Here is a 109,107-nt window from a genome sequence, read left to right on the forward strand (position 1 = left end):
GTACTAGGATTGAGCCAATATTTGCTGATAGTGAATATTTAGGTAATTCCACTTTCACCTCTGATTCAGGTAAAAGCGGAATACGAGAAGTTTATTTTTTTATATCTATGCCAAAGAATAACAGAAAGGGAAAAGCTGCTGTAATTACAAATACTGAATATTCCAAAGTCAGGCAACAAATTTTATCAGAAAAATATAGATTGCTTCTAGACATTGGATGGTTCACCGGGGAACGCTGGGGAGCTTTGGTGCAACTAAGAGTAGCCGATGTTTACGATCAGCCAGGCATTGCTAAAACAGATATCATCTTTCCTGCAATCATCAGAAAACATAGACCAGACGGGACAGCCGATACCACGGAAATCCCAGTGCATCATATCTTGAAGGAGTCTTTGGAGCGATACAAACCACAAACAAATAGTGAATGGTTGTTTCCGTCAAGGTGTGGAACTAAGCCCATTGTTTGGAAAAACGCTTATAACATTTTGATGGCTGCGGTGGAGAAGGCAGGGTATGAATCTAAAGGTATTGCTACTCATACTATGAGGCGGAGCTTTGTGAATCGACTTAGAAAAAATGGAATTCCCAAGGAAATTATTCGTACCTTCACCGGACACCGCGACAATAAAGGGCTTGACTCCTACTTTGAAATCGAAACAGACGAGAGAAGAGGCGCGATCGCAACTCTATAACCTGTGACAAAGCCTAAGAAGAGGGAATATTCTAGATTTCTACATCTATGATTTTCGCGATCACTTCCTCAAAAATCAGGAGAAACCATGACTACCACAGTTGGACAACTAATCGAAAAATTACACGATTTCGACCATAACTTGGTTTTGGACATCAGAAATGTAGAGGATGAGGAATTTTTCATTGCCGCTTTTGACATTGGCGTAAACCGTTTGAATATTCTGATCGATACCAAGGATGATGACTTTGAGAAGCAACAGGCAGCAGAGGAACCAGCTTTTACTGACTCTTAACTCACTCCCTGTCATTTGTCATTTGTCATTGGGCATTTGTCATTGGGCATTTGTCATTGGGCATTGGGCATTGGGCATTGGGGAATGGGGAATAGGGAATTGGGAGTTAGGAGCGCCAGGAGCGGATCAATTTCTCAATTTCCACCGGGGCTAGTCCCGAAGCGATCGCAATCTCCACCTCCTGCCTCCTGCTTTGGGCCAACTGCGATCGCACATTCCCCCCGGTGATGTGCCGATGCTTAATTTTCCTGCCAGTCTTCCAGCAATAGCGGTAATAATCGTTATCTTTGCGGTTGGAAGGGCAATACTTTTCTACCCAGTGGAGATGTTCTGGAACAGCTTTAATGTGTTCTGGAACATCAGTATAGTCCCCGAATCCTGGGGTATTTTGTTCTGGAACAGGATTTTTGGTATCACGTTCCAGAACAAAACTTTGGCGATGACTACTGACTAATTCAGGTGACTGTGTATCCTGTTCCAGAACGCGGGCTGACTCCCACTGCTCCCAAGCTTGCTCAAATTCGGTCTGATTTAAAAAGTCGTCTGGGTCTGGCGGTTCATCACTGTCATCGTAAAAAACAGAAACTTGACCGTCGTCTACAAGACGGGGTGCTTCTCCGAAGTGTGCAGGATTCCAATGATCGCCATTGGTTATTTCTTCCCAGTAAGGATCGTAACTAGGGGAAAAGGGGGGAGCCGTTGCAATTGACTCCACCGCGAACAATGTCAGCTGCCTTGGGGGCCCTCCGTTGTCGGATTCCGTCATAATTAGGTTTAGTGTTAATCCCCGCCACAGGGCTGTAAGCAAGCACTGTGGCGAATTTCTTATTCGGACTTTTTTAGATTTCGGGAATCGGCAATCGACCATAGGGGCCAAAATCATCAGGTAAATCTTGGATAGTTTTACCTTTTGATTTCAGTAACTGATCAAGTGCCTTCATTTGGGCGATCGTGAACGTAGGCACACTATCGCCTGCCTCCCATCTACTGACAGTTCTGGCTGTTGTGCCAATAGATCGCCCAAACTCCTCTTGAGACATGTCTAGTTCACTTCTAAGCGCTTTCAAGGGTGATTCACCCCCATCTTTTTCTCTACTCACTCTTTTCTTTATCATGATACCTCGTCTAGACAATATGACTAGACGGGTTGACAGGGACAACATATCCAGACATAATGTCTAGTAATAGACGACAAAAAGACCAGCCAATGTAATTGCCTCGGCAAGAAACAGTTATTCGGCTGGTTTCACCTAAAGTGTCTCATCTCAGTAGCGAATGCCAAATCCGGGAAAGTCGCACTCTTGTGTAATAGCCGTTGAAAACCGATGAAGGGTATTTCAGGCTACCAGTGTTCTGTGATTAGTTAAGTGTATGAGTTGCAATGCAAAGTGTTTGTCTATACAAGTCGCTGCTGGATAAAAGCTGGTGACGTGCATTTGTATGCGGCCGCAATCTGTAACCGACCTTAGTAGGGCATTCCACATTTTCCAAGGGCGATTTGCCGACGTGGTGACACGGTGGGCTGTGGAAATTAAGACCTGGGTGAAAATCCCCTAGAGGCTTGGCGTGTAGGTAATGGCTCACGCACAGATGCACGTTCATGAAGGGGCAAACCACCGTGTGGTTATGCAACTGCTCACAGTTTCTTTGAAAAACGCGCAAACCTTGCGACCGGTCGCACTTTTTCACATTCACATGACTCCAATTAAACACAAATATGTAACACGAAAAAAACGGATACGCCAACTAGAAAAAGAGATTGAGCAGTTGCAATGTCAGGTTAAAACCCTCACCCAACTACTCGACGATGCCCACGGGATGATTTATCGTTCCCGTCCTGGCTTGGCGCGTGCCGTCGAACGAGATTTTCATGAGGAGTTGTTGCCATCAGAATTACCGCCCACAGCACTAGCAGCGATCGCTAAAAAAAGGGTACAGCGCAAAATCCGCAATTTATCAATTGCACCCCGCGCCGACTTGGTGATGGATCGCGATTCTAATGGGCGTTTAGTTGCTAAACCCAAGAGGTAAACAATGGGCAGAATCAAAATTCGGTTATCAGGACATCCCACAGATGTAGAGGCTTTTGGAAACTTCTTAAGAAAAACCAGCACATACGTCACTGCTCTCAAAATTATCAGCATAGGAGCAATCAGACCTATGCGCCAAAGCACAGATGTGTTTAGCTACGCCGAGGTTGAATTTGATAGCAGCGCAATGGAGGTACAAATAAATTAAGGGCACGGCATATCTTCACCACTGCGCCCTCAAACTTAACCATTTTTGTGGAGGAATATGCCTATGAAATAACTTTCATTTATATAAGCCAAAAGCAAAATTTCCATAAAAAAACCAGTCAATCGCTGATTGGTTGACTGGTTTTTCTTGTAATCAAGAGTTAAAGCAACATGAAAGTTCAACAACTAATTGAAAAGTTACAAAGCTTCCCATCTGACTCGCCAATAGTCATCAGAGATATCGTTGATGATTTCCCATTGCTTCTTTTTGATTTGAGGCTTGAAAACAACATCGTGAAGGTCATCGTCGGCGATGATAAATCAGAGGAAATGGAAAAGGACATTTATGCAGATTAAACAACACAAATCTGATGTATTGCTTTCCAATGACTTCCTGTCATATTTAGTTGTCGCTTATGCCCTCGTCACAGAGGATTTAGCAAAACACACAGGACAACCTGCGATTGTTCACCGAATGAGATATATCGACCAAGGTAAACAAAAGTTTCATCAATTTTCTGATGAGGAATTGCATCAGTTTCTAAGAGACAACTACCCAACCTGAAAGACAGAGCATTTACCTATGACTTATCAACAACAGCTTTTTGATTGGATCGTTGTCAAACAAGTAACGCCATGCAAGTGGGTTATCTTGTCGCAATTCCGCCGCCGCAATGACGCAGAAGGATATCAAAAAATCATGAAAAGTCTTTCTCCTAACCCCGTTGAAGTGGTTTTCCGCAACCGCCTCACAGAGTTTGGTTTGGAGGGTTAGTTATGACATTCAGGGAATACGACATAAACGACCAGCAAGAAGCTAATGACTTGCTTGCTACAACCACGGCTAATTTTGTTGCATATCTAGCGAAAGAGTACAACTTGCCTGTCACACAAGCTAGTTACCTATGTGGCTTAATCTTGGCAGTTTTACCTGAAAAGCTGCACGAGACACCTCACTTGCGTGAAAGCATTAGGCAGATTGTAGCCACACAGTTTTCACAATAGGAGCAACGTTAATTCAAAAGCGATCGCGCCAATGCTAACGTGATCGCTCCATCTACCCAAACACTTCAAACTTGTACAAGTAAAAAATAGCACATTTTGAGCAAATGAAAGTAACAACCATCACTTACCAAAGAGTTCTCAATCTTGGCGATTACAATTCGTGCAGATTAGAGAAAACCGCACTAGCTGACGAGTTTGAAGACCAAGAAATTGCGACACAGAATCTTATAGAAAGTGTTCTGCGCCAACTCCATGATTCGGCGATACAGAACCAAATTGATACAGAAATCAGAACCAGTGAGAAACAATTAGCGGCTCTCAAGGCAGAGTATGCAGCGCTGAGTAAAGAGGTTGAACTTCTCAAAGCTCAACAAACTAGCTTATCCCCAGTTGTTGACGACCGATTTTAGTCGCAATTTTTAGGCGATCGCCCTTGACAGGTGTGCGATCGCCACGGACAGATACCAACATTAGTTTACCAAAATGCACACCATAGTTAATAGCCCATCCGTGTTTAGTTGTAAATTACCGGCCGCTGGTTGGATTAACCTAGCCCAAATCCGCCAAATCCAGTTTGAAGACTTACCCTCCCGCACTGCCGTTGTCACTTGGCAGAACGGAGACAAGCAACCATTCTTCGGTGAAGATGCTGTAGCACTCATCAAAGCGATTGAAAAAGCCATTACTTCAATTAACAAGCGAGTCTAAACAGATGAAAAAAGATAACTTCTTGATGGACAAAGAAGATTACATAGTTAACACATTGGCAATGGAAATTGCAGTCCAATACCTATGTAATTTAACAGGTAAATCCTTTAACTACTGGTCTAAACAAATCAGGTAACAGGCAAACTCTCAATGTGACCAACTAACAGATGAACAAGTTGATAAAACTATCAAAGATTATTTGGCTAACAAAGCTATTGGCAATGATTCAATTACAAGCTTAGGTCATGACAAATCCTGAAAATTCCATTCCACACCCAGATCCATCCTGGGATTACTACATTGAATTGCACAAGTTAATTAGGGCTAGAACTCAGTTAGATAAATTAATTGAGTTTATCTCAAAAGTTGAAAATGCCACAGAAGACACTCAAGAAATATTGAGAAAAGACTTAGACGCAATTACCGACACTCTCGAAAGCATATAACCGCCTGATGAGGCTAGCTGACACACTAGCCGAAACGGTGGCATCGTTGCCACCGTCGCAGATTGTGTCCAAAGCAATCAGCAACTTAACTAGAGAAAGTGCGGCGTTCACGACGAATTGCGCTGCTGAACTGCGGCGTTCCGATGTTCATGCACGGCACAACTCTAGTTAATTCCCCGAATGCGTTTACTCCTGAATCGCGCCCCTCAAGTGTGGGGCGTTAGGGTGATTCGTGCGCTATTAAGTTCGGGTAAGTCAAAGGATGCCAGTCCTTGAAAAACCACCATTTTATTTCGCAGAACCATGACAATAGAATTAACAATCCTTGTAATTGATGTTAGTAAATCGAGTATAACCACTCACATTTTAACACAATAGCCCAAGGGCGGATTGCAAGCATATTGGAATAAAACCAGAAATAAAGCATCTACTTTATATCCGGCTTTTTACTCCAATCCTGATACTAGGAAGAAGCAGAAATCAGCTTTTGAATTTGCAGATTATCTAGCAGAAATCAAGCCAGATTACGCAATCCTAGAACCAACAGGAAATCACTATTCAAGACTGTGGGCATCTATCCTCAATAAATTAGAAATTAAAATCTTGTGGGTTGGTCACGTCGAACTCAGACGTTACCGAGGTGGTAAAAACCTCCCGAATAAAAGCGACCCAGCTGACGCTTTACCAATGGCTGCTTATGGTCACGATCCAGATCACCATCTGGAAAATGGGGAACTGAATCTGAGGTATTTCCTCATGCACCGCCCCGAACCCATCGATGAGCTACGTGATTTGTGCCAGCAGCTTGAACACCTCAACCGGGTGCAATCGCCAATTGTGAATTATGCCCGTCAACTGTTGGCGTGGCAATTCCCGGAAGTGGCGCATACTAGGAGCCTTTCCACTGCGGGATTTTTACCCCCTCTGTGGGCATGGTTAGCGAAAAGGCTCGAAATTTCCCCCGCCGGGAAAACCAGGATAGAAAATCGCTATAAAATATCCATTGCCAAAGACTACGGAATTGAAATTGACCCAATCTTGGAACTGCACGCCGAATGGATGTGTGATATCTCACTCTATGAGCAGCGCTTAGAAGCAAGAATCAGTGAAATGTTGTCCGAGTCAGCATTTAAGCCTTACATGAGCGTGTTTGATAAGTTCGGTTTTGGGTTGCGAGTGCGATCGCGACTGCTCACCAGGGTTTATCCTTTTGAATCGTTCCTGGGCATCAACGGCAAGCCAGTCATTGAATATGAAGTCAGGGAAGTGAAGCGAACCGAACGGGACCGTAAAAACGGAGAAACCACAATTCGGCGTTTAGCCGGCGATACCAAACGAATTAAACGCAACCGCAGCCGCGACACTTTCAAAATGAGGTTAGGAATGGGTACTGTTCTGGAACAATCCGGGGATGGACTTATTGAAAAACCGAGCGGTTCAGCCTTGTGTAGAATCAGTCTGTGGCAGTACGTCTTAATCGGCGTGGAAACTGGCAGACTACCAGAGAACGAACTGACCAAGGAATTGATTAACTACCGTGACTCACTCAAAGCTAACGTCACTGAACAGGGTGAAAAGCTGTTAGGTGGCAAACACATCCAGGGAAAACTGATGAGTAAAGTAGTTAACCTACTGTTCCAAGAATTGTGTAAAGTGATTCCCGTGACCTGATGCTAAAACCCTTCATGCAAATGGAGGGTTGTAAAATACCCAAAAGTTTCAGTTACCCTGAACATCGTCCCTTGGAGATAGAAGCAATTTTTGGCAACCCATTACGGAAAGCCCAAGCAGTAGGTGTGGATTTAGTGCAGATTAGCTGTTTATACCACCAATTGAAGTTTTTAGATGCCAGGGGAAAGTGATGGAGATTAGGGAAATAGGGCAGAAAAGGGGGATGAGGGAGACAAGAGAGGCAATTAATTCTTTACTCCTAACTCATAACTCCCCCAAATTTTAACGCAGGGATTCAAAAATGACTGCTATTGTCATTAAACACAACAGGATAATTCCCAGTGGAAGCAACAACTGTTGTAAAAGGTACAGCAGTATGGGTATGATTTGTAAGATACCCAAACCAGTTGATAAAACGTAAGCGATCGCAATGCAAAATAGCACCAACAAAAAATATTTTAAGGATTTCGAGGCAAACCGAAATAAAAGCGTGTCTTGATTGGTGTCCATAGTTTTACTCACGAAAGTAGCTAAATTTTGGGCAATGAATATTCTTTTTGATTACCCCACTCTTTCTTAAAAAACAGGCTGTGGGGAATCAAAACTATTAGTTTTCTAATTGGATAATTGCCTTGTTCGTTGAATTAGTTAAAAACTGTTGCTGCTTTTGTAGATTGTCTTGCTTTTCATAATTAACTAATAGTTGGAATGAAATAAACAAGCCCAACAACAGGAGCAAAAACGAGCCAAACCCAGAGGAATACTTATTTATTTCACGCTCAACACCACATTTGAGACAGACATATCTATTGGGATTACGTGTATCTTGGGCAAAAGGGCACTGATTTTGATTGCAATCATGATGACAATCTTTGTCTAACATCATTGAACCTCCTGTAAAGTAAAGACTTACATACTTAGTTGTAAATACGCTCTACAGAATCTAGTTAGTTAATACCCACTGCCTGTTTAGTAGACACCACTTTCATGAGTAATTAATATGGCACAGTAACATCTGTGATTTACTAAGCTTGCAGTAGTAGCGCTCTCTAAATCTCTCCTCAACCACCTTTTCTTAACGCTTAACTTAACTTTGCCTGTATTACTTACAAGAGTAATACAACTCCAAACGCTTTGCAGTCGGATAAAGTAAATTTCCTACCGAGTAGGAAAAAGTATTTTGTAGTATGCCAGGTAGGAAGAAGTAGTAAAAATATAGTTATAATGAATTACAAATGATACATCAAGTTAGCAAATGGGTGTAGAAGAGGCCTTAGAGTTTGTAGATAACTTGGTTTTTCTCAAGACGGGAGAACACTTAGATAAAACTCAAAGGATTATCTTGCGTCATTTGTGGGAGGATGAAAGGCGGACTTACCAGGATATTGCCAACAGCCTTCGTTATACAGAAGCGCATTTAAAATCAGTTGGCGCAGAACTTTGGCATTTACTATCAAAAGTGCTGGGAGTGAAAGTCTCCAAATCTACCTTCCAAGGCATTGTTCAGGGATTTAGAACAACTCAACAATCGCTAAAAATCAGCCAGATTCCCAATTTAGAGGGCAATGACGCTAAACCCCAAGATTTAGATTCTAACTTTGTAGGGCGCGATCGCCAAATAGCCGAACTCCACACCTTAGTCAGTCGGGGAGAAAAAGTTATCCTCATCCAAGGTGAAGGTGGTGTTGGCAAAACAAGATTAGCACGCAAATATTTTAAAAGTCAAAAATTTAATTTTGTCCTAGAACTGTGGATGGCTACAGAAATCCAAAACCTTACGCCTGTAGAGAGTGTGGTTGAAGAATGGCTACGGCGATACTTTAACGAAGAACCGGGAGGAGACTTTGGTATCAGCTTAGAACGACTACGGCGCAAACTTCGAGAACAAACTTCTAAAATTGGCGTATTTATCGATAATCTAGAAACTGCTCTCGATAAAAATGGCAAGTTTCTAGAAGATCGTCGCCCTTATGTTGAGCTATTGAGAGTATTAGCAGATTCGGATGTGCATTCAGTTACTTTAGTAACAAGTCGTGAGCGTTTACGCGAATCTAGTGTAGAGGTTCATCTCTATCCACTTGAAGGTTTAGATGATGAAGCATGGCGAGAGTTTTTCAGTAGTTGCCACATCAATTGTGATTGTACTATTCTCGGTGAAATGTGCAGAGCTTATGGAGGGAATGCCAAAGCAATGCAAATTCTCCGAGGAGCAATATTGACAGATTTTTCTGGTGACATACACGCCTATTGGCAGGAAAACTGTACAGATTTATTAATAGAAAGAGAGTTAAAAGATTTAGTCGCCAGTCAATTTACCCGTCTTCAAAAAAATGACTTAGAAGCCTATAGTCTCCTGTGTCGTTTAGGATGCTATCGTTATCAAGATATTCCTTCATTATCGATCGAGGGAGTTTTATGTTTGCTTTGGGATGTACTAGAGCAAAAACGTAGAAGTATAATTAAAGCTCTGCAAGATTTGTCTTTAATAGAAGCAAAAAAAGGACAATATTGGCTACACCCGGTAATTCGTGATGAAGCAATTAGTAGATTAAGATTAGTCAGTGAAGAATGGAAATTAGTAAATCGAAAAGCCGCAGAATGTTGGACGCAAAGAGTTACAGAAATCAAAAATATTACAGATGCATTAACAGCTTTAGAAGCTTATTATCATTATGTAGAAATTAGTGATTTTGAGCAAGCTGGTGATGTAATTTTACAAGGGCGAGGCAAACAGTGGAGTATAGGTTTGCCTTTGGGTTGCTCTTTTTACCAACTGGGACTGCTCCAGAAAAATTTTTCTGTCATTAAACGGATAATAGACGATATAAAATCGCAAGAAAGACTAATTAGACTTTACAATATCCTTGGCTATACATATCGAATTATTGGTTGCATTAGAGAAGCTATAGAATGCTATGAGAAATCAGAAGAAGTATTAGGCAAATTAGATGTCAAGCAAACAAAAATATCTATTTTGTTCAATACAGGACTTTGCAAGCTTGAATTATGGGAAATAGAAGCAGCCGAAGATTGTTTCAATTCTGTTTGTAGCCTTGCTGAACAGAATAGCAACCTTGATGATTATATGACTTATGGTCAATGCTGTCTAGCTTTGATAAAATCACGCTCTGGTAGTGGAGAAGAAGCCTTTCATCTTGCTGAAGTTGCCTTTTCTGCGATGTCATCATCAACTAGAGTAACTTTATGGGGAATCGGGCATAGTTTAGTAAGTCTCTGCTTAACTTATAAGAATTTAGGTAATCTTAAAAAATCCTTTGAGCTGTGCCAACGAGCTATATTTCATGCTGAAGAAAACAACTTTACCCAAATCAAAGCTAAAGCTATAAGTTCTCTGGCTGAACTTTTTAGAGAACAGGGAGAATTTACCAGAGCAATTTTTCATCATTCAGTAGCAATAGAAATTCTTGATAAAATCGGTGCGAAATCAGACTTAGCTGAGGCTTATTATCAGTTGGCATTGACTCATAAAAAAATGGGTGAAATTGCTAAGAGTAGGGAAAGTTTTGTCCAAGCGATCGCCCTCTTTAACGAAATGCAAGCACCCAGGCAAGTTGAGAAAGTACAAACAGCAATGGAGTATTTTGAAAAATAAGCAATACTATTTGATATTAACTGACGATTTTCCAGCTAATGGCCTCTCCAATCTCCATCAGTGTCTCTTTCTCTTCGGGAGTAAATTCGTAGGGAACTGGCTTGGCAATGCCCAAGATACCATGCAATCGACCATTCAGCATCAGCGGCACTGCGATGGAACCTTCTACCTTCGTTTCTTTTGCTGAGGGTCTAGCCACTCCTGATTCGTCGGTTTGCAGGTTGCAAATCTGTACGGGTCGCTTGCGTTCGGCGGCGACACCAGCCATTCCTTTACCAATGGGAATTAGCGTCATTTTAGGCAAGAGTAATTCTGGAATGCCTTGGTAAGCCTTTAGGTGCAATAACTGGCTGTCTTGATCTAGAGTATGGATGCTACCTGTAGAGCAGTCGAAAGCGTTCAGGATTTCGGTCAGCAGTCGGTTCCAGTCGATGGCAGACCCTTCATCAGTCAGGATAGCAAAAATGGGTTTGATATCTGAAGTCATAGTCGGGTGAAGTCCCCTAGCGATAATTTAGAGGATCTGAGAGCCAAAATTCAAGAATTTCTGAGTTTGGGAACTAAGGTAGGAATTTTGCTCAATCCAGATGAGCGGATTGTTGAAGTTTACAATTTTGGACAAGAGCCAATAATACTTCGTGATGGCGATATTTTAACAGTTCCCGAACTGCTCCCAGGATGGGAAGTACCAATTGCAGATTTGTGGCCTCTAGAGTTTGACTAGAATAATGGTGAAAACTCTACAGACGTAGATAGATCAGATTAGAAGTTTATGCGATCGCTTTCAGTACAGATGGCAAAACTTTGATTAGTGGCGGTAAGGATAAAATTATCAAAAAATTATCAATATTTGGCAACTACCATAGTGATTTAGTCCCCGATCAACTGAGGGACGGTAGAATATACCTAATTTTCGTAGCTTCAAAAGCCAAACTATGACGATGCATTCCACACTCCAACGTGCATTTACTAACCGCCGCGTTCTCAAAGTGATTAGCGGTTTGAATAACTTCGACGCCGCTAGTGTCGCTGCTACTGTCAAAGCTGCTGAATTTGGCGGTGCTACTTTTGTCGATATTGCCGCCGATCCAGCTTTAGTCCAGCTAGCTAAAAGTTTGACAAATTTACCTACTTGTGTTTCAGCAGTAGAGCCAGAGAAATTTGTGCAAGCTGTCGCAGCTGGTGCTGATTTAATCGAAATCGGGAATTTCGATTCCTTCTATGCTCAAGGACGCCGCTTTGAAGCTCTGGAAGTACTAGCGCTGACTAAGCAAACCCGCGCTCTCCTGCCGGAAATCACCCTATCTGTCACCGTTCCCCACATCCTGGAACTAGATCAACAGGTACAGCTAGCAGAAGAACTGGTAAAAGCTGGAGCAGACATTATCCAAACCGAAGGTGGTACTAGCAGTAACCCAGTTCACCCCGGAACTCTAGGATTAATTGAAAAAGCTGCTCCCACCTTGGCAGCAGCTTTTGAAATTTCCCGTGTAGTGTCAGTGCCAGTATTATGCGCTTCCGGCATTTCTAACGTTACCGCACCATTAGCGATCGCGGCTGGTGCTGCTGGCGTTGGTGTTGGTTCCGCCATCAACCAACTCAATAGCGAAGTTGCAATGATTGCCGCTGTGCGTGGTTTAGTTGAAGCCTTAGCAACTGCAAGAATGCTGACTCAGAAGTAGGGCATTGGGGATTGGGCATTGGGCATGGACAAGAGACAAGGTAGACAAGGAAGAGGGGGGAGACAAGGGAGAGACTTGTTCAATAATTCCCCCTTGTCCCCCTTGTCTCCTCTGCCCCCCTGCTCCCCTGCCCCTCCGCTCCCTCTGCCCCTTTGCTCGCCTCACCCCAAACAATTCTTCAACGCATAAATCACCTGGTCTTGCTGCTGTTGTGTCAGTTCTGGGAACATCGGTAAGGATATAACCTCATGGCAAGCTTGCTCTGCTATTGGTAAGTCCCCAATTTGATAGCCTAGATTTTGATAAACTGGCTGCAAATGTAAAGGGTGGGGGTAGTAAATCATTGAACTCACGCCCTGTTCTTGCAATTGACTACGCACCCAATCTCGATATTTGGCGCTAGAACCATTTCGCCCTTCGCCGGATATGCGAATAGTGTATTGATTCCATACCCCAATACCCCCAGGTAATTCTTGGGGCGGGACAATCCCCGGAACTTGACTAAGGTACTGGTAGTAATAGTTGGCAATATCTCGGCGGCGATCGTTCCAAATATCTAAATAACGTAGCTTAATCTGCAAAATAGCTGCTTGGAGAGCATCTAATCGGCTATTTACACCTATTTCCTCGTGCAAATATCGAATCTTACTACCATGATCTCTTAGTATTCGCAGTTTAGTGGCGATCGCTGGATCGTTAGTCGTTATTGCTCCACCATCGCCGCAACCACCAAGATTTTTGGTGGGGTAGAAACTAAAGCAACCAATATGTCCAATGCTTCCGACTTTTTCACCCGCCCAAATCGCGCCTGTAGACTGAGCGCAATCTTCAATTATGAACAAATTGTGAGACTGAGCGATCGCCATTAATGATGTCATATCCACAGGTTGCCCAAATAGATGAACCGGGATAATCGCTTTGGTTCTGGGTGTAATCGCCGCTGCTACTTGCTCTACATCCAAATTAAACGTAGTCGCGTCAATATCAACGAAAACAGGCTTTGCACCGACGGCGCTAATCACTTCAGATGTCGCAATAAAGGTGAAAGGCGTTGTAATCACTTCATCGCCTGCACCAATGTCCAAGACTCGTAACGCTAAGTAGAGCGCATCAGTACCAGAATTACAAGCCACACATTCAGTGACAGTATTATAAGCGGCAAACTGTTGTTCAAAGCCTTCGACTAAGGGGCCGCCAATATAGCGGCCGGAAGCCAAAACCTCTAACACAGCTGCACTTACTTCTGCTTCGATGGTGGTGTATTGCTGCTTGATATCAAAGGCAGGGATGGGATTTACACTTTGGATCATGAGTTCTCATTTTATCGGGAGATACAAAGGATGCACTTCGACAGTCAATTTTTGCTGATTGAATTGTGAATCAAAGAGGAGCTACTAAAAGACTATCGCCCAAGATACGCATCTATTAGGGTTTTTACTTAAATTGTGGTGCGGTAAACCACCGCACATTTAATTTACAGATAGTAGGCATACTAGGTGTTTGCCATGTTAAGGTCGTACCATTTTGAATTGATGAAAGTGATATATATCAACCAAGATCCAACACATCCGATCAAAGTTCCAAATGTGTGGGCTGCTTTGAAAAGAAAATACCAGGAGATAGAGAACCCATGCAGGATCTAATCAAGCTGGATTTTGTGGATTTAGCTATTGCTGTGGGATTGATGGCGATCGCCATTGGTTTATCTGCCTGGGAAAAATTAGGATTAGAGTTGAACCTAGCCCTTGCTACTGGGAGAACCATCTTACAACTTCTTGTATTGGGATACATTTTAGATTTCATCTTGGCTTTAGACAATGCTTGGGCAGTTTTGGCGCTATTAGCAATAATGCTGACAATTACGGCGATTGTCGCACGAAATCGCATCAGCCAAAAAATTCCTTATGTGTTGCCTTTGGTGTGGGGTGCAATTTTAATTAGTACCGCCGTGACAGTGTTTTACATCAACTTCTTAATCATTCAACCAGAGAGATGGTATGAACCACAGTATATAATTCCTTTAGCAGGGATAGTCTTAGGTAATGCTACCAATGCAGCTGCGATCGCAGGCGATCGTCTTGTCAGCACCATTAATTCCAGCCATCTCGAAATAGAAACCCATTTAAGCTTAGGTGCAACTCCAGAGCAAGCAGTTAGCCAGTATCGCAAAGACGCCATCAAAGCCGGATTAATTCCCACTCTCAATCAAATGATACTCATAGGTATGGTCGCAATACCAGGAATTACCACCGGGCAGTTATTAGCTGGTGTCAAACCCTTAGATGCTGTATCCTACGAAATTTTGATTATGTTCATGGTTGCTTTTGCTAACTTGTTGACAACAGTTTTAGTCACTAAAGGGTTGTGTCGTCAATTTTTTAATTCTGCCGCACAGTTGGTGAGATGAAGAGTGAAGAGTGCTGTTAGCGGATAGCTAAGGTTTAGCCCATGCTGAGTGCTGAGTAGGGTGAAGGAATTCATCTACATCCAAAATAAGTAAATAAGTATTTCATTTCCTTGTAGGGGCGCATAGCTAGCTGTGCGCCCCTACAAAGTCTCTACACATTGAAATATGAAAATATTTTGGAAACGCATCTATCCTATGAAGTATTTTATACAAAGCATAAATAAATATTTATATGGTTATTTAAAAATCATGTAATTTCAGTATTCCAACCTGACGCTGTAAAGCTGAGAACTCAAGGTATTGCAGTCTATCGGAGGTAACAGAACCAAAAGAGGAATGTCATCATTAGGAGATGTACCTTTAGGTAGAGATGTCAAGTAGGTGAAATATTTATTAATATTGTTAATAGATAGTAAATGTAAATTCAGCGTCAGGAATCCAAAAAAATTCCTAATGGCAGGTATTGAGCATCAATCATCAGATTGTTCACCAACGGAACAGAAGATTATGAAAGACCAAAAACCATCAGACTCTAAGCAATTCGTCGGAAATCTCAAGAATGGGATTTGGCTGTTTGGGCTGTCATCCTGGGTATTTGGCATTACCGATCGCAGTATTGCTTCATTTGCAGATGGCTATCTATCTGCTTTGGATTTGACGCAACTATTTACGGCGGCTACATTCTTTGTGGCATGGCTATTTTTGAAACCCGCATCCAGAGTGTAAGTTAACCAACTGATTAGTATCCAGTCACTCTTGACGCTAGTCCGATCGAGATTTAGAAAGTTGTTTATTTGATGGCATAAGGGATGCGCGACAGAATGCATAAATTCTTTTGCATCATCGCAATCAAGGTAATTCGTAAAATCTCCGAATTACCCTGATTTCGAGTTCTTACGAGAGAGAATCAGGATCTATAAAGTTCGCACAACCACTGTGCCAGCATTAGTAATTCGATTTTGGTATATCTAAAAAAAATTATCTAATTTTCCGGAACTGATTATGCTCACGTGGTAGTCTTTATCATCAGATTAGCGATTTATACTGAAACTCTATAACGAACCTCCAGGGAATATAAGCCCATTACGGATTAAAAGCCCGGTCTTCATGGCCGGGCTTTTGACAATAAATTAAAAAAATTGGGATAACTCTGGAAAATCCCAGAATTACCCCAAATTTTAAAAGTTACGGATTGTTCTTAACTCCTAACTGTTGTAGAGACGCGATTAATCGCGTCTCTACTCCTAACTCCTCATTAAATTAGGCAAACGCAGCAGTTGTCACATCGTTATTCGACAGAATTTCTTGCAACTCTTCAGCGTCTACTGTTTCTTTATCAACCAGCATTTGCGCTATCTCATCTAAAATGTGGCGGTTACGCACCAACACTTCTTTAGCGCGTGTATAAGCTACATCTACAAGTTTGCGGACTTCTTCATCAATGGCAGCGGCGGTTTCTTCAGAAAAATCACGCTCTGACATGATATCGCGTCCGAGGAACATGTTACCTTGTTGACGACCAAGGGCAACAGGGCCTAAGCGATCGCTCATCCCAAATCGGGTAATCATTTGACGTGCAACCCGTGCAACTTGTTGTAAGTCATTAGAAGCACCAGTGGTAACTTCTTCTTCACCAAAGATTAATTCTTCAGCAATCCGACCACCCAAAGCTACAGCCATCTGATTTTCTAGATAAGCGCGGCTGTACAAACCAGTGTCCATCCGGTCTTCGCTGGGGGTAAACCAAGTTAAACCACCTGCACGACCGCGAGGAATGATGCTAATCTTTTGTACTGGGTCATAGTCTGGCATCAAAGCACCAACTAAAGCGTGACCAGCTTCGTGATATGCTACCAAGGTTTTGCGCTTTTCGCTCATTACTCGGTCTTTCTTCTCTGGCCCAGCTAATACGCGGTCAATAGCGTCGTTGATTTCATCCATCGAAATTTCAGTCAAATTCCGGCGTGCTGCCAGAATTGCGGCTTCATTCAACAGGTTGGATAAATCTGCACCAGTAAATCCAGGGGTACGACGGGCGATTTTATCCAAATCCACATCTTTCGCCAAGGTTTTGCCACGAGCGTGTACCTTGAGGATTTCGCTACGTCCGGCATAATCGGGACGGTCTACCACAACTTGACGGTCAAAGCGACCAGGACGCAACAGTGCTGCATCTAGGACATCAGGACGGTTGGTAGCGGCAATAATGATGATGCCAGTGTTGCCTTCAAAACCATCCATTTCGGTGAGCAACTGGTTGAGGGTTTGTTCCCGCTCATCGTTACCACCACCTAAACCGGCACCCCGTTGACGACCTACGGCGTCAATTTCATCAATGAAGACGATACAAGGAGCATTGGTCTTAGCTTGTTCAAACAAATCGCGGACGCGGGATGCACCCACACCGACGAACATTTCCACAAATTCAGAACCGGAGATCGAGAAGAAAGGTACACCTGCTTCACCAGCTACGGCACGCGCGAGGAGGGTTTTACCTGTACCAGGAGGGCCAACTAACAACACACCTTTAGGAATTTTTGCACCAACGGCGGTAAAGCGATCAGCGTTTTTCAGAAAGTCTACGACTTCGTTTAATTCCAACTTGGCTTGGTCAATACCAGCAACATCGCCAAATGTCACCTGAGTTTGTGGTTCCATTTGCACTCTGGCTTTGGATTTGCCAAAGTTCATCGCTTGGCTACCTGGACCACTTTGAGCGCGACGTAGCAAGAAGAATAAGCCAACCAAAAGCAATACAGGGAAAAATAAGCTGCTCAGTGCCTTAAACCAAAATCCTTCGTCGGTTTGGGGCAAAACAGAAATATCAACGCCTTTAGAAGTCAGAGTATTAATCAAGTCTGGATCGTTGACTAAGGTAACAATCCGTTTAGCTGGATCATATTTGGGTGTAACCAGTGCTGTGGAGCGATCTGCACTCAAACTGACTTTTTCTACTCTGCCTTGCTGAACTTCTTGAATAAAGCGACTGTATCGCCATGTCTCTCTGCTTTGGGGTTGTTTGTCAAAAAATGCTGTTCCCAGCGCAATTACGACAATAAACAGCAGCGCGTACAGCCCTGCATTTCTCCATCTTTTATTCACTAAGGTCTATCCTCCGGTATTTTTCGCGCAATCGCCTAGCTTCTCTGCTCGGAAAGGTGATTATTAAGATTTATGTTAACTTATCTTAAGATATAACAAATTTGGTGTGGCTGTCATACTAAAAAAAGCTCCCTTATTAGCTGAAAACTTTGATGGTAGGGATTACATTGTAGCGACCCTGAAGGCAGATGAACTGTATGAATAGGAATAATTTCTACCACACTATTAGTGTAGGCGATCGCTTCAAATCTCTGGACTAACTCGACGCTCCAAGTTTCTTCTCGTACTGGCTGCTGGTGGTTTTGCAACCAGTTTACAAGTTGCGATCGCACAATTCCCGGCAAAATTCCTGCCTTTTTTATTGGTGGCGTGTACCAACTGCGATCGCACCAGCCCCAAAGGTTGCCTGTACTGGTTTCTAGCCAATTTCCTTGAGCATCAACTAATATTGCTTCTTGAGCATCTGAGCTAGTTTTTGCCAACCAAGCACTCAAATAGTTTCCAGTTTTATGAGAGGGGAGCGAGCGAGAAAATTCTGAACTGGCAACAGCGCATAAAATACCATTCTTTTGTTTTTCTGTCAAATTTTTTGGTAATAATCTACCAGTTATCCATTCCCGTCCATCGGGAAAGAGGGTAATTCTGAGAACGGGAAAGTGTGGGAGGAGAATTTGAGCGCCTTGACGCAGACGATTCCAATCGGGTTGCTGCCAGCCAAAAGATTGTATTGAGAACAGTAAGCGCTGGCAATGTGCTTGCCAATTAGTTAAATTACTATCTAGGGAGTTCTCATAAACCCGCAATGTTGTAAAAACAGTTGCCCCATAAAGTAAACCCGGATCGTTAATGTTTAATTCTAGGGTTTGAGAGTGAATTAACTTGCCGTCATACCAAAAAATATTATTTGTCACAACCAAATTGCTTGTTGCTACAACTCCATTGAAAAGTGATGACTTGTAATGCTCATACGCTGCATGAGATAAAACCTGTGGGCTGCATATCGCTAAACACCAGAATCAAGATTCAGGTGTTTACATTCATGATTTCTGGCATATTCAATTAGCCACTGAAATAATTGTTGACCGTAGCTGTGTGACCGTTTCAACTCATCAACAACTAAATCATCAATGTATAAAAACTTCCCCGATGCTAAACAATTAGAAATGCGAAATCCGGCGACCGCTACAGCTTGCTTTTCTACCTCCAAGAATGCAAGTTGATATCCTTCCTTCATTTGATATCGAACTTGTTCTACAAACTTAGTCTGTTCAATATGAGGGCGCAACTGAGAGATAACAAGAAAACAACCTAATATTTGAAAGTCAGATTCTACCAATTTTATTGACATTAGTATTACCTTACTCAATCATGTATGAGAAACTTGAAAATAATTGAGCGAATATAATCCTCGATTACACTTGCAATAAGTTAATCTTTAGGAGGAAATATAATTTTATTAGTACCTTCAGGAGTTGTAACTATTTTTCCTCCCAAAGCTTCGATTTCCTTAATTGCGCGTTTCTGAGTTCTTTCATCAGCATGATTATTTAAAACCATTGACCATGTAGAAATTTGAGCATATTTACTATTAGGATTTCGGCTCAGAAATTCAGCAGTTCTTTGGGAAGTATTAGCTACAAGTTGACTCTCTGGATCTGAAAATTTACTTGCCCATTTTGCCGCCGTTGCAAAAGACTGTTGGGCAGCTTTCGCATTTCCTAAAAATAATAACTCATCAACTCCTTTATAACGCCAGATGTAATAAGACCTTTCGGGAACTGAGGGGGATAGTGATTTTAAGCCTTTTTCAGATATTGCGATCGCACGTTCTGGCATACCAGCATATAATGAAGTACTGATCGAAAGACTGTGATAGGCTGTTAAAAATCGCGGGTCACGTTCTAGAATAACTTCAAAATATTCTGGACTTAAACTGTAACCTGTTTTATCCCGAATTTCATCATCTCCAAAATATTGCAGAAAATTGAGATATACCAAATCTGCGATGAAGTTCTCATAACCAAAGCTAGGCGTTTTTTCGAGAAAATTCAGACGGATATTTTCAGATTTTATTTCTTTTTTTAGAGTTTCTAAAGAGGCAGATTGTTTTCTATTTATTAGTTTTTGCAATTGGGGGAATTGAATCAAGCCAACTCCTAAAATACACATACAAATTACAACAGGTGTAGCAAAATTCTGACGAGATAACAACATATTTTCTTTGTCTTTATCATCATATTCATATTATTGTATACATAGTGCTATCAGAAAAGTCACCCCCATTTGTGAGTCTGCGCTTTGCTAGAGCAAATAAAAAACAGGTTGACTAAAATAAATGAATTCAATGACGGGTATTACTTTATACTTAATCTTGCTTTTGTTCTGAGATATACTTTATGTTTATTTGTTCATAAGTAATATCTAATTTCTACAGATTGGAACGAAATGCCCAAAAGCTAATTAAATAAATCTTTCAGAGTCAACGCCACTTAAAACAGTGGAAAAACCTTGCAGCATTGTTGGACTTATTACAAACCGTGGCTCCAAAATCTAACACGGTATTATTCTTTTTCTAAGATAAATTTAACTTTAGGAAAATCATAACTTTTTTTAGTAAAGATTGCTTTAATTATTAAGTTGTTTTGACTTTAGTTACTTTTTTTTAGTAAAAGCCTTAAAAATTTTGACATAACCTAAACTTGTATCTTGTTTATATTTAAATCCGTCTGTAACCTCTAAAATGTCATGGTGAATAATACTTTTAACGAAAACGCAAAAACTAATGGTCAAGCCATAGAAAATGGGGAAAGCAATAGTCAATTTAGCAAACCAAGTAGTGAATTTAAAAGAAAAGTTAAGAAGCTAAATACTAAAGGAGAAGGATTCAAGATTGATGACATTATTGATGCTATTCAAACAGCAATAGTTGAAGTTATCGAGCTAGAAATTACCACTTGGGTTCCAGAATCATCTACTCAGTTAGAAAATCCCCAAGGGCAGCAAATTGCTCAACCAGGTAATCGAATGCACACTATAATCAATCTAATTGATGGTGATATAACTAATGAAGTTGGTAGTGAATTTATTGGTAGTGGGCCATATACAGAACTTCGTGAATTTCATCTAACTCAAATCAAAGAAAGTCGGGAAATTATGCAAAAAAATATAGAAAGTTTGCAGAAGTTGTATGGATTTTTTATAGAAATTATGAAATCTAGTAAAACTTCACAACAATCGCTATCTCGTCCCCAGTAGTTGATATTTATTAATTGATATTAACCCAAAAATACCTACAGGATATGAGCTTATCCTAACCTGTAGGTTAATTTGCTTTAGAGAAATCAAGGAAGACTATGCCTAATAAAATTCAAGAACAAGCTAAAGATTTGCTAGAAAAAGTAGTCTTATCTGTACATGGATTAGTTGATGATATTACAGCTTTAGAAGTAAATACAATGGTTGTAGAGCAAATTACTGGCGCAAAGTTTAATGCTTGGCAAGCGTATGAAGAGATTTATTCAATAAATGATAAAGACTACTTTGATGCTCAAGGAATTCCAAATCCAGACGATTTACCAGAACCAGAAAAAACTCAAGCTCAAGAGCTACGTAAGCGTTATACGAGTCTATTTTCGCAACTTGAAAGAGAATATTTTTACATTCTCCTTGAACAAAGTAATGAGACTAATGAGCCAGATTCCAGGATAATACAATATCAAGAGCGTCTTAAATATCAGGTGGAACATAAAGAAAATATTGTTCCAACTGATGAAGTATACATTAAGTTAGCTCGACCAATATTACCTGCTCCCACTCCTGTTGCAGATCGAGAAGAAAATAATCTAAAAAGTTTGCAGCAAAGGTGGAAAGAGATTGAAGAACTTTTGAATAATGATAAATTTATTCGTACACTACGTAAGATGTCTGAGCTTAAAGCTGCACTTAATAGTGGGAATATTACCAGCATAGATATCGATATTATTTATGCTCAAACTGTTATGCAGTTAGATGGAGATATTATTAGTCGTTACCATAAAAAGCTATTTCAATTACCTGATGGGGATAGAAATTTAATCCTAAAAATACATAATGAAGGGGTAGTTGCTGGAGAAAAGCAGTGGCGTGGAACACTAGATTTTCTGATTGGTATTATACAAAATATCGCAAAATTATCCCGACAATGAACGCTGAGAAAATGCATACAGATAATGAAGCTGATGTTCAACTCTCTTTCTTTGTGCAAATACCTCAAGGCACTCCTATTGAACTTGAAATTAGGGTTGAACCAGGACAATATACTTTTTATCTAAATAAGACAGTTTTAAAACAAATTGAGCAAGCGCGAGAAATAGGCTGCTCTTTATACATTCCACCAAAATTACTAGCTTATATTTGGTACTACAACTGTTTTAGTGATAAGATTTGCTTTAATAAGAAGGCTACGCCAGACAATAAATTAGTAATTAATAAAAAATACTTTAAAATATTTGACAAGACTTTTATAGTAACTTTTATCAAATTATTGTGGAGTCAATCATTACAAAAAAAATCAACGTTACAGTATGGACTTACTTTTAATTCTTCTTATCGAGAAGATACATCAGATTTATATTTGTGGAAACAACAAGATATTGTTTTACAAAGTAATGTTTTATTTTCTGGTGACATAATTCACAAAATAAAGAGTGATTTTATCAAAAATCCTGAGTGCTTAAATATTGTTGATCTGCATTATTGGCTTATTGAAAAAATTCTAAGCTGTCTTCGGACTAAATTAAATTTATTTACTTGGGAAATAGCTTCGTTATTACCTGCTACTTTTTTTGCATGGAAATTACATTTAGCGTTTTCATTATCAATACTTGCTGGGTTGGTAACATCTTTTGTATTTGCTACTATTCGCTATTGGCTGGTTAGTCAGCTTCCAAGATGGACTTATATTAGTTCTCAATATCGAAATTGGGTGGCGTGGGGAGTAACTTGTGTCACTTCTAGTATTTTTATTTTTACTCCCACTAATTTCTTATTTTTGCTACTTTTTTCACTAATTGGGCCGTTATTACAATGGGTTTTTAGTTTGATAGTAAGGAAAATTGGTAAAGTCTTTATGCGTTGGTTAATAGTTTGAAAATTGGGTGTGAGGCATTGCAAAAGATATTTTGTTGTGAAAGACTGTTTTAAGAAAAAGATTAGGGTAGCTGAAATATTCAAACAATGTTGCCCAAATTAAATCAGACTTTCTAATTACGTTTCAATAGCTGCCAACATTGCCCGGCGATCGCCCAATCTTCTTGAGTATGAATAACTAATACCCGTACTGCTGAATCAGATGTAGCAATATCCTCATCCACAGGCTGCTGTTGATTTTTCTTAAGGTCTATTTTCAGTCCGATAAATCCAAAGGCTTCACAGGCGGCTTGGCGAATTTCTGGAGAGTGTTCGCCCACACCTGCTGTGAACACTAAAGCATCTAATCCGCCCAAACTAGTAAGCATTGCGCCAATACCAGAACGCAAGCGATGCACGTAGATATCCCATGCCAGTTGAGCGCGGGAATTACCTTGAGACATCGCTTCTCTCACTTCACGCATATCACTAGATACACCCGAAATTCCCTTTAACCCAGAAGCTTTATTTAATAAGTCATCCAACTTTTCTACAGAGTAATTGCAGTGCCGCAACAGGTAAATCAGAATCCCTGGATCGACTGAACCAGAACGACTACCCATCATCAATCCTTCTACGGGCGTAAATCCCATAGTAGTATCAATACTGCGACCATTTTTAATCGCCGCTAAAGAGCAACCATTGCCTAGATGGCAAATAATTAACCACTCAGATGCAACATCTCGACCGAGAATTTGGACAGCACGTTGAGAACAGTATTGGTGACTAATACCATGAAACCCATAGCGGCGAATACCTTGCTCTACCCACTGATATGGACCGGGATAGATTGCTGCTGCATCGGGTAAAGTCCTATGAAATCCGGTATCAAAGGCTGCTACTTGGGTGACATCTCCTAAGATTTGTTCAATTGCTTCTATGCCTTCCAAACCCACTGGATTATGCTCTGGAGCCAGGTTAGACAGATCAGCGATCGCCTTTTTGACATCCTCCGTAATTACCACACTATCTTGATAATCCTGTCCACCATGTACTATTCGATGTCCCACCACATCGATTTCTGACAACCGATCGATTACCTTGGTATCATTACGATCAAGTGTATTGAGCATATAGGTGAGGTGCGCCTGTGGAGAATCACCAGAGATTGATTTTTGCAACGTTCCACCCGTAGCAGTTTTCACCTCAATTTCTGCGACAGCCCGATCTTGAGTCCAGTTGATTTTCCCTTCCCAAAGGGGTTGGGGTGCTTGACTGGGAAGAGTTTCATCTGCAATTTCATATAGACAACTCTTTTGGCTGCTCGATCCGGCATTCAGTACCAATATCTTCATAGTGACAACAGAAAAAGACGCTTTCCTTTGATCGTGCCACTAGTTGTAGCTTCATGCTTAGTACAGTTTTGCGTAAAAGCGTAGCGTTTTTAATTCAGGGGAACGCATTAACAAAACGGCTACTGCATTAACAATGCAAGCTGACGCATTAACAAGGCGGCCACTGCATTAACAATACAAGCTGACGCATTAACAAAGCGGCCACTGCATTAACAATGCAAGCTGACGCATTAACAAGGCGGCCATTGCATTAACAATGCAAGCTGACGCATTGGCATTGCACGGTATTACTTTTCATAAATTCGCTATAAATTAATGAAATACTATACTTAGTTTTCTCACGGTACAACAAGGCTTTGAAGCTTCTAAATTTCAGAGAGTTGAAACTAGGAAGCGAGGAGAAGTGGCTTGCTCAATTATCATTTCGTAGGTTGATTGGACGGATGTCGCGGATCTTGAGGGTTCTTTTGCCTGCGTTATCGTCGTCATCAATTGTTACCAGGTATTTCACGACCGTATGGTTTGCATTTCCACCAGTCACAGTGACAACAAATGCTGAGTAACTGTTAGTGTTTGTGCCACAACCACTTCGGTCATGGAAGGTTTGATTCCATTCACCAATATGGACACCCTCGCCTCGTGGCTCATCACCACTTTGTTTAATTTCATTCAGGAGAGCTACTTTCAGTTGAGAGAGCTTTGATTTTTTATCAGCAAGCATAAGTTTAAGAAACTTATCGCGATTAAACTGGTCAAGGTTGCCGCCGTTGCTGCATTTATCTTCATAGTTGGCGTCAGCTGAATCCGGGCTGGTCATTACCAGTGCTGGGATTTTGGGAGACTGAGCGGCGTACCCAGAAGTTGTCGCTAGTGCGAGAACACATAAAGTAAAAAAACCAAAGCGCATTCAATTCTCCGAGCGTGAATTAGTGTGTCCAATCAAGATTAACTGCAACGGACACTAAAGGAGAGGGTTTGCTCGGTAGGCGTATGCAGCAAAGGGGTGAAATGATCAGTGATACCGAAAGTTATGAGTATGCAAGAAAGGAAACCCTCAACTGAAATCGTTATACTAACTGTGGGAGGCTGTTTATCTATCCAGCCAGATTCCATAGTTGTATTTTTTATAGCTTGTTGCACTATGTCTTTCTTCAAAACCCCGCTGATTGGTTTAAAAGCTGACTCATTTCGTCACCCATTAGACCTGGAAGCTACCAGAGCGCTCAAGCAGATACCAGGCATAGATATGTTGGTACGAAATTGGCTCGGGCCAATGGCAGAGCAGGTTTTCTATGTGGAAAATATTGCCTCTAGCATTTTGGTGGGTGAAAAGCAACTACCCGATTTATACAAGCTCTTATTAGATGCCTGTAAAATCCTGGATATAGATCCTCCCCAGTTGTACGTCCGGCAACATCCGGCTCCTAACGCCTATACTTTTGCTGTGCGGGGTAAGCAGCCTTTTGTGGTGCTACACACTTCCCTGATTGATATTCTCACACCAGAAGAAATACAGGCAGTAATTGCCCATGAGTTGGGGCATCTCAAGTGTGACCATAGCGTTTACTTGACACCTGTAAATTTATTAATATTAGCTGCGGCGATTGTGCCCAATGTCGGTACTATCGTTGCTCAAGCCATACAGGCGCAACTTTTGGAATGGGTACGTTGTGCTGAGTTTACCTGCGATCGCGCCGCATTACTAGCAACCCAAGACCCGAAAGTGGTCATGTCCGTGTTGATGAAGTTGGCAGGTGGTTCTCCCACCTTAGCGCCCCAACTGAATCTCGATGCCTTTGTTGCCCAAGCCCGCGCTTACGATGATATTAGCAAGACAGAACTGGGTGAAATGGTCAAAGCTGCCCGTACAGCACAATTAACCCATCCAGTGCCAGTACTGCGGGCGCGAGAAATTGACCGTTGGGCAAGCAGCACTGAATATCAAACTCTGTTGCAAAGTCACGGACTGAAGTCTACTAATAATGAAGTTGCACCCAAAGGTGGATGGCGTAATTGGTAGAGCTACTTTTCACAACCGCTTTTTGCGCTTATATAGCGAAAATTTTTAATAGATCGTGAGAAGCGATCGCTATTTGGCGATCGCTTCCCCTTTTCATCCAAAAATACAAACTTTCCCTACACTACATATCCCTTTTGTCAACTAGAAGCTTTCACTGCTGCTTCTGCTTGAGAATGTAACAACAAACCGTATTCCAAGCCCTCTACCACTGCTTGATAGGAAGCCGCCAAAATATTGGTGGAAACCCCAACCGTCGTCCAGCGTTGACGACCATTGCCTGATTCTACCAACACACGGGTTTTCGCCGCAGTGCCCGTATGTCCGTTGAGAATCCGCACTTTGTAATCTGTCAAATCAAAGGTTGCAATTTGGCGATAAAAGTTCACTAAAGCCTTGCGTAAAGCTGCATCCAAAGCTGCAACGGGCCCGTTACCTTCCGCCGCCTCCAAAATATTTTTCCCGTCAACAGCGACTTTGACTGTAGCTAGGGCATTGCTAGCTTCTTTCCCTTCAATCAAGTCGCAGTGGACTTGAAAACCTTTGACTTCAAAAAACTTTTGGCGGTCTCCTAAAGCTTCGTGCATCAACAGCACAAAACTGGCCTCTGCTGCTTCAAATTGAAATCCTTCACTCTCCAAATCTTTGAGACGCTGGAGAATTTCTCTAGCCTCTGCCTTTTGCTGATCCAATTCAATCCCAAAACTGCGGGCTTTGGCTAAAACATTGCTCAGTCCAGACTGTTCCGAAATCACAATGCGCCGACGATTCCCGACTTGTTCCGGCTGAATGTGTTCGTAAGTTAGGGGATTACGTTCCACTGCTGATACATGAATACCGCCCTTATGGGCAAAAGCCGAACGTCCCACAAAGGGAGCGTGTTCATCTGGCGCAAGGTTGACAACCTCACTCACAAAACGACTAGCTTCTGTAAGTTGTGTGAGCTGGTCTTCTGTGATACAACTGTAACCCGCCTTCAGTTGTAAATTGGGAATTAACGAACAGAGGTTAGCATTACCGCAACGTTCACCGTAACCATTAATTGTGCCCTGTACCATCTTTGCCCCTGCCATTACGGCGGCTATTGCGTTAGCAACCGCCATTTCCGAATCGTTATGAGTATGAATTCCAATTTGGGGCATTGTCCTTTGTCCTTTGTCCTTGGTCATTGGTTCTTGACAAATGACTAATGACAAATGACTAATGACATCTTGAACAATTTGGCTAATTTCGTGGGGTAAAGTGCCACCATTGGTATCACAGAGGACTAGCCATTCCGCACCAGAGGCGATCGCAGCTTCTAATGTCTGTAAAGCATAATCTCGATTGTGCTTATAGCCATCAAACCAATGTTCAGCATCGTAGATAATGCGACGACCTTGAGAACGGAGGTACTCAATGGTGTCGCGAATCATCGCCAAATTTTCTTCTAATGTCGTCTTGAGTCCGGTTGTCACATGTAAATCCCAAGACTTGCCAAAAATCGTTACCCAGCGAGTTCCCGCAGCCAAAATATCCTGTAGCATCGGTTCGGTGGCGGCAGTGGAGTTAGGGCGTCGAGTCGAGCAAAAAGCAACAATTTCAGCTTGTTTTAGCGGATCTTCTTGAAGTTGCCAGAAAAATTGTACATCCTTGGGATTGGCACCAGGCCAACCACCTTCAATAAAGGGAATTCCCAGTTGATCGAGTCTACGGGCAATGCGTAACTTATCTTCTATCGATACAGATAGCCCCTCGCGCTGAGTGCCATCCCGTAATGTAGTGTCATAGAGCCAAAGTTGAGGTGAGGAATTTGTGGTCATAAAACTGGGACCGACGAGACAACTTTCGAGGCAATGTGTCAATATACAACAAAAAGCCAGTTTGGCAATTTAAAAATGCCTAAAGTACTAGCAGAAGATAAAACAATTGATTGCGAGTATGGAAGCAATCTCCGCAAGGTTTTGCTGCACAATAGTATTGATCTCTACAATGACGGTGCTAAAGTAATAAACTGTCGGGGCATTGGCAGTTGCGGTACCTGCGCGGTTAAGGTAGAGGGCAAAGTATCAGCAGCGAACTGGCGCGATCGAGTACGGCGTTCGCTTCCTCCCCATTCTCCTACAACAGACTTGCGTTTAGCCTGTCAAACTCAGGTTTTAGGCGACGTGAAAGTGACAAAGTTTGATGGATTTTGGGGACAGGGTTCTCAAATAGTGTGGACACCAAAAGGTTAAAAAGAAAGGAGTTAAGACAAGATGGGTAGATGGACACCCTTAATTTTAATGGCTGGCGGTTTAGCCATTCTGCTTGGTACATTACTGGGCATCAACTTTCCGATGGGCGTACAAACTGCTAACGCTCCCAGTGATAAGAAATCAGAAGTCCTGCCAGCTAATATCAATGTTAATAGCAGTGCTGGCAGCAAGAATGAAGAAACTGCAACAGAAGGAAACGAAACAACGGAAACAAACGAAAACAGACGCGGTATTGTAGCCCCAAGACCTGACAACAGGAGTAACGTTGCTCAAAATTCTGCCGATGACTCAACTGACAGTACAACAGATGGCAATACAGATTCTTCAGAAACCAGCACACCATCTAGCGATACAAATCAAGGCAACGAACCAATTCGCGCTTTGTGGTAAAGATAGATCCGTCTTTAGTTACGAGTTATAAGTTATAAGTTATGAGTTATTAGTTATGTACTAATGATAAATAGCTAATGATAGATGACTAATGACTAATGACTAATGATTAGTGAGACTGTGATTATTGGTGGCGGCGTTATTGGTTTAGCGATCGCCATTGAACTAAAATTGCGCGGGACAAACGTCACCGTGCTTTGTCGTGACTTCCAGGCTGCCGCTACCCACGCCGCCGCCGGGATGTTGGCACCAGATGCGGAAAACATCCCTAATGGGGCAATGCGTTCCTTGTGTTGGCGATCGCGTGCCTTATATCCCGACTGGACGCGCAAATTAGAAGAACTGACAGGCTTAAATACTGGCTACCGTGCCTGTGGTATCCTTGCACCCGTTTTTGAAGAGGCAGGGGGGCAGGGGAGCAGGGGGGCAGGGGAGCAGAGGAGTAGAGGGGAAGGTCTTTCCTCCTCATCTCCCTCATCTCCGGCTTACTGGTTAAACAAAGAGGCAATTCATCAATATCAGCCAGGATTGGGAGCCGAGGTAGTTGGTGGCTGGTGGTATCCTGAAGATGCACAAGTTGATAATAAGGCTCTCGCTTGCGTATTGCGGACGGCAGCTGAGTCTGTTGGTGTTGAACTCAAAGACGGTATTACAGTAGAAGCATTTTTACAGCAGCAGGGACAAGTGGTTGGCGTGCAAACCAATGTTGGAATAATTCGCGCCGCGCACTATGTTTTAGCTTCAGGTGCTTGGTCAAATGAATTGTTACCGCTACCTGTGCTACCTAGAAAAGGACAAATGCTGAGTGTGCGGATACCAGAAGTTTCGCCGGGATTGCCCTTGAAGCGGGTTTTGTTTGGGCAGAATATTTACATCGTACCAAGACGCGATCGCCTGGTTATTGGAGCAACAAGTGAAGACGTTGGCTTTATCCCCAACAACACCCCAGAAGGTATTCAAAAATTACTACAAGGTGCTATCCGCCTGTATCCCCAATTAAAGCATTATCCCATCCAGGAATTTTGGTGGGGATTTCGCCCAACTACCCCTGATGAATTACCCATTCTTGGCACTAGCCACTGTCAAAATTTAACCTTTGCTACGGGTCACTACCGCAATGGAATTCTACTTGCGCCCGTAACCGCCGCTTTGATTGCCGATTTAATCTTGGAACAAAAGTCTGACCCCCTACTTGCTGATTTTCACTATTCGCGTTTTCAGTCCAAGTCATCTACCTCCACCCCAATGCTGACTCACTCTGCCAATTTCTCTAACGGACATCACTCTGCTATATCCCCACTCCCCGCTCAAGACTCCCCACTCATTATCGCTGGCAAAACCTTCCAATCCCGCTTAATGACGGGAACTGGTAAGTATCGCAGCATTGAGGAAATGCAGCAAAGCATCGCCGCCAGCGATTGCCAGATTGTCACCGTAGCAGTCCGAAGGGTACAAACCAAGGCTCCGGGACATGAAGGTTTAGCTGAAGCCTTGGATTGGACGAAAATCTGGATGTTACCCAATACCGCAGGTTGTCAAACTGCCGAAGAGGCAATTCGGGTGGCGCGTTTGGGGCGAGAAATGGCGAAATTGTTGGGGCAGAAAGATAATAACTTTATAAAGTTAGAAGTAATACCCGATCTTAAGTATTTACTCCCAGACCCGATTGGGACATTGCAAGCAGCAGAACAACTAGTTAAAGAAGGCTTTGCAGTATTGCCCTATATCAATGCTGACCCCATGTTAGCCAAGCGTTTAGAAGAGGTAGGTTGTGCTACAGTCATGCCTTTGGCATCACCAATTGGTTCTGGACAAGGACTGAAAACAACTGCCAATATCCAAATCATCATCGAAAATGCAGGTGTGCCAGTAGTGGTAGATGCTGGTATTGGTTCACCCTCAGAAGCCGCCCAGGCAATGGAATTGGGAGCAGATGCTTTGTTGATTAATAGTGCGATCGCTCTTTCTCCAAACCCAGCAGCAATGGCTCGTGCCATGAATTTAGCAACAGTCGCCGGTCGTCTAGCATACCTTGCTGGCAGAATGCCTATTAAAGATTACGCCAGTCCTAGTTCACCTCTAACTGGGACGATTACTAGTTAGAAAATGGGGAGTAGGGCATGGGGCATGGGGAACAGCACAAGGGGACAAGGGGAAAAACTTGTTGTAAATTCTCACAAGTCACCTTGTCTCCTCTGCCCCTCTGCCCCTCTGCCCCTCTGCTCCCCTGCACCGCTGCCTCTTTTAAATCCCCAATGTAACGATTTATCTAGCAGTTTAAGACCAGATTTAGCATTTATGTAACATTAAATTAACGATAAAGATAAAGGAATTCATTCATGCCCTATACCAATGAAGAAGGCGGTCTTCTGAATAATTTTGCCCGGGAACCAAAGATTTATCAAGCAGAACCTCCCACAGAAGGGCAAAAGCGAACTTATCTCCTACTAGGAATTGCCGCTACAGCTTTGGTTGTCGGCTTGATTGTAGTCGCCTTCTTTGTTTCTAAGAGCAGTTGATCGTAAAACATTTTAAGAAAACTTCATTTTCTTTATAGTTTTTCAGGTTCCGATTTTAAGAGGGGCCTGCTTTTTTATTTTTTGTTAAAATTGAACTAGGAACAATAAAGTATATAATTATACTTTATTGTTCCTACTATAATTGAATGCTGAATATATCCTGAGTAGTACAACGTCTACTTGTTAAAAATAATTTTTAGTATGAGACCAATTTGAAAAAAGAATGATGACAGATACATACTCCCAAACCTTTGTTCCCTCTGGCTTTCTTAATTTTGAATTTTGAATTTTGAATTTTGAATTGGTATGAGTTTGTCCCACTGGATGCACCCAAAAAGGTTATATGTACTGTGTTTTGGCTCTTTAGCCGCTATGAGCGTGAATGATACTGCACACAACAATAATTCTACTTGGAATCGGCAAGTATACCACCGCCTAAAACTTGCCTTAAGTCTTGGCTTACGACGACAAATTCTTTTGGCGATATGTGATGATTTATACTTACGTAATCAGGTAGCAGCCCGTTTGCATTCTACATTAGCTTATCCTGTTGGACAGGTGCTATATCAATCATCAAATGCTCAGGAAAATAGCACTCCAGCTTATCCGCGATTAGTTACGTTGCGTTTGAATTTAAACGATCCGAACCCCATAATCCAGATTAATCAATGGTTGACTAATTATCCACCGCCAATTGTTGGGGCATCAAAAGATACTCCTGGAAAACCTTTTCCAGTACCAGCATTTCAGATTGTCGGCGTGGAGCATCTCACTAAGCAATCAGTAGCGACACAGCGGTTATTTTTGCACTATCTCCGCTTAAGCGAACAATATTTCTCTACACAAGAATCTAGCCGATTCCTGGAATCTAACTTGCTGTTGTGGATACCACGTCCTTGGTTATCGGCTATCAAGCAATCAGCACCACAGTTTTGGCGTTGTCGTACTGGCGTATTTGTGTTTGCTGGAGAACCCACACCAGCAACTCAGAATTTGGCCTATCCAGAACGTTTTTCACGTTCAGGAAGCTTGGATTTAGGGAATATTGAGCAGTCGATTCTAGATGAATCAGCTAACCAACCAGAACTCAGAACCGCAGCCACTGAGTTCAAGTTTGAGAATAATTCTGATTTCCCAGTAGAGATACAAGGGAATCGCGTACACAAAACTGAGGAAGTTTCACCATCACCAGCGGATTTATTGAAGGCTACGCCACAACAACAGGAATCTACAAATCGGTCTGGTAGTGGGAGTAATAATCAATCGCTGTCGTCTTTATCTTATATTAGCAGTGAGTTAACGGAGCTAATAATAGCAACAATTAATACAAATATTGCTCGAAATACAGAGGATTCCTTACAACCACAGCAGATTTTATTGGAGATTGAAGAATTACACGAAAAGCAAGTTTCAGAGGAGATACTGGCAGAGGCTTATCATCGGTTGGGTACTTTATACCGTCTTCGCATTGAGCAAGGAGAGGCAAATTTAGAAAACCTGATGGTGGCAATTATTGCCTATCAGGAGGCAATTAGCTATGACGAAAGCTCACCGCAACTCCCAGATATCTTGAATGATTTGGGTACACTCTACTGGATGCTATACCGCACACCACCCAATTCTGAGGAGGGACAAACTTATATAGAGCAGGCAATAGAATTTTATCAGTTGGCGTTAAAGATGATTTCGCCCCAGATACATTCGGAAACTTACGCTCGTGTGCAAAATAATTTGGGAACAGCCTATGGTGATTTAGCTCGTTTCTCTCACCCATCTGAAAATTGGCAGCAAGCTATTTTCGCTTACAGTGAAGCACTCAGCTACCGTACAGCGGATATGGATTCATTAAAGTATGCGGCTTGCCAGAATAATTTGGGTACTGCCTACTGGCATTTAGGGCAATACAATCAACCGATTGTGCATTTAAAGAAAGCGATCGCAGCTTACAATGAAGCACTTGCACACTACAACCCTGAAGAGGAACCGCTGAAGTATGGAATGATTCAAAACAATATCGGTACTGCGTATTGGAATCTGGCACAATACGAAAAACCTGCCCAAAATCTCCAGCTAGCTATAGATGTTTATAGCGAAGCTCTCAAGTATCGCACTCCAGCTAATGTTCCCAGTGCCTGCGCCGCTACACAAAATAATCTGGGTACTGCCTACTGGCATCTAGCAAACCTATCTGAGACTACTAAAGAGGCACAGCAAAAGTATCTGCAACTATGTATCAGCGCTTACGAAGAAGCTATAGCTTTGGCTAACTCACTTAGCGGCACTCCTTTAAGTTTTGATTTGCTTGCCTCTCACAATAACCTGGGACTAGCACATTATCAGCTAGTAATAGATAAGTCTTTTAATGGCGACAAAGCAACACGCTCTCAACACTTAGAAGTGGCATTAGATAACCATTTGCAAGCCTTAAACGGATTAAGTAAACAACCAGAAGCTTATCAAACAACCTTCGCTTATGTGGTGAAAACTATTCGTGCTTTTCATAATGAGTTAGGGATACAGGGACAAAATCTGGCTCTATCTAAAATTCCTAGCCAGTTGTTGTCAAAGATTTTGTCAAAATTATGAATCCCATTCGTCTCCATAGCGCGAGGAATGTCAAAAAACCATAACTTGATATCAGCTTGACAATTTATCGGTAAGTCAAGTAAGGTAGCGATGTCTACGACGGGCTACGCCTACACAATTACTAGACTTCTTGCATAAATCAAAAAAAGAACCCCACTTTCCCTTTGACTTTCGTTAAAGTCTCAACTCCTGCTGAGTTTAGCGTGTTAGAGAACTTTTTGCAAGAAGTTTACCGTTTTACTAATTACAAACTAGTGAAATATATTTTAAAAACCCATAATTTTAACTTAATAAATATAAATTATTCATTAAATTATTTTGAAATACACATAAAATTTTTATAAAAAATACAATAAGACGTTGGCGGATTTTCCGTAAATTTACTAAGGTAGATTGAAGACCTACTTGAAAGAAACTCCAGAATGATAATTAAAACCTAGAATTATGAAACTTAGTTTTGTTTTCGCTACTGCTATATCTAGTTTTTTTGTGAGTTTGACCACAGGATTTAGTTTCTCTGGTCAAGCACAAGCTCTAACTTTTTCTGGCATCTCTAGTGCGACATGGGGAAATCCTACTCCAGGAATCACTGATACTAATCCCATATATACAGGTGTGGGAAGTAACACATTTACTTGGGGTCAAGCTAATTCGTCACTAGGACTTCCAAATAAACTAACCTCTAATGGAACTTCCTTTTCTGCGGACATTAACTCTGTATTCAAAATAGCTGATTTAACTTACTTTAATGGAAAGGTACGCACTGATTCAAGCGTTGAATTTGTCCCTTTAAATCTTAATGTATCTTTCAGCCCACCTGTGGGAACCAGCCAAGTTTTTGACTTCAACTTGCGTTTAGTAAATACATTTAACGACCCAAAAGATCCTGAAAAAAGTGCAGACTTAGTATTCTTAGACACAAAATTGAGTAATCGCAGTTTTACCTTTGGAAGTAATAAATATACCCTTGAGTTAACCGGTTTTAATCTAGAGGGTCGCCAGATAAGTATTAAAGCTCTTGAAGAAGCTACAACTACAACAGCTATTTATGCCAAAATCAAAACTATACCCGAACCTGCGTCAGTGTTAGGTCTATCCTTGCTAGGGATATATCTAATATCTCGTAAAAATTCTTTGAAAATAAATACAGGGAATAGGGAATAGATATATACTGAGTTTTGTTCAAAAATTAAATAGGAGTGCTACATAACAATCCGATTTGATTTTTGAACTTATTTACGGGGACAGATAAGAGGCAACGGTCAAGAAGGCTCTTTCAATTGTACGGAGTTTTTTCATGCAATCAAAAATTTGGGTGATAAAAAAATGTAGAGACGTGATTTGTCACGTCTCTACAAAGGTTTACCATTTTTTTTGATAGACGCAATTCATCGCGTCTCTATGCAGGGTTAGGTTGGGTTCGGCTTTGAAGTAGCTGGATAATTGCAGCTTTTTCTAAGATTCCAACTAGGACGCCATTCTCACGAATCACGGGAAGCACAGATAGCTTTTGTTGTTCGAGTAACTGCATGACTTCCAGCAGAGGTTGATCTGATTGGACTGTGGTAGATTCGGTAATTGGTCGCATGACTTCTTTAACTTGAGTTTCTGACCACAGTGCTGTGGGGATGGTTCTTAAATTATCAACTGCGATCGCACCTACTAATTGTCCATCATCATCAGTCACTAAGAACCGATGCCAGTTTTGCCCACTTATGACTCGCTCATCAGCAAATTCTCTCAGGGTAAGATTAGCAGAGACAATCGGGCTGTCATGAGTTACAGCATCCTGAGCTGTCAAACCTGTAAGTTTTTCTTGGACTCTGGCAAATTGAGCCGAATTACCAGCATTTTGCAATAAGAAGAAGCCAATTAACAAATTCCAGAAGTTACCGGCGTTGCCAAATAATAGTAAGGGAACTACACCAGAAAGAATTGCTACCCAACCAAATATTTGCCCAACTCGACTCGCAAAGGTTATACCTTTATAAGGATTACCTGTAATTTTCCAAACGATAGCTTTCAGTATATTTCCGCCATCTAAGGGCAAGCCAGGAATCAGGTTAAATAGCGCTAATGCCAAGTTAACAGAAGCTAGAACACCAAGAATTGCAGCTAACGGTCCTGATGCAGCAGTAGTAACACCGATCACTGTAACGATACCGCACAATAGTAAGCTTACCATTGGCCCGGCGATCGCTACCCAAAAAGCTTCACCTGGGGTTTTCGACTCTTTTTCTAAGCTTGCTAAACCGCCAAATATAAACAGCGTAATGGATTTGACATCAATTCCCTGACCAATCGCAACAAAACTGTGGCCTAATTCATGGGCGACGACAGAGGCAAATAACATCAGCGCTGTCATCAATCCTAGTAGCAAAGCTAATCCCGCAGACAATTGGGGAAATTGCGCCGCCAATCCACTGCTATAGCTCCAAGTTACTAAACCCAGAACTAAAAACCATGACGGATGGATATAGAAGGGAATTCCGAAGAGATTACCAACGCGAATTGTGCCATTCATGTCGTTCACCTTTGATTTCAGCTTCGAGAGGTTTGCTTTCGTCCTTCTCGATGTCTCTAGTGTAACGAAAGGTTAAGAAATTTTAATCTTGATGGCAGTAGTGGTGCCCGTCCGTAAAGGTGTGGTTATTGGTAATATTGTCCAATAACTCTCACTACCTCTCGATCGCTACATCAGGCAGGCGACTCCATTCATTCCAAGAGCCATCGTAATTCCGAACATTCGGATAGCCCAATAAATATTTTAAGACAAACCAGGTATATCCAGAACGCCCACCGATGGCACAGTAGGGAAACACCTCCTTATCAGGCGTAATGCGCTTACTGTCATAAAGATTTTTTAATTCGTTAAATGATTTAAAAGTTCCATCCTCATTGAGAGTTAAGATATGCTCCAAATGCACTGCACCTGGAATATGTCCAGTACGTTCGCCTGCTTTTGGTGGCTGATTGAAAAACCACTCACCAGAGTATTCTCGCAGTGTTCGGACATCTAACAACACGCGATTGCTTCTACCTATCGATACCTGAACTTCATCGTGTAATACTCGCAGATGAGCATCAATACCTCTGGCACGGTAATCCGTAGAAGTAAACATAGATAACTCAGTTGCTAGTGGACGAATTTCTGATTTCCATTTTTGGTAGCCGCCATTGAGAACTCGTACATTTTCATGTCCAAAGACTTTCAACAACCAGAAAATCCAGGCTCCCGTTCCCGGATAACTGCCATAAGCAATCACTGTGGTGTCATTGGTGATGCCTGAACGTGCCATCAGCTTTTTAAAAGCGATCGCATCCAAATTCATCTTCAAGTCGGGCAAGAGTAAGTCTGTAAAGATGTTCCAGAAGACAGCACCAGGTATGTGAGCATTTTTGTACGGCTCTGGACTCATATCTACTTCAATAATGCGGATGTTTGGATCGTTAAGATGATTTGCAAGCCAATGGGTATCAACGAGAACAGACGGATCGGCGTATTGAGACATTTGTATTTCTCCTGTAATAGCGTGAAAAGAATTGAAACTTGTGTTTCCTCAACGATTTAGTCTTGGTTTTGGTTGGGAAATACGATGTGCGATGTCCGATGCACTAGGGTTATGGAAATAGAGAATAAGGAAAAGCCGATAAGTGGATGGAACACTGCTAGAGGAAAAGAAGTTTGCAAGTGAATTGTGAGAAATTGCAGTCCCAGTAGCACTGGCATAGTTGCTGTTAGGTTTCGGACTCTTCGAGGAAAGGGAATCAAAAACACCCATATCAACAAAATTAGTGAGAGTCCGCCATATCCTCGCACGAGCCAAATATGTAGGTTCCACCAATCAGAGTTGTAAAAGTAAGCCAATCCAACACTGAATATTTGGATTATTAAACAGAGATTGAAAAGCACTGCTGCGATCAAAAAACTGATTTGAATCCAGCGCCTGGATATCTGTGTGTCATCAATGCCAGAATTTACAGTCATGTAAAGTAATCCAAAAAACCAAACAAATTAGTCATTGGTCATTGGTCATTAGTCATTAATAAAGAGTTTTTTGGTACATAGCTCGCAACAGAGTGGGCGAAAAAACTAAGGACTAAGGACTAATAACTAATGACTCCGCGAAGCGGTTTGGTGTGACTAAAGCTAAGATAGGTCTGGTTGCGATACTGCGCCTAGACCTCGAACGAGTACACTTTGCAAATCATGGTTGCCTTACAAGCTCTATTTCATGGAATTGCTCAAGCTCAAGATGAACAGACTTTGCGATCGCACATATCCGCAGAAATGAGTGAGTATTTTTCAGCTACACGATGTGGGCTGTTTTTCTTTGCCCAAATTGCTATAGTTGACAGCAAGATTCAAAAAGCATTGCAAATTGCATTATCACCTCAACACAATCCAGTTGCACGCTACTTGCTAGAACGCCATGCCCCTGTTCATGAAGCTTTGGTAGTAGAACCTAAAACATGGAAATTGATTTGTCCTCGTGCCGATCACTGGCACGTTATGGCAGGGCCAATTGTCAGCAATGGTGAGTTAGTGGGTGTGGTAGGTTTGACGCGTCAGCAAGGAATGCCTGCATTTGATTCACAAAATCTTACAGATTTGAGTGCGCTTTGTCTGCATATTTCTACTTGGGTAGCAATGGCGCAATTGCAACAACCGCTATTACAGACAAAGTGTTTAACGCCTCGTGAAATGCAAATTGCTTCCTTGGTGGCTAAAGGACAAACCAATGCAGAAATTAGTGCTGAACTTTGGATTACTGAAAACTCTGTCAAGCAAGCCTTAAAAAGGATGTTTCGCAAGCTTGAGGTTTCATCTCGTGCTCACATGGTTGCAAAACTTTCCACAGTTTCAAAATAAATGACCTTTTATTGCCTGATCAATCCTGGATTTCTCTCCTTATGTCACAGAAGAAAGGCAGGAGGCAGGGGGCATGAGGCAGGAGGCAGGAGGTTTTAGAAAAGAATTTTCTCTGGAGGCGAAATAGTCTGAGAGCAACTAAATTTATTTATGAAAAACAAAAAAATATGTATTTTATTAAGTAGGCGCAAGAAATACAGCGTCCTTTTTAAATCTACTTTCGGCTGAGGCTTACGGCGCAAGTCTAAATTTATTTATGGGAATTCCTTCAGCATAGCTGCCTTCTGAACTTGCCCCCTGATAATCATTTCTAGCAAAATTCAAGTGAAACGTTATCAGGGGTGTATTTTCTGGCTTAGGCATCCACTTATGCTGGAATTTTCTCCATCTGCTGAGAAGTTTTCTGCAACATCGGGGTAATTAGATCGGCGGGCACAGGACAACTGAAGTAGTAACCCTGACCTTCATCACATCCCAGCGTTTTTAGGTAGTCAAGCTGTTCTTGGGTTTCCACACCCTCTGCCGTGATGTTCAACCGCAGGCTTTTTGCCAGGGCAATAATCGCATTCGTGACGGCAGCACTATCAGGATTGGACGTGACATCCTGTACAAATGACCGATCGATCTTGAGCATATTCACGGGAAAACGCTTTAAGTAGTTGAGAGAGGAATAACCAGTACCGAAGTCATCTAGAGCCAAGCATATACCCAGTTCTCGTAATTGTTTTAAGGTTTTAATTGATCGCTCCATATCAGCCATCAAGAAGCTTTCTGTCACTTCCAATTCCAGGCAAGATACTTGGAGTCCAGTTTCCTCAAGAATTTGACTAACGATCTCAACCAGATTTGGTAGTTCAAACTGTCGAGCTGACAGATTTACAGATATCCGAATTGGGTTAAATCCTGCAAGCTGCCAAGCACGGTTTTGGGCACAAGCAGTTCGCAAGACCCATTCACCAATTGGTAGGATCAAACCATTGGCTTCAGCAATGGGAATAAACTTTACTGGAGAAACCAAACCTAATCTAGGATGCTGCCAGCGAACCAACGCTTCCATAGCCGTAATTTGTCCGCTATGTAAATCAATCAGAGGTTGATAATAAACCAGCATTTCGTTGCGGTCAAGCGCCCCATATAATTCATTTTCTAAAGTTATTCGCTCCTGCAACTGAGCATTAATTTCCGGTGAATAGAATTGGTATTTGCTACGCCCTCTTTGGTTTGCTTGATACAGTGCTATGTGAGCCTGTTGCAAAAGTTGATCTACGCTATTATGCTCATTTATTCCATTAATTGTGATGCCGATACTGGCGGTGATATGAATCAAGTTACCCTTTAGAGAAAAGGGTTTACTCAGGGTGCTTAACAGCATCTGAGATAGCTTAATTACACTTTCAAAAGAAACAATTTCTATGCGGGCAATTGCAAATTCATCTCCACTCAAATGGGCAAGAATATCTGTTTGTGTCATGCAGAATGATAACCTCTGAGCAACTGCTCTTAACAACAAATTTGTTGTTTCATGCTCCAACCCATGACTCATAGCAGTGAAATCATCAATACTCAGTAAAAAGACTGCTACAAAGCGCTGGTTATTTTCAGGTTGAGATAGAGTCTGATGGAGGCGATCGCAGAATAATTCACGATTGGGCAATCCAGTTAAATCGTCATAATTACTGATGTAATGAATTAACTCATCTAATTTGTGAAGAGTTTGTGAGGTATCCGCCATCAATGTACCGGCTTCATCAGCAAATTCTGTGGGCAATTCAGGTAAGGTTTTGGTGTTTAGATAATTTTGCAATGCCACAGATGTAAAAATAACCGGTTTGAGAAGGTGGTGTAGTGCGTAGAGGGTGGCGGCTGTACCCGCTAAGGTAGCCAACAGAGCAATAAGCATAACTCGAATCGCCATCTCCAAAGAATAGGAGTTTGAGATAACGAAACTCAAAAGTAAGCTTAGAAGTGGTATGTGAGTACCCAAAAATGCCACCAACATGATTTTAGCGGTGTAACTTTTTTTGAGTAATGGAAAACTAGCTAGGAACGAGTAGAGATTTAGCTTGTGATTGAGCTTCATAAATTATGTTTGATAGTGGGTAAATTAGTTCCGAGCTATTCTGACAAAAGGGTATTTTGGATTTATAATTCAGTGCAATTAGCTTTCATGGAACCCAACCCTGATAAGGTCATATATTATGCTTCCCAATCGAGGTTTCTATTTGATATGTTTAACGATAAAGTTTATGTAAAGCTTCTCGATAAACAATTTCACAATAAATACCTAAATTATGTTGATTTTTATTAGTTTGTTTTCAGGTGATGTAAAAGTAAAAAATATATACAAATTCGACTTGATTGCTGAAAATATTTTTTTATACCTAAAGATAGAGACGCAGAGAATGCAAATAGAGTAAAGATATATTCTCACAAACGATTTAGGATTGCTATATTTTGTAAGGGCATAGCAAATATACCAGGCGATTAGAAATCGCGGCTACACAAACGAAGTCCGCCTACGCGGACTCAAAGGATTTGAAACCCACCTCCGTGGGTTTTGTTTGTATAGCTGCGAATTCCATGAGACTGTTGGCGAATTGCGATCGCTACCCTCAAAGCATTGAGATGTCGTAGCGCCTCACCCCGTAAATTGTGGTTTACATGAATTCGCCAACAGAGTCATTCCATTCGCTAGGGCAAACGTGTTTTTACGCTCATTGAGATGCTCCCTGGTTATTTACCTAGAAGTTGCTGTAAAGACGCAATAGATTATTTATTGCTAGAGCCTGAAAAAAGCAGATTTGTAACTTGTTCTAACACCTTTAATGCTGTTAATGAACCTCGAATCAACCGAGTAGCGGCAAAAGGTTGTCGAAGCATTTCGATCGCTAACTGCAAAGGGTTTAGAGAACCATCAGAGTTAATTGCTGGTGTGAGATCGGGGATATTATGCTGACAATCGTCGCTGACTACTCGCAGCATTGCCACTGCAACTCCAGCCGCATTGAAAAATTCTAAAGCGGTAAATCCTTCCATATCTACAACATCAGCCGCCAAAGTCTCACCTAAACGGTGTTTTTCGGATGCAGACCAAATTACGCGATCGCTTGTCAGTGATTTGACCAAAGATACTTTTTCTGATATTGAAGAGTGCAATTGTGTTGTAAAAGTGCGATCGCATTCTTGCTGTTTCCCCTGATAAACACAATCTTGATACAGGACAATATCACCAACTGTATAGCGATCGCTCAAGCTGCCACATATACCCATAACCAGCACTCTGGATTTTGGAGTCAGAAATTGTCCTTGTTGCAGGTATTTGAGTAAAGGCTTCATCCCTACAGGTATGGCTACTACTTTTGGGATGGAGGCAGTAATGCCGCTTAATCCGCGACACACGGCTTTATATTCTGCTCCTTGAGGCACCAGAATTGTGTTGATGGGCAAAAAATTAGGCACTAGCTCTCTCGATAGTTTTAAGTTTTAACGGTCAATTAATGTTTAGAGTAGTAGATGGGCATGGTGGGATTCTTCTTTACCTTGAAGAGCGATGTCTACGACGGGCTACGCCTACGCAGTTTGTAAAATTAGGATCGCTCATCAGCGCTGCGTAACCACTAACTAATGCTTGGATTAAAGATTGGGTCATATCTGAGTGACAATAAGTAATATTGCCGTTTGGTAGTAACCAAAATTAGCAAACCGAAGATGATTGCTGTAGCATGACTAAATAATTGTGTCATCCACACGATAATTTTCCAAGATGGTAAAGCTTCATAACTCCAAATCCGCACGAGAACTCTTCAATATTTCCAAATTGGCGATTCAATTTTCGTGGCTGACAGTGAGTTTTTGGATTGCCGTAACGGTAGCTGGTGTTCTAGCTTTCAGTTCCCTTAAGTATGCCTTGTTTCCAGATATTACCTTTCCAGTGGTAGTTGTGAATGCTACAGCTCCCCTGACAACTGCCCTGGATACAGAAGCGAAGCTCACCAAACCCCTAGAAGAACGCCTCCGCTCTCTAGAAGGACTGGAGAATATTCGCTCATCAACCTATCCTAGTCAAACAGCTGTTGCCCTTTCTTTTGCCGTTGGGACAAATTTAGAAACATCGACCAAAAAGGTTGAAACTGCCCTCAAGCAGTTGACTCTACCTCAAGGAGCAACTGACAAAATCATTCCTCTGAATCTAAACGAGTCAGCCGCCATTAGCTATGCCATAGAGAGTCCTACACGGAATCTCAAAGATTTGACGAAGTTGGCACAAGATGAGATTGTAAGTGCGATCGCTAAATTACCAGGAGTATTAAAAGTCTCACTACTAGGTGCTGCTACGGCAACTCCTGCGGTAAATCCAGCGAATGCGAGTGCAACGGCTCTCCCCCAAGGTGGGGCGACATTAGTCCGGTTTAACGGTGAAGATGCACTCGCATTTCAGGTAATCAAACGCGGTAGTGCTAATACTTTGGAAGTCGTGAGTCATGTTGAGAAAGAAGTTCAAAGGCTACGCTCTACCCTCAAAGATGTCAAACTCACCTTAGCTGCCACCCAAGCAGAATATATCCGTCAAGCCACCCAGTCAACAATCGATGCTTTGCTGGAAGCAGTGTTGTTGTCAATAGTGGTAATTTTTCCTTTTTTATGGAATTGGCGGGCAACTCTAATCTCTGCCTTAGCGATTCCTACATCTTTGCTGGCGACATTTATCGTCATGGCAATTTTCGGCTTCAACCTGGAAACAATCACCCTGCTGGCTTTAGCTTTGGTGATTGGTAGCATTGTTGATGATGCGATCGTGGATGTGGAAAACATCATGCGACACGTTGAAGATGGCGAAACTCCTCGTCAAGCAGCGCTTTTAGCGACAAATGAGATTGGGTTGACAGTCACCGCCGCCACTTTAACAGCAGTAGCAGTTTTTCTACCCATAGGTTTGATGGGTGGGGTAATCGGTCAGTTCTTCAAGCCTTTTGGCATCACTGTATCCGCGGCGATGCTTGCTTCTATGCTAGTTGCTCGGACTTTATCTCCAGTTCTGGCTATCTACTGGCTGAAACCTAAATCCTCACTCTCCCCACGTCGAGAAGCAAAAATCTGGGTAGCTTTTACTCAATTTTACGGAAATTTACTGAGTTGGTCTTTAAATCACCGGAAAATAGTTATCGGGTTAGCTGTCTTCAGCTTCATCGCAGGTATAGTTCTGATTCCACTAATTCCCAAAGGGTTTATTCCCAAACTTGATCGCGGCGAATTTAATATTGCTTATACGGCTCCTTTGCCGAGTATTCCTAGTGGAGCTGAGGGGCAGGGGGGCAGGGGAGCAGGGGAACAGGGGAGAAATTCTATTCCCCAGTTTCAAATTCCCAATCCCTTGAACGATTCTCTAGAGGTTGCGAAGAAACTAGAAAATGTAGTCAGAAAATCACCGGCAGTTGAAACGGTATTTACCACTGTTGGTTCTCGTGAGGGTGAGCCGAATAAAGGGATACTATATGTAAAGTTAAAGGGCGATCGCACAATCACAACTGCGGAATTACAAGACCAGTTGCGCTTTTCATTACCGACTCTTTCTGGGGTAAATACTAGTGTTGAAGATATTCAATTTGTCGATTCTGGTGGTCAAAAACCCCTGCAAATAGCATTACAAGGTGATAATCTCCAAGCTCTGAGCAAAGCAGTCAAAGCGATTAAAGAAAGGATTCAGAGGCTACCGGGATTCGCTGATGTCACAGTTACAGGTGAAACGAATCCACAGGGCACGATTTTTCAGATCGAGCGTCTGAATAATCAGCGCGTAGCATACATCAGTGCTAATCTTGGCAAGAATCTGTCTTTGGGTGATGCCACTGACAAAGTGGTAGCTGAAGCAAAGGCGGTATTACCCTCTAATGTTTCCTTAAATTTAGGGGGAGACTCTGCCCGTCAAGGTGAAGTGTTTAGCAGTTTCGGCACTACTCTGGCTTTATCTGCCCTGTGCATTGTCATAGTACTAATTTTACTGTTCAAAAGCTGGGTAGACCCTCTGGTGATTGGTGTTTCTTTGCCTTTGGCACTTGTGGGAGCGATGTTGGCGCTACTGATTACTAAGAGCGATTTTGGTATGATCTCATTGATCGGTTTCGTCTTTTTGCTAGGGCTGGCAAATAAAAATGCCATTTTGCTTGTAGATTATATCAACCAGTTACGCAACGCTGGCTTAGACCGTACCCAGGCGATCCTCAATACCGGACTAGTACGCCTCAGACCAATTATGATGACCACGGCCTCGACTATTTTAGGGATGTTACCGATCGCATTGGGTTTTGGTGCTGGTTCCGAATTGCGATCGCCGATGGCTGTAGCGATCGCAGGTGGACTAGTAACTTCAACTATCCTCAGCTTGATTGTTGTGCCGGTAGTTTACACCATTTTGGATGATTGGTTTCCCAGATTTAAGAAAAGGGGGGCAGCTTGATGCAGGTTTTTGTCACGGGGGGTACGGGTTTTATTGGTGCCCATTTGGTACGGTTGTTGTTGCAACAGGGTTACACAGTCAAAGCACTGGTACGCTCAAGCAGCAATTTGGAGAATCTGCGCGGTTTGGAGGTGGAAATTGTCAAAGGCGATTTGAACGATCCAAATCTCTGGCAACAAATGGCAGGTTGTCAATACTTATTTCATGTGGCAGCCCATTATTCTCTGCGGCAAACAGACCGGGAATTACTCCACCGTCACAATGTCCTGGGTACGCGTAATGTGTTAGCAGCAGCTCGCAAAGCTAACATTGAGCGCACTGTCTACACAAGTTCAGTGGCAGCGATTGGGGTAGGATCGTCTGGTCAAGTCGTCGATGAAACACATCAGAGTCCCTTAGAAAAGTTGGTAGGTGACTACAAAAAGTCTAAGTTTCTGGCTGAACAAGAAGCTATGCAAGCTGTTGCTACAGGTCAGGAAGTAGTTATTGTCAATCCCAGCAGTCCTATTGGCTCGTTGGATATCAAACCTACGCCGACGGGTGATATAATACTGCGGTTTTTACGACGGCAAATGCCTTTTTACTTAGATACTGGTCTAAATTTTATCGATGTGCGGGATGTGGCATGGGGGCATTTACTGGCTTTGCAACGGGGTAAATCTGGCGATCGCTATATCTTAGGTCATCAAAACCTCAGTCTCAAAGAACTACTCGAACAACTTGCCGATATCACAGGTCTTAGCGCACCTCAACGAACAGTACCCGCTTGGTTGCCCCTGAGCGTTGCCTGGGTTGATGAAAAGATTCTCGCACCATTAGGAAAATCGCCCTCAGTACCATTAGATGGCGTTCGGATGGCGAAACAACCTATGTATTACAATGCTTCAAAGGCTGTACGAGAATTGGGTTTACCCCAATCTTCGCTGAACGCCGCACTCAAAGATGCTGTGGATTGGTTTGTTGCTCAGGGATATGTCAACCCCTCTGGGAAATTCAAAATTCAAAATTCAAAATTCAAAATTGAAGACCCCACAGATAAATCTTGGGGTTGAGAAAGTGGTGCATTTATCTTTAAAAGAGGAGCGATCGCAACAATGGCAGTTAATCTACAACAAGCTATGGATATTGGGAAGTATCTTGTTACACAGCGTTTGAAAGGACGTAAACGCTTCCCCTTAGTGTTGATGTTGGAACCTCTTTTTCGGTGTAATCTCGCTTGTACTGGTTGTGGTAAAATCCAACATCCAAAGGAAATTTTAAAGCAAAATCTCACCCCAGAACAGTGTTTTGCCGCTGTGGAAGAGTGTGGCGCACCAGTTGTCTCAATTCCTGGGGGAGAACCTCTGCTACACCCCCAGATTGATGAGATTGTCCAGGGATTAATTGAGCGCAAGAAATATATTTACTTGTGTACCAATGGCTTGTTATTAGAAAAGAGTCTGGATAAGTTTCAACCTTCCCCTTACCTGACTTTTAGTGTGCATTTAGATGGAATGCGGGAGTTACACGATCAGTGCGTAGATCGTAAAGGTGTTTTTGATATCGCTGTCAAAGCCATTCGCGCCGCTAAAGCTAAAGGCTTTCGTGTTACAACTAACACGACTATATTTGAGGGTACTGAACCTAAAGATATGCAAGAGTTCTTTAACTTTCTGGAAACACTAAATACTGACGGGATGATGATTTCTCCCGGCTACAGTTACGAGTGGGCACCAGATCAAGATCATTTTCTCCACCGAGAACAAACCCGCGCCCTCTTCCGCGAAATTTTGGCTCCCTACAAAAGTGGTGAAAAAAACTGGAACTTCAATCACAATCCCTTGTTCCTAGATTTTCTCACGGGTGAGAAGGACTACGAATGCACACCTTGGGGTAGCCCTAGTTATAGCGTTCTCGGTTGGCAAAAACCTTGCTATCTGCTAAACGAAGGTTATTACTCTACCTTTAAGGAATTACTCGCACAAACTGACTGGAGTCAATACGGACAGAAGAGTGGTAATCCTAAGTGTGCCGATTGTATGGTTCATTGTGGCTACGAACCCACCGCTGCAATGGATGCAATGCAGCCGCAAAATATGGCGCGTGCCCTTGGTAGTGTTTTTGGCAGGAATTAGTAAGTAATGATGAGTGCTGAGTGCTGAGTTGAAAGACTGCCCACAAGGGGCGGGGCTTCTAATAAGTACATAAGTACTGAGTAATTCTTAATTTACTCAGTAATCAGCAATCAGCATTGAGTAGGGTAAATGCTACATATTAAAGGGTGCGATGCCTGCGGCGGGCTACGCCTACGCACCCTTTAAGTATTCTGATTGCACTAGAATGTGTCTGAATAACATGCGATAAGAGTTAAATGAGGATGCTTATCTAGAGATATTGCGATCGCTCCTCAGCCAATTTCGCCGAAATTCATCAGGAAAAATACTCATGCCATTTGTATCTATTTGTAACCTGCAAATGTATTATGAGATTCGTGGCACTGGTCAACGCCTACTCTGTATCAGTGGTACTGGAGTACATTTGCAGCGATCGCCGACTATTTTTGACTCACCGCTAGCCCCACATTTTGAAATTCTAGCCTACGATCAGCGTGGTCTGGGTCAAACCTCAAAACCTGATATTCCTTACACCATAGCAGATTACGCCGCCGATGCAGATTCTTTGTTAAATGCAGTCGGGTGGGAGAACGCTCATATCATTGGAATTTCCTTTGGGGGTATGGTAGCCCAAGAGTTGGCACTGCGCTATCCGCACCGCGTTAAACGTCTTGTTTTAGCTTGTACTAGTAGTGGTGGTGCTGGTGGATCGTCATATCCACTACATCAACTCGTGAACCTACCTAGCGAAGAACTAGCTCATCGGCAAATCACAATTGCTGATACCCGTTGGCAAGATGAAGCTTGGCTCTCTAGCAGAACGACACAATTTCAGGAATTAGTGAAGTTGACACTAGCAGTTTTTCAAGCGAGTGCAGACGAACCAAGTCGTGAAGTTGGGCGTCGTCGCCAGCTTGAGGCTCGTGCTGCTCACGATACATATAATCGACTTTCTCAACTGCGTATTCCTGTCTATATCTGCGGGGGTCATCACGATGGCATATCTCCTCCCGCCAATCTTGAGGCAATGCACAAACAGATACCAGGTTCGTATTTAGAGTTTTTTAAGGGCGGTCATGGCTTTCTTTACCAAGACCCCCAAGCATTCAAGCGTGTTATTGCCTTTCTCCAAAATAAATTTGAGTAATTTTACATAAGAGTTGAAGAAGAATTCAGAATTCAGGAGCGTCTCAGGCTCCGCTTTGCCTCCGGTCAGAATCAAGGCGCTCTGGTGCGATGCTGTTCTATCAGCGGGGGTTTTAAAGCCTCTTGTTCAGACGCTCGATGACTCGCTACCGCTGCGCTATCCGCCAGTCGTACATAATTCATTCTGAATTCCTGACTCCTGAATTCTGTTTGGATAAATACAAAGTGACAGTAACTACAACACCTATTGCCCTACAAGAGCAGCGCTCGGCTCATAAACTAAACAAAGACCAAAATATGAAGTTATGTAAATAAATTTCACAAACATAACAATAATTTGTAATAAATTATGATGCGGCAGCATTGTATAAAGAGAACTTGGAAGTAAAAAACAACATCTTAATCAGGTTTTCCAGTCGTTCATAGAAGTTTGAAGTTTTTTAACAAAAGTTTTAATCTGAAAGCCTGGAGATCGTAAACTTATTTCTTGGATGTCTGTTTTAAACCTTTCGTAACTCGTCAGGCAGTGCTGACATCAAAAATCAACTGAACCATTCAGTTTTGAGTCCAATTATTCTTAACCAAGCAAATTAGGAGATTTAACGCAATGGTTTTAGATGCATTTGCAAAAGTAGTTTCCCAAGCTGATACACGCGGCGAATATCTCTCCGATGCACAATTGGATGCATTGAGCGAACTAGTCAAAGATGGTAACAAGCGTGCAGATGCTGTTAACCGTATTACCAGCAATGCGTCAGCTCTTGTTGCTGCTGCGGCTCGTGATTTGTGGGCAGAACAACCCCAATTGATCACTCCCGGTGGTAATGCTTACACCAGCCGTCGTGCAGCTGCTTGTATCAGAGACTTGGACATCATTCTTCGCTATATCACCTACGCTATCTTTGCTGGCGATTCTAGCGTGCTAGACGATCGTGCCCTCAATGGATTGCGGGAAACCTACTTGGCATTGGGAACTCCAGGAGCTTCAGTTGCTGTTGGTATTCAAAAGCTGAAACAAGCTTCTTTGGCAATTGTCAACGATACAAACAATATCACCAGAGGCGATTGCAGTGCATTGGCATCTGAAATAGCTAGCTATTTCGATCGCGCTGCTGCTGCTGTGGCTTAAGCCAAGCATTGCTAATGTTGACTAAATAATTGTCCATAGGACAAAACAAAATTTCAACCATAACGTTTGTAAAAGGGAAATACCAAAATGACAAAAACACCTCTAACTGAAGCAATTGCATCGGCTGATTCTCAAGGACGCTACCTCAGCAGCACCGAAATTCAAGTTGCTTTTGGTCGCTTCCGCCAAGCTCCTGCTAGCTTACAAGCAGCAAAAGCATTGAGCGCCAATGCTCAACGCTTGACCGAAGGTGCTGCTCAAGCAGTGTATAACAAGTTCCCTTACACCACTCAACAACAAGGCCCTAACTTCGCGTCTGATGCGCGCGGTAAAGGCAAGTGTGTACGTGATGTCGGCTACTACTTGCGGATTATCACATACGCTTTAGTTGTTGGTGGCACAGGCCCCTTGGATGATTTCTTGATTTCTGGCTTGGCTGAAATCAACCGGACTTTTGATCTGTCTCCTAGCTGGTACATTGAAGCTCTCAAGTACATCAAAGCTAACCACGGCCTCAGCGGCGATCCTGCTGTTGAAGCAAATTCCTACATCGACTATGTAATCAATACTCTAAGCTAGAGTGTTTCTTTAGCCCGGAGAGGAAATCAGCTCTTATGACAAGTAAGTTCTATGAGTTGTTTATCTCTCCGGGCAGTTTTTTCAGAAAAGCTAGCTGAAAACCCTGGAGAAAGAGGAACGTAGTTCTGTATTTTTTGCTTTAGAAGCAGGGATGAAAGCTGCCGACGTAGCACGGTATTTGCTACAACTTTGGGAAAGTTAGCAACCCAGTGCCTCTTTTAAGCTACCGTCAATTGGCACAATATTTTTGTCAGTACAAGATTTAAAAACCTACCCTCGGACTGGGGGAAAGTATACGCCCGAAATAACGTAAGGAGATATCACTACGCCCTTGTGGCAAATGTGGTGAGGCAGCGAGCGCAATCTTCTCTCATCTCTTACAAGACGCTACGTGTTCGCCGAGCGTTCCGTTCGCGGAGCGTCCCGTAGGGAAGGAAAGACGCTAGCGCAACGTTAGCGAGTCCGCCCCCTATGGCAAAGCAAGCTACGCGCAGTGTCTGGTAGAGAACGTCTGGAGGTTTCTCCCCCATAAGGGGCTGCCAAACTGATAAGGTGAGCCTGGGAACCTGTGGAAACAGGATATTAAGGCAGCTATGTCTTAAAAATCGCCTTACTTTAAAGTAAGGTGAGTGTCAATTTCAAAAAGACTGTTAAAAGACTAGAAAAAAATTTTCTAAACAGTTTTCAGTTTTGCAGTTAAAACTGAGGAGGTTAAAGATGGCAGCTTTGGGACAAGCAGCAAGGTTAGGGATTGGGGCGTTTGAAAATTCAGCACCAGTAGAACTACGCCCTGATAGAACAGAAGCAGATGTGGCAGTGGTTATCCGAGCAGCTTACCGTCAGGTTTTGGGTAATGCATATCTACTGGAAGGAGACCGTCTAGAGAGTGCAGAATCACTGTTGCAGCAAGGTGCAATCACCGTTAGGGGATTTGTGCTAGCCATTGCTCAATCAGAACTCTATCGGGATAAGTTTTTCTACTCCAACTCCCAAACTCGGTTTATCGAGTTGAATTATAAGCATTTATTGGGGCGTGCCCCAGAAGATGAGTCAGAGATTTCGTATCATGTTGAGCTTTACAACTCACAAGGTTATGAAGCTGAGATAAATTCCTACATTGACTCATTAGAATATCAAGAGAGTTTTGGCGAAAATCTTGTCCCCTACTATAAAGGCTTTAGAAGTCAAGTAGGACAGAAAAACGTTGGCTATAGCCGACTGTTCCAACTGTATCGGGGTTATGCCAATAGCGATCGCGCTCAAGGACAAAAACAAGGACGGCTAACTTGGGAAGTGGCTAAGAATCTAGCTTCACCCATTTACCCAGTCTCTGCTGGAGCCTTAACAGGTCTCTCTAGAGGCGAACGCGGCGAAACATACCGGATCAGAGTGCTACAAGCAGCTTCCCCAAACTCAACTGTAGTACGGCGTGGGACTGCGGAATTGATCGTACCCTACGAGCAACTTTCTAGTAAATTGCAGCAGTTGAATCGCAAGGGTAGTAAGGTTATTAGCATTTCAGCCGTATAAATAGGGAATCGGGGGGAGTAAGGAGTAGGGAGTAGGGAGTAGGAAATTTCACCACTACCTAGTACAGACGGGATTAATCGCGTCTCTCCCCACTCCCTACTCCCCTTAGAAATTATTAATTACAAAGGGAAAATTACCAATGGCTATTACAACCGCAGCTTCCCGTTTGGGAACAGAACCTTTTAGCGATCAGGTTCCTGTAGAATTGCGTCCGAATGCAAGCAAAGAAGACATTGAGAGAGTAATTTCTGCCGTCTATCGTCAGGTGTTGGGCAACAACTACATATTGGCATCTGACCGCCTGACAAGCGCTGAATCTATCCTGCGCGATGGCAAAAGTACAGTGCAAGAGTTTGTGCGTCAATTAGCTAAATCAGAACTGTACAAAACCAAATTTTTCTACGACAACTTCCAAACTCGCGTCATTGAACTGAACTACAAACATTTGTTGGGTCGTGCCCCTTATGATGAGTCTGATGTCGTCTATCACTTAGACTTGTATCAAACTAAGGGATATGAAGCCGACATTGATTCTTATATTGATTCGCCAGAGTATCAATCTAGCTTTGGTGAAAATATAGTACCTTACTATCGTGGCTTTAATACCCAAACAGGACAGAAAACTGTCGGATTTAGCCGGATATTCCAACTTTATCGCGGCTATGCCAGTAGCGATACCTCCCAACTCAAAGGCAAATCTTCTCGGCTTGCTAGCGAACTAGGTCGCAATAGTGCATCCGTCGTTGTTCCTCCCTCTGGTGGTCCCTCAGGCTTTTCATACGTTGCTTCTGAAAAAGGCGTTACCCCCAACAGTACTTTTGGTGGTGCAGGAACCTTTGGTAAAGAAGGCAGACTGTACCGCATTGAAGTGGCAGGTGTTTTCGGAGCTGGCTATCCTAGCACACGCCGCGTCAATCAAGCAGTGATTGTACCTTATGAAGAACTATCTAGTTACTTCCAGAGAGTCGTAAAACAAGGTGGTAAAATAGCTAGTGTAAAACCCCTTTAGTGTCAATAGTCATTAGTCAATAGTCATTAGTCAATGTCATTATTAAAGGCAAAAGACTAATGACAATTTAGAATAGGGAATTAATTTTATGGTTGGGCCAATTAGTAGTAGAACAAGTAGTCGCTACTTTCGATATGAAGTAGTGGGTCTGCGCCAAAGCGAAGAAACTGAAAAAACCAACTATCCCATTCGTTCTAGTGCCACTGTGTTTTTCACAGTGCCTGAGAACCGGATGAATCAAGAAATGCAGCGAATTACTCGCTTGGGTGGCAAAATAGTTAGCATTCAGCCATTGAACGCTGAAGCTAAAACAAATAGCGAACAAAGCGATCCTCCTTCTTCATAATGAATTCTAGTCCGCAGAAATTTGAAGATTTATCACCGACAGGTAACTCTGGCGATGGTGAATCTTTAACAGTAGAGCAAGCGATCGCTAATCTTGAAAGTGCAGATTTAGGTCTGCGCTTTTATGCCGCCTGGTGGTTAGGTAGGTTTCGGATATGTGAAGCAGCTGCGGTTACAGGATTGATTAAAGCGTTAGAGGATGAAGCCGATAGAACACCAGAAGGCGGATATCCTCTGCGACGGAACGCAGCTAGGGCATTAGGAAAACTAGGCGATCGCCAAGCAGTATCACCTTTAATTGGGTGTTTAGACTGCTCAGATTTTTATGTACGAGAAGCGGCGGCACAATCCTTAGAAATGCTGGGCGATCCGATTTGTATTCCCGCCCTGATTGAGTTATTACAAGTAGGTTTGCAAGGAGAGCAGCTGATCTCACAGCCTGATTTATCTCAACCCTACGAAGCCATTTTAGAAGCCTTGGGAGCCTTGAGGGCGACTGAGTGTATCCCTTTGGTAAAACCATTTTTAGAGCATCCAATCGAATTGGTGCAATATGCTGCTGCACGAGCCATGTATCAATTAACCCAAGAACCAGTTTATGGAGAACGGTTAGTAAAAGCTCTGGCAGGAGAAAAATTACAATTGCGTCGAGCAGTCTTAGCAGACTTGGGAGCGATTGGCTATCTACCCGCAGCAGATGCGATCGCCGAAACTCTTGCTGAAAATAGCCTAAAGCTAATTTCTCTTAAAGGATTACTAGAACATCAAGTTAAGCACACAGCAACAAGCACTTTGTCAGATGGTGCAATTAAAGTAATAAATTTGATGGACTCGCTGTTGTAGTCATAATTTCCCAGGCATTAGTTGTTATTAATACGTTTAAAAGAAATGTTTACCACACATAAACCCCCAACCCAACTGCAAAATCAGGGCTAGGGGGTTTATGTATGATGTCAACTACGGAGGACTTAAGCTACAATTGGCAGATCCCTAATGACTCATGACAAATTATTATGAATAACAGTGACCTTGCCCAAATATTAATTCGTGCTGTGGAAGAAGCAGACTCCTCGGATCGCTTATTAGACGCAGTTCAGGAGTTAGCGGCAGCTGGCATAGAGGAATCTGTTCCCACTCTGATTGCAGCTTTGGGCTACAACAATCCAGGGGCGGCAGTGGCGGCAGTAGATGGACTAATCGCGATCGGAGAAGCCGCAGTACCGTCACTATTGGAACTAATTGATGACTACAACTACAGTGCTAGAGCTTGGGCTATCCGTGCCTTAGCGGGAATTGGCGATGTTCGGGCGCTGGATACCTTGTTAGAGGCAGCAAAAACTGATTTTTCCTTAAGTGTGCGGCGAGCAGCTGCCAGAGGATTAGGCACTTTGCGCTTGCATCAACTACCTGCTGAGAAAGTGGAATCTGTTCAGACTCAAGTATTAGAGGCGCTATTACTAATTTCTCAAGATCCAGAGTGGATAGTGCGCTATGCAGCAGTGACGAGTTTAGAAACACTAGCGATCGCTATAGCAGTCACTTTACCCGATCAAGCATCGCGGATTACAAATCAACTTCAGCAAATACTCGATAATGATGCCGATCTGGGAGTTCGTACCCGCGTAAAATTTGCACAGCAAAAAATTCAACAGCAACAACATCAAGAAATCTTTGCACCGAAAAGAAAGCTAGAAGATGCTGAAGTGTCTGAAATACCTCATCGTGGTGGTGGCAGACGGTAAATTACCAGACACCAACCGCCCTTGCGGTATGGTGTTAGGTTCTTTCAATTCATCGGGGATAGCCTTCAGAATTCCCTAGTTTTATTGGTCTTAGATTCGCTTCTCCAATCGGGAGTCCTGGTTTCCAAGACCCAAATCTTTCTCGCAGTTTTTGTAAAACTAACTAGGCGATAAAGACTGAATTTCTGCCTGGATATTGCCACGAGCGCATGGTTCGGCAAACTCTGACATTAAAGGCGTAAAATAAATACGCGATCGCTGTAAAAATCTTTCTAAAACCTGTTGACGACCTGTAATATATTCTCCCTCTGCTACCCAGCCATATTCCTGACGAATAGCATGAGCGTATTCTTCATAATCAACTGGGTTAGTAGCCAAAATCGCTAAATCTGCATCAACTAGGACTTGGCTATCATAGTCATTCCCCGCAGCTTGGTGGTCTTTAGTGTTCAGAATCAGACGGGTGACAGTAGTTATAATACTTTCTGGAATACCCAAATTACTCAGCAACTCAAAAGCATAGTCTGCGCTTCGTTCTTCGTTATCCTTAGCTTCAGTGTCATACACTACATCGTGAAACCAGGCAGCTAGTTGAACAGCAGCTAGGTTGTTAGCATAGCCTTGCAAAATCTCAATTGTGCTGAGGACGCGATCGATGTGTTTCAGTGTATGGTAATAGCGACCAGGGGTAGAGTAAGCTTCAACCAAGAGATTAAAGGCTTTCTCTGCCGCTATCTGGTCAACGCCAAAGGGTTGGAGTGTGTGTTGCCAGTTATAAAATAAAATATCCATAAAATTTTCTGTAGGCATAGAGGCAGTATACCCATTCTTAGTATTGGAAAAAATAAGTACATACTGTTAAAACAGCAGTAGAAGACTTCAAGTAGAACCTCACCTTCTAACTCCGCCAGGAGAAAGCGGGAAAAATTGTCCTCCTCTTACTTGCAGTAAAGGGTTAGAAGTGAGTTCACGCGAATATATTTACAAGTTATAAATCTAGTTATAAATCAATGAAACTTTGGACGCCCAATCAACATCTGGACAACGGAAGATTCATTATACAAATGGACGCTTTGGTTTTTCGGTGCAAAAGCGCATTCATCGAAGTCTGGGTGTAATCAGTATTCAACCGGATATGACACCAGAAAGTTTGCGGAACACCAGTGGTTAAATTCTGTAATATCTGATACAAGTAAGTTATGATCGTGGACATTAACTTTTTATTGTTCAGATGCCAGCTAAAATCATCCTTACCGTTATTCAAGGACAATTATTAGGACAGCAATATATTTTTGATTGCCGCAGTAGCTGCATAATCGGTAGAAGTGCAGATTGCAATCCCCAGTTACCAGATGATGAAAATCATCGGGGCATCTCCCGCTATCACTGTCTACTAGATATTAATCCTCCTGATATTCGGGTGCGGGACTTTGGTAGTAAAAATGGCACTTACATTAACGGTAAAAATATTGGACAACGCCAACGAAATCAAACGGCTGAAGAAGCTGTAAAATTCCAGTTTCCAGAGTATGACTTACAAACAGGCGACGAAATCAACTTAGGTCACACTGTCTTTAAAGTTAGTATAGAAGTACACCAAAAAGAGATAAATCTACCAACCCTCATCCCTGACGATGTTACTGTCAACAATAACCCGCTACAACAGGCTTATTTCTTAGATATCATCAAATATTTTCTCAATTTGGCTGAGAGTGGCGATCGCCACCTCAAAGCAATTAGCGGTTATAATCTTGTCAAACTTCTCAGCACAAGTGAATTCGGAGAAGTTTATTTAGCACAGCATAATCAGTCTGGCAAGTTCATAGCCTTAAAGGTCATGTTACCAGCAGTGGGGGCGAATGACTTCGCTGTGCAGATGTTTCTTCGGGAGACGGAAAACACCAAGGCTTTGCAACATCCTCATGTAGTGCAACTCATGGATTGTGGCTTCTCGGAAATCATCTTCTTTTTTACAATGGAATATTGTGAGGGTGGTACTGTATGGGATTTCATGCAACAACTGGGTGGTCGATTGTCTGTTGATATTGCTGTACCGATTATTCTGCAAATTTTAGACGCTTTAGAATATGCCCACAATGTTGAACTGCCTTATGTCAAACTGGCTGATGGTAAATTTGACAAAGGTAAAGGTATAGTTCACCGCAACCTCAAACCGAGTAACATCTTCCTGACTAATATTGACGGAAAACTGGTGGCTAAAATCGGTGATTACGGCTTATCTAAGGCCTTTGACTTAGCTGGTTTAAGTGGTCAAACTTTGACTGGTACTCAAGCGGGTACTCCCGTTTTTATGCCGCGACAGCAGGTGCTGAACTTTAAATATGCCCAGCCAGAGGTAGATATTTGGGCAGTTGCGGCTTGTCTCTACAATATGCTAACAGGTTGTTTCCCCCGCAACTTCACAGGCGATCCCTTTCTGGCAGTTTTACAAAATAATCCCATACCAATTCGCCAACGAGATGCAACAATTATGCAACCCCTAGCGCAGGTGATTGATTTGGCGTTGATTGATAAGCCAGAAATCCACTTTAAGAGTGCAGCTGAGTTTAAGCAGGCGTTGTTAAGTGCGTTGTCATAGTAGAGTTTACAGGATTTTTTATCTATTTAATCCACATCTGTCGTCGGGGCGTCCCGCAGGGATGAAATATTTTTTTATTGCTAGTTCCTAGAACGCACGGCGTAAATAAATCATTCAAAATCAATCAAATCCTTGCGGTATAGGAATTACGAATTATGTAGCTTGCTTCTCGCGGGAGGTGAATATTCCGAATTACGAATTCCGCATAATGGTGACAGCTAATTGAAAGCGTCAAAATAGAAGACACAGGCTTTGTACAAAAAGCCTTGCCTTGATTAACGGAGTTATTATCAGTGGTATTACAAGTACAAACAAGCGCCTACGAAGCTAAAACCCAAGAAATTGCTAAACAACTTCTAGCCGCAACGCAGGAAAATCGTTCGTTTTTTTCTTCCCTGCGGGATCAAATGCGTTGGGATGATAAATTACTAGCTTGGGCGATGAGTAATCCTGGCTTGCGGGTGCAACTATTTCGCTTTATAGATACGCTACCTGCTTTGCACAGTAAATCAGAAATTGCCTCACATTTACAAGAATATTTAGGCGATGAATCTGTAGAATTACCGTCAGCTTTGAAGGGGATGCTAAACTTTGCTAACCCCGACTCGATGCCAGGACAAGTTGCAGCTACAACTGTTGGGACAGCGGTTGAGACGCTTGCCCATAAATATATTTCTGGGGAAAATATTAAACAAGTCATCAAAACAGTTGAACGCCTACGAAAAGAAAAAATGGCTTTCACCATCGACTTACTTGGTGAAGCCGTAATTACCGAAGCGGAAGCGCAGTCTTATCTAGAACGCTATCTAGAATTAATGCAACAATTAGTAGAAGCATCGAAGAATTGGGCAGTTATTCCGGCGATTGATGAGGCTGATGGCGAACCAATACCCAAAGTTCAGGTTTCTGTTAAGTTAACGGCGTTTTATTCCCAATTTGACCCATTAGATGCTAAAGGTAGTGAGGAGCGAGTTAGCGATCGCATTCGGATTCTCTTACGTCGTGCTAAAGAATTAGGTGCAGCTGTACATTTTGATATGGAACAGTATGCCTATAAGGACATAACTCTCAGCATCCTAAAAAAACTGTTACTAGAAGAAGAGTTTCGGCAACGCACAGATATTGGCATGACAATTCAAGCATATCTGCGTGATAGCGAACAAGATACCGAAGACATAATTTCTTGGTTGAAACAGCGTGGTTATCCTCTGACAATTCGCTTGGTGAAAGGCGCATATTGGGATCAAGAAACTATTAAAGCAGCCCAAAAGCATTGGCCACAGCCAGTCTACAACGACAAAGCCGCAAGTGATGCTAACTTTGAAACCATCACTCAGTTGTTGCTAGAAAATCATCAATATGTCTATTCTGCCATTGGTAGCCATAATGTGCGATCGCACTCTCGCGCCATTGCCATCGCTGAAAGTTTAAATGTCCCCCGCCGCCGCTTTGAATTACAAGTCCTCTACGGTATGGGTGATAAAGTTGCCAAGGCGTTGGTTGATAAAGGTTATCGAGTCAGAGTTTACTGTCCCTACGGTGAATTATTACCTGGGATGGCGTATTTAATTCGCCGATTGTTGGAAAATACGGCTAATAGTTCTTTTTTACGGCAAAATCTCGAAAATCGATCGATTGAAGAGTTATTAGCGCCGCCGATTGTCAAAGATGAAAACAACTCTTTAACTCCTAACTCCTCACTCCTAACTCCTCACTCTCATTTTTCTGGTGCTGCTGATACCGATTACGCGGTGGAAGAGATCAGAACGAAAGCGGCGCAAGCTTTCCAAACCGTTCGTCAACAGTTGGGTAAAACTTATTTACCGCTGATTAATGGTGAATATGTTAATCCGCCGGAATTTGTTGATTCTCTGAATCCTTCTAAGTTCAGTGAGGTAATTGGTAAAGTTGGGTTGATTAGCGTTGAACAAGCGGAACAGGCGATGCAAGCTGCGAAAGCGGCGTTTCCTGGGTGGAAGAAAACACCAGCTAAACAACGCGCTGATATTTTGCGGAAAGCGGGTGATTTGATGGAACTCCGCCGCGCTGAACTTTCAGTTTGGATAGTTTTGGAAGTTGGGAAACCAGTTAAGGAAGCTGATGGAGAGGTTTCGGAAGCGATAGACTTTTGTCGGTACTACGCTGACGAAATAGAACGGTTAGATAAAGGTGTGAATTATGACATATCTGGTGAAACAAATCGTTATATCTACCAACCACGCGGTATTGCTGTCGTGATTTCTCCTTGGAATTTCCCGCTAGCGATCGCTTGTGGAATGACTGTGGCAGCTCTGGTTTCAGGTAATTGCACTCTCCTAAAACCTGCGGAAACATCTTCTGTAATTACAGCAAAACTTACAGAAATCTTGATCGAGGCTGGTTTTCCCAAAGGTGTCTTTCAATACGTGCCAGGCAAGGGTTCGCAAGTCGGCGCATACTTGGTAAATCATCCAGATACTCATGTAATTGCTTTTACTGGTTCTCAAGAAGTGGGCTGTAGAATTTATGCAGAAGCAGCAATATTGAAACCTGGACAAAAGCACATGAAACGGGTGATTGCTGAAATGGGTGGCAAAAATGCCATCATTGTCGATGAAAGTGCTGATTTAGACCAAGCAGTTGTAGGAGTAGTGCAATCGGCATTTGGTTACAGCGGCCAAAAATGTTCTGCTGCTTCCAGGGTGATTGTGCTGGAACCGATTTATGATGCCTTTGTGCAACGATTGGTGGAAGCGACAAAATCCTTGAACATTGGAGAAGCAGAGTTACCGAGTACACAAGTTGGGCCAGTCATTGATGCTAATGCCCGCGATCGCATCCGCGAGTATATTGAGAAGGGTAAGGCAGAAGCAGAAGTGGCGTTAGAATTACCAGCACCCGAACAAGGATATTTTATCGGGCCAGTCATCTTTAGTGAAGTCTCACCAAATGCGGTAATTTCCCAGCAAGAAATTTTTGGCCCTGTGCTGGCGGTAATTCGGGTGAAAGATTTCCAGGAAGCGTTAGCAGTCGCCAATGGTACAAACTACGCCTTGACTGGCGGACTTTATTCTAGAACACCTTCGCACATTCAGCAGGCGCAGACAGAGTTTGAAGTTGGGAATTTGTACATCAACCGCAATATTACCGGAGCGATCGTTGGACGGCAACCCTTTGGTGGATTCAAACTTTCTGGAGTCGGTTCTAAAGCAGGTGGCCCTGACTACTTACTGCAATTTTTAGAACCACGCGCGGTGACAGAAAATATTCAACGTCAAGGTTTTGCACCAATTGAAGGAGCAGATTAAACTAACGTGAATTCCACGGTTTATATAGTGTCCGTCTAATTAGCCCAATCAAAACATCTCTCCCTGATTTTACTGCGTAAAACCCTCCTTCTCCAAGTCCTACGGTGTACACATATCTTGGTAATGAAGCGCCAATCCTGGATTTACCCGCCTTAATCCCCCCGATGCATTGGGGGGAAATATCCAGTTCTCCCCCTTACCAAGGCTATCCATTAGTCACATCTTTCTTAACAAAGCTGAAAAGCTGATAATTGGCGGTTTTCACGGTTATGATTGATTAGTCAACTTGACAAATCAATCAATAGGTGGATTGCATGAGAAATGTGCTGGTGTGACCTACCGTTTCGTTCATTGCTCTAATCGGTTTGGTGGGCTAATTTCCAGGTTGCGGCGATATCGTGTAATCGTCGCAATCCTCTCCAAATGGTCTTAACTCCTGGCTCTCCATCGCCTTTACGACCTAAAAAACCACCGAGCAGGGCAATCATGCGTATAAATAGTTCCGAGACAAAATGATTGTTTTGTGTTGGGTTGCGTTTTGCTTAACCCAACCTACATTTTATTTGTGAGCTATCAAATACTAAAAAGGGGCGGGCTTTTCAGCCCACCCCACAAGAAAATGATAAAGAGTGAATAACTCTTGGTTAATATCGAATTCGTGGGTCTACATAAGCATTTAAAATATCAATCAAAATGCTGGCACTCACAACGATCGCACCAAAAAAGACTAGCACTCCCTGGACTGTGGGATAATCGCGATCGGCGATCGCTTGATACAATCGATTAGCTAACCCAGGCCAAGAAAATGTTACCTCTGTCAAAATCGCCCCACCCAAGAGAGATGCAAAGGTTAATCCCAAGACTGTAATCACTGGAATTAAAGCATTCTTTAAAGCGTGAGAAGCTAAAATCTTCTTTTCACCAATACCTCTGGCTCTAGCAGCTTCTACATAATCGGCTTGCAAGGTTTGCTTTAAATTCACTCGCACAATTCGTTCAAAAATCCCACTGAGCAAAATTCCTAAAGTGAGACTCGGTAGGGCAAGATGGTGCAAGGATGCCAAAAACTGAGTGAAATTTCCACCGAGTAAGCTATCAATTGTATACAATCCAGTGACAGGAGTAGGAGCCGGCAGATTGGGCGGAAAGCGGTTGGAATTAGGAAACCAACCCAATTGGACTGAGAAAATTAACTGCAAAAGCATTCCCGCCCAAAACATGGGGAGTGCGTAAGTGATGATACCAAATAAGCGCCCACCGACATCAAAATATGTTCCAGGACGAGAAGCCGAAAGAGTCCCAACCGTAATTCCGACAATGAGTGCAACCGCCATACTACATACCGCTAACTCCACTGTCGCCGGGAAATATTGCCCAATTATGTCCCAAACATTCTGTCCGCGACTCATTAGAGAGGTTCCCAAGTCAAAGCGCAGTATGCTTCCCAAATAATTTAGATACTGTAGCCACAGGGGAAGATTTAAACCGAGTTCTTTTCGCAATTCTTCTTTGGCTGCTTCTGGCGCACGTCCACCAAGAATTGCATCTGCTGGATCTCCTGGTGTTGCTCTTAGTAAAAGAAATACAATGGTGATGATCGTTAATAGCTGAAGTGGCGCAAGAAGCAAGCGAGAAACAATGTAATATTGTAAAGCTTTAGAACGAGACATAAGCAATTCAAAGTTTAAAATTAAAAATGCAGTTTTTGCAACTATCTTAGCTATTAGCTAGAAATATATTTAACATGAAAGATTTTATTGAATAGTCAAAAGTCAATGATCAATAGTTGTTACTTATGACCAATGACCAATGACTAATGACTACTTTTGAAGTGTCTGGTAAAGCAAAATTTGGGTAGGGTTAAGTTTTACGCCATTAACACCATTTCGGGCAAATACATAGTCTTTGTTTTGCCATAAGGGAACGTAAGGTACATCAGTAGTAACTTGCGTTTGAATTTCGTTAAAAATTTTCTGACGCGCTTCGGGTTTTTGTTCTTTGCGTTGCCCATCAATCAATTTATTTATGGCTTCGTTATAGTAGAACGAACCCTGAGTTTGACTGCCTCCATCTTCGCATCCTTTAGCAACAGAACCTTTGTCACAAGATAAAAATGGTTGGACGTAATTATCTGGATCTAAAAAGTCTGGATACCAATCAAGTAAAGCTGCCGGATACAAACCTTTGGCAATGTCTTTAAAGAAGGCAGGCCCTTCCGCTTGGGTAACTTCAAATTGCAGTATTCCATCCATTTTGACATCCACAAGGGATTTGAGTGTCTGCGCTGCCAAACTCCGAGTAGGTGAACTAGAAGGATACCAAACTTGCACTTTTGCAGGATTTTCTTTGGAGAAGCCAGCAGTAGTTAATAATTTTTTAGCTTGATCGAAGTTAGCATCGCCATATTTATCTTTGAATAATGGCACAGAAACTTTAAATGTCGTGGGAATCATGCTATAAAGCGGATCTGCTTGACCAAGTAAGACTCGCTCATTTAAAAGTGGACGGTCAATTATGGATGCGATCGCTTGTCTTACCTCTAATTTATCTAAAGGCTTTTGATTCCGGTTTAATACCAGATAACTTACTACACTACCTTCTGCTGCGATCGCTTGCCAATCCCCTTTTTTTCCACCTTCTTCTAAGCTCCGATTTTGATCTGGTTGCAGTGACAGATAAGCTACATCGACTGCACCTGTACGAAAAGCATTAAACAAATTAACTGGACTAGTTTGAATTTGGAGATTAACACCCTTGTTAACTGGTTTTTCTCCCCAATATTTATCAAACACATCAAATCGGATAGAATCAGTACCATACTGTCCTAATTTGTAAGGGCCAGTTCCCACAAAAATATTCGGCTTGAATCTACCAGCGCCGACTTCGTAAGCTTTTGGCGAAACTGCACAAATTCCAGGAAATGCCAGCAGTGAGGGAAAAGCTGCAAAGGGCTTTTTGAGCTTGATTGTCAACTCATACTCGCTTGTAGGTTTTATCGAATCTACTATATCAGCTAGTAAGAATGAGGGTTTTCCTTTATTTTCAATAAAGCGCTGAATGGTAAAGGCCATTGCTTGAGCATTGAAGGGAGTATCATCATGAAAAAATACTCCCTGGCGTAAGGGGATGGTATAAGTTAAGCCGTCTTGACTAACTTTGGGTAATGCTGTAGCTAATTGGGGTTTAATTTCGGTGCTTCCTGGTTCGTAATTATAGAGGCGATCGCTCATATTAAACACCAAACCTAAAGATGCTAACTCATAAGCATCAGCCGGATCGAGGGTTCTTGGCTTGGCTGTTGTACCGATAGTAATACGACCATCACCTGTAGGGGTATTTACAGAACCAGATGGCGGCGTAGTTGACTGCGGACGAGGAGCGCAACTAACAACCAAAAATAAACATAAACAGAACAAAGATAGGAATTGTGTAATCCGACCCCACTGTTTCACGAACAAGGAAAACCAGGTCATAGCAATAATATATTTGATCTCAGCGGTCAGCAATTTTACTACATTTGTGACTCTTATGCTGAATCTTTACAATTTATAGTGGTTCTTGTTTCGATGGAACACTCCGTAGCCATCTAAATCAAAAAGTTGTGGCGGATACTCAACTTCATAATTAAGTTTATTGCTACTGTGCGATATTTACGATGGGCTACGCCTATGCAATATTTTGTTACAAAAAATCATTGATAAAATACAGAATTTGATATTTAACATTTGTTAAGTATTGAAAAGTTTTTATTTAATTAAAATTTTCAACATTGGCTATATTTGTCGTAAATTCACAGTTACTAGGAAAATAGGTCTTGTTAAGCTTTGACCTTAGCCCAAGCAAGTAGTGTACGTTGAGATTTTACCTGTTGCTGCTTGGGAACAGACACCGATAGAGCGGTTTATCGTCAAGATTGGCTGTATTGTCAAAAAGAAGAGTGTTTGAACATCAGCGACTAAAGCGATCGCGATATTGTTAACAGCAGATTGAAAGTCTAATAGTGAGACTAAGACCGTGAAGTATTTCTTTCTATCTGAGGGATGGGCAGTTGCAAGAGTCTGGGCATCTGATGGACTCTGGCAAATAACTGCATGGCGACGCCAACCAGATATTCAGCGAATGAATATTTGTATAGTCGAAGAAAATGAATTGCTCTGGCTTTATCGAGTTGAAGAAGCCGTTTTAACCGTGGAAGTGAAGCCAACAACACCAGCAATTGCCAGTCAACCCATCGGCCAAGTAGTACTCAAGCGTCTGATGAGCGCCGAACAGGTAATCGAACGCCTGGGTACGGCTGAGGCGAAGTGTCAACTGCAAAATATCCAGTTGGTGGTTCAGTAAATATGGGGCATGGGGCATAGGGCATGGGTCATGGGGCATGGGAGAGTATTCTTTTCCCTGCTCCCTCTTGCTTGAGGTTTTTCTGTTCAATGCCTAATGCCCAATTCCCAATGCCCAATGCCCAATTCCCCACTCATAGTAAAGAAAAGATAAGCAAATTTAATCCCCGACGGGTATTGGTAGCGAAAAAACTTGGAGATGCTACGCGATCGCATCAATTTACACGCTTGCAAACAATTCCATCAATAGTTACACTTTTTAAAACATTCTCATTTTTGCTTGGCGATGGCTACCCTACATAGGTAAACCTCCCGAAGCGAGTAAGCATTGCCAAAGCACCCACGCTGTCTGATTTATTAAGACTATGCTGTGGTGATACTCTGGCTCTGGCAATAACAAAAAACAAGAGAGAGTTTTATGAGTGGCGATTTTCGTCTCTCATAACCTCAGTAAGAAAATTGCTTTGTAAACTAACTCATCGAGGAGGAGCGTAGTCGATGGGACTACCCTGGTACCGAGTACATACAGTCGTTCTGAATGATCCAGGGCGACTGATTTCTGTACACCTAATGCACACAGCCTTAGTAGCAGGCTGGGCTGGTTCGATGGCACTCTACGAACTAGCTGTTTTTGACCCTAGCGATCCAGTTCTCAACCCGATGTGGCGTCAAGGAATGTTCGTCTTGCCGTTCATGTCACGTTTGGGCGTTACTCAATCTTGGGGTGGTTGGAACGTTACTGGTGGGCCATCAACCGATCCTGGCTTTTGGTCATTTGAAGGCGTTGCTGCCGCTCATATTGTTCTTTCCGGTCTGCTATTTCTAGCCGCCGTATGGCACTGGGTTTACTGGGATTTGGAACTCTTTAGAGATCCCCGCACTGGTGAACCGGCTCTCGACTTGCCAAAAATGTTTGGCATTCACCTGTTCTTATCTGGTCTACTTTGTTTTGGATTTGGTGCTTTTCATGTCACCGGACTATTTGGGCCGGGGATATGGGTTTCTGACGCTTATGGTATAACTGGCGCTGCCCAGGCAGTAGCACCAGAATGGGGTCCAGATGGTTTTAACCCCTATAACCCTGGTGGCATTGCGGCTCACCACATTGCCGCTGGTGTTGTTGGTATTATTGCAGGCTTATTCCACCTCACAGTTAGACCCCCCGAACGGCTCTACAAAGCCTTGCGGATGGGGAACATTGAAACAGTACTTTCTAGCAGTATTGCAGCAGTCTTCTTTGCTGCTTTCGTTGTTGCTGGTACTATGTGGTACGGTAACGCCGCCACTCCCATCGAATTGTTTGGTCCTACCCGCTATCAATGGGATCAAAGCTACTTCCGTCAAGAAATTCAGCGCCGCGTCCAAACAGGCGTTGCTCAAGGTGCAACCCTTGACCAAGCCTGGTCGCAAATTCCCGAAAAGCTGGCTTTCTATGATTACGTCGGTAATAGCCCCGCTAAAGGCGGTCTATTCCGTACAGGGCCAATGGTGAAGGGTGATGGTATTGCCCAATCTTGGCAAGGTCACGCCGTATTCAAAGATTCTGAAGGACGGGAATTGACCGTGCGTCGTCTCCCCAACTTCTTTGAAACCTTCCCAGTGATTTTGACTGATGCAGATGGAATTGTCCGCGCTGACATTCCCTTCCGTCGGGCAGAATCTAAGTATAGCTTCGAGCAATCTGGTGTTACCGTTAGTTTCTACGGTGGCAATCTGAATGGTAAGACCTTTACAGAGCCAGCTGATGTGAAGAAGTATGCCCGTAAAGCTCAAGGTGGTGAAATCTTTGAATTTGACCGAGAAACCTTGAACTCTGATGGTGTATTCCGCACCAGTCCAAGAGGTTGGTTTACCTTTGGACACGCCGTATTTGCTCTGCTGTTCTTCTTTGGTCATCTCTGGCATGGCGCTCGGACAATCTACCGAGACGTATTTGCTGGTGTTGACGCCGATCTTGAAGAGCAAGTTGAGTGGGGTCTGTTCCAGAAAGTGGGTGACAAGTCAACCCGCCGGAAGGAAGCCCTTTAATTTCAGTGCTGAGTAAAGAAGTGCTGAGTTCCGAGTTAAGGCTCTGACTCAGCATTTAGCACTCAGCACTCAGAACTTTAATTACTGGCTGGATAAAGAGGAAATCGTAATAATGGAAAGCGTTGCGTACATCTTGATTTTTACTCTGTGTATAGGTACTCTCTTCTTTGCGATCGCATTTCGCGAACCCCCTCGCTTTGAGAAACCAAAAGATAAGTAGATCCTATCCACAGACTTTTAAGCGGATTTAATCTTAATATCCGTTGCTACTAAGTATGGTGGCAACGGATATTATTGTATTCATCCTTGGTTGGTTTTCACTACTAAGTAAATGACAAATCATTTTTATATTGTGATATAATTTCCAATCTTGGGAGTAGATATGTGTTAATGCTAGCTTTTCTGCGCTAGGATGAAAAAGGATGTTTTGTGTAAGCTGCCATAGTACTGCTTACATAACACATCGCGCTTGTCGCACCACCTTTACGGAGACTAGAACCAGGAACAAATCAGCATGGTCAATCAGAATTTAACCGCTACAGAAATTGGATTCACTCACGAAGATTTCGCTGCTCTACTTGACAAATACGATTATCATTTTAGCCCTGGTGATGTTGTGCCAGGAACAGTTTTCAGTATAGAGCCGCGCGGCGCTCTGATTGACATTGGTGCTAAAACCGCAGCATATATTCCTATACAAGAAATGTCTATTAACCGGGTCGATAGCCCGGAAGAAGTATTACAGTCAAACGAAACGCGCGAATTTTTCATCCTTACCGATGAAAACGAAGATGGTCAATTAACCCTTTCCATTCGCCGTATTGAATATATGCGGGCTTGGGAACGCGTGCGGCAGTTGCAAGCAGAAGATGCTACTGTCCGTTCTGGCGTGTTTGCAACCAATCGCGGTGGAGCATTGGTACGAATTGAGGGATTACGTGGGTTTATTCCAGGTTCCCACATCAGTACCCGCAAACCTAAAGAAGAATTGGTAGGCGAGGATCTGCCTTTGAAATTCCTAGAGGTAGACGAAGAACGTAATCGCCTCGTTCTATCTCATCGTCGGGCGCTGGTTGAGCGTAAGATGAACCGCCTAGAAGTCGGCGAAGTAGTAATTGGTACTGTTCGTGGTATCAAACCCTACGGTGCTTTCATCGACATTGGCGGCGTCAGTGGTCTACTACACATTTCTGAGATTTCTCACGAACATATTGATACACCTCATAGCGTGTTCAATGTCAATGATGAAGTGAAAGTTATGATCATTGACTTGGATGCAGAAAGGGGTCGCATTTCCCTATCTACCAAGCAGCTAGAACCCGAACCCGGCGACATGATTAAAAACCGGGATTTGGTCTACGATAAGGCAGAAGAAATGGCTGCTAAGTATCGCGAACAGCTATTAGCCAAGCAGCAAGGTGCTACTGCTGCGGCTGCACCTGCGGAAGTTATTGCAGACGAAGATGATATTCCACCAGCAACGGAACTTGAAGAAGATATTCCACCAGCAGCAGAACTTGAAGAAGATATTCCAGTAGTTGCGGCAATTGAAACAGAGATTCCAGCAGTGACGGAAACTGAAGAGGAAATTCCACCAGTTTCAGCAGCTATTGAAGAGTAATAAATTTTTTATAGTTTTACTTGTCTTTAAGTAAGAGTATTAAATCATTTTATAAAGAGGGTTTTTCCCTCTTTTTTTATGTGGAGAATCGTTAAAAGTGAAGAGTTGGGAGTAGTTAGAAGTTAAATATTATGGCAACCATTAAATGTAGAAATATCACTTTTGATAATATCCAGGCAATTTTGTTTGACAAAAACGGTACTCTAGAAGATTCAGAAACGTATTTGCGATCGCTAGCACAAAAAGCAGCAAGATTAATAGATGCTCAAATTCCTGGAACTGGGGAACCCCTATTAATGGCATTTGGCATCAATGGTAATTTTCTAGATCCCGCAGGTTTAATATCAGTAGCGAGTCGTCGCGAAACAGAAGTTGCGGCTGCGGCATATATTGCTGAAACTGGAAGAGGATGGTTTGAGTGCTTAAAAATAGCCCGTCAAGCCTTGGATGAAGCGGAAAAATACATTGGACAAACTCCTTCACCTCTGTTTGTAGGTAGCCTAGAAATTTTGAAATACCTGCGGGAGAGTGGGCTAAAACTTGGCATCCTCTCAGCTGCGACAACTCAAGAAGTACGTAATTTTGTAGCCAATCACCAGTTAAGCGATTATATCCAGTTAGAAATGGGCGTAGATGAAGGGCCGAGTAAACCAGATCCAGTGCTATTTTTGCAAGCTTGCCAAGCTTTGGGAGTTGAACCGAACGCTACCTTGATGGTGGGTGATGCAGTCGGTGATATGCAAATGGCGCGTAATGCTAAAGCCGCAGGTTGTATTGGGATCACTTGGATAGGTAAGTCAGATAATGTCCGAGGTGCGGATGTGGTGATTAATAAACTTGATGAAATCAAGATTTTAGAAGATTAATTTATTGCAATCAGATTCTGACTCCTGAATTCTTCTTCAATCTTCTTCTTTCTTCTCTTCTAAATTGGTTATCTTTGTATTTTGCAGAAGGATATGGTCTTCATGATTATGTTTTTCTTCTTTCTTTTCTTGTACAACTTGAGTGGCATATATTTCCACATCACGCTGAATAATATCTTCTACATGACTGGCAAATAAATTAAATGCTTGTTCGTGGCTTGGATAAATACGATAAGGGCCCGTCAACTGTGAAAATTGCCATCCTTGGGTTTTCAAAGATTCGACTGTTCGGCGATAGTGTCGCCAGCGTTCTCCATAGTGAAAAAACTCTTCAATGGCAGCACTAATCGCAACTATTTGGCTCAAACCAAAAGTTGACCACATAATGATATCCCTATTGTTAGGTTTGAAATTAGTGTTAATGTTTAGACTTACTAATGCTGGGAGAATTACACCACCAAGAATAGTTGTTACCCGTAAAAAATAATGGCGATCGCGCGATAAATTCGCCTTACCTTCCATCCAGAGTACTTAGTCTAACCAGCGCGATCGCAAAAAATGTTTTTGCACATTACCTAAGTTAATACCTGCAAATAACTTGTTAAAATCTTCTTTTAAAAATTCATTATAACTATCTTTTTTTGCCATTTTTTACTCCTAATTAGAAAGTAACCCCTTAATTACTTTGCCTAAATTATCAACTCCTTTCTCTATATCGATTAAGTCGATGTATTGTAATGTACCAGATTTAGCTAGCTTTTTGGCTCGTTGATCAGTAGCCTTTCCCCGCAAGGCATCTGCAAGTATATCTGCGGTTCTACCACTACCAGCAATCACAATAACTAACCTTCCACTATCAACGCTAGAAAACGCATCCTTAAAGGTAATTTCACCACCGTTCAAGAGTACTGTCACCGAAGGTGCATCATTGGCCAGCATAGTCGCAACGTGAGATATCCAAGGAGACTCGTCGCCCCAATCGTTACCAGGAACTAGCACGAAATGAGTATGGTTTGGCTCTAAGGGTATTAAATCAGCAGCAGTTTCCAAATTATTAGGTAAAGCCACTTTGCCTTCAGGTGTCACACCAACCAAAGCAAACTTAGCACCTATTTGAGTACGAGCCGCACCCATCATTCGCATAATTCCTGCATCCGTACCCCCATCAACGACATAAGCCCCCAAAGTTTCGGCGATGGGGGCTAAAACTTCCACAAACAACCGTTGAATGCGGAGAAAGTCAGCTTCACTGATATTACTTGCACCCCCCACTACTACTAAAACAGGACGCGAACCGCCAAGCCCTATTTCCTCAAGAGCATAAGGCAATTCTGCTTGCTGCTCAACTTGAGTAGCTAATGCTGTTTGCCCATTATCAAAGGTAAGTTTTAAACAACTTTTCATTTTTTAAAAATTCTGACTACTTAGGTTTTCTGGCGTAGTGCTTCGCAGTCATTTTCTGCAAGTGTTGTATTCCCTTATCACCTGAAGGATAAGGAATTTTATGATGCTTTTGTATGGGTTGATCGTTGATTAATGCGCTACCAAATTTCCTCTTATATGTAAATGGCGATGCCTGCTGTGGTAACAAAGCTTTGTCGTTTGCATAGTGTCTCGTAGAGAAGTGCAGACTACACATACACTCAAGTTTTTTACGATTATTTTGCTTGCTAGGAAATTTTTGATGCACAAAGGAATAGCTTCTTGTTTGTTAGTATCATAAATTATGATTTTGCACTTTATTTATGGACAAGAACGCCAGTTTTTAAGTTAATCTGAATAATTAGATTTTAACTATAAGTTCCTGCTCTCTCACTTGTTACCGCCAGAGGTTCTGACTCTATATCCTCTATCTTATTAAACTCTCCAGCGCGCCAGCTATCTGTTGTATCCTTGATAAAACTGGCAATTGGGATCGCAATTAACAAACCCAGTACTCCTCCCAACTTTGCGCCCAGCAACAAAGAAATCACCACCCATACAGGATTTAAGCCAGTCAAATTGCTGAGAATTCGAGGTGCAATAATATTAGAATTAACTTGGTCGATCGCAACAGCTACACCTAAGACTTCCACCCCTAACCAAAAATTTTGCAGCGCTACCAATAAACTTACTATGGCGATACCGACTCCCGTACCAAAGGGGAAGAGTGAAAATAAGCCAATGCCAATACCAAACAGTAGAGCCAAGGGAACTTGCAGCGCTAAAAACACTAGTGTAATTGTCACCCCTAACACAGCTCCTAATGTTGCTTGACCGATGAAGTAATTGTGAAAATCCTCTCGCAGTAATTCCCGTACTCTTGACCCAATACTAGGGGGAAACCACTGAAAAATTCCATCCCAAAGACGTTCACCGTTCAATATTAGGTAGATAGTCAACACTACAGCCAGCAGCACATTGAGAACAATACCAATGGTATCGACAGCAAAACCAAGAATTCTACCAGTGAAAGACTGAAGTTGGTTAGATAATCGTTCTAGAACTTGGGTAAATAAACCACTTAAATTAATCGGAAGTTGCTGTTGACTTAACGCCCAATCTTGAAAAGCTTGCAGCTGCTGAGTACCAGAATCAATCCAACTCGGCAAAATATTAGCTAATTCTACGAGTTGTTGAATAATCAGGGGAACCAAGGTGATACCTAAAGCTACTAAAACCACCAGAGTCAAAAGCAACACTCCTCCGATCGCTAAGTTGGGTTTCACTCCTTGCTCCTGAAGAAACTGGATTGGATAGTTCAAGACAAAAGCTAGCAGGATGGCGGCGGCAATAATGCTAACCAAGGGTTGAAAATACTGTATAACCTGGAGCAATAGCCAGCCGTTGAGAATGGCAATGGGAAATGCCAATCCTATAGTTAACCATCGCGGCAGTTTGTTTGCTGAGTGCATTAGTGATGACCCCATAAGAGTTCGTTCTAACTTTATTTTGGCTTCTTGGGATGTGGGGAGTGGGGGATGAGGGAGATGGGAAGAAGAATTAATAATCAATGCCCAATGACAAATGACAAATGACTTATCCCCAAATTATGTTGGATTTTTCTCAATAAAATCCAACATAATTTTCTGATGCATTGCCCCTAAAGGTCGCACTTCGCCAGCATTTTGTGAATAACAGTTACCTTGGCGAATATTTTCTGGTGTAAATAACGCCATATCCCAGCCCTCATTCAGAACCAGTTGATTTAATTCCACCAAGAGTGGTGCATGAAAGACATGACGGACAACTCTTTCGTTGGGATAACAGCCAAATTCAAGAAAGGGTGGTAGATCATAGCCGATTTCTTCTAAAATTTCTCGTTTTACCGCTACATCTGGCGTTTCACCAGGTTCGATGTGACCACCAAACAGGGCCCAGTAACCAGGGTAGAGAATACCGGGGATGTTGTCACGCAGTTGCATGAGAAACTTGTTTTTCTGGTAAAGAATTGCGATCGCTACGTGCACCTGTTGATTGTTCATATCTTTATTTTTAATTGTTGATTATTCTTCTTCTAAATAAACTTCCCCCAATTCTTTGCCAGCTAAAGGAATACTTCGGTAGCGAACTTTACCCTTAATTACAACTTCTGAACCTTCACCCAGATTCTTTTGATTGGTGACAACCCAAATTTTGCCCGTTGAGTCCTTAATTTTATAAGCCCACTGTTTGATCAGGGGAGCTTGCTTTTCTACCTGACCTTGGATGTAAACTATAGCCTGATTGTCTTGTTTTGCTTTAATCTCTCCAATTGGAGTGACATTTTTACCAATTTTTAAGCCAGCACCACGCAAACCAGGCGATATCAAGTTACCACAACTACAAAGTCCTGTTATCAGAAAAAAAGTCAACCCCAAACGGTAAGGAACAATACTGTGCCCGTACAAGAACGAAAGAGATAAATTTCTTATTTGTCGCATAAAAGCCACCGATTTATTTATTTTGGGCATTGGGCATTGATTATTCTCCTCTGCTCCCCTGCTCCCCTGCCCCTCTCCCACTCTCCTAATTCTTTATTCTTCAGATGATGCCGTTGATCTGAGAAAATAAACATTATGGATTTACTGTGAGAGAAACGCTACGACACCAAACAGCCACACAATAATAGTCGAAAGTCAAGAGTTAAGAATCAATATTTTCATTTTGGACTTTGGACAAAAAGCGAACATAGCTGGGAATTTTCATGGAAACAAAAACTGCCAAACTCCTTGATGGGAAAGCTTTAGCTGCAAAAATTCAGCAAGAACTTGCTGTTGCGATTACACAATTACAACCAAAAATTGGACGACCACCTGGTTTAGCAGTGTTGATGGTTGGTGATAACCCAGCATCAGCGGCTTATGTACGCAATAAAGAAAAAGCCTGTGCTAAAGTTGGGATCGCTTCTTTTGGTAAGCATTTTCCTGCCGAAACTACCCTTGAGGAGTTAGAAGAGGTAATTGCTGCACTCAACCACGATAAAAGAGTGGATGGCATTCTTGTGCAGTTGCCCTTACCTAACCACCTGGATGCTGTAACTCTGCTACATCAAATTGATCCCGATAAAGATGCTGATGGACTGCACCCAGTTAACTTGGGGCGACTAGTACGGGGAGAAACTGGTTTACGTAGCTGCACCCCAGCTGGTGTGATGCGGCTTTTAGAAGAATATGAGATTCCTTTGCAGGGAAAACAGGCAGTAGTTGTGGGGCGCAGTATTTTGGTGGGTAAACCGATGGCGCTGATGCTATTAGAAGCTGATGCCACAGTCACGATCGCTCACTCGCGATCGCATGACCTCAAAACCATCACCCAAAATGCTGATATTCTAATTGCAGCAGTAGGTCGTCCCGGATTGATCTCTGCTGATATGGTGAAACCGGGCACTGTTGTGGTAGATGTGGGGATGAATCGCGTCACCGATGCTAATGGCAAAAGTCGCCTCATTGGCGATGTCCATTTTGAATTAACCGCTGATGTAGCAGGATTTATCACCCCAGTTCCTGGTGGTGTTGGCCCGATGACTGTTGCCATATTGTTGGAAAATACATTTGCTAGCTATTCCAGAGCGGCAAAAGAAGAAAGAGAGTGAAAGTTAAAAGTTATTCTTAATAACTCTTAACTCCTAAATCCTGTACAGACGCGATTAATCGCGTCTCTGCTCCTAACTCTTCATTTTTTTCAGCCCCCCAGCACCTTAAAATTGTGACGTATAAGGCAAAAATCGCAAAATGTCAGGAATTAAAGAATGGTAGCAACTGATAACGTGCAAAAGACACCACCAGAGGAAGCCACATTTAACTTAGCAGGCTATCTAAAAGAGCGACAAAAGCTTTGTGATAATGCTTTGGATCGGGCTATCCCAGTCATTTATCCAGAAAAGATTTATGAGGCGATGCGCTACTCGTTATTAGCTGGAGGTAAGCGTGTACGTCCCATTCTTTGCCTTGCCACCTGTGAAATGATGGGTGGAACCATTGAAATGGCCATGCCAACAGCTTGTGCTGTGGAGATGATCCACACAATGTCGTTGATTCATGACGACCTTCCAGCGATGGATAATGACGATTACCGTCGTGGAAAGCTGACGAATCATAAAGTCTATGGTGAAGATGTCGCGATTTTGGCTGGGGATGGCTTGTTGGCTCTTGCTTTTGAGTCTGTTGCCATTCAAACCCCCCAAAGCGTTAAGAGAGAGGTGGCCTTGCAGGTTATTGCCCGTCTTGGTCGAGCATTGGGGGCAGCTGGTTTGGTCGGCGGTCAAGTTGTCGATTTAGAGTCGGAAGGTAAATCTGATATTTCCTTAGAAACCTTAAATTTCATTCATAAACACAAAACAGCAGCCCTTTTGGAAGCTTGCGTAGTTTGTGGCGGGCTGATTGCTAATGCATCACCTGAAGATGTGCAACGACTAACCCGTTATGCTCAAAATATTGGGCTAGCATTCCAAATCATTGATGATATTTTGGATATCACTTCTACCCAAGAGCAATTAGGTAAAACAGCTGGCAAAGACGAAAGAGCTAAGAAAGTTACCTATCCCAGCCTTTGGGGACTTGAGGAATCGCGCTCAAAAGCCCAAGAGCTAGTTAAAGAAGCTTGTGTGGAATTAGAACCCTTTGGAGACAGAGCTATACCACTCCAAGCGATCGCTCATTTTATTACCAGCCGTAAGAACTAGTAACGCTTTGGGTAATTCGTAATTCTTATACCCCAAGCGTTTCATTGATTGGGAATGGGTAGTTTATTTACACCATACTGTACTACTACTGCCCAACGAAATTAAAAATTCACTGATTCAAAATTACAAAAGCTTACTTGATAAGCCTTTAGGTTATTTTGAATCGTTGGTCTTTTTGCAACGTGATAAATTAATTTGGGAATTTTGGGTTGAATCTAAATGTTTCCTCAACCAACAACTGCTGCTAATATTTACTAACCTAACCAAAATACCATGCAGGACATAGGCAACATTTTAGACAACCGGGTGCTGCTGGTTGCTCTGGTAGCTTGTTTAATTGCTCAAGCATTAAAGCTCGTAGTTGAGATCGTCAAACATCGCAAACTGAATGTGCGTGTTTTGGTGACAACCGGAGGTATGCCCAGTGCCCATTCGGCTCTGGTTACGGCTCTAGCCGCTGGTGTAGGGCAAACACTAGGTTGGGCATCTCCTGATTTTGCCGTTGCGATCGTTTTTGCCATCATTGTCATGTATGATGCAGCCGGAGTTCGTCAAGCAGCTGGTAAGCAAGCTCGTATTCTCAATCAAATGATTGATGAATTATTTCATGAAAAACCAGATTTTAGCCAAGACCGTCTGAAAGAATTACTCGGACATACACCAGTTCAGGTAATCGCCGGATCGGCTTTGGGTATAACCATCTATTGGTTAGCTAGGTCTGCTTATTGAACTAGGGCAATAAATCTTTGTTTGAGCGGCTATTGATAATTGGTAACTGGTAATTTGTCAATCAAATTTGGATTTTGGATTTTAGATTTATCCCGTGAAGAAATTCAGGGGATTAAGGATGAAAGGATTTGTTCCAAATAACTTGTTTCTCACAGAGCGAATATAAATATGTTCGCTTAAAACCTTTTTAAATTTTGAATTTAAAATCCAAAATTTAAAATCCAAAATTCGGTTAATTGACAAATTTACCAATCTGGTAGCTCGCATCAGTATGCCAGTAAACTTAATATCACTAAAACCGCACAGTTGAGCGCAGCAGAATCACCTTACGGCTATCTACTAGGCTGGCAACGAAACCGCCATTGTTTAGCTTTTGCAATGTATTATACGCTTCAGTTTGGTTAGTGGTATAAACTGCTAGCAAGTAAGGGCGTTGTCCATAAGAAACAAAACCGACGTTACCTCCCACCACTTGCTGCACATTATTTACTAGTTCTGGACGGTTGTAATAATCTACCAGCACTGCATAACCTTCTCCTAATGCTTGAGGATTATAGCTGACTGTCTGCTGAGGTGGTTTTTTTGGCTGTGACTGTGGCTGTGGCTGTGGCTGTGGCTGCACATCTGCCGTTGTCGTCGGTCGAGTTGTAATTATGGCAGATAAGCCAACAATATTGCTGACATATCTTGCCCAACGATTGGCATCGTCAATTTTATTAAAACCCCCGACTCGCGTCACGGTTTCGTTGAGATATTTGCAGGTGATAGTTTTAAGTTCAGGTGGTAAGGCGCTACGTAACTGCTTTTGATTATTTGCTGTGGGACTGACTACTAATAAAAGATACTCACCCGCATTTGGTGGTTGACAAGAGGGAATGGTTTTTTGAGCAAGTACAGAACTCATACCACCAATCAACCCTACAATCGCTAATCCTAAAACACTTGGTAAATTCTGAAATCTATGCACAAAAGTTAGATTATGTAAATTAAGGTGTCTTAGAAGATTTTATAAGAAAAAAGCTTAAAACCTAGCTACTTCAGTATGGTGATGAAATATGTGTCAAAAAATATATTTTGTTACTCAAAAATAAAGTTAGGGAATGAGGAGTAAAGAAGGGAACAGGTTATAGGTTACAGGGTACAGATTATTCTCCATAACCTGTCACCTGTCACCTCTCCCCTAAGCAATGCCTAAGATACGGTAGCTAACGATGCTAAAGCATCTGGTATTGCCTCAGAAGGAGCCTGGAATTCTCCAGTGATGACGTACTCTAAACGCAGTTTTAACCAAGTAATAAATTGAGGATTTGTAGAAATAATTGCGACTGCTGGTTGGGGACACTTTGCTTTTAGCTCTTTAAACTGCGGTGTTTTCAAGAAAGCTGGTTGTTCAACCAACCAAAAATCTATTTGTTTTTCTTGTTCGTGGTAGTTACGGGTGCGTTCTTTGAGAACTTCGTGTATCGGTTCTTCTTGGAGAAGAAAGCGCTGACTTGCCAAAACGTAATGGTATGTTTGCATTTTCATCCTTTGGTTGCTATGTGAATAATTTCAGGGCACAGTGACTCTGTACCCTTACAAACTAACTTTTGTGGGATTTATTGAACCAAGAACTGAACGGACAAGCACTTTTCTGGTTTTCAGATTTTGTCTGTTTGCCACCAGATGTTAGCTTTTCCAAGAACAGATTATTGTCGAAGTAGTGTTCTAAGGAAATAACCTTCAAGTCATCGGTAACTTTTGCAATGCTCATGCCGATAATTTCTATTGTCTCTCCAGTAGGTGCATGGCCTTTATATTCTCCGTTAAAATGTCCCCAATGCCGCCATTTAAATGTGACATTTGGGGGCCCTGAGAAAACTTCCAAAACTTCCCAAGGAAATCCTTGGGGGAATGTTGTGTGGAAGACTTTTGCGGATGATTCAAAGGTTTCTTCTGAAGCTTTGTAATGCTCTGAATCAGGCATAAATAGATTGTAAGTACCTTGGGCTGATACATCTGCTGCGGTATACTCTACTCCACCATTGGTACTGACGCGAAACTGTTCATTCACAATAGATAACCACTCTTGCGGGTTAGCTTTGAAGGATACCTCCATCTCAAAGGTTCTCACTAAGTTTTGGACGATCGCTTCCAGTGTACCTTCAAGGTGATTGTGGATACTTTCTTGGGCAAGATTCTCATTTGAACGGGAATAATCAGGCGGTGTCTGATAGCGCCACTCGACATCAGTGCTTTCTGCTATCACTTTATCTCTATTCTGTACCCAAAGTGGCAGGTTGTTAGATTGTGTTGCGCTCATAGAAGTTTTTGCTGAAGATTTGATCCCAATTTCTAGATTTCGCAGTGACAACCCCTCTAGATTATAGGTTACAGGTTACAGGTTACAGGTTATAGTTTCTTCCCCTATTCCCTATCCCCTGTCACCTGTCCCCTCTTATAGCTTGCTTCATCTCGCGGACTGCCTTTTCTATACCTACTAATGCTGCCCGACTGATGATGGTATGACCAATGTTCAGTTCTTCCATGCCTGGAAGCGCAGCTACCGGATAGACGTTCCAATAGGTAAGCCCATGACCAGCATTAACTCGCAATCCGGCTTGAATCGCTTGCTCACACCCTTTAGCTAATATGGCTAATTCTCGCTGGCGATTTGTTTCATCCTTAGCCTCAGCATATTGTCCGGTGTGCAATTCAATAAACTGCGCCTCTATCTTGACAGATGCTTCAATTTGTGCAGGTTCGGCATCGATAAATAAACTAACTGGAATGCTAGCGCTTTGCAATTTATCGACTATTTCACCTATTCTAGCAATTTGGCCGATAATATCTAGTCCGCCTTCTGTTGTGACTTCTTCGCGCTTTTCGGGGACTAAAGTCACGTAATCTGGTTTGATATCGAGAGCGATCGCTAGCATTTCGTCTGTAGCGGCCATTTCTAAATTAAGATGCGATCGCACTGTTTGCCGCAATATCCGCACATCCCGATCTTGGATATGTCGCCGATCTTCACGCAGATGCACCGTAATTCCATCTGCACCTGCTAATTCTGCCAGTACCGCCGCCGCTACTGGATCTGGTTCCACCGTCCGACGCGCTTGCCGGATAGTGGCGATGTGGTCAATGTTAACGCCAAGTGTAGGCACCCCAAGTTTCTCCCAAATCCACAGTCTTCAGAACTTGATTTTACCGGAAATAGCGGTAGTTTTGCTTAATAAGCTACAGACAGATTACACATGTAAAATGCGATGTCTACGACGGGCTTTTCGGTGTTCCCCAAAAGAAAACTGAGTTAGCAAAAGCTGATCTTTGGGCAAACTACTTTAAATAAGTAGCTGATTTAACAAGAGTTGATGAAGTATGAATACAGCAGTTGAGCCGATGGACAAGCTTTTAAACTATCGAATTAGCGAACAACTTTATGCAGGCTCTAGAACCTTAGTTTATCGTGCTATTCGAGAGTCCGATCAACTTCCAGTGGTCATCAAACTGCTCCAGCAGGAGTATCCTACCTTCAATGAACTGCTGCTGTTTCGTAATCAGTACACGATTGCTAAAAATCTCGATCTACCCGGTATTGTTCATCCCTACAGCCTGGAACCTTACCGCAACAGCTATGCTTTGGTGATGGAGGATTTTGGTGGTATTTCCCTCAGAGATTGGCTCAACAAAAAAATGGAGAGTAACCAATATACTCTGACAGAGTTCTTGGATATTGCGATCGCTCTGAGTAATACTCTTGACGGACTTTATCGCCATCGAATTATCCACAAAGATATCAAGCCTGCCAACATTCTCATCAACCCGGAAACTAAGCAAGTCAAGTTGATTGACTTTAGTATTGCCTCTCTTTTACCCAGAGAAACCCAAGAAATTTACAGTCCTAATGTCTTAGAAGGTACTCTCGCCTACCTTTCCCCAGAACAAACCGGGCGGATGAATCGCGGAATTGACTATCGCAGTGATTACTATTCCCTCGGCGTTACGTTCTATGAATTGCTGGCTGGACACCTACCCTTTGAGTCTAACGATCCGATGGAGTTAGTTCACTGTCATATTGCCAAGCAACCAAATCAATTCAAAATTCAAAATTCAAAATTCAAAAATGAAGAACCTATTCCCGAAGTTCTTTGTGGGATTGTGATGAAGTTGATGGCGAAAAATGCTGAAGACCGCTATCAGAGTGCATTAGGGCTGAAATTTGATTTAGAAAAATGTTTGTCTCAATTGCAGGAAATTGGCTCGATTAAATCTTTTGAATTAGGTGAGCGGGATATTTGCGATCGCTTCATCATCCCAGAAAAGCTCTATGGTCGCCAAGCTGAAGTTCAAAATTTACTGGATGCCTTTGAGAGAGTCAGTCAGGGAAGCACTGAAATTATGTTAGTAGCAGGCTTCTCTGGTATTGGCAAAACTGCTGTAGTGAACGAAGTCCACAAGCCAATTGTGCGACAACGGGGTTATTTCATTAAAGGTAAATTTGACCAGTTCCAGCGCAACATCCCTTTCTCTGCCTTCGTGCAAGCTTTTCGAGACTTAATCGGGCAACTGCTGAGTGAAACTGATGCCCAATTTGAGCAATGGAAGTCCAAAATTCTCTCTGCTTTGGGTGAGAACGGACAAGTGATGATTGAGGTGATTCCAGAACTGGAAAGTATGATTGGTAAACAGCCGCCTGCGCCGGAACTCTCTGGTAGTGCGGCACAAAATCGCTTCAATTTGCTGTTTTTGAAGTTCACTCAAGTCTTCACTGCATCAGAACATCCATTGGCGATCTTTATTGACGATCTGCAATGGGCAGATTCTGCTTCTTTAAACTTAATGCACTTGTTAATGAGTGAAGCTGACATCGGCTATTTATTGTTAATTGGTGCTTATCGAGATAACGAAGTCAACCCAGTACATCCGTTGATGCTGACTTTGGAAGAGATTCAGAAATTAGATGCCACAGTCAATAGAATTACCTTATTACCCCTCGATCGGGTTTCTATCAATCATTTGGTTGCAAATACATTGAGTTGCTCTTTAGCTTTAGCCACACCCTTAACAGAATTAGTATTGAGCAAAACTAAAGGGAATCCTTTCTTCAGTAACCAGTTTCTCAAAGCGCTACATCAAGATCAATTAATTACATTTAATTTTGATGGTGGTTATTGGGAATGTGATATTGCTCAGGTGCGATCGCTCACTCTTACTGACGATGTAGTAGAGTTTATGGCAATTCAGCTTGAAAAATTGTCAATAGAAACTCAAGAAGTTTTGAAATTAGCGGCTTGTGTAGGAAACTCTTTTGACTTAACCACATTAGCGATTGTCTATGAACAGTCTGAGGCAACAACGACAGATGAATTATGGAAAGCACTCCAAGAAGGATTGATCATTCCTACCAATGATGTTTACAAGTTTTATCAACAGCATTCATTGGTAAATAGCCAGAATGACTATGGACAAATAACCATCACCTACAAATTTCTTCACGATCGCATTCAGCAAGCTGCCTATTCACTAATCCCTGACAATCAAAAGCAAGTTACTCACCTGCACATTGGGCGTTTGCTGCAACACACCACGACTGCAAATGAACGTGATGAGAAAATTTTTGCGATCGTCAACCACCTCAATCAAGGGGTCGCTTTGATTAGTGATGAGCTGGAGCAACAGGAACTCGCGCAGTTAAACTTGGCGGCTGGACATAAAGCCAAGGGTGCAACAGCTTATGCAGCAGCTTTAGACTATTTCAACACAGGTATTGCCATGCTGACGAGTAATTGCTGGCACAGCCAATACAATCTCGCCCTGATCTTGTATGAAGGAGCAACAGAATCAGCTTACCTCTGCACCGATTTTGAACAGATGGAACAGTTAGCTGATGTGGTACTGAATCATGCCCAATCATGGCTGGAGCGGGTAAATATCTACAGTATTAAAATCCAGGCTTGCATGGCACAACATCAGCAGCTAGAAGCCTTGCAATTAGCACGAAAAATCCTCAAGCATCTGGGAGTACATTTGCCGGAACAACCCACCCCAGCAGACATCCAACAGGCACTGAGGCACACCCAAACCTTGCTCAATGGCAGGTCAATCGAATCTTTGTTGGAATTACCGCAAATAGCCACACCGGATAAAAAAGCGGCAATGGTTATTTTATCCAGCATTATTTCTGCCACCTATCAAGCTGCTCCCGATCTTTTGCCCCTGGTGATCTTTGCCGAATTCGATTTATCAGTAGAATACGGCAATGCTCCAGAATCGACTCATAGCTACGTAATGTATGGGTTGACCTTGGCTGCCATATTGGGAGATATTGACGCAGGCTATCGGTTTGGGCAACTGGGGATGAATCTTATGCAACGCATTCATGCCCCCAAGTTAACTGCTAAAACCATTTTTGCCTTTAACTGCTTCCTTAGACATTGGCAAGAACCAGCAAAATATACCTTGGAAGGATATTTGCAAGCCTACTCCAGTGGGCTAGAAATCGGTGATATCGAGTATGTCGCTCTCAGCTTGATGTGTTATTGCTACACAGCTTACTGGAGTGGTCAAGAACTATCTGCCTTAAGACAAACGATAGAAGCTCATCGCAAGGTCATTCAGCAATTGCGCCAGGATACCTGTCTGCACACACAAAGTATTTATTATCAGGTTGTAGTGAATTTGTTGGAGGTTGTGCTTGAACCTGAGCGGTTGCTTGGCGAATACTGCCATGAGGATGAAATAATTCAGCTTTACCTCAAAACGAATCAGGGAGCAGGACTATATCAGGTTTATTTCAATAAACTGTTCCTCTCCTACCTTTTCCAACACTATGAACAAGCTCTACAAAACGCCAAACTTGCAGAACCGTATTTGGGTGCAGTCACAGGACTAGTAATGCTTCCTCTGTTTTACTTCTACGATGCACTAGTTCGATTAGCGGTTTACCCAACAGCCAGTGAGACAGACCAAATCAGCATTATAGAACGGGTGAGGGGTCATGAAGAAAAACTCAGCACTTGGGCGGCTCATGCACCAAGTAATCAGGCTCACCGCCATGCTTTAGTGATCGCAGAAAAATGTCGAGTATTGGGGGCAAAAGCCGAGGCAATTGAGTATTACGATCGCGCCATTGCTAAAGCCAAAGAAAACGAATACCTCAATGAAGAAGCTCTTGCTAATGAACTTACAGCTAAGTTTTATTTAGAATGGGGCAAAGAACGGATTGCCCAAGAATATTTGATTAATGCTTACTATTGTTATACTCGCTGGGGTGCTAAAGCCAAAGTCGATGATTTAGAACAACGTTATTCACGGCTTCTAGCCCCGATTTTACAACAGACGCGTTCACGAAGTGACTCTGAAAGAGTATCGCTACTCACGCCCAATGAAACGATCGCAAATATTGACAGCATTACGACTTTCCACCCAAGCGTTAATAAATCAGTAACCTCTAGCAGCAACACATCAGTAATGCTAGATTTTGCAACAGTTTTAAAAGCCTCTCAGACTCTCTCCAGTGAAATTGAACTTGATAAATTACTTACGAAGCTGCTGCAAGTGGTGATTGAAAATGCTGGAGCAGATAAGTGTGCGTTACTACTGCTTAAAGAAGATAGATTGGTAGTTGAGGCGACGGCTCAAGTTGGTCAAAAATCAACGGTGTTACAGTCCATTTTTGTGGAAGATAGTGCAGATGTTCCTCATAGCCTAATTTACGCCGTCAAACGCAGCCTGCAACCTACCATTATCTTTGATACAACATTATATCCGGTGCTGATAGCCGATCCCTACATCATTAGTCAGCAACCCAAAAGCTTGCTATGTACACCAATTTTCTATCAAGGAAAACTCTTAGGGATTTTATATTTAGAAAACAATCTGATGACTGGGGCATTTACTAGCGATCGCGTCGAAATTCTCAATCTATTATGCACTCAAGCTGCAATCTCCTTGGAAAATGCCCGACTTTATCAGCAAGCACAAAATACTCTAGAAAACTTGGGACAGACGGAACAATTCTTGCGGTTAATTATGGACAATATCCCCCAATCTGTTTTCTGGAAAGACCGCAATAGTGTTTATTTAGGCTGTAATCATAAGTTTGCTCAAGCTTCAGGTGTAGGAATACCAAAAAATGTTGTTGCTAAAACAGACTACGATTTATCTTGGACTCGTGAGGAATCAGATTGGTATGTAGAGTGCGATCGCCGCATTATGGAATCTGGACAAGCTGAACTCAATATTATTGAAACATTACAGCAAGCAGACGGAAAACAAATCTGGTCGAATACAAATAAAATTCCCCTAAAAGATAGAGAAGGAAACGTTTTTGGTATCCTTGGAACGTCTGAAGACATTACCAAATACCAGCAATCACAAAAATTGCTACAACAGCAAAAGCAACAATTAGAACAAGCATTGCAAGCACTCCAAACGATGCAATTGCAATTAGTACAAGGTGAAAAAATGTCTGCCATTGGTAACTTGGTAGCAGGTGTTGCCCATGAAATCAACAATCCCGTCGGCTTCATTGCTGGCAACTTAGAACCAGCAAAAGATTATGTCAAAGATTTATTGGGTCTAATTAATCTTTATCAAGAAAAGTTTCCTAATCCCGGCTCAGATATTCAAGATGAAATTGATGCCATCGACCTGAATTATTTACGCGAAGATTTACCTAAATTGCTGGAATCGATGAAATTGGGTGTTAGCCGTATCCGCAGTATTAGTACCAGTTTGCGAACATTCTCCAGAGCAGATAAGGATTATAAAGTTCCCTTTGATATTCACGAAGGTATTGACAGCAGTATTCTGATTCTGAGACACCGTTTAAAAGCTAACGAAAATCGTCCGGCAATTGAGGTGGTGAAGAATTATGGCAAACTCCCCCTAGTGGAATGCTTTGCTGGACAACTTAATCAGGTATTTATGAACTTGTTAGCAAATGCCATTGATGCACTTGAACAATACAATATAGAACGGAGTTTGGAAGCGATTCTTGCCAACCCCAATTGCATCACCATTCAAACTCGTGTAGCAGACTCAGGTCAGGATGTTTTGATTAAGATTGCTGATAACGGGGTGGGAATGTCATCTGAGGTTAAACAAAAAGTATTTGACCATTTGTTCACCACCAAACCTGTAGGAAAAGGCACTGGATTAGGATTAGCGATCGCTCGTCAAATTGTTGTAGAAGCACATGGCGGTTCGCTTTCTTGTACTTCCGAACTTGGAAAGGGTACAGAGTTTGTCATTCAAATCTCTACTCAACAACAATAATTAATGCTGAGTGCTGTTAGCGGTAGCGGGGCGTTTAGCCCGTGCTGAGTAATTTCCATTTTACTCAGCACTTTTCATTTTTGCTTTTTAAATTTTAGTTTGGAGTCAAGTGAAGATGATGCTTAAATTGCGAAAAGTCTGGTTGAAAATTAATCCCCGATGGAATGCCCAGATCAACAAAAAATACTACTCATTTAAATGGCGATCGCGAAACTTACTATTATTATTAATTGTGGTGATTCTATCCATTAGCATTAGTGCCACAGCTGTTACTAGTTACAAGATTGTTAAGGGATTGCTGCTCGATAGTATCAAGGAGCAAGCACTGTTAAAAACACGGCAAGGTGAGGATGATATTGATAACTGGTTAGCCATTCGTAAGACAGAAATTAAGACTTTGGCAAATTCTGTTGTCGTGCGATCGCTAGATTGGCCTGTGATGGAACCTTACTTGCAATCTGAGGTGAAGCGGCTGCAAACGTTTTTGCTCATGGCATTAAGTATACCAGATGGTACATTAATCAATACTCACCAAGATCATCTTAATGTTAAAGACCGAGAATTTTTTCAGCGGAGTATAGCGGGTGAAACAGTAGCAGCCGATCCAATTATTGGACGCACAACCAAACAGTTACAGATTCAGATTAGTTCGCCGATTCCTGCCAACACAGGTACAAAGCCAGCAGGTGTTTTAATGGGAGGAATTCCAATTAACCGGGTAGTTGAAGTCATCAGCAATTTACATCAAGGTAAGAGCAGCTATGCCTTTGCGCTAAATTCTCAAGGAGTTCCCATCGCTCATCCCAATATAGAACTAATTGGTACACCCGAAAAAGCTGCCCAGAGTTTCCTTAACTCACCCAATCTTCGGTTAGCTGAAATTACTCAAAAAATGGTAGCTAAACGCACAAATATTGAATTACTTCAACTGGATGGTAAGTGGAGTTATATTGCTTACACTCCCCTCAGAGAAGCAAATTGGTCAGTAGCGTTAATTGTGCCAAAAGAAAATATTGAATCGCCATTGCAGGCGTTGAACCTATTGGCTACAGTTTTGGGAGGATTGCTATTGGTTGGGTTAATTAGTGCATGGCGACAGGTGCAGCTATATGAACAGATTCGCGATCGTGCCTTTGTTTCCAGCCAGCAGGCGCAGGAACTCAGCAAAACCTTGAAAGAATTGCAAAATACCCAAGCTCAACTTATCCAGACCGAAAAAATGTCTAGCCTGGGACAACTAGTGGCTGGAGTGGCACATGAAATCAATAATCCTGCTAATTTTATCCATGCCAATCTCAACCATGCCAGCATTTACAGCCAAGACATCCTTGATTTGCTCAAGCTTTATCAACAAACCTACCCAAATCCTACCCCAGAAATTAGCGATCGCGCCCAAGACCTTGATATTGAGTTTCTGGCAGAAGATTTACCCAAATTAATGGCATCAATGCAAGTGGGAACCAAGCGCATTCGTCAGATTGTACTATCGTTGCGTAATTTCTCACGCCTTGATGAGGCAGACATGAAATTTGTAGACATTAATGAAGGATTAGACAACACTCTGATGATTCTGAATCATCGCCTGACAGCCACGCCTAATCAACCAGAAATTCAGATCGTTAAGAAATATGGTGATTTACCTCTAGTAGAATGCTATGCAGGGCAACTCAATCAGGTGTTTATGAATGTTCTAGTGAATGCAATTGATGCTATAGAAGAGTCATTAGTAAAGAATGAAGGACAAATTCGCATTCAGACTGAACTCACTGATGAAAAACAAGTGATTATTCAGATTTCCGATAATGGTATTGGGATGTCAGAAGAGGTAAAGCAACGAGTATTTGACTATATGTTCACTACTAAACCTGTGGGTAAAGGAATCGGATTAGGAATGGCGATCGCTTATCAAATTGTCGTAGATAAACATCGAGGAACTATTGAAGTTGATTCTACTCCAGGATATGGAACAGAGTTTACTATCCGTATTCCTTTAACAAGTAACAAGTAAAAATTACTTCTAACATTGAAATAGGCAAAGTTTATGTTGATGATTTATTTTAGCTAATTTATACACTCATACTCAGAGGCGATATACTTTAATAAAGTTGATTTGTAAATTCTATCGACTACATAAATTAATACATCAACTCTCTGAGGTGATATGCTTTTAAAACTGCAACAAATTATTGTTAAACCTGGCCAACAGATGTTGCTCAAAGATATTAGTTGGCAGCAGTTAGAAAATATTTTAGAAGAAATGGGAGAAAGGCGTGCTGCACGTATTTCTTATAGTCATGGTTGGTTAGAAATTATGGTTCCCCTACCAGAACACGAAAAAGATAAAGAACTTATTGGTGATTTAGTCAAAATCTTGTTAGAAATACTCCAAATTGATTTTGAGCCTTTTGGTTCCACAACACTTAAAAATGAGCAAATGCGGCAAGCAGTAGAACCAGATACCAGCTTTTATATTCAAAATCAAGCTGCTGTAATTGGGAAAAATCGCATTGATTTAAATATAGACCCACCACCAGATTTAGCAATCGAAATTGATATTACTTCTCGGACTCGATTTGATAATTATGAAATTTTGGGAGTTCCTGAACTTTGGCGACATACACAACAAGGGTTAGAAATTTCCTTGCTAAAAGAAGGGAAGTATATAAAGTCTGAATCTAGTCCTAATTTTCCTAATATCCCAATAGTTGAATTAGTTAATGAATATGTTCAGCAATGTTTAACAATTGGGAGAAGTCAAGCTATGCGTAATTTTAGAGATTGGGTGAAGAATAATTTATGATAGAAATCTAAGGCTTTCTGAGAAAGGCGATCGCTCATGACTACCGAAAACAACCCAAGAGCCATTCTAGACTGGGAACACCCTACACCGCCTACAGATTTAATTTTTGATCACCGAGATCCCTTGGAATCAAATCACCACCGTATTGCTATGAATGTGTTGATTCGCTCATTGCAGCAAGCTTGGGCTGACCGAAATGATTTTTTTACTGGTGGCAATATGTTTATTTATTACAGCAGCGCCCAAGTACGCTAACCAGGATTTCCGTGGCTCCGATTTCTTTGCTGTCCTGAATGTGGACGGGACTAATTCTCGTCAAGGTTGAGTAGTGTGGGAAGAAAACGGTCGTTATCCTGATGTGATTGTAGAATTAATATCACCATCTACAGCTAAAATAGATAAGACTGTTAAAAAAGACCTTTACGAACAAACTTTTCATACTTCAGATTATTTTGTCTATGACCCCTTTGACCCGACTTCTTTGCAAGGGTGGCATTTAGATCATAATCAGCAATATCAATCTTTGACACCAAATGAGCGTGGTTGGTTGTGGTGTCAAAAGTTAGGTTTATGGTTGGGAACGAATGAAGGAACAATAGACAGAGAAACGGCGGTATGGTTGCGGTTTTATGATGTAGCTGGCAATTTGGTTTTGTTACCAGACGAGGCTGCTGTTGCACAAGCACAAGCCGCAGTTGCACAAGCAGAAGCAGCCGCTGTACGAGAAGAAGCGGCTGCTGCACAGGTGGCTCGTTTAGCGGCTAGATTGAGAGAAATGGGGGAAAATCCAGATATGTTGTGAATTTTGGCTTTTTTGATGAATTTATCGAGTTGTTATAAATAAAAAACTGAGTGCGATCGCTATTAAGTCAAGCTGCAAAACTAAGGTTGAATTGGCACAAACTCATATTTATCAGTGCCAGCTTTTTGTTGAACTTTGACTAAAAAGATTTCATTATTTATGCGATCGCCTGATTGTGAAAACTGAATATTTCCTGTTGCACCATCGACTGAAAAACTCGGACTGTGCAGTACTTTTTGTAGTTCTTCACTTGTCTTAGTTTGTTGCAAACCTTTAGCGATTACTATAGTTGCATCATAAGCCGTCGCTGTTCGCCAATTTACAGGCCCACCCCAAAGTTTCTGGGCATTTTGGGGAAAGGGATTACCAGAAATTGCTTGAGGATGCCAAGGTACAGCGAGTATCATCCCGTTGACATCAGCTTTTCCATTCGCTAGGGTTTGTTGCGTGTACATTGTAGGACTGCTAAATAGCTGTAACCGTCCTTTACTAGCTCGTGCCACTTCTAGACCTTTATTAATTCTGTCTATATAAGGAGCTAAAAACAAACCGTTTGCCTGGCTCGTAATAGCTTTAGAAATCATGGTATTGGGATCAAAAGCAGGGTCTGAAAGGTTGCAAGGAGTAGGATTAATTTTATAATTAGGCTGTTCTATGGCTTTGCTAAACTCATCTGCCAACCACCTATTATCAGCAGACTCAGGATCAACACAAATTACAATATTGGTTTTGGTAGCGGTCTTGATTATGTAATCAGAGAGGCTTCTCGCTAAATTGTTAGTATTAACAGTACGGAATATATAGTTGCTAAGACCAGATAGGCGTTGATCAAAACTGGTGGGAGAGAGCATCACTAACTTCTCACTTTTATACACAAATGCAGCAGGTACGGCAGCTTCGCTTGCGTTGTGTCCCACTACAGCTAGAATAGTTTTATCATTGACGAATTGTCTGGCAATGTTTTGGGCTTTGCTTGAGTCATTATCATCATTAGCGATCGCCACCTCCAAAAGTTTGCCATTAATGTTGCTACTTTTATTTACTTCATCTTGGGCTTGAGCCACACCACGTAATATCTCTCCTGCTACATTAGGGTTAGTACCTATTGGTACGCTCACAGCAATTTTGAGAGAATTACTTGTCTGACGAGCTTTAACGTTGTTGAAGTAAATCAATGTTTCTGGATCGTTAGGATTTTTTTGAAGAGATAATTTGAAATTATTTAAGGCATCGTTATAGTTACCGGATGCAAATGCCTGAGTTCCAGCTTTTTTACAAGAGTTAGTATCTGTTTGTAAAATTTGCCCGCCATAACTAATTTCTAACCCTGTTCCTGGGGTATTTTTCATATATTGACAACTTTTAGAAGTTATAAAGGTTGGAAGTATGAGTTTACCTAAGACCAAGATTACTACTGCTATAACAACCAAACTGATGAATTGCAGTAATTTTTTATTGGCAGTAATAGTTGTAAATTTATACTTTTTTTTGGATCTGTTAAGTTTGCAATTATTGCTGCTTCAATTCGGTTTATATCTTCATCAGTTAGTCGTAAAAGTCTCTGAAAGCCAATCAATTCGCGGCGAGTATGTTCAGTTATAGGATTCTCTTGTTTAACTGCTTGATGAAACGCTTCCTTATATTGCTGTAATTTTCTCTCGTACTCTTTATAAGGTTTTAAAACTTCTTCCTCAATTGCAACAGCTTTATCAGATTCTATTTCTAAACGATTTTGTTGTTCATTTAATGCTAAACGTCCAATGTCAGAAATTTGACCATCACGTACCCAATATCTAACTATTCCAAGATATATACTCTCGCGGTTGTGAATAGGTGCTTTAGTTAGCACGATGTTATAACCTTCTTTAATTACTGCTTGAATCTGTGGCTTCATTTCATGATTATTTTCTTGAACCTTTCTTTGGACATACTGATGCAACTCATCAACAGAAATAAAGCCATCATTATTTTCATCGGCTTCACCAGTCTCCATTCCTTGTACTAAGTATTGAGTGTAAATAGACTCAAATGAATACTGACTTGAAGTACTAGATGTTAGAACAGCTCGCCCCTCTCCACCTAGTTGAATCTTCTGGAAATCTAAAGAAAGATCATCTCTACTTTTTGTCTCATTGGCAAAAGCACCACTAAAGCAACAGTCCAAAATTATTACTTGTCTTCTTGAACGGCTACGGCTATCGTTAATGATGTCATGTACAAAATCGACTGAGACTGTTGATGCTTTAAAAAGTTCTCCTTTTTCATTTCTACGAGTGATTTTTGTAGCAAAGTAAAGTTTGCCACTATCATATTTAATGCCATGTCCAGAGAAATAAAGCAGTACGATGTCATCTCTTTGACGACCTAAAAACAATTCCTCAATAGCTGTCTGCATTTCCACAGTATTAGGATTTAATAAGGATTTCACCTCAAAATCGCCAATTTCTGGATCTTTCAAAACCCGCCGCATTGCCTCAATATCTTTTATCGTTGATGGCAATGGGGTAAGACCAGGCTCATACTCACTGACTCCTATTAGCAGTGCTACTTTCGCCATCTCTTTATTCTTCCTTACTGCTGTAATTTCTTAGCTACCTGCAACAAACTTTTGCGCTTGTTCAATGGCGGCGTTTAACTCTTCCTGACTGCTAGCTTTCACCTTCAGTTTCTTACCGTTAGCCTCAACTTCCAATTCAATGGTTTTGTTCCCCAAGCGATCGCCCAAAAATCCCAGCAATTTCTTAAAATTGGCAAGGCTCACCTCTGCCTGCAACACCCCCACTAGAAAACCACCAACAGATTTGGTTCCTTCGGGTATTTCTGTAGCTGCTACTAGTTCAGCACTTTCAACATCTAAGTCTTTGATTTCTCGCAGCAGATTCCGTGCTTCCCGTTCCTTCCCCTCTGCATCTAAGTCTAGATTAGAAAGAGTGATCGTCAGTTTGACGTTAGATTCAGAACTCATTTTGTGCCCTTTTAGGTTTTTCAGCAGTTGATGGTCAATAGTATTTCTGTAGTATATCGATTGACATCACATCTTCTATGTAAATTTCCTGAAACTTTTTCAATATTTTTCCAAAAACTCATAAAATTCAGGCAAAAATCTGGTATAAACACAGAATATTCCTCTTCAATAGCTTCAAAACTTAGAGGCAATCAATAGTATTTCATCTGACAAGTTGTTTCAGTACAGCAGTTTGTTTTACCACGCTTGCGATCGCAAAGTAAGTTACGAGTTTGTCTTTGCAACTTCTTTAGAAGCGTCGCTAGATCAAACTATTACAGGACGGCGTAAATCCAGCGACCATCTCAAATAACTAGACAAGGGGCTTCAGCCCCTTGTTAAAGGTAGGCAAACTTGCGCCACAGTTGTCAGGTTAATTAAAACAAGTCCAAATCTGTTACAGCACCAATACTGCTAGAAGATACCAATTTGGCATATTTCGCCAACACGCCTTTAGTGTAACGCGGAGCTGGAGGTTGCCAATTGGCACGACGACGGGCCAGTTCTTCTTCAGATATATTCAACTGCAATAAACGAGCGGGTGCATCAATAGTAATACTATCGCCTTCTTCTACAAGCGCTATCGCTCCACCAACTGCGGCTTCTGGTGCAACATGACCAACCACCATGCCGTAAGTACCGCCAGAAAAGCGTCCGTCGGTAATTAATCCCACCGCATCACCCAAACCTGCACCGATAATTGCTGAGGTGGGAGCCAACATTTCTCGCATTCCAGGGCCGCCTTTAGGCCCTTCGTAGCGGATTATGAGAATATCACCAGCTTGAATCTTACCAGCCAAAATTGCATCTAAAGAGGCTTCTTCGGATTCAAATACTCGTGCAGGCCCGGTAATTACTGGTTTTTTTACTCCAGTAATTTTGGCGACAGCCCCTTCTGTTGCCAAATTACCTCTGAGGATGGCTAAATGTCCTTGAGGATACATCGGGTTATTCCAAGTCCGAATCACATCTTGATTGGCAGATGGTTCTTCTGGTATGTCTGCTAATATCTCTGCAATGGTTTGACCGCTGATGGTGAGGCTATCACTGTGTAATAAATTATGCACAAGTAACATCTTCATTACTTGCGGAATGCCACCAGCTTTGTGCAAATCTGTAGCGACATATTTACCACTTGGTTTCAGATCGCACAAAACGGGAACGCGGGCGCGGATAGTTTCAAAGTCGTCTATGGTTAACTCTACATCAGCGGCGCGGGCGATCGCTAAAAAGTGCAGTACTGCATTGGTCGAACCACCTACTGCCATAATCACAGAGATGGCATTCTCTATAGATTTGCGGGTGATAATTTGACGAGGTAAGATTTGTTTACGAATGGCTTCGACTAAGACAAATGCTGATTTTTCTGTGCTATCGGCTTTTTCGGCATCTTCCGCCGCCATTGTCGAAGAATAGGGTAAACTCATCCCCAGCGCTTCAAATGCTGAAGACATGGTGTTAGCTGTAAACATTCCACCACAGGAACCAGCACCTGGACAAGCTCGACCTTCAACCTCTAATAATTCCTTTTCGTCAATTTTTCCAGCACTGTATTGACCAACATCAAAAGAACTGACAACAGTTAAATCGCGTCCGTTGTAATGACCGGGTTTAATTGTACCACCGTAAACAAAGATAGCCGGGATATTCATCCGGGCCATTGCAATCATTGCTCCTGGCATATTTTTATCACAACCGCCAATCGCCAGCACACCATCCATACTTTGTCCAGTACAGGCGGTTTCAATGGAATCAGCGATGACTTCCCGCGACACTAGGGAATATTTCATCCCTTCAGTTCCCATTGAAATCCCATCGCTAATGGTAATCGTACCGAATACTTGCGGCATCGCCCCAGCAGTTTTAATCCCCACCTCTGCCCTTTGCGCCAGTTGATTTATCCCCATATTACAGGGAGTGATCGTGCTGTAACCATTGGCAATGCCCACAATGGCTTTATTGAAATCTTCATCTTTAAAACCAACTGCACGCAGCATAGCTCGATTAGGCGATCGCTGCACTCCTTGCGTCACAATTTGGCTTCTCAAATTCTCCGACATCTTTTTTCCTTCCGTGCCATTATCGCAACAGTTGCGATTGTATTACCTGATGATTTTCTCATGCCTGGGCGGTGCGATCGAACATGAGTAATTCTCTATGTTTCACCGTGTCTTTTGGTCAGCCCTAATTAGCATAAATCTTCATCTAAGCGTTTGTATAAAATAGGAATGATTCTTCTGTGTTAGGCATCTAGAGTGCCGGGAAGTACTAAGTATAGCAAGAAGAATTGAGATATGAAAAAAAGCCATTGCCCCAAGCTGAGGCTCTGACTTTCCACATTTATAGCTTAGTATATTGATATTGATTCCGGCGCAAAAGTGGAGACACTCTAACTTTGCACTAGAGTTCTTCAAAATTATATCTGCCTTGAAAATAGTGACTAGGGACTGAGGACTGGGAAAGAGATGTTTTCATTCTCTAGTGCTTTCTGCCTTCTCCCTTGGCGCTAGCCTCTCCCTTTGGGAGAAGGGTAGACGCTAAAAGCGATCTGCCTGCTGCCTTATTTTCAAGGCAGGAATATTAAATTAAAGAATAAAGTCACTTGACACTACTTGTGGTGCTCCTATAAGCCGAATTTGAAACTCAGCCGACCGATCCCCATCAATGCTACCTTCGAGAATACCTCCTGAATAACGGATTTGGCCGGGTGCGGAGAATTGGGCACTCCCAATGAAAGTGAAACCTTGATTGCCCCCAATAGTGGAGTTGGCATCGATATTAGATAGATCAATTCGATCGCCTGGCAAATTACCGTTTCCACGAAAGTCAGTGATTAAGTCGCGTGACGAAAGTGGACTATCAGAAATTGAGTTGTACTTGAAAATATCATTACCTGATCCTCCAGTGAGGATATCATTCCCACTACCGCCAATCAGGACATCATCCCCATCACCACCGATGAGATTATCAGTCCCAGTACCGCCAAAAAGAATATCTTTGCCAGTACCGCCATTGAGCCTATCGTTGCCACTACCACCGTTAAGAGTATCGTTGCCAGCATTACCAAAGAGGCTATCATTGCCACTACCAGCGTTAAGGATACTGTTGCCACTACCACCTATAAGGGTACTGTTGCCACCACTAGTGTTAACAATATCGCTCTGACTATTATTGCTACTAATGCTACCGCTCTGACTACTAGAATTGGCAGTAACACTGCCGCTCCCGAAAGAAATTGATATTGAAGTTGCCATTGATGAATTTCTCCTAAAACTTTAGAGGGAAAAAATTACGTCTTTACTTACCCATTATAAAACGCCATTGCTGATTAAGAGTATAAATTTGATTTCCTTCAAAGGCATAAAATAAACATTTTCAAACATGGAATTTGGGAATTTCATACTTTCATTCCGCAATGCCGAAAAAGCAAGGTAAAAATATCAAGAGTGGGAATATTATTCTTGAACAAACCTGATTGAAACAGGTCTTTACTATTAAGTTTGAATATTTGAGAATATTTGAGAATATTTAAGAAGTACTAGATGTATTTGATGATGTTTACATCAAAACTGTAATCAAAATCATCTGATGTCCTTGTACCTTATGTTTTCGGTTGTTTCAGTTGCAAAATACTAAAGAATAAGTAGATTTTTTCTACGTAATTATATAGATTTAAGGACGTTGGTACTGTATTCATAATAACAATACTATGGCATTACCCTCCAGCAGACTTTTTTCTATTTGTAAAAAATAATTAACTTTCTTTTATCCTCTGACCAGAATAAAATCGGAAGCCTTTGTACAGATAGAGTTGGTTTTGCATATTGGTATTTGTTTAGTGGTTTCTGTAGTTATATATAACAAATAATTGCCAAGAAGTTAAAAGCTTTGTTAGACGCATAGCACGAAGAAAAGCCTAAAGATTTGTGTAACTTGAATTCGTTCCCAGGCTTAAGACTGGAAATGTATTTCGAGAGGGCTGCTGCCTCTGGTAAAACCACTGGAGGCGGGGCCTTCCAGGATCGGGGCTGTATTTGAACTTAGTGCATTCCCTTGTTAGACAGTGCGTAGGCGTAGCCCGTCGTAGACATCGCTGCACCCCTAGCGTTACCATTTGGCTATTGTGGCATCATCACAACTGTTGCGATTGTATCAACTGATTTTCTCATGCATACGCGGCACGATCAAACCTTGGCAAGCATTGGTAATTTTCTATTTTTTAGATGTGCTTCTGTTAGGTGCAGCTAATAGGAGCAACTTTGTTAGTATTTAACTGTGCTTGATTATGGCAATACCAATCTTGACAGTTTAAATCTTGACAGTTTAAAGCCGAGTACATTTTCTCACAGTTGGAGTATGTTTGGCTTTGACCTAAATTATTCTTCAATATTAGACTTCTTGCATAAATCATAAATAAGAACCCCACTCCTAAGCGCTTGCTCTTAGAAGTAGGGTGTTCAGCGCTTTTGCAAGAGGTGTATTAGATTAGAGGATGATATCGCTTGCTATTAGTGGTGGTGCTCCTGTCAGTCCAATCTCCAACTCAGCCGACAGATCCCCATCAATGTTAGCTTGAAGAATACCTCCTGAATAACGAACCTGACGAGCTGCTGAGAATGCGCCAGCACCGATGAAAATAAAGGCTTGGTTGCCCGCTACACTGGAGTTAGCATCAATGCTAGATAGATCGATTTGATCGCCTGTAAAGATACCGTTTCCAACGAAGTCAGCGATAACATCTCGTGACAAACCAATAGGACTATCTGAAACTGAATTGAAATCGAAAATATCGTTGCCAGCACCGCCAATGAGAGAATCATTGCCAGCACCGCCAGTGAGGAGATCGCTGCCAGCACCGCCATTTAGGGTATCGTTGCCAGCACCGCCAGTAAGGAGATCGCTGCCAGCATTACCGTTAAGGATATCACTGCCAGCACCGCCAGTAAGGGTATCGCTGCCAGCATTACCGTTAAGGATATCGCTACCAGCACCCCCATTTAGACTATCGTCGCCGGCATTGCCGTTAAGGATATCGCTACCAGCACCCCCATTTAAGATATCGTCGCCGGCATTGCCGTTAAGGATATCGCTGCCAGCACCCCCATTTAGGGCAGGGCGAAAGATTAGTGGGAAACCGTTGATGGTATTGTTGTCATTAAAAATGGTACCGTTGATAATTGCCATTAGTAAGTTTCTCCTGACTTAGAGGGTAAAAAATAACCTCGTCACTTTCCTATCAGAAAACAGTGTTGCTGATTAAGAGTATGAATTTGGTTTCCCCCAAAGGTGTAAAGGAAACAGTTTCAAAGATTGAATTTTTAAATTTCACACTGTCATTCAGCAACGCCGAGAAAACAAGGCAAAGAAATAACGAGTGGGAAAAGATAACTGAATCACAACTGATTGGAACAGGTCTTTGCTGTTAAGTTTGAAGATTTGACAAGCACTAGATGTATTGATGATGTTGGCATCAAAATAATGCCCAGAGTGATGTGATATCCTTATGTTTTTACTGGTTGCAGTAGTAGGCTGCTATGGAACAAGCAAATTTCCTCCTACAGAAGCGCATAGATTCTTGAAGTTTTGATTCTATTCATAATCACACAAACTATGGTATTACTTTCAAACCTACTTTTTCCTATCTATAAGAAAGAGTAATTAGCCCTTTTTTATTCCTCTCGCTAAAGCAAAATCTGAAACCTTTGTTCAGATAGGGTTAGTTTTGGTTTGTGAGATTTATTTGGTGATTTATCTAGTTATGTATAAGGAAGTGATTGTCCATAATTTAAAAGCTTTGTTAAGCAGTGCGTAGGCGTAGCCCGTCGTAGACATCGCTACATCCCTTGCGTTACAATGTGCCTTCTCAAATTCTCTGATATCTTTTTCATTAGGTGGCATCATCGCAACTGTTGCGATTGTATTACCTGATTTTCCGATATATACGCGGCGCAATTTAATAACTATAAACTATCAGAAAGGCAAGCTAAACTTATCTTTATTTGCGACTATTCAATTATTAAAATTCTGCATTTTGCCTTATTTTCAAGGCAGATAATATTAAATTAAAGGATAATGTCGCTTTCCACTAGTTGTGGCGCTCTTGTAAGCCTAATTTCAAACTCAGCCGACAGATCCCCATCAGTACTACCTTGGAGAATACCTCCTGAATAACGGATTTGACCGATTGCAGAGAATGCACGGCTCCCGATGAAAGTGAAAGCTTGGCTGCCCTCTGTAGTGGAGTTGGCATCGATAGTAGATAGATCAATTTGATCCCCTGCAAGGACACCATTTCCAACAAAATCAGCGATCGCATCCTGTAACAAACCAGGTTGACTCTCTGAAACAAAGTTGAAATCGAAAACATCGTTACCCGATCCTCCAGTGAGAACATCAGTTCCACCAACACGAGTGAGGATAAGTAGATAAACAAAATTAATTACACAATGTCATTGCGAATGCAGCGTACCCCTACGGGGAAGCAAGCTACGCGGTAGCGTCTTGTAGAAAAGTGAAGCGAAGCAATTCGCTTGCGGCTTGCGCCCCTACCGCGTGGTCTATTTACCTGAAAATAGCTGTAATATCACGGTACTTTTTTTATAAATCAAAAAAGTGGCATTCATTTATAAAGACTGAATGCCACTTTATATTTCTCAAAATTTCTGATGACAGAGATATTTTACCCTGGTAGAGTTATCCCGGTAACAGCGATCGCACCTGCGATCGCACTGGCGCAAAGGGAAGTAATCGCTGTGCCAAATATCCACCACGCAGCATTTGCAACGGTTTTCTTGGTTTCTTCGGCTTGCTTTTTAGCTTGCTCTTGAATCGCTTTCAGGCGTTTTTGAGTTTCTTTCTGAATGCGTTCGGCTCGTTGCAATACGCCATCCCGCGCCGATTCTATTTGGTTTATTATGCGATTAGCGTCCGCCTCGGAAATATCTTCACGAGAACTCAATACAGCTACTAAGGTGTCACGATCGAATTCACTGAGGCGATCGCGCAATGCTTCAAATCCGGCTTGGGGATCGTCGAAGACTTTTGCAAAGTCTTGCTTAATCCCTTCATAGTTGAGTTCGGAACGATTTAGGGAGTTGAGATAGTTGCGAACCTTGGCAAAAACTCCATCTAGCACTGATTGCACTCTCTGCTGAATCTGCTGGAATTGTTCGACAATGGAGCTACGAACAGAATCAATTTGATCCACAATTCGGTTAGCTTCTTCTTCTGAGATATCCTCACGTTGGGATAATAGCGCCACAATTGTCGAACGGTCAAATTTCGAGGCGCGATCGCTTAAATTGCCAATTCCAGCGCGGGGAGAAGACAGCAAGAATTGTAAATCGCGTTTGATTCCTTCAGGGTTGAGTTCTTCTTTGTTGGTATTACGCAGATATTCTTCGAGATTGGCTTCAAAATCTAAAGCTTGTTGAGTGGTGCGCTTCGCTAAACGTCGTGGCGCTCTCAGGATATCACCAATGGCATCTTGAGCGCGATCGATGATCTGATTAACTTGCTCTTGGCTCAAGTCGCCGCGTTGACTCACGAGTTTAACTAAGGTTTCTCGATCGACATTAGATAAGCGATCGCGCAGTGCTAAGGCTCCAGCTTGAGGATCGTCGAGTAATTTTTCCAAATCGGCTTTGATACCTTCTGGATTAAGTTCTTCCAAGTTGGTATTGCGGAGATATTCGGCGATCGCTTTTGTAGTTTTCTCGTACTGTTCTTTCGCCTGTTGCGGTACTTGCAAAATACTATCTCGCACTGCTTCAAGTTGATCGAGAGTTTCGTTTACCTGTTCCTCACTCAAATCTTGACGCTGACTGAGCAATTGTACCAAGGTATCGCGGTCAAATTGCGATAGGCGCGATTGTAAAAGGCTAATTCCGGCTTGCGGATCGTCTAGTAAAACTCTAAACTCACGTTTGATCGCTTCGGGATTGAGTTCATCTTTGTTAGTATTCCGCAGATATTCTTCAACTCTTTGGCGCAGTTCATCGGCTTTCGCTTTTGCTTGCTCTTGCAATTCCCTAGCACGATTCAAGAGATTGTCGCGGTTGCGTTCGAGTTGACTAACAATATTATTAGCTTCCTCTTCGCTGATATCTTGACGCTGTTGGAGCAATTGTACAAAAGTATCGCGGTCAAATTGCCCGAAGCGGCTACTTAAATCTTCAAAACTAGCTTGTGGATCGTCCAGCAACTTGCCAAAGTCTCGTTCAATACCTTCAGGATTGAGTTCGTCTTTACCCGTCGAACGCAGATAATCTTCGATACGGCTGCGGAAATCTTGCCCTTGTTCTCGTACTTGGGCCTGTTTGACAGTTTCTAAAACTTCCAGGCGATCGCTTTCCATTTGTTCGGAAATCTCTTTTACCCTGGCTTCACTAAGATCGTCCCGCTGTTTCAGCAAATTAGTGAAAAATTCTTGATTGATTTCTTCCAACTCCCGTCTCACAGTTGTCGGATCTGCATTTACGTCATAGATGACTTCTTTAAATTCATCTATTAGGGTAATTCGGTTAAAGTGCCAAGGGAACGAATGCAATATATAGTCTTCTACATCTGCTTTAATCGCGTTTTCCAGTGATATGGGTAATTTTGCAGATACTTGCTCAGTTGCCTGTTCTCTAAACTTTTGAAATTGTTCTGTGACTTGCTCGACATCGACATCTTGAACTTTTTCTTTCAGTTTTTGCAACTGAGTTGTAATTTTGTTCACATCGATATTAGAAAGGTTTACCCGTTCCAGAACTGCTGGCGCAGCTGCACTTAAGCCATACCTAATAGCTTGTTTGATTACACCATTGCCATTACCGCCTCCGATTGTAACTAGTTCTTGAAGCCGTTCACCTAATTTCTCAGAATTAAGTTCTTCAGGAGTAGCGGACTTGAGTAAATTAATTACTTGTTCTGTGGGATTTTTGCGATTTAAAGCTTGTTGCCATACACCTTCAAATTGGTCAGCAATGTTATTGATATCTTCTTTAGATAAATCGCCACGACTGCTGATTAAATCAACAAATGTTTGGCGATTAACGTTTTGCAATAGATCGCTATTAGCAACAGATTGCAAATCTGTATCCTTAAGAAGTTGGTCAAATTGGCTCCGAATTTCTTTGATATCCAGCTTTGGCAATTGCAGAGAACCTAAAGAACTTTGGAGGGTATTTTTAATACCTTCAGAATCAAAACCTGAAGTTAATTCTCGCCGAACAGCGGCTGTGATATCTTCAGCCGTAGAAACTAACTGTCTTTTCGCAGTATTCGCGCCGATGCCAGCAGTTGCCGTGCCCATCAGAGTTTGAAAACCAGAAGTGACAGTATTAGATATAGAACCAATTAAAGAACCTACCGCTGATGAACCCAACCAAATTACTAGTGAAAAATAGGTAGACCAAATGACTACACCAATAATTGCTCCTAAAAATGCGCTTTCGATTAGGCTAAGTTTTACTGCTAAAAAACAAGCAATAAATAATGCAATGCTAACGGTTATTAACGCCCAAGCACCAACCTTAGCTTGACCTTTACGAATTGTCTTACCTAAACCTTCAGACTCGTCATCAGAATCTAAGTCAATTTCCCAAGATGAAATTCCGACAGCAACTGAAAGGTTTGTCAATAACAATTGAAACGCAAAGGCCATCAAAACCCCAGCTAGCAGTGCTATCAACAATTTAGGCCCAGAAAAAACAACTGATGCTTCTTCTGGAGTTAGTACTTCCTGAGCTAAAGTTATCGGCGCTAACCCAAAAGGTAGCCGATTCCATCCCAAAATAGTTAAAACATCTTGAAACATAAGATTTTCTCGCTTTTACTCAATTCAATACCCATTTATAAAAAAAATGGCTTATTTCTCAGCTTAATTATCATCTATATAAGCTGTCACTTTCTTAGGTAATAGGTTGATTTGCCAAAAGTCGTATTTAAAAAAATCAATATTTTTCTTATTTTTTCTAAATATAAAAATATATGTTTTATGATTTAGTGAAATTTTCTCAATAAAAGTTTATTCAAAAAAAAGAAATTTCATAAAAATTTATCTATTGATATAGCAGGTTAACAAAGGGTAAGTTACAGTATCAAGCGGTAGAAAACAATATTTTTCGCTATCAACTATTGTTGAGATAATTCAAAAATAGAATAATTAATATATAAATTTTATTTTTATAAAAGTTATTTTTTGTTGAGATTTTGTTACTAACTTTAGATAAAACCACCTATGTCTAATGATAGAGGTAAAAATTCTTCCAAGCGATTGATGAAAATAAAACAGAAAAATGTATTAATAAAGGTCATTACGAGCTATGAATTAGTGAATAATTAATTTTTGCTGAGGAGAAAAAATAATGGTAGTAGGTCTACATAAACGTGCTGTAGGTGTATTTTCTCATCGTCGAGATGTTGAACATGCCCTACATGAATTAAAAAAAGTTGGCTTTGACATGAACAGAGTTTCTGTCATTACCCAAGATGGAGACAAAGAGGATATTGCTGGTGCGGATGTGAGCGATCGCGTCGGCGATCAGTCTGACGAAGGTGCTAAAGTTGGAGCAGCTACAGGCGGTGCTTTGGGCGGATTGGCTGGTTTATTAGTCGGTCTTGGCACTTTAGCAATTCCTGGAATCGGACCCATTATGTTGGCTGGAGCCGCAGCAACTACCCTAGCTACAACTCTTGCTGGCGCTGGTATTGGTGCAGTAGCTGGTAGTTTGCTTGGTGCATTAATTGGTTTAGGAATTCCTGAAGAACGAGCTAAAGTTTACGACGAACGTGTTAAACGAGGACACTATTTAGTCATTCTCGATGGTACAGAGGCAGAAATACTTAGAGCAGAAGCAATTTTAAATCATCAGGGTGTGGAAGAGTTTGGCATTTACGACCACCCAGATGCGACAAATGCAACCACTGGTTATGTGACTCCAACTTCTACTGCTGGTCATAGTGGTGTTGCAAAACGTGCGATCGGGGTATTTTCTCATCGTCGAGATGCTGAAGTAGCAATTACAGAATTGCGAGATGCAGGTTTTTCGTTGAATCAAGTCTCCATCATTGCCAAAGATACGAACGGTCAGGGGATCGGTGGTGTAGATGTAGACAAAAATGTTGGTAGTGGTAATAAAGCAGATGATGGCGCAAAAACTGGAGCAGCTACAGGTGGTCTTTTAGGCGGCTTGACTGGCTTATTAGTTGGACTTGGGAGTTTAGCAATTCCAGGAATTGGGCCCGTGATTGCAGGTGGCGCAGTTGCAACAGCTTTGGCGACAACATTAGCTGGTGGTGCGATCGGTGCAGCAGCGGGGAGTATTGTTGGCGCACTCGTTGGCTTGGGAATTCCTGAAGACAAAGCGCGAGTATATAGCGATCGCTTCCAAAGAGGTGACTACTTAGTAATTCTTGATGGTACGGAAGCTGAAATCCACCAAGCTGAATCGATTCTCAAACATCGAGGTATTGAAGAATTTGCAATCTATGATGCCACTGAGATTAGTGAACATCGCCCAGGTTCTGACCGAGTAAAGCATAATGACGCAGCTGTAGTCGATCCCATTCGCCCCAATTACTCAACAGAACCTCATAGAAACGATCCTGCTGTAGTTATTGTTGATCGTCGTGATGAAGTACTTTAACCTAAAGTAGTTTTCACTCGCACAAAATTGCAGGAGCAATAATTTGAAAACTTTGCTCCTGACTAAAAAAACTTGCTCCTCACTTTTGCCGTAAATATCAATAGATTTCACTTTCTGATTCAGAATTAAACCAATGAAAAAGCTAACCCCCTTCGTAATTAGTTGCCTTTTAGTGTTTGGTGTTGCTGCTTGTGATAACGCTTCTAAAACAAGTGAATCTGCACCCAATAATCCTAATGAGGCTCCCCAAACACCAACTGCAAAAACAACAGAAGCTTCTCAAAAAGACGCGCAAAGTGAAGTTCGTAGAAGACAACTAAATGAAGATATTCGCGCCCGCGAACAGCGCAACAATACCACTGGTGGCGATACAAAAAGAGCTAAAGCTGACTTAGAAAGTGAAGTTCGCTCCAAATTAGAGGCTAATATCCCCAAGAGTCAATTAACAGTTAATGCCGCAGACGGTGGTGTTGTTACTGTGGCTGGAACTGTCACCAATCAGCAGGAGTTGGCTAAAATTGAAAAATTAGCTAAGGAAATTAAAGGTGTCAATAGTGTAGTTGTAAAAGCAACTGTTGCCAAAGTAACTAACTAAGGCAATTAATAAATTCAAGTGAGCAGGTAAGCATAAAGAGATTTAAATGCTTCTGCTAAACCTAAGTGGTCAGTAATAAGTTTAACTGACCACTAATAATTGACAACTGACGACCTTAATAACTATATTTGTTGATGCTCAGTTCAGTTATACAAAGTCTTGTAGTTAGCAAACATAAAAACTATGGAAACCGAACAACACCAACGTGAATCTATCAATGCTTCCTTATCACAAGGTACGCTAGCACTTGAAGGTACTGATACCGCCAACTTACCAAAGTTACCGCCAGCACCTGAACCTGAATCTCAATGGCAGCAAATTAGCAGACAAATTTCTCAATTTTTAGAGCAACTGCCCCAATACTTAAGTGGCTTTTTTCAGGACTACAAGCAGCCTCTAATAACTGTTGCTTTAATTTTGGCGGCCATTGTTACAGTTAGAGTAGTACTGATGGTACTAGCTGCAATCAATGATATTCCATTACTATCACCACTTTTTGAGTTAGTTGGAATTAGTTACACCAGTTGGTTTGTTTTCCGTTATTTACTGAAGGCTTCAACTCGGCAAGAATTAGCTGATGAAATTCAATCACTGAAAAGCCAATTCGTGGGCGAGTAAATTTACTAAGCATTAAATTAGGATTTACACGGGCAAATAGAATGACTCTGTTGGCAAATTCATGTAAACCACAATTTACGGAGTGAGGCGCTACGACATCTCAATGCTTTGAAAGTAGCGATCGCAATTCGCCAACAGTCTCATAGAATTCACAGCTACACACACTCACGTCCGCCTCTACAGACTGGGTAAAGCCTTGTATCGTTGCGGTTTCTAGTTGCCCTTTTAATTTTAAGTTGACTTCAACCAAAACCCTTGTTCTACCAATAAATGTAAATCAACAGTATTTAACCGGATTCCATTTTAGTCTTTTGGATACATCAAAAGATAGAGAATATAACATTATTTTAATTTTAAGTCACTTCTCAAGATAGTAGCTCAGAGATAAAAAACAGCCTAATCTAGTTTTTGAAGTTATTTAATAGATTCTTTAACGAGGACATAAATTATGGCTAATGAAGCAGTTAAGAGAGATACAGATTCATCCGATCGCGCGGAAGTCGATACTTATGATCGCGGCATTATCCCTGCTGAAACCGCCGCTAGAATGGAAAGAGAAGGAGATCGTTACAAAACCCGCCCCACAGAAGAACGGGAAGCAGATGCACCTACTGACGATCAAACCGATCCAGAAAGCATACGCACCACTGATGGTTATACCGTAGACAAAGAAGGTTTGTTAAACAACTATGCAGTTGAACCAGAAATGTACTACGAAGAACCAGGTGATGCACGCCAGCAAGCGGCAGAAGATACGGAAGAACGTATTGAAGAACTTGGAGAAATTAATCAGGATGAGGAAGGCAAGTTGACAGATAAGGGTGACAGCCGCGGTAGAGGCCCAGGAGTAATTTAATTAACAACTATCCTTTTTCCGGGTGCAATTACACGTAAGAAGGCTAAATAGGTGTTTTCTGGAGACGCAATAATTGCGTCTCTACTTTTATATGCCAGGAACCCTTGATCCTGGTGGGATACCTCTAGTACAGCACGGCGGAAATAAGTAGACCATTAAATAGCCAAAACTTTGCCCTTGTAAGTGCACTTAGGAATGCGGATTAAATAAAATCCAGAATTATGCAACCTGTGGTTTAGCGGTGTAATTCCATTGCGGCAAATAATCATCAAACACAATTTCCATCGTTTAGTTGAAATCCTCTGTAACTTTACGGCCCGTTTTGTATACTTGAGCCAAAATAGTTGTAAACACTCTCTTAGGGATTTCCAAATATACATGCGTTGGTATAATATAGCAGATTGGATGCCGACGCGAGAAGAAAAAGTTGAACAAGCACGCCAACGGGCAGAGCGATTGATCAGAGTATTTGCGATCGCTGGGAGTTGATCCAGATAGCTTGAGTTAGGTAATAGAGTAGCGCTGAGATCATCCAATCAGTAGACATCCTGAAAATAATTATATTTGACTTATAAGCATTTCTATGATAATTACAACCTGTTAGTTTGTGGTAGATAGTTCTAGTAGTCTGTCAATAAATAATTGATGGATAAATTACCTGTAGAGACGGCGATTTATCGCGTCTCTCTAACCGTCAAAATGAATTTGACAGACTACTAGGAACCAATTGATAAATTAACTGGTCTTCCTGGGGTAGGGTGTGGTTAAGAGTATCAAAATGGTGATTAGTAACTTCTGTGTTTAACAATGCTTTGTAAAATAAAGTTTTTATTGTTAAAGTAATACGGCAAAAACCGCTCCAATAGTATAAAATCCGCGAATAACCTGCCTGTGGTGTGTGGTAGTTTTTAAAGATGATAATTTCGCTTAAAGGTAATTCAGCTTGGTTGCAAGTGCGGCGCTATTGGGAATTGCTACACGTTTTGGTATCGCGTAACCTGAAAGTACGTTATCGAGGTTCGTTTCTGGGAATTTATTGGTCACTGTTAAACCCGTTAATTATGACGGGGTTATACGCTGCAATCTTTGGGAAAGCCTTTGTATCGTATTATGAAAACTCAATATTTAACTATGCTTTAGCAGCTTTTACTGGGCTAGTGGTAATTAATTTCTTCTCAAGTTCCACCTCTCAGGCATTGAGTAGCGTGGTGGGTAATGGCTCACTTTTGAATAAAATTAGTTTACCAGTAAGCGTTTTTCCGATATCAATGATTGCAGCCAATGTATTTCAGCTCGCTGTCGGGGCGTTGCCATTGTTGGCAATAATTACTTTTGTGAATTCCAAAAATTTAGTAAATGTGCTAACGTTACCACTTCCATTTCTGGCGCTAGTCTTGGTTTGTACAGGAGTTGGGTTTTTGGTCAGTGCTTTATACGTGTTTTTTAGAGATTTACCTTATTTTTACGAGTTAGTTGTATTTGTACTTTGGCTCAGTAGTCCTGTTTTTTATCCAGCAGCTATTGTGCCCCCAGAGGTAAAGCCGTTTTTAGCTCTAAATCCCTTATCTCCAATTATTGAAAGTTTACGTCAGATTACATTATCAGGAGCGCCACCAAATTTAGGTTTAATTTGGGGTGCATTACTCAGTGGCATAATTATTTTGTCGTTGGGATGGACTTGTTTTCACTTGTGGCGACATCAATTTATGGATTTGCTGTAGATGGAAGTAATTCGCCTAGACCAAGTTTCGCTGTGGCGACGGACTCAAGAAGAGTTTTCTTACGACTTAAAGAAAACGCTGTTATCTGTTCTAGAAGGTAAGTATCGCCAGCCAGCCAAAAAGTTGGTGATAGATCAAATTAATTTAGTGGTAAATTCAGGTGAAAGATTAGGTATTATAGGGGCGAATGGTTCAGGAAAATCAACACTACTCAAGTTAATTTGTGGAATTTTAAAGCCGACAAATGGAGCAGTGCGGGTAAGGGGTAAAATTGCCCCATTAATTGAACTCGGAGCAGGGTTTGATGCAGAAATTTCTGTCATGGATAATATTATGCTTTATGGTGTGCTTCTGGGATATTCTCGAACAGAAATGCTGAATAGAGCGCCTTCAATACTAGAGTTTGCAGAATTACAGGATTATGCTTTAGTTCCAGTTAAGGGTTTGTCTTCCGGTATGGTAGCGCGGCTAGGGTTTGCTATTGCTACCGATGTGCAGCCAGATATTTTGATATTAGATGAAGTTTTATCGGTAGGAGATGAGAGTTTTAAAAATAAGAGTCAGCAAAGAATTAATAGTTTCTGGAATGGTAAAGCAACGATTTTGGTAGTTTCCCATGATTTGAAATTTATCAAACAATCCTGTGAACAAGCAATTTGGTTAAACAAAGGACACGTGAAGTTTGCTGGAAAATCTGAAGAAACAGTAGATTTTTACCTGAAAGCAGTCCAATTGGGTACTGAATCTTTATCTAGTTCTTAGATGAAGATGATTACTAAAAACAAGATTTTTAACCTGAAAAATTAAGTCAGACAATTTGTGGAGTCTCAATGAAGATACTATTGACTGGAGGAGCTGGTTATATTGGTTCGGTATTAACACCGACTCTATTAGCTCAAGGTTATGAGGTGACTGTATTAGATAACTTCATGTTTCATCAAAATAGTTTAGCTGATTGCTGTCAATATGATGGCTTTCAAGTTGTGAGAGGTGATTGCAGAGATGAGGATAGTGTTAAATATCTCCTCAAGGATGCTGATGTCATTATTCCCCTAGCGGCATTAGTAGGTGCACCTCTGTGCAAAAATGATAAAATTGCCACTCAAACTATTAGACCTCTTGCAAAATTATTTTATGGTAAAATATGCATTTTTTATCTATAATCTAGTTAAAAATGCACTAAGAGCAAAGCAAAAGGTTATCAAATCGAGAGTTCAAACGTTTAGTGGGTGTGCAAC

General features: G+C 41.9%; 99 protein-coding genes and 4 pseudogenes. 64 read left to right on the top strand and 39 right to left on the bottom strand.

Going from position 1 to position 109,107, the window contains the following annotated elements; translation table 11 throughout:
* Together HWQ43_RS33140 and HWQ43_RS33145 are read left to right on the top strand one after the other, a co-directional pair.
* Nucleotides 1-692 (top strand): tyrosine-type recombinase/integrase (locus tag HWQ43_RS33140; RefSeq protein WP_292741567.1); only part of this gene is annotated, 692 nt, incomplete at its 5' end.
* An 87-nt stretch (nucleotides 693-779) separates the two neighbouring features.
* A complete protein-coding gene (locus tag HWQ43_RS33145; RefSeq protein WP_292741570.1) occupies nucleotides 780-986 on the top strand; it encodes a hypothetical protein in 207 nt (68 codons plus the stop codon).
* A gap of 106 nt (nucleotides 987-1,092) precedes the next feature.
* Here the strand turns inward: HWQ43_RS33145 and HWQ43_RS33150 are convergent, their stop codons facing one another.
* Both HWQ43_RS33150 and HWQ43_RS33155 read right to left on the bottom strand, forming a co-directional pair.
* On the bottom strand, nucleotides 1,093-1,752 hold the full coding sequence (locus HWQ43_RS33150; protein WP_292741573.1) for a hypothetical protein: 660 nt from the start codon (nucleotides 1,750-1,752) through the stop codon (nucleotides 1,093-1,095).
* Nucleotides 1,753-1,825: 73 nt separating this feature from the next.
* Entirely contained in the window at nucleotides 1,826-2,101 is a 276-nt protein-coding gene (locus HWQ43_RS33155) for a helix-turn-helix domain-containing protein (RefSeq protein ID WP_292741576.1), read from the bottom strand.
* A 460-nt stretch (nucleotides 2,102-2,561) separates the two neighbouring features.
* Here HWQ43_RS33155 and HWQ43_RS33160 point away from each other — a divergent pair, with 460 nt between their 5' ends.
* The 12 genes and pseudogenes from HWQ43_RS33160 to HWQ43_RS33215 form a co-directional block, all read left to right on the top strand.
* Complete coding sequence (locus HWQ43_RS33160) at nucleotides 2,562-3,017, top strand: hypothetical protein (RefSeq protein WP_292741578.1); 456 nt, start codon at nucleotides 2,562-2,564, stop codon at nucleotides 3,015-3,017.
* 3 nt (nucleotides 3,018-3,020) lie between these two features.
* Entirely contained in the window at nucleotides 3,021-3,224 is a 204-nt protein-coding gene (locus HWQ43_RS33165; protein ID WP_292741581.1) for a hypothetical protein, read from the top strand.
* 170 nt (nucleotides 3,225-3,394) lie between these two features.
* Complete coding sequence (locus HWQ43_RS33170; RefSeq protein WP_292741583.1) at nucleotides 3,395-3,580, top strand: hypothetical protein; 186 nt, start codon at nucleotides 3,395-3,397, stop codon at nucleotides 3,578-3,580.
* The gene (locus HWQ43_RS33175) at nucleotides 3,570-3,788 is read left to right on the top strand and encodes a hypothetical protein (protein ID WP_292741586.1); all 219 of its coding nucleotides are present in this window, start codon (nucleotides 3,570-3,572) and stop codon (nucleotides 3,786-3,788) included. The genes HWQ43_RS33170 and HWQ43_RS33175 overlap by 11 nt, the downstream gene beginning before the upstream one ends.
* A gap of 18 nt (nucleotides 3,789-3,806) precedes the next feature.
* Complete coding sequence (locus HWQ43_RS33180; RefSeq protein ID WP_292741589.1) at nucleotides 3,807-3,998, top strand: hypothetical protein; 192 nt, start codon at nucleotides 3,807-3,809, stop codon at nucleotides 3,996-3,998.
* Nucleotides 3,999-4,000: 2 nt separating this feature from the next.
* Nucleotides 4,001-4,228 carry a hypothetical protein gene (locus HWQ43_RS33185; protein ID WP_292741591.1) on the top strand — a complete coding sequence of 76 codons (228 nt, stop codon included), beginning with the start codon at nucleotides 4,001-4,003 and terminating at the stop codon, nucleotides 4,226-4,228.
* Between the two features lie 104 nt (nucleotides 4,229-4,332).
* Nucleotides 4,333-4,638 carry a hypothetical protein gene (locus HWQ43_RS33190; protein ID WP_292741594.1) on the top strand — a complete coding sequence of 102 codons (306 nt, stop codon included), beginning with the start codon at nucleotides 4,333-4,335 and terminating at the stop codon, nucleotides 4,636-4,638.
* Nucleotides 4,639-4,711: 73 nt separating this feature from the next.
* Nucleotides 4,712-4,936: a hypothetical protein gene (locus HWQ43_RS33195; RefSeq protein WP_292741597.1), complete on the top strand. Its 225-nt coding sequence runs from the start codon at nucleotides 4,712-4,714 to the stop codon at nucleotides 4,934-4,936.
* A 245-nt stretch (nucleotides 4,937-5,181) separates the two neighbouring features.
* Nucleotides 5,182-5,382 carry a hypothetical protein gene (locus HWQ43_RS33200; protein WP_292741599.1) on the top strand — a complete coding sequence of 67 codons (201 nt, stop codon included), beginning with the start codon at nucleotides 5,182-5,184 and terminating at the stop codon, nucleotides 5,380-5,382.
* A 7-nt stretch (nucleotides 5,383-5,389) separates the two neighbouring features.
* Complete coding sequence (locus HWQ43_RS33205) at nucleotides 5,390-5,554, top strand: hypothetical protein (RefSeq protein ID WP_292741602.1); 165 nt, start codon at nucleotides 5,390-5,392, stop codon at nucleotides 5,552-5,554.
* A gap of 218 nt (nucleotides 5,555-5,772) precedes the next feature.
* Complete coding sequence (locus tag HWQ43_RS33210) at nucleotides 5,773-7,053, top strand: transposase (protein WP_292741605.1); 1,281 nt, start codon at nucleotides 5,773-5,775, stop codon at nucleotides 7,051-7,053.
* A 53-nt stretch (nucleotides 7,054-7,106) separates the two neighbouring features.
* A pseudogene (locus tag HWQ43_RS33215) lies at nucleotides 7,107-7,244 on the top strand (ketopantoate reductase C-terminal domain-containing protein); the annotation flags it as partial.
* A gap of 91 nt (nucleotides 7,245-7,335) precedes the next feature.
* Here the strand turns inward: HWQ43_RS33215 and HWQ43_RS33220 are convergent.
* Nucleotides 7,336-7,563, bottom strand: a complete 228-nt coding sequence (locus HWQ43_RS33220; protein ID WP_292741608.1) for a hypothetical protein — start codon at nucleotides 7,561-7,563, stop codon at nucleotides 7,336-7,338.
* Nucleotides 7,564-7,660: 97 nt separating this feature from the next.
* The gene (locus HWQ43_RS33225; protein WP_292741611.1) at nucleotides 7,661-7,939 is read right to left on the bottom strand and encodes a hypothetical protein; all 279 of its coding nucleotides are present in this window, start codon (nucleotides 7,937-7,939) and stop codon (nucleotides 7,661-7,663) included.
* Nucleotides 7,940-8,308: 369 nt separating this feature from the next.
* On the opposite strand from HWQ43_RS33225, the gene HWQ43_RS33230 reads away from it, so the two are divergent.
* Complete coding sequence (locus HWQ43_RS33230) at nucleotides 8,309-10,666, top strand: tetratricopeptide repeat protein (protein WP_292741613.1); 2,358 nt, start codon at nucleotides 8,309-8,311, stop codon at nucleotides 10,664-10,666.
* Between the two features lie 16 nt (nucleotides 10,667-10,682).
* Here the strand turns inward: HWQ43_RS33230 and HWQ43_RS33235 are convergent, their stop codons facing one another.
* Nucleotides 10,683-11,153 carry a GAF domain-containing protein gene (locus HWQ43_RS33235; protein WP_292741616.1) on the bottom strand — a complete coding sequence of 157 codons (471 nt, stop codon included), beginning with the start codon at nucleotides 11,151-11,153 and terminating at the stop codon, nucleotides 10,683-10,685.
* Nucleotides 11,154-11,159: 6 nt separating this feature from the next.
* On the opposite strand from HWQ43_RS33235, the gene HWQ43_RS33240 reads away from it, so the two are divergent.
* Complete coding sequence (locus HWQ43_RS33240; protein ID WP_292741618.1) at nucleotides 11,160-11,390, top strand: Uma2 family endonuclease; 231 nt, start codon at nucleotides 11,160-11,162, stop codon at nucleotides 11,388-11,390.
* Between the two features lie 211 nt (nucleotides 11,391-11,601).
* Entirely contained in the window at nucleotides 11,602-12,348 is a 747-nt protein-coding gene (locus tag HWQ43_RS33245; RefSeq protein WP_292741621.1) for a DUF561 domain-containing protein, read from the top strand.
* A gap of 161 nt (nucleotides 12,349-12,509) precedes the next feature.
* On the opposite strand, the gene HWQ43_RS33250 is transcribed toward HWQ43_RS33245, so the two are convergent.
* On the bottom strand, nucleotides 12,510-13,658 hold the full coding sequence (locus HWQ43_RS33250; RefSeq protein WP_292741623.1) for a DegT/DnrJ/EryC1/StrS aminotransferase family protein: 1,149 nt from the start codon (nucleotides 13,656-13,658) through the stop codon (nucleotides 12,510-12,512).
* Between the two features lie 320 nt (nucleotides 13,659-13,978).
* Here HWQ43_RS33250 and fetB point away from each other — a divergent pair, with 320 nt between their 5' ends.
* Together fetB and HWQ43_RS33260 are read left to right on the top strand one after the other, a co-directional pair.
* Complete coding sequence (fetB, locus tag HWQ43_RS33255) at nucleotides 13,979-14,755, top strand: iron export ABC transporter permease subunit FetB (RefSeq protein WP_292741625.1); 777 nt, start codon at nucleotides 13,979-13,981, stop codon at nucleotides 14,753-14,755.
* 507 nt (nucleotides 14,756-15,262) lie between these two features.
* Nucleotides 15,263-15,481, top strand: coding sequence for a hypothetical protein (locus HWQ43_RS33260; RefSeq protein ID WP_012411184.1), 219 nt, complete (start codon nucleotides 15,263-15,265; stop codon nucleotides 15,479-15,481).
* 534 nt (nucleotides 15,482-16,015) lie between these two features.
* On the opposite strand, the gene ftsH3 is transcribed toward HWQ43_RS33260, so the two are convergent.
* The 4 genes from ftsH3 to HWQ43_RS33280 form a co-directional block, all read right to left on the bottom strand.
* On the bottom strand, nucleotides 16,016-17,857 hold the full coding sequence (gene ftsH3 / locus HWQ43_RS33265; RefSeq protein ID WP_292741628.1) for an ATP-dependent zinc metalloprotease FtsH3: 1,842 nt from the start codon (nucleotides 17,855-17,857) through the stop codon (nucleotides 16,016-16,018).
* A 113-nt stretch (nucleotides 17,858-17,970) separates the two neighbouring features.
* A complete protein-coding gene (locus HWQ43_RS33270; protein ID WP_292741631.1) occupies nucleotides 17,971-18,768 on the bottom strand; it encodes an aminotransferase class IV in 798 nt (265 codons plus the stop codon).
* A gap of 92 nt (nucleotides 18,769-18,860) precedes the next feature.
* Nucleotides 18,861-19,205: a GNAT family N-acetyltransferase gene (locus HWQ43_RS33275; protein WP_292741634.1), complete on the bottom strand. Its 345-nt coding sequence runs from the start codon at nucleotides 19,203-19,205 to the stop codon at nucleotides 18,861-18,863.
* Nucleotides 19,206-19,285: 80 nt separating this feature from the next.
* Nucleotides 19,286-20,071 (bottom strand): hypothetical protein, encoded by a 786-nt coding sequence (locus HWQ43_RS33280; RefSeq protein ID WP_292741637.1) that lies wholly within the window; start codon nucleotides 20,069-20,071, stop codon nucleotides 19,286-19,288.
* A 531-nt stretch (nucleotides 20,072-20,602) separates the two neighbouring features.
* Here HWQ43_RS33280 and HWQ43_RS33285 point away from each other — a divergent pair.
* The 3 genes from HWQ43_RS33285 to HWQ43_RS33295 all read left to right on the top strand — a co-directional run bounded on the left by HWQ43_RS33285 (nucleotide 20,603) and on the right by HWQ43_RS33295 (nucleotide 22,985).
* Nucleotides 20,603-21,112 (top strand): hypothetical protein, encoded by a 510-nt coding sequence (locus tag HWQ43_RS33285; protein WP_292741639.1) that lies wholly within the window; start codon nucleotides 20,603-20,605, stop codon nucleotides 21,110-21,112.
* 98 nt (nucleotides 21,113-21,210) lie between these two features.
* Nucleotides 21,211-22,041 carry a hypothetical protein gene (locus HWQ43_RS33290; protein WP_292741642.1) on the top strand — a complete coding sequence of 277 codons (831 nt, stop codon included), beginning with the start codon at nucleotides 21,211-21,213 and terminating at the stop codon, nucleotides 22,039-22,041.
* Nucleotides 22,038-22,985 (top strand): hypothetical protein, encoded by a 948-nt coding sequence (locus HWQ43_RS33295; protein ID WP_292741644.1) that lies wholly within the window; start codon nucleotides 22,038-22,040, stop codon nucleotides 22,983-22,985. Before HWQ43_RS33290 ends, HWQ43_RS33295 begins: the two co-directional genes overlap by 4 nt.
* Nucleotides 22,986-23,097: 112 nt before the next feature.
* Here the strand turns inward: HWQ43_RS33295 and HWQ43_RS33300 are convergent, their stop codons facing one another.
* Together HWQ43_RS33300 and HWQ43_RS33305 are read right to left on the bottom strand one after the other, a co-directional pair.
* Nucleotides 23,098-24,318: an acetate kinase gene (locus tag HWQ43_RS33300; RefSeq protein WP_292741645.1), complete on the bottom strand. Its 1,221-nt coding sequence runs from the start codon at nucleotides 24,316-24,318 to the stop codon at nucleotides 23,098-23,100.
* A gap of 412 nt (nucleotides 24,319-24,730) precedes the next feature.
* The gene (locus tag HWQ43_RS33305; protein WP_292741648.1) at nucleotides 24,731-25,225 is read right to left on the bottom strand and encodes a hypothetical protein; all 495 of its coding nucleotides are present in this window, start codon (nucleotides 25,223-25,225) and stop codon (nucleotides 24,731-24,733) included.
* A gap of 234 nt (nucleotides 25,226-25,459) precedes the next feature.
* On the opposite strand from HWQ43_RS33305, the gene HWQ43_RS33310 reads away from it, so the two are divergent.
* Nucleotides 25,460-26,338 (top strand): M48 family metallopeptidase, encoded by an 879-nt coding sequence (locus tag HWQ43_RS33310; RefSeq protein WP_292741649.1) that lies wholly within the window; start codon nucleotides 25,460-25,462, stop codon nucleotides 26,336-26,338.
* A 137-nt stretch (nucleotides 26,339-26,475) separates the two neighbouring features.
* Here the strand turns inward: HWQ43_RS33310 and cimA are convergent, their stop codons facing one another.
* A complete protein-coding gene (cimA, locus tag HWQ43_RS33315) occupies nucleotides 26,476-28,137 on the bottom strand; it encodes a citramalate synthase (RefSeq protein ID WP_292741650.1) in 1,662 nt (553 codons plus the stop codon).
* A gap of 75 nt (nucleotides 28,138-28,212) precedes the next feature.
* Between cimA and HWQ43_RS33320 the strand changes: the two genes are divergently transcribed.
* The 6 genes from HWQ43_RS33320 to HWQ43_RS33345 all read left to right on the top strand — a co-directional run bounded on the left by HWQ43_RS33320 (nucleotide 28,213) and on the right by HWQ43_RS33345 (nucleotide 35,231).
* Nucleotides 28,213-28,551, top strand: a complete 339-nt coding sequence (locus tag HWQ43_RS33320; protein ID WP_292741651.1) for a 2Fe-2S iron-sulfur cluster-binding protein — start codon at nucleotides 28,213-28,215, stop codon at nucleotides 28,549-28,551.
* Nucleotides 28,552-28,572: 21 nt separating this feature from the next.
* The gene (locus HWQ43_RS33325; protein WP_292741652.1) at nucleotides 28,573-28,962 is read left to right on the top strand and encodes a hypothetical protein; all 390 of its coding nucleotides are present in this window, start codon (nucleotides 28,573-28,575) and stop codon (nucleotides 28,960-28,962) included.
* Nucleotides 28,963-29,067: 105 nt separating this feature from the next.
* On the top strand, nucleotides 29,068-31,065 hold the full coding sequence (thiO, locus tag HWQ43_RS33330; RefSeq protein WP_292741653.1) for a glycine oxidase ThiO: 1,998 nt from the start codon (nucleotides 29,068-29,070) through the stop codon (nucleotides 31,063-31,065).
* A 236-nt stretch (nucleotides 31,066-31,301) separates the two neighbouring features.
* Nucleotides 31,302-31,481: a ssl1498 family light-harvesting-like protein gene (locus HWQ43_RS33335; RefSeq protein ID WP_292741654.1), complete on the top strand. Its 180-nt coding sequence runs from the start codon at nucleotides 31,302-31,304 to the stop codon at nucleotides 31,479-31,481.
* Between the two features lie 372 nt (nucleotides 31,482-31,853).
* The gene (locus HWQ43_RS33340) at nucleotides 31,854-34,067 is read left to right on the top strand and encodes a tetratricopeptide repeat protein (protein WP_292741760.1); all 2,214 of its coding nucleotides are present in this window, start codon (nucleotides 31,854-31,856) and stop codon (nucleotides 34,065-34,067) included.
* Between the two features lie 444 nt (nucleotides 34,068-34,511).
* Nucleotides 34,512-35,231: a choice-of-anchor K domain-containing protein gene (locus HWQ43_RS33345; RefSeq protein WP_292741655.1), complete on the top strand. Its 720-nt coding sequence runs from the start codon at nucleotides 34,512-34,514 to the stop codon at nucleotides 35,229-35,231.
* A 235-nt stretch (nucleotides 35,232-35,466) separates the two neighbouring features.
* On the opposite strand, the gene HWQ43_RS33350 is transcribed toward HWQ43_RS33345, so the two are convergent.
* The 3 genes from HWQ43_RS33350 to HWQ43_RS33360 form a co-directional block, all read right to left on the bottom strand.
* Nucleotides 35,467-36,591 (bottom strand): site-2 protease family protein, encoded by a 1,125-nt coding sequence (locus HWQ43_RS33350; protein WP_292741656.1) that lies wholly within the window; start codon nucleotides 36,589-36,591, stop codon nucleotides 35,467-35,469.
* Nucleotides 36,592-36,745: 154 nt separating this feature from the next.
* Nucleotides 36,746-37,579 carry a sulfurtransferase gene (locus HWQ43_RS33355; RefSeq protein ID WP_292741657.1) on the bottom strand — a complete coding sequence of 278 codons (834 nt, stop codon included), beginning with the start codon at nucleotides 37,577-37,579 and terminating at the stop codon, nucleotides 36,746-36,748.
* 56 nt (nucleotides 37,580-37,635) lie between these two features.
* Nucleotides 37,636-38,055 carry a DUF6220 domain-containing protein gene (locus HWQ43_RS33360; RefSeq protein WP_292741659.1) on the bottom strand — a complete coding sequence of 140 codons (420 nt, stop codon included), beginning with the start codon at nucleotides 38,053-38,055 and terminating at the stop codon, nucleotides 37,636-37,638.
* Nucleotides 38,056-38,277: 222 nt separating this feature from the next.
* On the opposite strand from HWQ43_RS33360, the gene HWQ43_RS33365 reads away from it, so the two are divergent.
* The gene (locus HWQ43_RS33365) at nucleotides 38,278-38,940 is read left to right on the top strand and encodes a LuxR C-terminal-related transcriptional regulator (RefSeq protein ID WP_292741661.1); all 663 of its coding nucleotides are present in this window, start codon (nucleotides 38,278-38,280) and stop codon (nucleotides 38,938-38,940) included.
* A gap of 367 nt (nucleotides 38,941-39,307) precedes the next feature.
* Here HWQ43_RS33365 and HWQ43_RS33370 read toward each other — a convergent pair whose 3' ends face one another.
* Together HWQ43_RS33370 and HWQ43_RS33375 are read right to left on the bottom strand one after the other, a co-directional pair.
* On the bottom strand, nucleotides 39,308-41,020 hold the full coding sequence (locus HWQ43_RS33370) for a bifunctional diguanylate cyclase/phosphodiesterase (RefSeq protein WP_292741663.1): 1,713 nt from the start codon (nucleotides 41,018-41,020) through the stop codon (nucleotides 39,308-39,310).
* 689 nt (nucleotides 41,021-41,709) lie between these two features.
* A complete protein-coding gene (locus HWQ43_RS33375) occupies nucleotides 41,710-42,399 on the bottom strand; it encodes a phosphorylase (protein WP_292741664.1) in 690 nt (229 codons plus the stop codon).
* Between the two features lie 304 nt (nucleotides 42,400-42,703).
* Between HWQ43_RS33375 and HWQ43_RS33380 the strand changes: the two genes are divergently transcribed.
* The 11 genes and pseudogenes from HWQ43_RS33380 (at nucleotide 42,704) to HWQ43_RS33430 (ending at nucleotide 54,967) form a co-directional block, all read left to right on the top strand.
* Entirely contained in the window at nucleotides 42,704-45,394 is a 2,691-nt protein-coding gene (locus tag HWQ43_RS33380) for an efflux RND transporter permease subunit (protein ID WP_292741665.1), read from the top strand.
* On the top strand, nucleotides 45,394-46,446 hold the full coding sequence (gene hpnA, locus HWQ43_RS33385) for a hopanoid-associated sugar epimerase (protein WP_292741667.1): 1,053 nt from the start codon (nucleotides 45,394-45,396) through the stop codon (nucleotides 46,444-46,446). The genes HWQ43_RS33380 and hpnA overlap by 1 nt, the downstream gene beginning before the upstream one ends.
* A 42-nt stretch (nucleotides 46,447-46,488) precedes the next feature.
* A complete protein-coding gene (hpnH, locus tag HWQ43_RS33390; RefSeq protein WP_094349680.1) occupies nucleotides 46,489-47,508 on the top strand; it encodes an adenosyl-hopene transferase HpnH in 1,020 nt (339 codons plus the stop codon).
* Between the two features lie 310 nt (nucleotides 47,509-47,818).
* Nucleotides 47,819-48,634 carry an alpha/beta hydrolase gene (locus tag HWQ43_RS33395; protein WP_292741670.1) on the top strand — a complete coding sequence of 272 codons (816 nt, stop codon included), beginning with the start codon at nucleotides 47,819-47,821 and terminating at the stop codon, nucleotides 48,632-48,634.
* A 606-nt stretch (nucleotides 48,635-49,240) separates the two neighbouring features.
* On the top strand, nucleotides 49,241-49,762 hold the full coding sequence (locus HWQ43_RS33400) for a phycocyanin subunit beta (RefSeq protein ID WP_289795183.1): 522 nt from the start codon (nucleotides 49,241-49,243) through the stop codon (nucleotides 49,760-49,762).
* Between the two features lie 87 nt (nucleotides 49,763-49,849).
* Complete coding sequence (gene cpcA / locus HWQ43_RS33405; protein WP_012411562.1) at nucleotides 49,850-50,341, top strand: phycocyanin subunit alpha; 492 nt, start codon at nucleotides 49,850-49,852, stop codon at nucleotides 50,339-50,341.
* 717 nt (nucleotides 50,342-51,058) lie between these two features.
* Entirely contained in the window at nucleotides 51,059-51,871 is an 813-nt protein-coding gene (locus HWQ43_RS33410; protein ID WP_292741671.1) for a phycobilisome linker polypeptide, read from the top strand.
* 139 nt (nucleotides 51,872-52,010) lie between these two features.
* Entirely contained in the window at nucleotides 52,011-52,880 is an 870-nt protein-coding gene (locus tag HWQ43_RS33415; protein WP_292741673.1) for a phycobilisome linker polypeptide, read from the top strand.
* A gap of 88 nt (nucleotides 52,881-52,968) precedes the next feature.
* Nucleotides 52,969-53,178, top strand: a pseudogene (locus HWQ43_RS33420) (phycobilisome linker polypeptide); the annotation flags it as partial.
* A gap of 47 nt (nucleotides 53,179-53,225) precedes the next feature.
* The gene (locus HWQ43_RS33425) at nucleotides 53,226-54,068 is read left to right on the top strand and encodes a HEAT repeat domain-containing protein (RefSeq protein WP_292741678.1); all 843 of its coding nucleotides are present in this window, start codon (nucleotides 53,226-53,228) and stop codon (nucleotides 54,066-54,068) included.
* A 170-nt stretch (nucleotides 54,069-54,238) separates the two neighbouring features.
* Nucleotides 54,239-54,967, top strand: coding sequence for a HEAT repeat domain-containing protein (locus HWQ43_RS33430; protein ID WP_292741680.1), 729 nt, complete (start codon nucleotides 54,239-54,241; stop codon nucleotides 54,965-54,967).
* Nucleotides 54,968-55,126: 159 nt separating this feature from the next.
* On the opposite strand, the gene HWQ43_RS33435 is transcribed toward HWQ43_RS33430, so the two are convergent.
* Nucleotides 55,127-55,777 (bottom strand): hypothetical protein, encoded by a 651-nt coding sequence (locus HWQ43_RS33435; protein WP_292741682.1) that lies wholly within the window; start codon nucleotides 55,775-55,777, stop codon nucleotides 55,127-55,129.
* A 208-nt stretch (nucleotides 55,778-55,985) separates the two neighbouring features.
* Here HWQ43_RS33435 and HWQ43_RS33440 point away from each other — a divergent pair, with 208 nt between their 5' ends.
* The 3 genes from HWQ43_RS33440 (at nucleotide 55,986) to pruA (ending at nucleotide 60,853) form a co-directional block, all read left to right on the top strand.
* Nucleotides 55,986-56,138, top strand: coding sequence for a hypothetical protein (locus tag HWQ43_RS33440; RefSeq protein WP_292741684.1), 153 nt, complete (start codon nucleotides 55,986-55,988; stop codon nucleotides 56,136-56,138).
* A gap of 60 nt (nucleotides 56,139-56,198) precedes the next feature.
* Entirely contained in the window at nucleotides 56,199-57,566 is a 1,368-nt protein-coding gene (locus HWQ43_RS33445) for a protein kinase (RefSeq protein WP_292741686.1), read from the top strand.
* A 293-nt stretch (nucleotides 57,567-57,859) separates the two neighbouring features.
* On the top strand, nucleotides 57,860-60,853 hold the full coding sequence (gene pruA / locus HWQ43_RS33450) for an L-glutamate gamma-semialdehyde dehydrogenase (protein WP_292741689.1): 2,994 nt from the start codon (nucleotides 57,860-57,862) through the stop codon (nucleotides 60,851-60,853).
* Nucleotides 60,854-61,209: 356 nt separating this feature from the next.
* On the opposite strand, the pseudogene HWQ43_RS33455 reads toward pruA, so the two are convergent.
* The 3 genes and pseudogenes from HWQ43_RS33455 to HWQ43_RS33465 form a co-directional block, all read right to left on the bottom strand.
* Nucleotides 61,210-61,347 (bottom strand): annotated as a pseudogene (locus HWQ43_RS33455) (IS4 family transposase); the annotation flags it as partial.
* A gap of 150 nt (nucleotides 61,348-61,497) precedes the next feature.
* Nucleotides 61,498-62,523: an ABC transporter permease gene (locus HWQ43_RS33460; protein ID WP_292741691.1), complete on the bottom strand. Its 1,026-nt coding sequence runs from the start codon at nucleotides 62,521-62,523 to the stop codon at nucleotides 61,498-61,500.
* A gap of 150 nt (nucleotides 62,524-62,673) precedes the next feature.
* Nucleotides 62,674-64,326 carry an ABC transporter substrate-binding protein gene (locus tag HWQ43_RS33465; RefSeq protein WP_292741694.1) on the bottom strand — a complete coding sequence of 551 codons (1,653 nt, stop codon included), beginning with the start codon at nucleotides 64,324-64,326 and terminating at the stop codon, nucleotides 62,674-62,676.
* 541 nt (nucleotides 64,327-64,867) lie between these two features.
* Between HWQ43_RS33465 and HWQ43_RS33470 the strand changes: the two genes are divergently transcribed.
* The 6 genes from HWQ43_RS33470 to HWQ43_RS33495 all read left to right on the top strand — a co-directional run bounded on the left by HWQ43_RS33470 (nucleotide 64,868) and on the right by HWQ43_RS33495 (nucleotide 69,708).
* On the top strand, nucleotides 64,868-65,194 hold the full coding sequence (locus HWQ43_RS33470; protein WP_292741696.1) for a hypothetical protein: 327 nt from the start codon (nucleotides 64,868-64,870) through the stop codon (nucleotides 65,192-65,194).
* Between the two features lie 89 nt (nucleotides 65,195-65,283).
* Nucleotides 65,284-65,496, top strand: a complete 213-nt coding sequence (locus tag HWQ43_RS33475) for a hypothetical protein (protein WP_292741698.1) — start codon at nucleotides 65,284-65,286, stop codon at nucleotides 65,494-65,496.
* Between the two features lie 195 nt (nucleotides 65,497-65,691).
* A complete protein-coding gene (gene psbB / locus HWQ43_RS33480) occupies nucleotides 65,692-67,221 on the top strand; it encodes a photosystem II chlorophyll-binding protein CP47 (RefSeq protein WP_292741700.1) in 1,530 nt (509 codons plus the stop codon).
* A 112-nt stretch (nucleotides 67,222-67,333) separates the two neighbouring features.
* The gene (locus HWQ43_RS33485) at nucleotides 67,334-67,441 is read left to right on the top strand and encodes a photosystem II reaction center protein T (RefSeq protein WP_084227385.1); all 108 of its coding nucleotides are present in this window, start codon (nucleotides 67,334-67,336) and stop codon (nucleotides 67,439-67,441) included.
* 294 nt (nucleotides 67,442-67,735) lie between these two features.
* Nucleotides 67,736-68,842, top strand: coding sequence for a 30S ribosomal protein S1 (locus HWQ43_RS33490; protein WP_292741701.1), 1,107 nt, complete (start codon nucleotides 67,736-67,738; stop codon nucleotides 68,840-68,842).
* A gap of 131 nt (nucleotides 68,843-68,973) precedes the next feature.
* Entirely contained in the window at nucleotides 68,974-69,708 is a 735-nt protein-coding gene (locus tag HWQ43_RS33495) for an HAD family hydrolase (RefSeq protein WP_292741704.1), read from the top strand.
* A 36-nt stretch (nucleotides 69,709-69,744) separates the two neighbouring features.
* Here the strand turns inward: HWQ43_RS33495 and HWQ43_RS33500 are convergent, their stop codons facing one another.
* The 5 genes from HWQ43_RS33500 to HWQ43_RS33520 form a co-directional block, all read right to left on the bottom strand.
* Nucleotides 69,745-70,230 (bottom strand): DUF4231 domain-containing protein, encoded by a 486-nt coding sequence (locus tag HWQ43_RS33500; protein WP_292741707.1) that lies wholly within the window; start codon nucleotides 70,228-70,230, stop codon nucleotides 69,745-69,747.
* 135 nt (nucleotides 70,231-70,365) lie between these two features.
* Nucleotides 70,366-71,112, bottom strand: a complete 747-nt coding sequence (locus HWQ43_RS33505; protein WP_292741708.1) for a hypothetical protein — start codon at nucleotides 71,110-71,112, stop codon at nucleotides 70,366-70,368.
* Nucleotides 71,113-71,498: 386 nt separating this feature from the next.
* The gene (locus tag HWQ43_RS33510) at nucleotides 71,499-72,602 is read right to left on the bottom strand and encodes an AI-2E family transporter (RefSeq protein WP_292741709.1); all 1,104 of its coding nucleotides are present in this window, start codon (nucleotides 72,600-72,602) and stop codon (nucleotides 71,499-71,501) included.
* A 135-nt stretch (nucleotides 72,603-72,737) separates the two neighbouring features.
* On the bottom strand, nucleotides 72,738-73,172 hold the full coding sequence (locus HWQ43_RS33515) for an NUDIX hydrolase (protein WP_292741711.1): 435 nt from the start codon (nucleotides 73,170-73,172) through the stop codon (nucleotides 72,738-72,740).
* A 21-nt stretch (nucleotides 73,173-73,193) separates the two neighbouring features.
* Complete coding sequence (locus HWQ43_RS33520; RefSeq protein ID WP_292741713.1) at nucleotides 73,194-73,610, bottom strand: hypothetical protein; 417 nt, start codon at nucleotides 73,608-73,610, stop codon at nucleotides 73,194-73,196.
* A 263-nt stretch (nucleotides 73,611-73,873) separates the two neighbouring features.
* On the opposite strand from HWQ43_RS33520, the gene folD reads away from it, so the two are divergent.
* The 3 genes from folD to HWQ43_RS33535 all read left to right on the top strand — a co-directional run bounded on the left by folD (nucleotide 73,874) and on the right by HWQ43_RS33535 (nucleotide 76,579).
* Nucleotides 73,874-74,761: a bifunctional methylenetetrahydrofolate dehydrogenase/methenyltetrahydrofolate cyclohydrolase FolD gene (gene folD, locus HWQ43_RS33525; protein ID WP_292741715.1), complete on the top strand. Its 888-nt coding sequence runs from the start codon at nucleotides 73,874-73,876 to the stop codon at nucleotides 74,759-74,761.
* Between the two features lie 156 nt (nucleotides 74,762-74,917).
* Nucleotides 74,918-75,850: a geranylgeranyl diphosphate synthase CrtE gene (crtE, locus tag HWQ43_RS33530; RefSeq protein WP_292741717.1), complete on the top strand. Its 933-nt coding sequence runs from the start codon at nucleotides 74,918-74,920 to the stop codon at nucleotides 75,848-75,850.
* A gap of 273 nt (nucleotides 75,851-76,123) precedes the next feature.
* The gene (locus HWQ43_RS33535) at nucleotides 76,124-76,579 is read left to right on the top strand and encodes a divergent PAP2 family protein (RefSeq protein ID WP_094350479.1); all 456 of its coding nucleotides are present in this window, start codon (nucleotides 76,124-76,126) and stop codon (nucleotides 76,577-76,579) included.
* Nucleotides 76,580-76,871: 292 nt separating this feature from the next.
* Here HWQ43_RS33535 and HWQ43_RS33540 read toward each other — a convergent pair whose 3' ends face one another.
* The 4 genes from HWQ43_RS33540 to HWQ43_RS33555 form a co-directional block, all read right to left on the bottom strand.
* Entirely contained in the window at nucleotides 76,872-77,546 is a 675-nt protein-coding gene (locus tag HWQ43_RS33540) for a hypothetical protein (RefSeq protein WP_292741720.1), read from the bottom strand.
* A gap of 224 nt (nucleotides 77,547-77,770) precedes the next feature.
* Entirely contained in the window at nucleotides 77,771-78,100 is a 330-nt protein-coding gene (locus HWQ43_RS33545; RefSeq protein ID WP_292741721.1) for an MgPME-cyclase complex family protein, read from the bottom strand.
* 61 nt (nucleotides 78,101-78,161) lie between these two features.
* Nucleotides 78,162-78,881 (bottom strand): SnoaL-like polyketide cyclase, encoded by a 720-nt coding sequence (locus tag HWQ43_RS33550; protein WP_292741722.1) that lies wholly within the window; start codon nucleotides 78,879-78,881, stop codon nucleotides 78,162-78,164.
* A gap of 121 nt (nucleotides 78,882-79,002) precedes the next feature.
* A complete protein-coding gene (locus HWQ43_RS33555) occupies nucleotides 79,003-79,725 on the bottom strand; it encodes a pyridoxine 5'-phosphate synthase (protein WP_292741724.1) in 723 nt (240 codons plus the stop codon).
* A gap of 214 nt (nucleotides 79,726-79,939) precedes the next feature.
* Between HWQ43_RS33555 and HWQ43_RS33560 the strand changes: the two genes are divergently transcribed.
* The 4 genes and pseudogenes from HWQ43_RS33560 (at nucleotide 79,940) to HWQ43_RS33575 (ending at nucleotide 89,442) form a co-directional block, all read left to right on the top strand.
* Nucleotides 79,940-85,840 (top strand): AAA family ATPase, encoded by a 5,901-nt coding sequence (locus HWQ43_RS33560; RefSeq protein WP_292741726.1) that lies wholly within the window; start codon nucleotides 79,940-79,942, stop codon nucleotides 85,838-85,840.
* Between the two features lie 115 nt (nucleotides 85,841-85,955).
* A complete protein-coding gene (locus HWQ43_RS33565; RefSeq protein WP_292741727.1) occupies nucleotides 85,956-87,848 on the top strand; it encodes an ATP-binding protein in 1,893 nt (630 codons plus the stop codon).
* 153 nt (nucleotides 87,849-88,001) lie between these two features.
* On the top strand, nucleotides 88,002-88,640 hold the full coding sequence (locus tag HWQ43_RS33570; RefSeq protein ID WP_292741729.1) for a Uma2 family endonuclease: 639 nt from the start codon (nucleotides 88,002-88,004) through the stop codon (nucleotides 88,638-88,640).
* A 36-nt stretch (nucleotides 88,641-88,676) separates the two neighbouring features.
* A pseudogene (locus HWQ43_RS33575) lies at nucleotides 88,677-89,442 on the top strand (Uma2 family endonuclease).
* An 80-nt stretch (nucleotides 89,443-89,522) separates the two neighbouring features.
* Here HWQ43_RS33575 and HWQ43_RS33580 read toward each other — a convergent pair.
* The 8 genes from HWQ43_RS33580 to HWQ43_RS33615 all read right to left on the bottom strand — a co-directional run bounded on the left by HWQ43_RS33580 (nucleotide 89,523) and on the right by HWQ43_RS33615 (nucleotide 102,248).
* Complete coding sequence (locus HWQ43_RS33580; RefSeq protein ID WP_292741730.1) at nucleotides 89,523-90,791, bottom strand: ABC transporter substrate-binding protein; 1,269 nt, start codon at nucleotides 90,789-90,791, stop codon at nucleotides 89,523-89,525.
* A gap of 68 nt (nucleotides 90,792-90,859) precedes the next feature.
* Nucleotides 90,860-91,999, bottom strand: coding sequence for a caspase family protein (locus HWQ43_RS33585; protein WP_292741732.1), 1,140 nt, complete (start codon nucleotides 91,997-91,999; stop codon nucleotides 90,860-90,862).
* Between the two features lie 30 nt (nucleotides 92,000-92,029).
* A complete protein-coding gene (locus HWQ43_RS33590; RefSeq protein ID WP_292741734.1) occupies nucleotides 92,030-92,407 on the bottom strand; it encodes a hypothetical protein in 378 nt (125 codons plus the stop codon).
* Nucleotides 92,408-92,823: 416 nt separating this feature from the next.
* Nucleotides 92,824-94,506 (bottom strand): dihydroxy-acid dehydratase, encoded by a 1,683-nt coding sequence (ilvD, locus tag HWQ43_RS33595; RefSeq protein ID WP_292741736.1) that lies wholly within the window; start codon nucleotides 94,504-94,506, stop codon nucleotides 92,824-92,826.
* A 525-nt stretch (nucleotides 94,507-95,031) separates the two neighbouring features.
* Entirely contained in the window at nucleotides 95,032-95,700 is a 669-nt protein-coding gene (locus tag HWQ43_RS33600) for a M10 family metallopeptidase C-terminal domain-containing protein (RefSeq protein WP_292741738.1), read from the bottom strand.
* Between the two features lie 1,231 nt (nucleotides 95,701-96,931).
* Nucleotides 96,932-97,630: a calcium-binding protein gene (locus tag HWQ43_RS33605; protein WP_292741740.1), complete on the bottom strand. Its 699-nt coding sequence runs from the start codon at nucleotides 97,628-97,630 to the stop codon at nucleotides 96,932-96,934.
* Nucleotides 97,631-98,508: 878 nt separating this feature from the next.
* Nucleotides 98,509-98,772, bottom strand: a complete 264-nt coding sequence (locus tag HWQ43_RS33610) for a hypothetical protein (protein WP_292741741.1) — start codon at nucleotides 98,770-98,772, stop codon at nucleotides 98,509-98,511.
* Between the two features lie 353 nt (nucleotides 98,773-99,125).
* Complete coding sequence (locus HWQ43_RS33615; RefSeq protein ID WP_292741743.1) at nucleotides 99,126-102,248, bottom strand: MFS transporter; 3,123 nt, start codon at nucleotides 102,246-102,248, stop codon at nucleotides 99,126-99,128.
* Between the two features lie 550 nt (nucleotides 102,249-102,798).
* Between HWQ43_RS33615 and HWQ43_RS33620 the strand changes: the two genes are divergently transcribed.
* The 7 genes from HWQ43_RS33620 (at nucleotide 102,799) to HWQ43_RS33650 (ending at nucleotide 109,032) form a co-directional block, all read left to right on the top strand.
* Complete coding sequence (locus HWQ43_RS33620) at nucleotides 102,799-104,079, top strand: histidine kinase (protein WP_292741744.1); 1,281 nt, start codon at nucleotides 102,799-102,801, stop codon at nucleotides 104,077-104,079.
* Nucleotides 104,080-104,212: 133 nt separating this feature from the next.
* Nucleotides 104,213-104,674 (top strand): BON domain-containing protein, encoded by a 462-nt coding sequence (locus HWQ43_RS33625; RefSeq protein ID WP_292741746.1) that lies wholly within the window; start codon nucleotides 104,213-104,215, stop codon nucleotides 104,672-104,674.
* A gap of 183 nt (nucleotides 104,675-104,857) precedes the next feature.
* On the top strand, nucleotides 104,858-105,292 hold the full coding sequence (locus tag HWQ43_RS33630) for a CAAD domain-containing protein (protein ID WP_292741748.1): 435 nt from the start codon (nucleotides 104,858-104,860) through the stop codon (nucleotides 105,290-105,292).
* A 448-nt stretch (nucleotides 105,293-105,740) separates the two neighbouring features.
* Nucleotides 105,741-106,148 carry a hypothetical protein gene (locus HWQ43_RS33635; RefSeq protein WP_292741750.1) on the top strand — a complete coding sequence of 136 codons (408 nt, stop codon included), beginning with the start codon at nucleotides 105,741-105,743 and terminating at the stop codon, nucleotides 106,146-106,148.
* A gap of 914 nt (nucleotides 106,149-107,062) precedes the next feature.
* Nucleotides 107,063-107,869: an ABC transporter permease gene (locus HWQ43_RS33640; RefSeq protein ID WP_292741751.1), complete on the top strand. Its 807-nt coding sequence runs from the start codon at nucleotides 107,063-107,065 to the stop codon at nucleotides 107,867-107,869.
* Nucleotides 107,870-108,631: an ABC transporter ATP-binding protein gene (locus tag HWQ43_RS33645; RefSeq protein ID WP_292741753.1), complete on the top strand. Its 762-nt coding sequence runs from the start codon at nucleotides 107,870-107,872 to the stop codon at nucleotides 108,629-108,631.
* A 68-nt stretch (nucleotides 108,632-108,699) separates the two neighbouring features.
* Nucleotides 108,700-109,032 (top strand): NAD(P)-dependent oxidoreductase, encoded by a 333-nt coding sequence (locus HWQ43_RS33650; protein WP_292741755.1) that lies wholly within the window; start codon nucleotides 108,700-108,702, stop codon nucleotides 109,030-109,032.
* Nucleotides 109,033-109,107 lie beyond the last annotated feature (75 nt).

Origin of the sequence: Nostoc sp. JL31, from assembly GCF_017114965.1 — a bacterium.
Classification (GTDB): domain Bacteria; phylum Cyanobacteriota; class Cyanobacteriia; order Cyanobacteriales; family Nostocaceae; genus Nostoc; species Nostoc punctiforme_A.

What these genes read in the sequence shown, in the direction of transcription:
- HWQ43_RS33625 (WP_292741746.1), top strand. Translation starts at nt 104,213, where the DNA reads ATGAAAAAGCTAACCCCCTTCGTAATTAGTTGCCTTTTAGTGTTTGGT.
- HWQ43_RS33300 (WP_292741645.1), bottom strand. Translation starts at nt 24,318, where the DNA reads ATGAAGATATTGGTACTGAATGCCGGATCGAGCAGCCAAAAGAGTTGT.
- HWQ43_RS33490 (WP_292741701.1), top strand. Translation starts at nt 67,736, where the DNA reads ATGGTCAATCAGAATTTAACCGCTACAGAAATTGGATTCACTCACGAA.
- HWQ43_RS33145 (WP_292741570.1), top strand. Translation starts at nt 780, where the DNA reads ATGACTACCACAGTTGGACAACTAATCGAAAAATTACACGATTTCGAC.
- HWQ43_RS33565 (WP_292741727.1), top strand. Translation starts at nt 85,956, where the DNA reads ATGATGCTTAAATTGCGAAAAGTCTGGTTGAAAATTAATCCCCGATGG.
- HWQ43_RS33350 (WP_292741656.1), bottom strand. Translation starts at nt 36,591, where the DNA reads ATGAATGGCACAATTCGCGTTGGTAATCTCTTCGGAATTCCCTTCTAT.
- HWQ43_RS33580 (WP_292741730.1), bottom strand. Translation starts at nt 90,791, where the DNA reads ATGAAAAATACCCCAGGAACAGGGTTAGAAATTAGTTATGGCGGGCAA.
- HWQ43_RS33155 (WP_292741576.1), bottom strand. Translation starts at nt 2,101, where the DNA reads ATGATAAAGAAAAGAGTGAGTAGAGAAAAAGATGGGGGTGAATCACCC.
- HWQ43_RS33305 (WP_292741648.1), bottom strand. Translation starts at nt 25,225, where the DNA reads ATGCGCTTTGGTTTTTTTACTTTATGTGTTCTCGCACTAGCGACAACT.
- HWQ43_RS33585 (WP_292741732.1), bottom strand. Translation starts at nt 91,999, where the DNA reads ATGGCGAAAGTAGCACTGCTAATAGGAGTCAGTGAGTATGAGCCTGGT.
- HWQ43_RS33485 (WP_084227385.1), top strand. Translation starts at nt 67,334, where the DNA reads ATGGAAAGCGTTGCGTACATCTTGATTTTTACTCTGTGTATAGGTACT.
- HWQ43_RS33180 (WP_292741589.1), top strand. Translation starts at nt 3,807, where the DNA reads ATGACTTATCAACAACAGCTTTTTGATTGGATCGTTGTCAAACAAGTA.
- HWQ43_RS33335 (WP_292741654.1), top strand. Translation starts at nt 31,302, where the DNA reads ATGCCCTATACCAATGAAGAAGGCGGTCTTCTGAATAATTTTGCCCGG.
- HWQ43_RS33650 (WP_292741755.1), top strand. Translation starts at nt 108,700, where the DNA reads ATGAAGATACTATTGACTGGAGGAGCTGGTTATATTGGTTCGGTATTA.
- HWQ43_RS33410 (WP_292741671.1), top strand. Translation starts at nt 51,059, where the DNA reads ATGGCAGCTTTGGGACAAGCAGCAAGGTTAGGGATTGGGGCGTTTGAA.
- HWQ43_RS33520 (WP_292741713.1), bottom strand. Translation starts at nt 73,610, where the DNA reads ATGCGACAAATAAGAAATTTATCTCTTTCGTTCTTGTACGGGCACAGT.
- HWQ43_RS33225 (WP_292741611.1), bottom strand. Translation starts at nt 7,939, where the DNA reads ATGATGTTAGACAAAGATTGTCATCATGATTGCAATCAAAATCAGTGC.
- HWQ43_RS33310 (WP_292741649.1), top strand. Translation starts at nt 25,460, where the DNA reads ATGTCTTTCTTCAAAACCCCGCTGATTGGTTTAAAAGCTGACTCATTT.
- HWQ43_RS33500 (WP_292741707.1), bottom strand. Translation starts at nt 70,230, where the DNA reads ATGGAAGGTAAGGCGAATTTATCGCGCGATCGCCATTATTTTTTACGG.
- folD (WP_292741715.1), top strand. Translation starts at nt 73,874, where the DNA reads ATGGAAACAAAAACTGCCAAACTCCTTGATGGGAAAGCTTTAGCTGCA.
- HWQ43_RS33645 (WP_292741753.1), top strand. Translation starts at nt 107,870, where the DNA reads ATGGAAGTAATTCGCCTAGACCAAGTTTCGCTGTGGCGACGGACTCAA.
- HWQ43_RS33550 (WP_292741722.1), bottom strand. Translation starts at nt 78,881, where the DNA reads ATGAGCGCAACACAATCTAACAACCTGCCACTTTGGGTACAGAATAGA.
- hpnH (WP_094349680.1), top strand. Translation starts at nt 46,489, where the DNA reads ATGGCAGTTAATCTACAACAAGCTATGGATATTGGGAAGTATCTTGTT.
- HWQ43_RS33515 (WP_292741711.1), bottom strand. Translation starts at nt 73,172, where the DNA reads ATGAACAATCAACAGGTGCACGTAGCGATCGCAATTCTTTACCAGAAA.
- HWQ43_RS33435 (WP_292741682.1), bottom strand. Translation starts at nt 55,777, where the DNA reads ATGCCTACAGAAAATTTTATGGATATTTTATTTTATAACTGGCAACAC.
- HWQ43_RS33190 (WP_292741594.1), top strand. Translation starts at nt 4,333, where the DNA reads ATGAAAGTAACAACCATCACTTACCAAAGAGTTCTCAATCTTGGCGAT.
- HWQ43_RS33365 (WP_292741661.1), top strand. Translation starts at nt 38,278, where the DNA reads ATGGTTGCCTTACAAGCTCTATTTCATGGAATTGCTCAAGCTCAAGAT.
- HWQ43_RS33510 (WP_292741709.1), bottom strand. Translation starts at nt 72,602, where the DNA reads ATGCACTCAGCAAACAAACTGCCGCGATGGTTAACTATAGGATTGGCA.
- HWQ43_RS33570 (WP_292741729.1), top strand. Translation starts at nt 88,002, where the DNA reads ATGCTTTTAAAACTGCAACAAATTATTGTTAAACCTGGCCAACAGATG.
- HWQ43_RS33220 (WP_292741608.1), bottom strand. Translation starts at nt 7,563, where the DNA reads ATGGACACCAATCAAGACACGCTTTTATTTCGGTTTGCCTCGAAATCC.
- HWQ43_RS33560 (WP_292741726.1), top strand. Translation starts at nt 79,940, where the DNA reads ATGAATACAGCAGTTGAGCCGATGGACAAGCTTTTAAACTATCGAATT.
- HWQ43_RS33605 (WP_292741740.1), bottom strand. Translation starts at nt 97,630, where the DNA reads ATGGCAATTATCAACGGTACCATTTTTAATGACAACAATACCATCAAC.
- cpcA (WP_012411562.1), top strand. Translation starts at nt 49,850, where the DNA reads ATGACAAAAACACCTCTAACTGAAGCAATTGCATCGGCTGATTCTCAA.
- HWQ43_RS33430 (WP_292741680.1), top strand. Translation starts at nt 54,239, where the DNA reads ATGAATAACAGTGACCTTGCCCAAATATTAATTCGTGCTGTGGAAGAA.
- HWQ43_RS33245 (WP_292741621.1), top strand. Translation starts at nt 11,602, where the DNA reads ATGACGATGCATTCCACACTCCAACGTGCATTTACTAACCGCCGCGTT.
- HWQ43_RS33505 (WP_292741708.1), bottom strand. Translation starts at nt 71,112, where the DNA reads ATGAAAAGTTGTTTAAAACTTACCTTTGATAATGGGCAAACAGCATTA.
- HWQ43_RS33165 (WP_292741581.1), top strand. Translation starts at nt 3,021, where the DNA reads ATGGGCAGAATCAAAATTCGGTTATCAGGACATCCCACAGATGTAGAG.
- HWQ43_RS33150 (WP_292741573.1), bottom strand. Translation starts at nt 1,752, where the DNA reads ATGACGGAATCCGACAACGGAGGGCCCCCAAGGCAGCTGACATTGTTC.
- HWQ43_RS33260 (WP_012411184.1), top strand. Translation starts at nt 15,263, where the DNA reads ATGAAAGACCAAAAACCATCAGACTCTAAGCAATTCGTCGGAAATCTC.
- HWQ43_RS33275 (WP_292741634.1), bottom strand. Translation starts at nt 19,205, where the DNA reads ATGTCAATAAAATTGGTAGAATCTGACTTTCAAATATTAGGTTGTTTT.
- ilvD (WP_292741736.1), bottom strand. Translation starts at nt 94,506, where the DNA reads ATGTCGGAGAATTTGAGAAGCCAAATTGTGACGCAAGGAGTGCAGCGA.
- HWQ43_RS33200 (WP_292741599.1), top strand. Translation starts at nt 5,182, where the DNA reads ATGACAAATCCTGAAAATTCCATTCCACACCCAGATCCATCCTGGGAT.
- HWQ43_RS33495 (WP_292741704.1), top strand. Translation starts at nt 68,974, where the DNA reads ATGGCAACCATTAAATGTAGAAATATCACTTTTGATAATATCCAGGCA.
- HWQ43_RS33415 (WP_292741673.1), top strand. Translation starts at nt 52,011, where the DNA reads ATGGCTATTACAACCGCAGCTTCCCGTTTGGGAACAGAACCTTTTAGC.
- HWQ43_RS33400 (WP_289795183.1), top strand. Translation starts at nt 49,241, where the DNA reads ATGGTTTTAGATGCATTTGCAAAAGTAGTTTCCCAAGCTGATACACGC.
- HWQ43_RS33465 (WP_292741694.1), bottom strand. Translation starts at nt 64,326, where the DNA reads ATGACCTGGTTTTCCTTGTTCGTGAAACAGTGGGGTCGGATTACACAA.
- HWQ43_RS33615 (WP_292741743.1), bottom strand. Translation starts at nt 102,248, where the DNA reads ATGTTTCAAGATGTTTTAACTATTTTGGGATGGAATCGGCTACCTTTT.
- cimA (WP_292741650.1), bottom strand. Translation starts at nt 28,137, where the DNA reads ATGACCACAAATTCCTCACCTCAACTTTGGCTCTATGACACTACATTA.
- psbB (WP_292741700.1), top strand. Translation starts at nt 65,692, where the DNA reads ATGGGACTACCCTGGTACCGAGTACATACAGTCGTTCTGAATGATCCA.
- HWQ43_RS33230 (WP_292741613.1), top strand. Translation starts at nt 8,309, where the DNA reads ATGGGTGTAGAAGAGGCCTTAGAGTTTGTAGATAACTTGGTTTTTCTC.
- HWQ43_RS33640 (WP_292741751.1), top strand. Translation starts at nt 107,063, where the DNA reads ATGATAATTTCGCTTAAAGGTAATTCAGCTTGGTTGCAAGTGCGGCGC.
- HWQ43_RS33285 (WP_292741639.1), top strand. Translation starts at nt 20,603, where the DNA reads ATGGTGAATAATACTTTTAACGAAAACGCAAAAACTAATGGTCAAGCC.
- HWQ43_RS33545 (WP_292741721.1), bottom strand. Translation starts at nt 78,100, where the DNA reads ATGCAAACATACCATTACGTTTTGGCAAGTCAGCGCTTTCTTCTCCAA.
- HWQ43_RS33380 (WP_292741665.1), top strand. Translation starts at nt 42,704, where the DNA reads ATGGTAAAGCTTCATAACTCCAAATCCGCACGAGAACTCTTCAATATT.
- HWQ43_RS33345 (WP_292741655.1), top strand. Translation starts at nt 34,512, where the DNA reads ATGAAACTTAGTTTTGTTTTCGCTACTGCTATATCTAGTTTTTTTGTG.
- crtE (WP_292741717.1), top strand. Translation starts at nt 74,918, where the DNA reads ATGGTAGCAACTGATAACGTGCAAAAGACACCACCAGAGGAAGCCACA.
- fetB (WP_292741625.1), top strand. Translation starts at nt 13,979, where the DNA reads ATGCAGGATCTAATCAAGCTGGATTTTGTGGATTTAGCTATTGCTGTG.
- HWQ43_RS33340 (WP_292741760.1), top strand. Translation starts at nt 31,854, where the DNA reads ATGAGCGTGAATGATACTGCACACAACAATAATTCTACTTGGAATCGG.
- HWQ43_RS33250 (WP_292741623.1), bottom strand. Translation starts at nt 13,658, where the DNA reads ATGATCCAAAGTGTAAATCCCATCCCTGCCTTTGATATCAAGCAGCAA.
- HWQ43_RS33160 (WP_292741578.1), top strand. Translation starts at nt 2,562, where the DNA reads ATGGCTCACGCACAGATGCACGTTCATGAAGGGGCAAACCACCGTGTG.
- HWQ43_RS33325 (WP_292741652.1), top strand. Translation starts at nt 28,573, where the DNA reads ATGGGTAGATGGACACCCTTAATTTTAATGGCTGGCGGTTTAGCCATT.
- HWQ43_RS33635 (WP_292741750.1), top strand. Translation starts at nt 105,741, where the DNA reads ATGGCTAATGAAGCAGTTAAGAGAGATACAGATTCATCCGATCGCGCG.
- HWQ43_RS33620 (WP_292741744.1), top strand. Translation starts at nt 102,799, where the DNA reads ATGGTAGTAGGTCTACATAAACGTGCTGTAGGTGTATTTTCTCATCGT.
- HWQ43_RS33290 (WP_292741642.1), top strand. Translation starts at nt 21,211, where the DNA reads ATGCCTAATAAAATTCAAGAACAAGCTAAAGATTTGCTAGAAAAAGTA.
- HWQ43_RS33600 (WP_292741738.1), bottom strand. Translation starts at nt 95,700, where the DNA reads ATGGCAACTTCAATATCAATTTCTTTCGGGAGCGGCAGTGTTACTGCC.
- HWQ43_RS33170 (WP_292741583.1), top strand. Translation starts at nt 3,395, where the DNA reads ATGAAAGTTCAACAACTAATTGAAAAGTTACAAAGCTTCCCATCTGAC.
- HWQ43_RS33475 (WP_292741698.1), top strand. Translation starts at nt 65,284, where the DNA reads ATGCCTAATGCCCAATTCCCAATGCCCAATGCCCAATTCCCCACTCAT.
- HWQ43_RS33195 (WP_292741597.1), top strand. Translation starts at nt 4,712, where the DNA reads ATGCACACCATAGTTAATAGCCCATCCGTGTTTAGTTGTAAATTACCG.
- HWQ43_RS33425 (WP_292741678.1), top strand. Translation starts at nt 53,226, where the DNA reads ATGAATTCTAGTCCGCAGAAATTTGAAGATTTATCACCGACAGGTAAC.
- HWQ43_RS33295 (WP_292741644.1), top strand. Translation starts at nt 22,038, where the DNA reads ATGAACGCTGAGAAAATGCATACAGATAATGAAGCTGATGTTCAACTC.
- HWQ43_RS33235 (WP_292741616.1), bottom strand. Translation starts at nt 11,153, where the DNA reads ATGACTTCAGATATCAAACCCATTTTTGCTATCCTGACTGATGAAGGG.
- HWQ43_RS33630 (WP_292741748.1), top strand. Translation starts at nt 104,858, where the DNA reads ATGGAAACCGAACAACACCAACGTGAATCTATCAATGCTTCCTTATCA.
- HWQ43_RS33590 (WP_292741734.1), bottom strand. Translation starts at nt 92,407, where the DNA reads ATGAGTTCTGAATCTAACGTCAAACTGACGATCACTCTTTCTAATCTA.
- HWQ43_RS33370 (WP_292741663.1), bottom strand. Translation starts at nt 41,020, where the DNA reads ATGAAGCTCAATCACAAGCTAAATCTCTACTCGTTCCTAGCTAGTTTT.
- HWQ43_RS33175 (WP_292741586.1), top strand. Translation starts at nt 3,570, where the DNA reads ATGCAGATTAAACAACACAAATCTGATGTATTGCTTTCCAATGACTTC.
- HWQ43_RS33445 (WP_292741686.1), top strand. Translation starts at nt 56,199, where the DNA reads ATGCCAGCTAAAATCATCCTTACCGTTATTCAAGGACAATTATTAGGA.
- HWQ43_RS33280 (WP_292741637.1), bottom strand. Translation starts at nt 20,071, where the DNA reads ATGTTGTTATCTCGTCAGAATTTTGCTACACCTGTTGTAATTTGTATG.
- thiO (WP_292741653.1), top strand. Translation starts at nt 29,068, where the DNA reads ATGATTAGTGAGACTGTGATTATTGGTGGCGGCGTTATTGGTTTAGCG.
- HWQ43_RS33360 (WP_292741659.1), bottom strand. Translation starts at nt 38,055, where the DNA reads ATGACTGTAAATTCTGGCATTGATGACACACAGATATCCAGGCGCTGG.
- HWQ43_RS33320 (WP_292741651.1), top strand. Translation starts at nt 28,213, where the DNA reads ATGCCTAAAGTACTAGCAGAAGATAAAACAATTGATTGCGAGTATGGA.
- hpnA (WP_292741667.1), top strand. Translation starts at nt 45,394, where the DNA reads ATGCAGGTTTTTGTCACGGGGGGTACGGGTTTTATTGGTGCCCATTTG.
- HWQ43_RS33395 (WP_292741670.1), top strand. Translation starts at nt 47,819, where the DNA reads ATGCCATTTGTATCTATTTGTAACCTGCAAATGTATTATGAGATTCGT.
- HWQ43_RS33460 (WP_292741691.1), bottom strand. Translation starts at nt 62,523, where the DNA reads ATGTCTCGTTCTAAAGCTTTACAATATTACATTGTTTCTCGCTTGCTT.
- HWQ43_RS33355 (WP_292741657.1), bottom strand. Translation starts at nt 37,579, where the DNA reads ATGTCTCAATACGCCGATCCGTCTGTTCTCGTTGATACCCATTGGCTT.
- HWQ43_RS33185 (WP_292741591.1), top strand. Translation starts at nt 4,001, where the DNA reads ATGACATTCAGGGAATACGACATAAACGACCAGCAAGAAGCTAATGAC.
- HWQ43_RS33205 (WP_292741602.1), top strand. Translation starts at nt 5,390, where the DNA reads ATGAGGCTAGCTGACACACTAGCCGAAACGGTGGCATCGTTGCCACCG.
- HWQ43_RS33535 (WP_094350479.1), top strand. Translation starts at nt 76,124, where the DNA reads ATGCAGGACATAGGCAACATTTTAGACAACCGGGTGCTGCTGGTTGCT.